We start from the raw sequence: 115343 nt of genomic DNA, 5'->3' as shown, positions 1-115343 counted from the left end.
ACCACGGCGGCGACGGACACCGGGAGCGGGTCGGCGCCGACGGCGGCGAGGAGGGCGAACCCGGCGGCGGCGACGCAGGCGGCGGGCACGAGGACGCGCGGCTGCCCGGCACGGTCCATGACGCGGCCGAGGACGGGCTGCCCGGCGGCCGTCGCGAGCCCGAAGACGGCGGCGAGCGTCCCGGCGAGGGGGTAGCCGCCTCCGTCGGCCCGGATGTGGAGGACGACGGCGAGCATGCCCATGCCGTTCGGCAGCCGGCCGAGCAGGGTGCCGCCCAGCAGCCGTCCCGCGTAGGGCCGGCGGAGGAAGACGACGTAGCCGCGCATGTGTCCAGCCCCCCGCTGTACTGTGTGGTCGATCCCCGTCATACGTATAACCCGACCGGTCATACGTACCATCTCCGGACCCTTCGGCTCTAGTCTGTTTTTGTCCTGATATCGAGGCAGGGAGGTGCGGGTGCCGGCCATCAGCCGTCCCACCAGCAAGGACGTGGCTCAGGAGGCCGGGGTCTCGCAGTCCACGGTCTCGCTCGTGCTGGGCGGCAAGTGGAGCGGCCGCGTCTCCCCCGCCACGGTCCGCAGCGTGCGCAGCGCCGCCGAGCGGCTCGGCTACCGGCCGAACCAGGCGGCCCGGAACCTGCGCCTCGGCACGACCCGGACCGTCCTGCTGATGGTCCCCACCCTGACCGCGCCGTTCTTCGGGCCCGTCTACACGGGCGCCGCGCGGGTCGCGGCCCGGCACGGCTTCGGAGTGGTGGTCTCCACCTGGCCGGACGACGCGACGGGGCCCGCCGACAGCCCGTTCGCGGCGCCGGACGAGGCGATCGACGGCATCCTCGCGTCCTCGATGGCCCCGGAGGCCCTCGCCGGGTTCCCCGGGACGCCCGCCGTGATGCTCGACAGCGGGCCCCGCGGCGACGTCCCCACGGTCGACTTCGGCGTCGCCGACGGGATGCGCGCGATCGCCGGGCACCTCGCCGGACTCGGCCACCGCCGGATCGGGCACCTGGCCGCGGCCGTCGACCAGTGGACGTTCCACGCCCGCGCCGAGGCCCTCACCGCCGCCTTCGCGGACCTGCCCGGCGGCGTGGTGACCCGCGCGGCCTGCGCGATCGACGTCGGTGCGGCGAAGGACGCCGCCGTCCGGCTGCTGGCGAACCCCGACCCGCCGACCGCGCTGGTGTGCGACGACGACCTGGTCGCGGCGGGCGCGTACAAGGCGGCGCGGGCGGTCGGCCTGGACGTCCCGTCCGAGCTCTCGGTCACCGGCTTCGACGACGTCCTGCTGGCGACGGCGCTGGAGCCCGAGCTGACGACCGTCCGGCTCCCCGCCGAGGAGATGGGCGCGGCGGGCATGACGGCGCTGCTGGACCTGCTCGCCGGACGCACTCCCGCTCCCCGCGTCCTGCCCGGCGATCTGGTCGTGCGGGGCTCCACGGCCTCCCCCCGGTACGGCTGACCGCGCGGTCCCGGATTTCCCCAGAAAGCCGGGTATAAGGGGCACATGGGATCCCATCCGTCTGAGACGGACATCGAGGGGCGTCCGGAGAACCGGATCGGCGCCGCGCCCCCGAGGACCAGGGCCTGGCGCGGCGGCAAGGTCGAGGCGGAGGGCTTTCCCGTCGCGGAGGTCAGCGACCACCTGGCCCGCCCGGACGTCGTCGTGTGGCTCGACCTGTGCGGGCCGCGCCACGACGACCTCCGCGTCATCAGCGACGAACTCGGGCTCGACCCGGTCGCGGTGGAGGACGCGGTGTCCCGGCACGAGCGCGCGAAGCTCGACCGCTACGACGGCTACGGGTTCCTCAACGTGTACGTGCCGACGGTGCGCGGCGGCCGGCTGACCATGCACGAGGTGTCGGCGTTCGTCAGCGAGCGCGCGCTCGTCACGGTCCGGCAGGACACCGGGTTCGACGTGGACGAGCTGATCCGGCGCTGGGACCAGAGCCCGGACGCCGAGGGCACCGACCAGACCGCGGCGTTCCTGCTCTACGGGGTGCTCGACATGGTCGTCGACCTGCAGATGGAGGCCGTGCAGGCGCTCGACGACGAGACCGACGAGGTCGAGGAGCTGGTCTTCGACGACGCGTTCCCGGTCAAGGAGATCCAGCGGCGCAGCTTCCTGCTGCGCAAGAACCTGGCCGCGCTGCGCCGGGTCGCGCTGCCGATGCGGGAGATCCTCAACACCCTGCTCCGCCGCGACCTGCGGCTCGTCCCGCCGGCGCTCGTGCCGTACTTCCAGGACGTCTACGACCACACGCTGCGCGTGGCGGAGTGGACGGACGGCCTGCGCGACCTCGTCGCCGACCTGCTCGACACCCGGCTGGCGCTCCAGGGCAACCGCATGAACGAGGTGATGAAGAAGGTCACCAGCTGGGCGGCGATCATCGCCGTGCCGACCGCGGTCACCGGGTTCTACGGGCAGAACATCCCGTATCCGGGGTTCTCGCAGCACTCCGGGTTCATCGTGAGCACGGTCATCATCGTCGTGTGCAGCGTCGGCCTCTACGTGGTCTTCAAGCTCCGCGACTGGCTCTAGCCGCCGCGGCGTCCCAGCTCAGGGCCGACGAATATCCGTTCGCGTATCGATCATCATCCGATATCAATATTGGACATCGCGCCGGCGGCTCTGGTCTCCTCTCCCGCATGACGACACACGCTCCCCATATCCGGCGGTTCGGCGCGGCCGCCCTCGCTCTGTCCACGTTGGCCGGGATCGCCGGCTGCGGCGCCGGGTCCGAAACGTCCACCCGGAACGCGGCACCGCGGAGCAACACCTCGCAGGTGGCGACGTCCCCCGATCCCGCGCAGGCCGAGGTCACCGAGCGGATCAAGCGGCTGGAGGCGGCACGGCACACGCGCATCGGCGCGTTCGCGATCGACAGCGGCACCGGGCGCTTCGTCGGGCACCGCGCGGACGAGAGCTTCCCGTTCGCCTCCACCTTCAAGGCGATGGCCTGCGGCGCGGTCCTGCGGAAGGCGCGCCAGAGCGCACCCGGCCTGCTCGACAAGGTGATCCACTACACGAAGGACGACCTCGTCGAGTACTCCCCCGTCACCGAGCAGCACGTGGACACCGGCATGACGGTCGCCGACCTCTGCCACGCCGCCATCACCCAGAGCGACAACACCGCGGGGAACCTCGTGCTGAGGCAGATCGGCGGGCCGGCCGGCCTCACCGCGTTCCTCCGCACGCTCGGCGACCGCGTCAGCCGCAGCGACCGCTGGGAGACCGCGCTGAACGACTGGAGGCCGGGAGAGAAGCGCGACACCACCGCCCCGCGCCCGTGGGCGAACGACCTGCGGGCGCTCACCACCGGCGACGCGCTCGTCCCCGCCGACCGCCGCCGCCTCATCGGCTGGATGAAGGCCACGGTCACCGGGGACAAGCGGATCCGCGCCGGGCTGCCGAAGAGCTGGACGGTCGGCGACAAGACCGGCACCGCCGGCGTCTACGGCAACGCGAACGACATCGCGATCGCCTACCCGAAGTCCGGTGCCCCGCTCATCATCGTGATCACGACCACGCGCCCCGGCGCCGAGGACGAGGCCGACGAGACCTCGATCGCCCGCACCGCCACGATCCTCGCGAACGCCCTGCGCTGATCAATTGCCTTCCTCTCCTCCTTCGGGCCTTGACGGCCCTCCATCGTCGAGGAAAGCGGCGATCGCTGCGCTTACGACGCCGCGCGGAGGAAGGCGGCGGCGATGGGGGCGGCGGCTTCGGCGCCGGTGCCGCCGCCCTCGACGATCACGGCGAACGCGACGTCCTTGCGGTAGCCGATGAACCAGGCGTGCGTCGGCGGGTTCTCCCCCTCGCCGTACTCGGCGGTGCCGGTCTTGCCCGCCGTCCCGGACGGGAACCCGACCCCGGCCGCGGTCCCCTCGCTGACCACCGCGGGCATGAGCGCGTGCAGCGCGCTCTTCACCGCGGGCTCCAGCCTCTTCGGCTGCTCCGGCTCGCGGCCCCCGGCGTCGGCGGCTCGCGCGGCGAGCGAGGCGTCCACCAGGCGGGGCGAGCGCCAGGTGCCGTCCGCCGCGGCGGCGGCGACGCCCGCCATGTTCAGCGGGCTGGTCAGCACCTGGCCCTGGCCGAAGGACGCCGCCGCGAACGCGGTGTCGTCCTTGGCGTCCGGGAACGCGGCGCGCACGGCGGGCAGTCCCGCGATGATCGGCGCGTTGAAGCCGAACTGGGACGCGACCTGGGCGAGCCGCTTCTCCCCCAGCTTGTCCACGGCGAGGCGCGCGAACGTCGTGTTGCAGGAGTGCGCGAACGCCTCGCGGAGCGGGACCGTCCCGAAGTCCTCGTGCTTGTAGTTGTGGAACGACCGGCCGCCGATCGTCGTGGTGGCCGGGCAGCCGACCTTCGTGCCCGCGCCCATGCCGCCCGCGACGAGCGCCGCCGCCGTGACGACCTTGAACGTGGAGCCGGGCGGGTACTGCCCCATCAGCGCGCGGTTGTAGCCGCCGGGCTTGTTGGCCACGGCGAGGATCTCCCCGGTGGACGGGCGCAGGGCCACCATGGACGCGGGCTTCTTCACGTCCGTGAGGGCCTTGCCCGCGGCGGCCTGCACCTTCGGGTCGATGGTCGTCTTCAGCGGCTTGCCCTCGGTGCCGCCGAACCTCTGCAGCGTCTTCACCGCCCTGCCCTCCGCGTCCACGATCTGGACGGCGAGGGCGGGCGTGCCGGCGAGGTGGCGCTCGTACTGCCTCTGCAGGCCGTCCGCACCGGCCGGGTCGCCCGCGCGGTACGGGGCGCCGAGCTTCTTCGCCAGCTCGGCGGACGCCGGCCCGACCGGCCCGGCGATCTGCTGCGCGGACCCCGACGGCGACGCGCTCAGGTCGCTGCCGTCGGCGGCGAGGACGGCGGCGCGGTCCGGCCAGGCGCGGGCCGCGCGGAGCCGCTGCCCTTCCCGGAGGTCCGGGTGCATGATCTGCGGCGACCACCGGACGAGCCAGTCGCCGTCGCGCTCGACGAGCGGAAGCGCCCCCTCGAACCGCCACGCCCGGTCGCCGGCCAGCGTCAGCTCGGCGCTGTAGGCCCCGCCCGCCCGGCCGTCCTTCGGCCGGCCGACCGAGGCGACCGTGTAGCGCTGCCGGGTGACGCCGAGGTCGTCGCGCATGCGGGCGAGCCGCTGCTCGAAGTCTGCCGGCGGGCGGTCGGTCAGGGCCTTCATCGCGGCGGCGTCGCCGCCGCTCCAGGCCGCGAGGAACCGCCGCGCGGTGTCCTCCGGGTCGTCCCCGCCGCGCAGGAACCACACCGCCCCCGCCCCCACGATCACCACCGCCACCGCGATCGCGGCGGCGGCGAGCATACGGGATCGGCGCATCATCGGACTCCTTCCCCTTCGATGGAGCCACAAGGACACCAGCCGCCGCCCGGAAAGTCCAAGATTGATATCGATTCAGAGAGATATCCGGATTGCTATGATCGCTGGTCGTGAACCTGGTGGGGCACCTGCGATGCTTCGTCGTGGTCGCCGAAGAGCTGCACTTCGGCCGCGCGGCGGAGCGGCTCGGCATGGCCCAGCCGCCGCTGAGCCAGCGTATCCAGCGGCTGGAGAAGGAGCTCGGGGTGCGGCTGTTCGACCGGTCCAGCCGCCGGGTGCGGCTCACCGCGCCGGGCGGCCTGCTGCTGGAGGAGGCCCGTGACATCCTCGTCCGCGTGGACCGCGTCTACTCCGTCGCCGAGCGGGCCCGGCTGGGCGAGCTCGGCACGGTGCGCGCGGGCCTGCCGAGCGACCTCGCCGGCCCGATCGTCGCCGCGCTGATCGCCGCGTTCCGGGAGCGCCGCCCCGACCTGCGGCTCGACCTGCGCGAGACGGGGACGACGGAGCAGGTCCGGGCGCTCGCCGAGGGCGCGCTGGACGCCGGGGTGGTGCGGCACCCGTGCGACGCCCGCGACCTGGAACTCGGCCCGATGCTGGCGCAGCCCCTCGGCGTGCTGGTCCCCGCCGCCGGCGATCTCGCCGCGGCGCCCGAGGTGCGCCTGGCCGACCTCGGCGGCCGGGCGCTGGTCGTGCCGCCGCGGGAGGAGGCGCCCGGCGCCCATGACGAGGTCCTCGCGGGATGCCGCCGGCACGGGTACGCGCCGGCGGCCGTCCACGAGGCGCGGCATCCGGGGTTCGCGCTGGGGCTCGTCCTCGCCGGGACGGCGGTGGCGCTCGTCCCGCGCACCGAGGACACGGCCGGTGTGGCGTGGCGGCCCCTCGCCGGCGAGCCGCTGGCGTGGCGGACGTCGTGCGCCTGGCGGCGAGCCCGCGATCCCGAGCACGCCCGCGCGATCGCCGACTTCACCGCCGTCGCGACCGCGGTACTGCGCGACGAGGCAGGCATGACACCGCTGGACGGCGCGCCGGCGCGCCGGGTCGTCCCGCGTCCGTCGTCGGGGTTCCTGGCATGAGCGAAGCGAACCGGGGGGCGTGGGGGGTCGGCCCCCCACCAGCGGCCGGCATGAGCGAAGCGAGCCGGGACGTGGTCGTGGACGTGGTGGGGCGGATCGAGGCGGAGTTCCGGGCCGCCGGGGTCACCGGGTTCCTGCACGTCGTGGACATGGACACCGGGCGGGAGGTCGCGGTCGGCGCCGACGAGCCGGTCGTGCTCGCGTCGGTGTTCAAGGTGCCGCTGCTCGTGGCGTTCCACCGGCAGGCCGCGCGGGGGCTGCTGGATCCGGCCGAGCAGGTCACGCTGCGCCCGGACGACCGGACCGCCGGGCCGACCGGGGTGTCGGCGCTGCTGGACGAGGTGCGGATGTCGCTGCGCGACCTCACCTGCCTGATGATCACCGTCAGCGACAACGCCGCCGCCGACGTCATCATGGACCGGGTCGGCCGGGAGGCCGTCAACGCGACGGCCGCCGAGCTCGGCCTGGACGGCACCGTCATCGAGGTCGACGGCCGCGAGCTGCACGAGACGCTGCTCGCCGACGCCGGCGCGGGCAGCTTCGCCGAGGTGTGGGCCATGCTGGACGATCCGGGCGTGCGGGGGCGGCTGCGCGCCCTCGACCCGCTGCGCACGAGCCGCAGCACCCCCCGCGACATGACCCGGCTGCTGTCGATGGTCTGGCGGGACGAGGCCGCGCCCGCCGGCGGCTGCGCGGCGATGCGGCGCCTGTTCGGCCTGCAGGTGTGGCCGCACCGCCTCTCCTCCGGGTTCCCCTACGACGACGTCGTGGTCAGCGGCAAGACCGGCACGCTGCCGACGCTCCGCAACGAGGTCGGCGCCGTCGAGTACCCCGACGGGGCGCGCTACGCGGTGGCGGTGTTCACCAGGTCGCTGCTCCCGATCGCCGTCCTCCCGGAGGCCGACGCCGTCATCGGCACCGCGGCCCGCATCGCGGTGGAGTCGCTTCGCCGCCCGTGAACGTGAGCGGGGGGTGCGGACGACACACCATCCGATCTGAAAACATAAGCTGTACCCCTCTTTTGGGCGTTCTTGGGGAGAGTTCGTTGCGGCTGCCGGAGCATCTGGAACCACTGCTCACCGACGAGCCGGTGCTCGACGTCTACTCGTACGGTCCGTGGCGCGTGCCGGACGGGCTGTTCGAGGAGATCGCGACCCGGATCGACGGGCTGGCGGCCGACCCGCGGGCGGTGGAGCTGACCACCGACGAGCACAAGCTGCTGACGCTGCCGGCGTCGCTCGTCACCGCGGAGATCTTCGGGATGCTGGCGTTCCTGCCGGGCGGCGGCGCGATCAAGGCGGGCTCGTGGTCGCAGCTGCCGGAGCGGCTGCTGCACCGGCACCTGGTGAACCCGGGGCCGCTCAGCACCCGGATGACCCGCTGGGACGCGCCCGGCGGCCGGTGGCGCCCGCCGGTGGACTGGCTGATCGAGGCGCCCGACCGGGAGCTGGCGATCGAGCTGGCCCGCGACTGCCTGTCGGTGCTGGAGGGCATCGAGCCGCTGGAGGAGCGCCGCAAGGCGCTGCTGCGGCTGTACGACGACCCGCCGGCATGCGACGTGAACCTGCCCAAGATGGAGCTGCGCGAGCACTGGCACGCGCACGCGGGCGACGACATCGTCGCCGCGGTGCCCGAGCTGCTCGGGCCCGTCGGGTATCTGGAGTGGGTGTGCGCGGGGCTGCTCGCGTCGTACGAGCGGCTGTCGGAGGCGGCGCCGCGCGACGAGAGCGTCGAGGTCCACCTGATCCAGCTGCTCCTCCAGGGGAGCATGGAGGAGGTCCCGGCGGAGCTGGCGGTCGCGCTGGGCGAGGACCGGTACCGCGAGCTCCAGCAGCGGTTCCCCGCGGAGCGCCGCGGGTTCAAGGCGGGCGCGTGGCAGGAGCGGACGCGGGCGTGGCTCGTCCGGGCGCTGGTCGCGGGCGCCGCCGACGCCTGCCGCGGCTGGCTGGACATGGCGATGCGGTTCATCGCGGTCGTCCAGGGCCTGCCGGGCGACCCGTGGTTCCCGAAGTCGGAGTGGATCCCGGTCGGCCAGTTCCAGACGGACCTGCGCCGCCTGTACGCGCCGCGCCGCCGCGTCGTCAACCCGCTCACCGAGACGCTGCCGAGCCTGCCCGCGGCGGCCGACGGCGCGTCCGCGGGCGCGGCGGGCGGGCGTCCGGAGATCGCCACGTCGCTGGTCGGGCAGCCGGAGGTGACGGCGGCACTGGACGAGCTGACCCGCGGCAGCGAGCCCGTCCGGCTGCTGCTCAGCGGGCCCGACGGCACCGGCAAGCGGGACGCCGCGCAGGAGCTGGGCAAGGCGCTGGCGCTCGGCCGCGACCCGCACTGGATCACCGAGAACCTGTTCGCCGGGCAGCGCCTGTCGGACGCCGTCGCCCGGCTGCACGCCGACGCCCGCGACTGCGCCGGCGAGCGGCTGCTCATCATCGAGGGCCTGGACGGGATCGTCACCGACCCCGGCAACGGCGAGGCGCTGGCCGCCGAGCTGCACCGGCTGCTCGCCGTCCACCCGGACCTGAACCTGGTGGCGCTGTGCGACGCGGGCGGCGAGGACCGGATCCGCGACATCAACCCCGTGCTGCCGCAGCGGTTCCGGATCGCGCGGACCCGGCCGTTCACCGCGGCGGGCCACGCCGAGCTGTTCCGCCGGGCGCTGGACGCCCGCGGGGCGCGCGGGACCCGGCCGGCCGTGGAGGCGGCGGGCGCGCTGCTGGCGGCGACGCCGCCGGTGCAGACGCTCCGCAACGCCCGGCTGGCGCCGCATCTCGCCGACCTGACGGTCGCGGCGGTCCGCGCCCGGACCGCGCCCGGCGACGAGCTCGTCGTCCGCAAGCAGGACATCCCCGACACGCTGGACACCGCGCAGGTGCCCGGGAACCCGCTGGCGGAGCTGCGCGACCTCACCGGGCTCGACACCGTCAAGCACGAGATCGCGCTGCTGGTCGCCGGGACGCACGCGGCGCGGCTGCGCAGCGAGAACGGGCTCCAGATCACCCCGCCGACGCGGCACATGGTGTTCACCGGCAACCCGGGGACCGGCAAGACGATGGTGGCCCGGCTGCTCGGCCGCATCTACAAGCGGCTCGGCGTGCTGTCGTCCGGGCATCTGGTGGAGGCGTCCCGCGCCCACCTGGTCGGCGAGTACATCGGGCAGACCGCGCCCCGGACACGGCGGCTGGTGGAGCGCGCGATCGGCGGCGTGCTGTTCATCGACGAGGCGTACACGCTGACGCAGTCGCCGCTGAAGGGCGACTACGGGCACGAGGCGATCGCCGAGCTGGTCAAGCTGATGGAGGACCACCGCGACGACCTGGTCGTGATCGTCGCCGGCTACCAGCAGGAGATGGCCGAGTTCCTCGCCGCCAACCCGGGCCTGGACTCGCGCTTCCCCAAGCAGATCCACTTCCCGGACTACACCGACGACGAGCTGATCACCGTGTTCGGGCAGCTCGCCGCCGCCGACGGGTTCGAGCTGGCGCCCGGCACCGCCGACGTGCTGCGGACGATGCTGCGCCGCGCGCCCCGCGGCCCGTCGTTCGGCAACGGCCGCCTGATGCGCAACATGCTGGACGTCGCCGTCGCGAACCAGGCGGACCGGGTCGCGTCCGCCGCCGTGTCGGTCAGGAAGGAGGGGCCGGCCGGGAAGGGCGCGTCCGGGAAGGACGGGGAGCCGGTCAAGGTGCCCAGCCGGAAGGAGCTGGTCACCCTGACCGCCGACGACCTGCCGCCGCTCCTCGACCACCCCGAGGAGTTCTTCGGGCTCTACCTCTGACCGGAGCTCTCCGGGGGGTGTGGGGGGTCGTCCCCCCGCAGAGGCCCGAGCCGGTCGGCGGCGGCGAAGAGGAGGCTCTCGGCGCCGCGCCGGGCGACGAGCTGCGCCCCGACGGGCAGGCCGCCGACGGTCCCGGCGGGGACGGTCAGCGCGGGCAGCCCCAGCACGTTCCACGCGGACGTGAGGCTGACCAGCAGCGGGGTGAGGGGGCCGAGCCCGACCTCGGTGGCACCGATCGGCGGGGCGGTGATCGGCATGGTGGGCATCGCCAGCAGGTCGTAGCGGTCGAGCAGCGCGTCGACCTCCCGCGCGTGCCGGTCCCGCTCGCGCAGCGCCCGGACGAGCCGCCAGCCGGGCATCCGGGCGGCCTCCTCCAGGCGCCCGAGCGTCTCCGGCCGGTAGAGGCCGGGCGCCTCGGCGACCCGTTCGGCGTGCACGTCGGCCGCCTCGCTGAACTCGACGGCGAGGAACACCTGCCGGATCCCGGCGAAGTCGACCCGCTCGGCGGGCGCGTCCGGGAACAGCGCCCGGACGGTCCGCTCCACCTCGGGGTCGCAGGCGGGCGGCTCGATCCAGGCGATCCGCCCGTGCGGGGCGGCCGCGTCCACGGGCGCGGGGTCGGCCTCCGCGGGACCGGTCAGGGCGCGGTAGGCGGTGCGGCAGTCGGCGGCGGTGCCGGCGAGGACGCCCACGTGGTCCAGCGAGCGCGCCAGCGGGAACACGCCGTCGGCGGGGATCGCGCCGTGCGCGGGCTTGAATCCGGCGATCCCGCAGAACGCGGACGGGATGCGCACCGACCCGCCGGTGTCGGTGCCGAGGGCGAGCGGGACCATCCCGGCGGCGACGGCGACCGCGCTGCCGCTGCTGGACCCGCCCGACATCCGCTCCCGGTCGTGCGGGTTGCGCACCGGGCCGTTCACCGACACATCGCCGGTGCCGCCGAACGCGAACTCCTGCGTGCCGGTCTTCCCGACGATGACGGCGCCGGCGTCGCGGAGCATCGTCACGCACGCGGCGTCGACGTCGGCGACATTGCCGGCGTAGTGCGCCGAGCCCATCCCGGTGGGCAGGCCCGCGACGTCGATGATGTCCTTCACGGCGACGGGGACGCCGTGCAGCGGGCCCCGGTCGATGCCGGACGCCCGCTCCTCGTCCGCCCACGCGGCGGCGGCATCGGCGCCCTCCGGGTCCAGGGTCACGAAGGCGTTCAGGTCGGGGTCGACGGACTCCAGGGCGCGCGCGGCCAGCTCCCGCGCCGACGCCCGTCCCGAACGCAGGTCGCGGCCGATGCCGGCCAGCGTCCGTCCGGAGAAGAACCCGCCCATTCCGCCTCCTTGCCCGTCACCCGTACCGGTCTGCGTAGCATGGCAGACCGCACGCCGGCCGGGACGCCGGACGCCCGAGACCTCCGCTGGTCGCTCTGCGTCGCCCATTCGTCGCACAGCGTCAGCCTCTCGTCGCAGCCCGTCCGCCGTTCACCGACCGCCGCCCCGGAGCGGTGAACCTACGCGCCGGTACGAGGCAGGCTTCAACGCACCGAGGGGAGACGCCGGCACCGGTTCGCTGGGGGGCGGGGCGGAGGTCCGCCGATCAGCGGCGCGATCACCGCCCCTGTAACCGGCCGGCGTCCGCATCCAGGGTGGGGGGAACGAGGCCACGGCCACGCGCCGTGGCCTCGTTCGTGCGCGCGGGACGTTAGGCCCTGGCCCGGCGCGCGTTCCGATGATGGGCTCGCCGTGACGGTTCAGGACGCCGGTTCGGGGGACGTGATCCCCCCAGGGCGGTACGAGCACCGGAGGGACGCGCCATGGCCGAGTCCGTCGCCATGAACGATGACGACGTGAGGGAGATCGACGCATACTGGAGAGCCGCCAACTACCTGTCCGTGGGGCAGATCTACCTGCTCGACAACCCGCTGCTGCGCGAGCCGCTCGCCCGGGACCACATCAAGCCGCGGCTGCTCGGGCACTGGGGCACCTCGCCGGGCCTGAACTTCTGCTACGCCCACCTGAACCGCGCGATCAGGACCCGCGACCTGGACATGATCTACATCATGGGGCCGGGGCACGGCGGGCCCTCGGCGGTCGCGAACGCGTGGCTGGAGGGCACCTACAGCGAGGTGTACCCGGACGTCTCGCAGGACACCGCCGGGATGCGCCGGCTCTTCCGGCAGTTCTCCTTCCCCGGCGGCGTGCCGAGCCACGTGGCGCCGGAGACGCCCGGGTCCATCCACGAGGGCGGTGAGCTGGGGTACTCGCTCGCCCACGCGTACGGGGCGGCGTTCGACAACCCCGGCCTGGTCGTCGCCTGCATCGTCGGGGACGGCGAGGCCGAGACCGGGCCGCTGGCGGCGAGCTGGCACTCCAACAAGTTCCTCGACCCGGTGAAGGACGGGGCCGTCCTTCCGATCCTGCACCTGAACGGCTACAAGATCGCGAACCCGACGGTGCTGGCGCGGATCCCCGAGGAGGAGCTGGTGCAGCTCCTCGACGGGTACGGGTACCGGCCGTTCCTCGTGAGCGGGGACGAGCCGGCGTCCATGCACCGCAAGATGGCCGCCGCGCTCGGCCAGGCGCTCGACGAGATCGCCGAGATCCAGCACGGCGCGCGCACGGGGCGGGCCTCCGAGCGGCGCCGCTGGCCCATGATCGTCCTGCGGTCCCCCAAGGGCTGGACGGGCCCGAAAAAGGTGGACGGCCTGCCCGTCGAGAACACGTGGCGCTCCCACCAGGTTCCGCTCAGCGGCGTCCGCGACGACCCCGGGCACCTCGCGCAGCTGGAGGAATGGCTGCGCTCCTACCGTCCCGAGGAGCTGTTCGACGAGGAGGGCCGCCCGGTGGCCGCGCTGCGGGCCCTCGCGCCCGAGGGCGGGCGGCGGATGAGCGCCAACCCGCACGCCAACGGCGGGCTGCTGCTGAAACCGCTGACGCTGCCGGACTTCCGCGACTACGCCGTCCCGGTGGACAAACCGGGCACGACGGCGTCCGAACCCACCCGGAGGCTCGGGGCGTTCCTGCGCGACGTCGTGAAGGCCAACCCGTCCAACTTCCGGATCATGGGCGCGGACGAGACGGCGTCCAACCGGCTCGGCGACGTGTTCGAGGCGACCGACCGCGTCTTCCAGGGCGAGCGGCTCCCGACCGACGAGCACCAGGGGCCGTCCGGCCAGGTCATGGAGGTGCTGAGCGAGCATCTGTGCCAGGGCTGGCTGGAGGGCTACCTCCTCACCGGGCGGCACGGGCTGTTCAACAGCTACGAGGCGTTCGTGCACATCGTCGACGCGATGTTCAACCAGCACGCGAAGTGGCTGAAGGTCACCCGCGGCCTGCCGTGGCGGCGGCCGATCGCCTCGCTGAACTACCTGCTGTCGTCGCACGTGTGGCGGCAGGACCACAACGGCTTCACCCACCAGGACCCCGGCTTCCTCGACGTCGTCATGAACAAGAAGCCGGAGATCATCCGGGTGTACCTGCCGCCGGACGCCAACACGCTGCTGTCGGTCGGCGACCACTGCCTGCGGTCCCGGGACTACGTCAACGTGGTCGTGGCCGGGAAGCAGCCCGCGCTGAACTGGCTGCCGATGGACGCCGCGATCGCGCACTGCACCCGCGGCATCGGCATCTGGGAGTGGGCGTCGACGAGTTCGCCCCGACCAGCCGACCCCGCCGACCACCACGGAGGCGGCGCCGACCCGGACGTGGTGCTGGCCTGCGCGGGCGACATCCCGACGCTGGAGACCCTCGCCGCCGCCGACCTGCTCCGGCGGCTGTTCCCCGAGCTGCGCGTCCGGGTCGTGAACGTCGTGGACCTCATGCGGCTGCTGCCGCCGAGCGAGCACCCGCACGGCATGCCGGACGCCGAGTACGACGCCCTGTTCACCACGGACAAGCCCGTGATCTTCGCGTTCCACGGCTACCCGTACCTCGTCCACCGCCTCACCTACCGCCGCGCCGGGCACCCCAACCTGCACGTCCGCGGCTACAAGGAGGAGGGGACGACGACCACGCCGTTCGACATGGTCATGCTGAACGACCTCGACCGCTACCACCTGGTCATGGACGTCATCGACCGGGTCCCGTCGCTCGGCGGGCGCGTCGCCCACGTCCGGCAGCGGATGGCCGACCAGCGGCTGTTCCTGCGCGCGTACACCCGGGAGCACGGCGAGGACGCGCCGGAAGTGAGCGACTGGACGTGGCCGTACTGATGCGGGTCCTGACGGTCAACCCGGGGTCGAGCAGCCTCAAGGTGAGCCTGCTCGACCCCGACGGCACGGTCCTGGCGGACGACGCGGGCGCCGAGCACGAGCTGGCCGGGCTGGTCGGGGAGCTGCCGAAACCGGACGCGGTCGGCGTCCGGTTCGTCCACGGCGGGACCGACTTCACCGAGGCGGTGCGCGTCGACGCCACGGTCACCGCGCGGCTCCGCGACCTCGCCGACCTCGCCCCGCTGCACCAGCCGGCGTCCCTGGAGGCGCTGTCGGCGGTCACCGAGGCGCTGCCGGGCGTCCCGGTCGTGGCCTGCTTCGACACCGCGTTCCACGCCACCCTGCCGGACGAGGCCGCGACCTACGCGCTCCCCCGGGAGTGGCGGGAGCGGTTCGGCCTGCGCCGCTACGGCTTCCACGGGCTGTCGTTCTCCTACGCCGTCCGCCGGGCGGGCGAACTGCTCGGGACCGACCCGGCGGGGCTCCGGATGGTGGTGTGCCACCTCGGCGCGGGCGCGTCGCTCTGCGCGGTCGCCGGCGGCCGGTCGGTGGACACCACGATGGGCTTCACGCCGCTGGAAGGCCTGGTCATGGCGTCGCGGGCGGGCAGCATCGACCCCGGCATCCCGCTGTGGCTGATCAAGCACGGGCTGACCGCCGAGGAGGTGAACCGGGCGCTGGAACGCGACTCCGGGCTGCGCGGCCTGACCGGAACCGGTGACATGCGCCGCATCCGCGAGCTGGCCGCCGCCCACGACGTCGCGGCCCTCGCCGCCCTGGACGTCTACCACCACCGGCTCCGCGCCTGCGCCGCCGCGATGACCGCCTCGCTCGGCGGGCTCGACGCGCTCGTGTTCACCGGGGGCGTCGGGGAGCACGACCCGTCCGTCCGGATGCGCCTCGCCGAGGACCTCGGCCACCTGGGCGCCGCCGTCGACCCCGACCGCAACGCCGCCGCGGACGGGGACACCGACATCACCCACGCGGGCGCCGCCGTCCGCACCCTGGTCGTCACCGCCCGCGAGGACCTGGAGATCGCCGCGGCCGTCCGCAACTGCCTCCGTCCGGGGTGAGCCGGACGGGACATCTCCCCCTTGACCATGCAATTGTGGTGAACTGGTAGTTAGCCACAATAAAGTGTGATGGTGGACAACGCGTCGAGCGCTATGGAGGGCGCTGCAGCCAGGAAGCTGGAGAACATCCAGGCGATCCTCGGCGAGACGTTCACCCACGTGGACGTCGACCAGTTTCTGGACACGCTCCTCGAACGGGTCAAGGACGTCCTGGAGGTGGACACAGCGACCGTCCTGCTCCTCGACAAGCCGGGGCGCGATCTCGTGGCGACCGCCGCGCGGGGCCTCGAAGAAGAGGTCGTCCAGGCGGCCCACGTCCCGATGGGCCGCGGGTTCGCCGGACGCGTCGCCGAAGAGCGGCGGCCGATCTACATCGCCGACGTGTCCACCGCCGACGTGTTCAACCCGCTCCTGGTCCAGAAGGGCCTGCACTCCCTGCTCGGCGTGCCGCTCATCCGCAGCGGCACCCTGGTGGGCGTCATGCACGTCGGGACGCTCGCCCCGCGCCGCTTCACCGCGGAGGAAGAGGAGCTCCTTCAGATCGCGGCTTCCCAGGCGGCAATGGCGGTGCAGTCGATGCTGAGTCAGGCCGAACGCGCGGGAGCGCAGGAACTGCAGCGCAGCCTGATCCCGTCCGAGCTTCCCGACGTGCCCGGCTTCGAGCTGGCCGCGCGCTACCGTCCCGGCAAGGCGATCGTGGGCGGGGACTGGTACGACGTGTTCCCGCTCCCCACGGGCGAGATCGGCATCGTCATGGGGGACGTGGCCGGGCACGGGCTGCCGGCGGCCGTCGTCATGGGCCGGATGCGCAGCGCCCTGCGTGCCTACGCGCTGGAATCGGACGATCCGGCGGAGGTCCTGCACAGGCTCAACCGGAAGATGCTGCACTTCGAGCCCGAGGCGACGGCCACCGTCCTGTACGCGCTGTGCGATCCCGTCACGGGCCGGGTCCGGGTGTCCTCGGCGGGCCATCCTCCCCCGATCTTCGCCGCGCCGGGCTCCCCGGCCCGCGCCGTCGACGTGGCCTTCGACGTCCTGATCGGCCTGGACGAGGTGGCCCCCCGCCGCACCGCGACCGTCGATCTTGACCCGGGCTCCCTGCTGGGCTTCTACACCGACGGGCTGATCGAGCGCCGGGACAACTCGATCCTCACCGGCATCGAGAAGCTCTGCGGGGCGGCCTACGCCGGCCCGCCGGAGCAGGTCGCCGCCGCGGTGATGTCGGAGCTCATCGGCCGGGAGCCGGCCAGCGACGACGTCGCCCTCCTGCTGGTGCGCCGATCCGTGGCCTGAAGGCCGGCCGCTCCGCCGCCGGCCGGGCCGGCGGCCGTCAGCGGGCGCGGGCCCGGTTCTCCTCGTCCTCCAGGAGAGGGCCGACGCGGAACGGGACCTGGTGGGTCAGGACGATCGAGGTGGTGCTGCGGCGGACGCCGGGGCACGCCAGGATCGAGTCGATCACCTCGTGCAGCTGCTTGCCGTTCGGGGCGACCGCGCGCACCAGGAGGTCCCCCTGGCCGGTGATGCCGAGGACCTCCAGGACGCGCGGGATCGCCGAGAGCGCGACGGCCGCCTCGCGGAGCCGGCCCTGCGCGACCTCCAGCGTGACGAAGGCGGTCAGCTCGAAGCCGATCGCGCCGAGGTCGACCTCCCGGCCGCGATGGCCGATCACCCCCTCGCGTTCGAGCCGCTCGACACGCGCGTGCGCGGTGTTGCGGGCGATGCCGAGCTTGGCGGCCAGCTCGGTGACGCCGATGCGGGGCTGTTCGACGAGGCGGCGGAGGATCTGGAGGTCGAGAAGCGTGGTACGGGTCACAATGCTCAGCTCCAGCGGGTGACTCGGTCCTGACTTGAGCAATCCGCTCAATTATCGTCCCGCCATCTTGCACACCGCTCAGCGGAACGTGCTCAATGCCAGCATGAGCACCACCGTTTCTTCCTCGCCGTTCCGCGACCGGCTCGAACTGGAGCGCGGGCGGATCGCGATCGGCGGCGTGCACGCCCTCGTCCGGCTGCTGCTGGACCAGCGGCGCGCGGACGCCCGCCGCGGCTGGACCACCGCCGGGTTCGTGTCCGGCTACCGCGGGTCCCCGCTGGGCGGCCTCGACCAGCGGCTGATGCGCGACGCGAGGCTCCTGGAGGGCAACGACATCCGGTTCGTGCCCGGGGTGAACGAGGAGCTCGCGGCGACCGCGGTGTACGGGTCGCAGCTCGTGGACCACCTTCCGGGGCCGCGCTACCAGGGCGTCTTCGGCCTCTGGTACGGCAAGGCGCCGGGCGTCGACCGGTCGCTGGACGCCTTCAAGCACGCGAACTGGCTGGGGACGTCCGAGCGCGGCGGGGTGCTCGCCGTGGTGGGCGACGACCCGTCCGCGAAGTCGTCCACGCTTCCCTCCGCGACGGAGGGCGCGCTCGCCGAGGCGTTCATGCCCGTGCTGGTCCCGGCGTCGGTGGGCGACCTGCTCCGGCTGGGGCGGCACGGGTTCGAGATGTCCCGGTTCAGCGGCGCCTGGACGGGTTTCAAGGTCGTCACGGATGTCGCCGACTCGTACGAGACGGTGGACGCCGAGCCGGTGCCCGACCCGGTGCTCCCCGCCTTCAGCTGGCGGGGACGTCCGTGGCGGCCGACGCGCAGGCCGGGCGTCGACCTCAAGGACACGACGTCCCTCGAACCCGAGGTCCTGGAGGGCCGGCTGCGGGCGGCCGCGGCCTATGCCGCCGCGAACGGCCTCGACCGGATCGAGGGCGCCACCGGTGACGCGGCCGTCGGGCTCGTCGCCGCCGGGCGCACCTACCTGGAACTGCGCGAGGCCCTCGACCGGCTGGGCCTGGACGACGAGGCGCTCGCCCGGCGCGGCGTCCGGCTGCTGCGGCTCGCCATGATCTACCCGCTGGACGCCGACCGGCTCAGGGAGTTCGCGCGCGGCCTCCGCGAGATCGTCGTGGTGGAGGAGAAGCGGCCGTTCGTCGAGACGCAGATCCGCGACCTGCTGTACGACCTGGCGGAGCGCCCCGCCGTCCACGGCAAGCACGGGCCTGCCCTGGGTGGGGGGACGACCCCCCACACCCCCCGGGACGTGCGGGACGGCGCCGACCTTGTCCCACCGGACGGGAGCCTGGAGGCCGACCGGATCACCCGGGCCCTCGCCCGGTTCCTCGCCGACCGCGTCGGCGAGGAGCACCTCGACCTGCGCGACCCGGTCCTGGCGCCGCGCAAGCCGAAGATCGAGCTGCTCGGCGCCGCCCGCACGCCCTACTTCTGCTCCGGCTGCCCGCACAACCGCTCGACCGTCGTCCCGGACGGGTCGATCGCGGCGAGCGGCATCGGCTGCCACGTGATGACCGTCTTCCAGGACCGCAGCATCGGCACGACCCAGATGGGCGGGGAGGGCGCCATGTGGGTCGGCGCGGCCCCGTTCAGCGACACGCCGCACATGTTCCAGAACCTCGGCGACGGGACGTTCTTCCACTCGGGCAGCCTCGCCGTCCGGCAGGCCGTCGCGGCGGGCACCCGCATCACGTTCAAGATCCTCTACAACGCGGCTGTCGCGATGACCGGCGGGCAGGACGCCGACGGCGGCTCCGACCCGGCCGCGGTCACCCGGATGCTGCACGCCGAGGGCGTCGCGAAGATCGTCGTGGTGGCGGACGACCCGTCCCGCTACCCGCGCGGGACGGACTGGGCGCCGGGCGTCAAGGTCCGGCACCGCGACGACCTCGACGCCGTCCAGCGGGAGCTGCGCGAGATCCCCGGCGTCACCGTGCTGCTGTACGACCAGGCTTGCGCGGCCGAGACCCGGCGCAAGCGCAAGCGCGGCCTCGTTCCCGACCCGCAGACCCGCGTGCTGATCAACGAGGCGGTCTGCGAGGGCTGCGGCGACTGCGGCACCAAGTCGAACTGCCTGAGCGTCGAGCCGGTCGAGACCGAGTTCGGGCGCAAGACGCAGATCAACCAGACGTCCTGCAACAAGGACTACTCGTGCTTGGACGGTGACTGCCCCTCGTTCGTCACCGTCGTCCCCGGCGAGAAGAAGGCCCGTCCGGCACTGCCGCGGATCGGTGAGCTGGAGGAGCCCGCGTCCCGTCCCGAGTCGGCGGACGTCCTGCTCGTCGGCATCGGCGGCACCGGCGTCGTCACCGTCAACCAGGTCCTCGCGACCGCCGCGCTCGTCGACGGCCGCCACGCCCGCGCGCTCGACCAGACCGGGCTCAGCCAGAAGGCCGGCGCGGTCGTGTCGCACCTGCGGATCGGGGACGCCGGACGGGATCGGCCGGGCATGGTCGGAGCGGGCGGCGCCGACGCCTACCTGGTGTTCGACTCGCTCGCCGGGACCTCCGAGCCGAACCTGCGCCGCTGCGCCCCGGACCGCACCGCCGCGGTCGTGTCGACCAGCGAGGTCCCGACCGGGCGGATGATCGTCGACACGTCGGCGTCGCTGCCGCCCGGCGCGTCCCTCGTCCGGCGGATCGCGGACCGCACCCGCGCGGACCGGCTGGTCGCCCTCGACGCGCTCGCGCTCGCCGAACGCTGGTTCGGCGGCACGGCCACGGCCAACTTCGTCGTGGTCGGCGCCGCCTACCAGTCCGGGCTGCTGCCGCTGTCGGCGAAGGCGATCGAAGAGGCGCTCGCGCTGAACGGCGTGCAGGTCGAGGCGAACGTCCAGGCGTTCCGGGCGGGGCGCCGCCTCGTCCTCGAACCGGGCTGGGCGGCCCCGCCGGCCTCGGCACCGGCGACGGCCCCGAGGCCGCTGGACGCGACCGCGCCGGCCGCGCTGGACCTGGTCGACGCGTCGGGCGTGGAGGGCGAGCTGGCCCGCGTCCTGCGGATCCGCGTCCGCGACCTCGCCGCGTACCAGAACCTGGCGCTCGCCAGGCGGTACCTGGACGCCGTGCTGCGCGTCGCCAGGGCGGAGGAGCGGGCGGGCGCCGACGGGCGGCTCGCGGTCGCCGTCGCGCGCAACCTGTACAAGCTGATGGCCTACAAGGACGAGTACGAGGTCGCGCGCCTGCACCTCGACCCGGAGCTCGCCCGCCGCGCCGAGGAGCAGTTCGGGCCCGGCTCCACGGTCGCGTACATGCTGCACCCGCCGCTGCTGCGGGCGATGGGCATGGACCGGAAGATCGCGCTCGGCCGGTCGGCGCGCCCGGCGTTCCGCGCGCTGCGCGCGATGCGGCGGCTGCGCGGCACCCCGCTCGACCCGTTCGGCGCCACCGCCCAGCGCCGCGCGGAACGCCGCCTCGTGACCGGCTACGTCGCGGTCGTGAACGAGCTGGTCGCCGGGCTGGACGCCGGCCGCCACGACCTCGCCGTCGAGATCGCCGGCCTGCCGGACATGGTCCGCGGGTACGAGGACGTCAAGGCCGCGAACATCGCCCGCTACGAGGAGCGGCTCCGCGAGCTGCTCGCCGCCTGGCGCGCCGGGCGGTCGCCGAGCCGGGTGTGACGGTCAGGTGATCGCGCCGGTCACCGCGCCGACCAGCGCGATCACCACCATCTGCAGCGCGAGGAGCTTGGCGAGCGGGCGCGGCGCGAGCCGGTACTCGTAGCACTGCTCGACGAGCGTCCTCAGCTGGTCGCGCAGCCGCAGCCGCGGCGCGGAGTGCCGGGACGGGACGCCCCGGAACACCGTCGGCGGCGGCTGCTCCTCGACCGGGCGCACGAGGACGCTCGTCACGGCCCGGGTCGGCACGACCATCCGCTCCCAGTGCAGCGCGTCCAGCGGCAGCGGCTTCCCGTGCCCGTCCAGCTGGAAGATCGGCCCGCACAGGGTGATGAAGGGCACCTCGGGGCCGCGCCCCGCGGACTCGTCCCCGAGCAGCCCCCGAAAGGTCGCGCCGCTGTTCAGCGTGATTTCCAGTTCGACCTCGCGTTCGGAATAGTCGGTGCGCAATCGCGTGCCCGGACGCACGGCCGCCGGAAATGGCCCGGGACGATTCTCCAGCCGCGCCAATACCGCCGCGGCGAGTGAGGACAACGTCAGGGAAAACGCGAGGTAACAGCAGACCGACCAGATCGCCTCCGGCGGGGAGATCCCCGGGGCGGCGCGCCCGCCGAGGAGGTCCCCGAGACCGAGCAGCGAGCCCTGACCCAGGGCTTCCAGCACGGTCAGGGTCACGGTCGTGATCAGCGTCCCCGCGATGAGGACCCGCGGGCACCGCGGGGGCACGGCCGCCAGGCGGGGTCGTTCCCGGCGCCCGCGCATCAGATCGAAATGCATGCCCGGAACGGCCGCAAGGGCCAGCAATGCGACGGGCACGACAATGGAAGCCTCGGTCATGGTCACCCCAGTCCGCCATCGGGGATCATGAGTTTCAGATCCTTTCAGTTGGACCAAGGAATCTCAACATCAAGACGGCTGACGAATAATCCAATGAGACCCCGTCGAACCCGCCGCACCGGCGGCGCGTATCTCCTGACATGCCGGGACCACGCCCGGCGCCGGACAGCGACGAGGGTGACGCCGAGTGGAATCGGGCTTGCGGCTGACGGATCGCTACCGCCTCGTGGAACGTCTCGACGACGGCGGGACGATGGAGGTCTGGCGCGCCTGGGACGAGCTGCTCGGCCGCCGCGTCGCGGTGAAGCTGCTGACCCCCGACCGCGCCGACCTGCGCCGCGCGTTCCAGGAGGGCGTCAACCGCGCCGCCGGGCTGTCCCACGCCGTCCTGGAGACGGTCTACGACAGCGATCAGACGCGCGACGCCTCCGGGCGGCTGGCGTCCTTCGTCGTCACCGAGTACCTCGACGGCGAGACGCTCGCCGACCGGCTCGGGCGCGGTCCGCTCACCGCGTCCGAGGCGGCCGACGTCTGCGGCCAGATCGCCGCGGCGCTGGAGGCCGCGCACGCCGCCGGGGTCCTGCACGGCGACCTGGAGCCGGGCAAGGTCATGCTCACGTGCGACGAGGTCAAGGTCGTCGACATGGGCATCGGCGGGATCGTGCGCGACGCGCGCGATCCCGCCGAGCCCGGGACGCGGCTCGCGCTCGCCGCCGACGCGAAGGCGGCCGACGTGCGGGCGCTCGGCACCGTCATCGGCTCCTGCCTCGCGCCCGGGGCGTCCGGGGAGCTGTCCGCGCTCGCCGCCCGCTGCCTGGGCGCGGACGCCCCGTCCGCCGGCGAGATCGCCGACCTGCTCGCCGGCGACGACGGCCCGCCGAACGCGGTCTTCGCCGCGCCGGGCGCGGCCCCGCGGACCGAGCAGCGCACCAGGACCATGCGGCCGCCGCCCGCGCCGCGTCCCCGCCGCCGCGGCAGGACGGGCGTCCGCCTCGCCGCGGCGGCCCTGGTGGTCGCGATCCCGGGCACGGCCGCCGCCGCGATCCTCGTGTCGGCGCCGCGCAGCCCGGTCACCGTCCCGCCGCCCACCCGGACGGGCGCCGCCGCGCCGCCGTCCGCCCCGCCCACGACGCCGCGGACCGGGCCCCGCGCGACGGACCCGGGCGTGACGAGCGCGCTCGGCCGGCTCCGCCCGATCGTCTCCCGCGGCTACGCCTCCGGCGAGATCCGCTCCGACGTCGCGATCGACCTGAACAACGTCATCACCAACCTGGAGAACGACCTCACCTCGGACCGGAAGGTGGACGTGAACCGGCGGATCGCCTCGCTCCAGGACAAGATCGTGACCCGGCAGCGGGAGCGCGGCCTGTCGCCCGACCTCGCGGACGAGCTCAACCGCGTCCTCGCGAACATCCAGGCATGACGGACGAGGAGGCGCCCACCGGGTGGCGGCGCGAGGAGCTCGCCCGCCCGCCGCGGACGTCCCGGCTCCCCTGGCTCGCGATCGGCGCCGTCGCCACCGCCACCGTCGTGGCCGCGACCACCCTCGTCCTCGGCATCGGCGACACCCTCTCCAGCCGCGACCGCTCGGCCGGGCGGCTCCTCCCGCTCCAGGCGGCCTCCCCGTCCGCGACGGCGTCACCGTCCGGGACACCGGCCCCCGAACCGCCCCCGCCGGAACCGGAGCCGGAGCCGACGACCGCCGAGCCGGAACCTTCGAAGCCGGAGGATCCGCCCGGCACGAACGTCCACGACGCCCTGCTGAGGCTCCGCCACGCCGTGCACGAGGGCGTCGCCGCCGGGGACGTCCGCGACGACGTCGGGCTCGACCTCACCAACGTGATCAACGGGATGCTCGACGGGGGCCGGCAGGGCCGCCGGGACGTCGCCTTCCTCCAGCACAAGATCGCCACCCGGACCCGCGAGGGCGGCATCGCGGGCGGCCGCGCGCGGGAGCTGCACCTCATCCTCGACCACGCCGAGGTCTAGACGCACCCCTCGAACTGCGGCACCTCGACGATCGACAGGTCGAGGCCGGTGCCGCCGAACCACCGGTTCATCAGCTTCGCCGCCGTCCCGTCCTGGTACATCCGGGTGATCGCCCGGTTGAGCGCCTCGCACCCGTCGGTATCGCCCTTGCGCAGCCCGATCCCGGTGTTCTGCTCGCTGATCCGCGCGTTGACGAGCCGGTAGCCCCGCCCCTCCCGCCGGATGAGCCCGGCCAGGATCACGTCGTTCGTCGTGATCGCGTCCACCGACCGGCCCTTGATCATGTTCATGCACTCGTCGTAGCTCCGCGCGGGGACGGTCCGGGCCGTCATGCCGTGCACGGCGAGGAGCCGCTGCATCGGGTCGGCGCCCTCGACCGCGCAGAACCGGCGGCCCTTCAGGTCGCGCACGCCCTTCACGCCACGCTCGTCCGTCCGCACGAGCACGTCCTGGTACGACATGTAATAGGGGCCCGCGAACGCGATCCGCGTCTTGCGCTCGGGGGTGACCGACAGCGTCGCGAAGACCAGGTCGGCGCGGCCCGACGTCAGGGACGGGATCCGCTCCGCCGCCAGCACCTGCACGAAGCGCACCTTCTTGCCGAGCCGGTCGGCCACGTACCGCGCGACGTCGATGTCGAACCCCTCGAACCGCCCGTCCGGATGACGGAGCCCGAGCCCCGGCAGGTCCGGCCGCACCCCCACGACGAGGGTCGACTTGTCCAGCAGCGACTCCCGCCCACCCTGGCCGCACGCGGTGAGGACTCCCGAGAGAAGCACGACCGCCGCCAGAACCCGCCCTGCACCCACAGCCGCACCTCCACGACGATCCACCGATCCTATCGGGACACGACACGTTCGCCGGGTACCATCGGGCACCGGGAAACGGGGAGGGGCGTGCAGGAACTCAGCCAGGAGGACTTCGAGGCGTTGCTGGCGTTCCGCACCGGCCTGCGCCGCTACCTGCGCTGGAGCGAGGAAGCGGCGCGCGCGGCCGGTCTGACCCCCGCCCAGCACCAGCTGCTCCTGGCCGTCCGGGGCCACGGGCGGGACCGTCCGCCCACCGTCGGCGAGCTGGCCGACCACCTCCTCCTGCGCCACCACAGCACGGTCGAGCTGATCAACCGGGCCGAGGCCGCGGGCCTCGTCCGGCGGGAGCGCGATCCGGGCGACAACCGGGTGATGCGGGTGCGGCCGACGCCCGCGGCCGACCGCACGCTGGCCGAGCTGACGCGTGTCCACCTGGCCGAACTGCGCGACCTGGCCCCGATCCTGGACCGGCTCACCGCCGAGCTGAAGGCGCTGGAGGGCTGAGGCTCACGAACTCCACGCAGCAGCGGCCGGAGTTGGGGGCGAGCACGGCCTCGATGGCGGACGCGCCGAGGCCGTCCACCATGCCCGCCAGGAACGCGTGGTTGACCCCGCACACCAGATCGGGATCGTTCCCGGCCAGCGGGTGGAAGGGGCAGTTGCGCAACCGCAGCCGGGTCGGCCCCTCCCGCTCGGGCTCGAACCCGTGCCGTTCCAGGACCTCCGCCGCGCACGTGAGCGCACGCTCCGCACCGAGCCGCCCGCCCCTGACGGGACGGCTCTCCGCCTCACCGACCGCACGCCCGCGCTCCCCCGCGGCCCGCAGCGCCGCGTCCCTGCCGCTCTCCCCCTCGGCCTGCCCGCGGACGGCGTCCAGCAGGATGCTCGCCAGCAGCCCGTGCTCGCGCTGCGGGATGCTGACCCGCACGTCGAGCCCGGACGGCTCGTACACCTTGGGGGCCCGCCCCACCCGCCGGACGCCCGGGCTGCCGTAGCGGGCGCGCAGCAGCCCCGCGTCCACGAGCTTGTCGAGATGGAACGCGGCCAGCTTCCGGGAGATGCCGACGCTGGCGGCCGCCTCGTCCCGGGTCACCGGCGCCTGCGCGGCACGGATGAACGCGTACATCCCGCGCCGCAGGTCGTCGCTGAGGATCGCGGCGGCCTCCAGCCCGGCGGAGTCTGAGGTCACCCACCCACCCTAGCGCCCCACCGACATAACACAAAGAGCAGTACCCAAAACAAGCGAACACCCTAGCCACGAACACGACCACACTGCTATAACACCAATACTTGTTGGTGAAATAGGAGGTCGTCATGGACGATCCGCAGCACCGGGCGAAACGGCCGGTGAGCCTGCTCGCCGGCGGCTACGGCCACCCCCTGCACCCGATCCTCGTGACGGTGCCGATCGGGGCGTGGGCGGGCAGCCTCGTGTTCGACGTCGCCTCGCACCTGACCGGCGATCCGGCCGTCCTCGCCGAGGGCTCGCTGTGGCTCATCGCCCTCGGCATAGCCGGGGCACTGGCCGCCGCGGCGACCGGCTTCCTCGACCTGCTCGCCATCCCGCCGGGCAACCGCGCATTCCGCACCGCCCTGGTCCACATGTCCCTGAACCTCACCGTGGCCTTCGCCTACGTGGCCGGCTTCGGCTGGCGCATGGGCGACACCACCACCGCCGTGAGCGCGGCCCACATCGCCCTGTCGGCGGTGTCGCTCGCCGGCCTGGCCGTGGCGGGGTTCCTGGGCGGGAAGCTCGCCTACCGCTACGGCGTCCGCGTCGCCGACGAGACCACCCAGGCCGAAGGTTTCGGCCGCCCCACCGAAGGAGAACGCTCATGACCATCGCCGCACTCATCGCCTGGCTCATCACGGCCGCGGGCGGGTTCGTCATGCTGGGCACCTGGATCGCCCGCGGCGGCCCCCGCGACGGGTCGTCCCGGCTCCCCGTCCCGGTGATCTTCGGCCACGCCCTGCTGGCCGCCGCCGGCCTGCTCGTCTGGATCGCCTACCTGTTCACCGACACGACCGCCCTGGCCTGGACCGCGTTCATCGTCCTCCTGCCGGTGGCGCTCCTCGGCTTCGCCATGTTCGCCCGCTGGCCGCCCACCGCCCGCACCGAGAGCACCGCGCCCGAGCACGCGTTCCCGATCCCGGTCGTCCTGGGCCACGGCCTCTTCGCGGTCGCCACCCTGGCCCTGGTGCTCATCACCGCCCTCCAAGCCTGAGAGCAGGGCACTTGACGGCGGCATATCGTTTACCGTTACTATCGAAAAACGATATGCGAAGGAGCCGTCATGACCACCAGATCCCCCTGGACCCGAATCGACAGCCACGCCCTCGAACTCACCCTCGGCCTGGCCCTCCTCCTGGTCGGCCTGTTCCAGGCCCTCTTCCCGATCCTCGGAGTGACCGGCCCGTTCCCCCCGATCGACACCCGGAACGTCCGAATCGACAAAGCAGCGGAGGTGCCACCCCTACGATCCGGCGGCACGACCCTTCAAGGCACCAACGACGCCGAACTGGCAGTGGCAGACCCCACCCTCTGGGACCGCGTCCTGCTGGCCACCCCCCAGATCGTCCACGCCGCCCTGATCATCGTGATCCTGTCCATCCTCATGCGGATGGCCGCGACGTTCCGGACGGGCGACGTCTTCGTCCCGGCGAACATCCGGCGCCTCTACGCGATCGCCGTCGCCCTCCTGGTGACCGCCACCGCCGTCCCCGCCCTCGACATGATCACCACCGAGGCCCTGATCAGCGGCACCCCCCTCACCAACGCCGTCACTTCCAGCTACACCCTGCAGACCTCGACCGTCATCCTGTCCATCCTCGTCGCCGCCCTGGCAGGCGCGTTCGGCCACGGCACCCGCCTGCGCGCCGACACCGAGGGCCTGGTCTGATGCCCCCGGAAGACCCCCACCACATCTCCGTCCACCTGGACGCCCTCCTGGCCGAACGCGGCATGACCCTGGTAGAGCTGGCCGAACGCGTAGGCGTGACGCCGGTGAACCTGTCCATCCTCAAAAACGGCCGAGCCAAGGCAATCCGCTTCACCACCCTGAGCGCCCTGTGCCGGGAACTCGACTGCCAACCAGGCGACCTACTGACCCACGAGAAGCCTTGATCACCCTTCCTGCGGATCGAGCGTCGGCAGAGGAACCGGCCACGTCGCCTCCCGGCGCAGCCGCAGGACCGCGTGCCAGGCCAGTTGCGGATGGTTCGCCAGGAGTCCGCGGATCTCGGCGAGCCTGTCGAGCGGATGCCGCTCCTCGCGCCGCTCGCCGAGACCGCGGAGCCACTCGGCGGAGTCCTTCGGGTTCTCGACGAACAGCCGCACGAGGGTCGCGGCGATCGCGAGGTAGGTCCTCGCCTGCACGGCGAAGGTGCGCGCGGTGAGGCTCAGCCCCCGCTCCGGCATCGTGGCGATGCCCGCTTCCAGGTCGTCCCCGGTGACGGGGGTGTCCGCGCAGGCGGCCAGCCACTCCAGCAGGGCGGCCGTCCCCTCCTCCTCGGCGGCGGCCGCCGCCCGCAGCTGGGCTCCCATGACCGCGGCCACGTCCTCGGCGATCATCTCCCGGGCCAGGTGCTCCAGTTCGAGGCGGGACTCCCCCTCCGCCGCCAAGGCGGCGAGCGCGCGCACCGAACGGATGAGGTCGCGCGCCAGCCCGGCGGTCATCACATGGCACAGCCACACGTACGGCACGGGAAGGGGAACGCCGCGCCGGTTCAACAAAGCCATGGCCTCCTCCCCACGCAGCGGCGGGACTTCCACGACCGTGTCGAAGGCACTGTCGAAGGTGTCCCTGACCGACAGGCTGCGCCGCCCGAACGCGGCCAGGGCGTCCTCCGAGACGGTCACCAGGAAGTAGCAGCCGGGCACCCCGAAGATCACTTTGAGGTCGTTGAGGAACTGCTCCGCCGCGCCCGCCGTCGCGATCTTGTCCAGCTCGTCCACCCCGATGACGACCTTGTTGCGGTCCGCCCGCCGCTCGGTGCCGACCATCCTCAGCAGTTCCTGGAAGTCGGCGACCAGGCCCGGCAGGCTCTGCGCCTGCTCGGTCTGCTGCACGGCGAGTTGCCCGCCGACCTTGCCGCCGCCCGGGACCGCCATCTCGCCGGTCGCGGTCCGGGTCACCGCCTGCTGGTACCGCAGCCGCCGCAGATGGGCATGGGCGGCGACCTGCGCCCGCGTCATGCTCCGCAAGTGCGGCCTGCGGTTGAACAGCAACAGGGTGGACACCCCCGCCGCGATCAGCAGTCCGCCACCGGCGAGCAGATACACCCGCGCCTGGTCCGGCAGCAGTCCCACCACATCAGCGATCTTCGCCCGGTACAGCGTCCCCACGATGAGAGCGAGCCCCGCGCCGACCGCGGCCCACGGAAGCACATGCATCGCCAGCATCCGGATCCGCCGAGCGGGCGCGGGCCTGGGCCCCCGGTCACCAACCACCCGCTCGCACACGCGGATGAACAGGTGCGTCAGAAACTCGCGCGAGTCGTACGCGGTCGGGGCGTGCACGAGCAGCCGCAGGTCGTTGTCAGGGTGCCGCTCCGGGTCGCACAACTGCCGCAGGACGGTGCTCTTGCCCGCCCCGCGAACGCCGCTCAACCCGATGCTGGCGCTGCTCAGCTCCTCGATGAGCAGCGAGACACGGCGGCTGGCGTCGGTCGGGACGAAATGGTCATCGCGCTCATCGGTCCCGCTCAGCGGTTCGAGCTCCAGCCCGTGGAGCTCGGTCGTGTAGGCGGGAGGCTCCTCGCCGAGCCGCTCGTTCAGCAACGGCAGCAGCCCGTCCCGCGCCATGGCCCGGACCCAGTCCCGGTAGGTGCGCTCTAGAGCGGGCCTCAAATGCGAGAGCGCGTCCAATTGAAGCCACTTGGCCGGATCACGCGACCGCACCGCCCGCCGCTGCCCCGCGGCCCGCCGAAACGACGCCCACAGGAGCACCGAGATCAGCAGCACCACCCACGCGACGAAGATCGCATCAGAAGCCCCACCCCACCGGCCACGCGCAACGAACAACCCGGCCAGCAGGGCTCCAGCGCCTGCCGCGATGACGAGATAGCCGGTGACGAACCGGCTGAGAAAAGGCAGATCCGCCGCCTTCTCGAACGCCAGCAGCGCCTCGTCGAACCGCTCCCCCCGCTCCCGCGCGGGAGTCTCCACGGCAAGCGGGTCATCATCGATCAACTCCGCGGCCAACGCCTGGAGCCGCGCCCGCGACCGCGCCGGCTCCCGCTGATCGACCCGCCGCAGCACCTCCGGGAGGCCGAGCACCTCCACCAGAACCGCCTCCCGAGCGAACGCATCAAGCCGCTCACCCCGCGCCACAGGACCAGGCCCAGCGCCCGATGCCTGCCCTGTCTCGGCGTCCCCGAACTCACGATGGGAATCCGGACCATTCGCGGCGAGCAGGTCCGGAATCTGCCGATACCGGAACTGGTAGGCCCCACCCACCACCCGCACCACACCCTGCTGCCGCGCCTCTTCCAGGAACGACAACGGCCGCCAGGGCAGCCGGCCCCGAACAGCGAAGATCACTACGGACAGCGCATAGAGACCCACACTCGACGCCGACAGGATGTTGAAGGCCACCCCGGCGCCCAGGAAGACCCCGTTCTCGACCCTCGCGTCCGTCACCCCGGACCCGATCGCGAGTCCGCCCGTGACACCGACGAGAGCAGCAAAGGCCATCCGGAAGACGAGACTGCGACGGAACTGCACGACCGGCTCAGTGGTCTTCCACACTGGCATCCGAACCGCGAATTGAGCGAAGCCACCTGCGACCAGCAGGGCGGCCAACCATGTGACACCCCATATGGAGGCCGCGATGACATTCGGCGTGGACGTACCGAAGCACCCTGCTAGAAGAACGCCTCCGACAAGAAGATCGAGTACACCGACTGGCAGGGCCAAGGCCCAACGGGGCAACCGTCGACGTAGGAGCCACCAGCTGAAGTCGCCGGGCACGCCGTCACCCGACCGCCGGGCGATCTCACCCAGCCATGACCGCTCCCGTCCGTTCCTCGGATACAGCCGGTCGATCCAGTCGGAGAGCAGCCGCTCGGCGACCCCCGACGCGTTCAGCGAGCCGAAGTCGGGCAGCGGACGGCGGTCGTCCAGGTACGCCGACCGGACGAGCCTGATGTTGGCGGGCAGGCTCAGGGCCTGCGCAAGCGCTCCGTCCCGCCCGAGTTCCTCCCGCCACCGATTCCAGCCGGGATAGTCCGCCTGCGGGAGCAGGCTTTCCAGGTAATGGACGACCCGTGGGAAGGGGACCGGCATCAGCCGGAGGACGAGGGCGCGCCGCAGCGGCTCGCCCTGCCTGCTGCCGACGGCCCGCCCCAGGGAGCCGTCCCGCGCGACGATCACCAGCGGGTCGTCCACACGCACGGCCGAGTTGATCCGGCGCAGCGCCCACCCGGCCTTCTCGACGGGCAACTCGTCGAACCCGTCCAGGATCGGGATGATCCGCCGTCTGCCGACGAGGTCGCGGGCGACCTCGGAGGGCAGCCCGTACTTCTCGGCGATCAGCTCGGCAAGCCAGTCCTCGAAGGGCTGCCGTGCGGGATCCCAGGCCGCCATGGAGACCATCACCGGAACCGGCCCGTCCGGACGCCGGCGCTCCAGGAGGGCGAGCACCAGGACGATCGCGGTCGTCGTCTTACCCGATCCGGGAGGTCCAGTGATCACCCAACCCCCCGGCATCACACGCTGGAATATGTCGCCGATCTCCGAAAGGTCGACGGTCTCCAGCACGACCCCCTCATCGGAACCGCGTACCTCCAGCGGAATGGGCAGAGTCCCCCCGTCGTCCTGCCCCGACCTCGCCAATTCCGCGGTCCACTCCGACCGAACCGCCGCCGCGAGCGCCGCCAGGACCCCGGCGCCACCCCGGTAGCCCCACCCATTGCGATACCGCGCCAAGGCGACCACAGCAGCCACGAAAGCCACCGTCGCCGCACCAATGATCTCCGTGTACGGGATATCAGTCAGAGATGCACCGACCCCTACGCCGGTGGTCACGAACACGCCAAGCACCAAAGACGACCGCGATGACCAGGGCACCCCCTCATGCTGGCAGGGCTCTCATCGCAGCGACGGGCTTTCATCCACTACCGGTCAACTGCACGACTCACAACAGCGCACCGGACACAAACCCCGATCACCGGCCGCGCCGAGCAACCGGCAACCGCGCAGTGAGCAACCGCCGAACGCGCAGCGAGCCACTCTCAGGCGCGTGGCCAGCAACCCTCAGCCACGGGGCGAGCAACCACCGGGCGGGGGTGAGCAACCGTCGGGCGGGGGGTGAGCAACCACAAGGCACCAACCAGCCAGTTGGGCGGGGATGCGCAACCGTCGGGCGCGGGACAGCAACCGTCGGGCGGGACGACCCCAACCGGTACAGCAACCCCAAACGGCCCAAACCGTCGCGATTGCGTCCGAAGGCAGGTTCGAGCGAAGCAAGAACCTGATCGCGAAGCGAGCCGCTAGGCGAGCCGGAGCGATGCAGCGATCGCACGTGGTTTTTGGGGTTGGGGCCCCCAGGGCCCCAACCCCAAAAACCACAATAAATACAGCAGGCACCTCTCCGGATGAGGTGCCTGCTGTGCGGGTTCCGGACGAACCGGGCCTTGCGGTCCGGGTCAAGGCTTCGCCCGTCTCCCGTGTCTTCGGGGTTATGAGGCGCCGGCGATCACTTCCGTTTCTGGCTCGGGGACGGGGCGGGTCGGCTGGAGGCGGCGGGGGGTCATGCCAAGGGCGGCGATCGCTGCGATCACCATGAACCCCCCGACCATCAGCCAGGAGTTGACATAGGCGGTGTGGGCGTCGGCGTAGCCGTGCGGGGTGCCGAGGACGGCGACGGCGAGGCTGACGCCGAGGACGGTGCCGATCTGCCGGCTCATGTTGACCACGGCGCTGCCGGTGGCGTAGCGGTGGGAGGGCAGGTCGGCGGCGGAGGCGGACAGGATGGTGGGGAGGGCGAGTCCGACGCCCGTCCCGCCGATGAGCCAGCCCGGCAGCATCTCCGTCGCGTAGGCGGGCGCCGGGCCGAGGCTCATCGCGATCATGACGACGCCGAACGCGCAGAGCATGCACCCGACGGCGGTGATCAGACCGACGGGGACGCGCGCGGCGACGAGGCGTCCGGCGATGAGCGCCATGATGGGGACCATCAGCGGGCCGGGCGCGACGGCGAGCCCGGTCTTGATGGGCGAGTAGTGCCAGACCTGCTGCATCCAGAGGACGCCGAGGAGCAGGTTGGCGGCGAACGCGACGGTGAAGAGCAGGATCGCGGCGTTGGACCAGAAGAAGGTGCGGACGGCGAGGAGCGCGGGTTCGATGACGGGCGCGGGGTGCCGCAGGGACCGCAGCCAGAACCAGGTGAGGCCGAGCAGGGCGGCGCCGATCACGAGGGTGGTCTGCTCTCCGGGCCAGTCATTGACCTTCACGACGCCGAGGGCGAGCAGCGCGACGGCGAGGGTGAGGACGGCGGTGCCGGGGAGGTCGGGGACGCGGGCGGTGGCGCCTTCGCGCGAGTCGGGGACGAGCCGGACGGCGAGCACGACGGCGGCGATCCCGATGGGGATGTTGACTTCGAAGACCCAGCGCCAGGAGACGTCGACGAGGACGCCGCCGATCGCGGGGCCGGCCGCGGCGGCGAGCGCGGAGGCGGCGGACCAGATGCGGACGGCGCCGCCGCGGCGGGCGGCGGGGAAGGCCGACAGCAGGAGCCCGAGGCTGGTGGGGATGAGGGCGGCGGCGCCCGCGGCCTGCAGGACGCGGAAGGCGACCAGGGACCACAGGTCGGGGGCGGCGGCGCAGGCCTGGGAGGCGAGGGTGAAGACGATGAGGCCGAGGACGAGGCCCTTCTTGCGGCCGTAGCGGTCGGCGAGCCGCCCGAGCGGGACGAGCAGCGCGGCGAAGACGATGGCGTAGCCGTTGAGGACCCAGGACAGGTCGGCCATGGACTGCCCGGCGAAGTCGCGGCCGATGTCGTCGAAGGCCACGTTGACGATGAACAGGTCGAGGCCCGCCATGAAGGAGGCGACGGAGAGCACCGCGAGCACCGGCCCCGTGCGCACCTGACTTTGTTCCACCATAGTCAGGGAGGCTAGCGAGCCACCTGACTTTGGTCAAGCGAAGTCAGCAGGTTTATAGTGGGCGGGTGACAATCGCACTTGAGGGGCACTTCGCCGACCGTGACGCCTGGTCGATGCAGAACTGCCCGGTCGCGAGGACCCTGGCCGCGCTCGGTCCGCCGTCGGCGGTCCTGGTGCTCAGCGAGGCCTTCTTCGGGACCAACCGTTTCGGTGACTTCGTGCGCAACCTGGGCATGACCGAATCGGCCGTCACCGCCCGGCTGCGCCATCTCGTGGACTTCGGCCTGCTCAGCAAGGAGCCCTACCAGGAGCCCGGGCAGCGCACGCGCTACGAGTACCACCTGACGAAGATGGGCCTGGACCTCGCGCCGACCCTCGTCAGCCTCATGGAGTGGGGCGAGAACTACCTGCCCGGCGACGAGGGGCGCCAGGTCATGCTGACCCACAGCGACTGCGGCGAGCGGGTGACGGCGCAGGTCAGATGTGCCGACGGGCACGACGTCGGGGTCGACGAGATCGTCATGGGCCCGCCGGAGACCGACGACCGGCCCGGCGGGCAGGGAGCGGCGGACCGGGGAGCGGCGGACTAGGAGGCGTGCCGGGTGCCGCCGGCGAGCCGCAGCGCGTGCTCGACCAGCGACACCAGCACCTGCTTCGCCGACCCCGCGTGCCGCGCGTCGCACAGCAGGACGGGGACGTGCGGGTCGATGTCCAGCGCCGAGCGGATCTCGGGCGGCTCGTAGTGGTCCGCGTCGTCGAAGCAGTTGACGGCGACGATGAACGGGGTGCCCTTGCGCTCGAAGTAGTCGATCGAGGCGAAGCTCGCCATCAGCCGCCGCGTGTCGGCGAGCACGACCGCGCCGAGCGCGCCGCGCGACAACTCGTTCCACATGAACCAGAACCGCTCCTGGCCGGGCGTCCCGAACAGGTAGATCGCGACGCCGTCGCGCAGCGTGATGCGGCCGAAGTCCATCGCCACCGTCGTGGTCGTCTTGGCGGCGACGCCGTCGAGGTCGTCCACGCCGACGCTCGCGTCGGTCAGCGCCTCCTCGGTGCGCAGCGGCCGGATCTCGCTGACCGCGCCGACCAGCGTCGTCTTCCCGACGCCGAACCCGCCGGCGACGAGGATCTTCAGCGCGACGCGCGGGCCGTCCGCCCGCTCGTCGGTCTCGTCCTGGACGGGATCGTGGCCCGTGGACGGGGAGCGGCCCCCCGCGCCCCCCGGGCCGGCTTCGTCGAGACTAGAGCGCACGGAGCTCATCGAGCACCCTCCTGAGCAGGTTCGGGTCGTTGTGCGGCTGGACGTAGACCGGTGTCGTCGGCGACGTCGGCGAGGGGGGCGCGGACCACCGCTGGACGTCCACGAGCCCCGAGTCGATCAGGTCGCCGGCCAGCACCCGGATCACGCCGAGCGGCAGGTTCAGGTCCGAGGCGAGGTCGGCGAGCGCGTGCGGACGCCGGCACAGCGCCAGCAGCCGGCGCTGCTGGCGCGACAGCCGGCCCGGCTCGGGCGGCTGCCGGCCCGTCGCGACGAGGATCGCCACGATGTCCAGGTGCTCGCCGCTCGCGCGGGTGCGGCCGCGCGTCACCGCGTAGGGGCGGACGATCGGCCCGGCGGCGGCATCGAGCCATCGCTCTCTGCCGGGACCCCGAGGAGCACCGGGAACGTCGCTGGGGTCCATGCCGGGTCACCTGTGTCCGGGGCCGGGCGCGCCCTGTCTCAGTCCGGTGGACAGCTGCCTGCCGACCCGCTTGACCAGCATCGTCATCTCGTAGGCGACGAGGCCCGCGTTCGCGCCGACCTCGCTGAGCAGGGCAAGGCAGCTGTTGGCGCCGGCGGGGACGACGAAGAACAGGCCCTTGTCCATCTCGATCATCGTCTGCCGGATCTCGCCGGAGTCCAGCTGCGGGCGCGCCCCGACCGCGAGGCTGTGGAACCCGGCGGCGAGGGCCGCGAGGTACTCGGAGTCCTCCCGCCCGACGCCCCGCGACATGCCCATCACCAGCCCGTCCCTGGACAGGACGACGACCTTGCGGACCTGCGGGACCCGGTCGACCAGATCGTCGAGGAGAAAGTTCAGCTCGGCCGCGACTCCCTGCTGGGTCATGATCTTCCCTCCATGCCGTTCGCGGGACCCTCGGCGGGCCCTTCGTCCTCGTCCCGGCCGCGCAGCCAGCCCGCCTGCAAGGACGCGAACAGGTCACGGGAGGCCTCCGCCGACCGCTCCTCCCACGCGGCGACCGCGTCGTCGGGGTAGGTGGTGGCGGCGGGCTCCTCCTGATAGGTGTCCTGGTCGCGCAGCTGCGGCGCCAGGTTGCCGCCGCGCACCCGGCGCGGCAGCGGGGCCCGCCCGCCGCCCGACGCCTGCGCCTGCCCGAACGGACCGGTCTGGCCGAACGACACGGCGCCCTCCCCGAAGGAGGCCGGCGTCTCGTACTCGCCGCTCGACCCGGCGTAGGGGTCGTGGCCGTAGGCGGGGATGTGCGGCCCGCCGGCCTGGAACGGGCGCGTGGCGTCGAACGCCGGCGGCGACCCGTGCGACGGTGGGGTCCCGTACGACGTCGGGGTCTGGGCACCGTCGTCGAACCCCACCGTCGCGTCATACTCCGGCTGGTCCTCGTAGGACGCCGGCGCTTCGGGCGGCGCGGACGTGTCGTACACCGGGGCGTTGAGCATCGCCGTGGACGACGGCGCCTGCTCGGGCCAGGCCTTCAGCGACCCGTTCGCCGGCGTCGCCCCGTTCTGCGGGGCGGCTCCCGCCCGCGCGACCGGGACGTCTCCGCGCGGGGCGCCCTCGGCCATGTTCTCGTCCTCGGGCTGGTCGACGTCCACGATCAGCTGCCGCGGGATCAGCACGACCGCGCTGACGCCCCCGTAGAGGGACGGCTGGAGGGCGACCCTGATGCCGTGCCGTCCGGCGAGCCGGGAGACGACGAACAGGCCGAGCCGGTCGGTGACGGCCAGGTCGAACTCCGGCGGCCGCTGCAGCCGCAGGTTCAGCGCGTCCAGTTCGGACTGGTCGAGCCCGATGCCGCGGTCGATGATGTCGACGGCGAACCCGTTCGCGCCCATCTCGCCGCGGACGAGCACCTCGGTCGGGGCCGGGGAGAACACCGTCGCGTTCTCGATCAGCTCGGCGAGCAGGTGGATGATGTCGGCGACGGCCTCGCCGATCACCGCGGCCTGCCCGGACACCACGACGACCTCGACCCGGGTGTAGTCCTCGACCTCGGCGACCGCGGCGCGCAGCACGTCCTCGACGTGCACCGGACGGCTCCAGCCCCGGCCCGGGGACGTCCCGGACAGGATGACCAGGCCCTCGGCGTGGCGGCGCATGCGGGTGGTGAGGTGGTCGAGGCGGAACAGGTCCTCCAGGACCTTGGGGTCGGACGCGTCGCGCTCCATCTCGTCCAGCATCCGCAGCTGCCGGTGCAGCAGCGACTGGCTGCGCCACGCGACGTTGAGGAACACGCGGCTGATGCCCTGCCGCAGGTAGGACTCGCGGACGGCGGTCTCGATCGCGGTGTGCTGCACCTTGGTGAACGCGTCGCCGACGCTGGCGACCTCGCGGCTCCTTCCGATGACGAGCGGCGGCGCCTCGGCGTCCACGTCCACCTCCTCGCCGCGTCTCAGCCGGGCGACGACGCCGGGCAGCCGGTCCTCGGCGAGGTTCAGCGCGGCGCGCTGGAGCCCGCGCAGCTCCCGCGACAGGCTGCGCGCGGCCAGCAGCGACAGGATGATGGACGCGATCACCGCGAGCAGCCCGAACCCGCCGGCGAGGACCAGCCGCATGATGATCCGCTCACCGATGGGCTTGGCCATCTCGTTGAGCGCGAGGCTCGCCTCGGTGACCCGCTGCGCCCAGGCCTGCGACAGCAGCTGGGTGGTGGCCTGCCAGTCGGCCGCCTCGGGCGGCAGCCGGTCGCCGCGCGCGTTCACGATGGCGGTCTCGGCCGCCCGGTACCGCTTGAACCCGTCGGTCGCGGCGAGCTGCTGGAGCGGTCCCCGGATCTGGTCGTTGAGGTCGGCGAGCCCGGCGTCGAACTCGCGCCGCCCCTCGGCCGCCCACTGGACGAACGCGGTGTGCTCGGCCTGGGTGAGCCGCCCGTTGCGCGCCATCGCGGCGGTGACGAGGGAGTCCTGCCGCAGCATGTAGGCGCGGGCGTTGCCGACGCTGATCAGGGCGCGGCCCTGGGTGAGGATCGCGACGTCGTTGACCGTCACCAGGCCGTCGAAGACCTTGATCACCTGGTCGAGCATGGTGCTGTAGGAGTTGATGACCTCCAGCGGCTGGACCTGCCCCGAGTCGACCCGGGCGCGCAGCTGCGGCAGCCGGTCCAGCGCCTTGATCGCCTCGGCGAGCCGCTGCTTGGTCTCCGGTTCGGCCGCGTCCCGCGCCTCGGGCGACAGCGCGGTCCCGCGGAACGCCTTCTCGACGGCGCTCACCCGGGCGCGCTGCCCGCCGAGCTTCTGCCGGTCGGCGGGGTCGCGGGTGCTGAGCGCGACGACGCTGAGGGAACGTTCCGCCTGGAGCTGGTTCACCAGGTAGATGCCGGGAAGGCCCATCTTCTCGTACGTCGTCGAGAAGTCGTACTTGTCGAAGGCGTCGCCGAGCGTGATGTTCGCCGCGAACGCCCACAGGGTGATGAGGGACACCAGCGGGACCAGCAGCAGCGCCGTGATCCGCAGCCGGATCGGGCGCCGCCGCCGGCCCGTGCGGCCGGACGCGTCGTCGCGGGGTGTCTTGGAGGTCATCGGATTCACTACCTCATGCCGGGGTGCCGGGGGGTGCGGGGGTGAGGGGCGAGCCTCGTCCAGGGCCGCGCGGGCGACCAGGCCGCGCAGCCGGCCCGAGATCATCTCGACGGCCTGCGCGTGCCCGCGCACGGCCCGCTCCCGCGTGGTGTACTGCCCGATGTCCGCGTGCATCGCGTGGTCGGACACGATCGTCTGCCATAGCAATGGCCTTCCGTTCGCCGCGAGTCCGAGGTCGATCACGGTGAACCAGGTCGAGACGACCACGACGACGGCGCCGACGCGGATGACGTCCTGGGCGACCAGGCGTCCGCGCACGTCGAGCAGGAGCCGCTGGGCCTCCTCCGCCGTGGCGCGCAGTCCGTCCGACCGGTAGTACTCGGGGGACCTGTGGAGATCACTGGGCATGGCACATCCCATCGCCGTACCGGGAATGCGAGGGAAGGTGCTCAGTGACCGGGGTGGTCGTCCCGCGGCCAGGCCAGCACCTCGCACCAGACCGACTTGCCGGACGGCGTGTGGTCGGTGCCGTGCCGGTCGGCCATGACCGCGACGAGGAACCAGCCGCGGCCCGTCTCCTCCATGAGGTCGACCTGCCGGGTCCGGGGGACGGCGGCGCTCTGGTCGTGCACCTCGATCCGGAGCCGGGCGCCGGCGCGCAGCAGCCGCAGGCAGAGCGCGGCGCCGGGGATCGGCGCGTGCCGGACCGCGTTGGTGACGAGCTCCGACACGAGGACCTCGGCGTCGTCGGCGACGTGCCCGATGCCGGACGCGGTGGTGACGGACCGGCTGAAGCGGCGCGCCCGGGGAACCGACTCCCGTTCGGCGGGCAGCGTCAGCTCGCCCAGCAGGATCGGGACGGGTTCCTCCATCGCCCGGAGGTCGTGCGGTGGTGTGGTGGTGGCCAGGGTGCTAGGGAGTTCGATGGTGTGGTGTTCGCCCGACATGATGAACGCCTCCTTGACTAAGGCGTGTCGCCCGGGTGCGGCCCGGCCGGGATGCGAGGCCGCGTTGGGCGTGGGGGGATGGTGCAGGTGCCGCCGCCGTTCGGGCGGACGGCGGCACGGTGTTCGAGGGGCGCGGGCCGGTCATGACGGTCCGCCCTCCTCGGCTTGGGCGTCCGCCCGCGCGCGAAGCAGCCGGGCGGTACTGGTGAACCACTCGTAGTTCTCCTGCTCGAACCGGCGTCCGCGCAGGCAGGTGAGGTAGGGGCCGAGTGGGGACCCGGTGCGCAGGAACGTCTCCTCGTCCAGGTCGCCGCGCAGGTGCTTCAGGGTGCGCTCGAAGACCTCGATCTTGGCGGCGGAGGCCACCGCCCGGTCCTCCAGCTGCGCGATGACGGAGTCCGCGGAGATGTGATCCACGGCCTGCACCATGACGAGCAGGTTCTCGCGGATGATGCCCGGCTTGGCGGGGGTGGTGGCGAACCGCTCGAGCTCGGCGACGCCGGCCTCGGTGACGGTGTACACGCGCTTGTTGGGACGGTCGTGCTGGATGATCTGCCGCCCGCTGATCAGACCTTCCGTCTCCAACCTCGACAGCTCCGAGTAGAGCTGCTGCGGTACGGCGTGCCAGAAGTTGGAGACCGACAAATCGAAGATCTTGGCCAGCTGGTAGCCGCTGTACTCGCCGTCGAGCAGCGCCGCCAGCACCGCGTGACGTAGCGCCATCGGCCTTCTCTCCCCGCCTTGACTCAGGGTGATGCCCGACGTTACCAGACAACGACATGATTAGTCATCATTTTGACTAGTATCGGTTGGTTCGGATTTTGACGATCTTCGGACCGCCCGGCCGGGCGGTCACGCGCGTGCCCGGCGGAGCTCGTCCACGCCAGGTTCGAGGTCGCCGGCGAGCGCGGTGATCTCCCCCTTGAGGAAGGCCGCGCGGGTCAGGCGGCGCTGCATCTTGCCGCTCGTGGTGTGCCGGACGGTGCCCCGCGCGGCCAGCACGACGCTGACCGCGGGCAGCTCGAACGTCCGGGCGACGCGGGTCCTGATGAGCGAGGCCAGCTCGTCCAGCGGCGTGCCGGCGGCGGCCCGGGTGCTGATCTCCTGGACGATCACGACCTGCTCGCGGCTGCCGTCCACGGACCCGCCGACATCGGCGTCGATGGCCCCGTCGATCGCGAACGCCGCGCCGACCAGCGCGGCCGGATGCGCCGCCCGCGCCGTCTCCTCGATGTCGTGCGCGTGGATGTTGCGGCCGTTGACGATGATCAGGTCCTTGATCCGCCCGGTCACGTACAGCTCGCCGCCGGCGATGAAGCCGAGATCGCCGGTCCGCAGGAACGGGCCCTCGCCGCCGGCCGTGCGCGCACCGAAGGTCGCCATGCTCTGCTCGGGGCTTCCCCAGTAGCCGTGGGCGACGCTTCCGCCGCGGACCCAGATCTCGCCCACGCGCCCCTCCGGCCGCTCTGCGCACGTCTCCGGGTCGACGACGCGGACGTCCAGGCTCACCGGCCGCCCGCTGCTGACGAGCCGCCTGGCGCCCTCCGGCCCGTCGCGGGGGACGGCCTCGTCCCGGGTGAGGGCCTCGGCGTCGAAGTCACGGACGACCGGCCCGCTTCCCAGGGGCGCGGCGGTGACGAGCAGCGTCGTCTCGGCCATCCCATAACAGGGCATCCACATGCTGCGCCGGAACCCGACCGGGGCGAACCGCTCGGCCATGGCGTCCAGCGTCGCGGCCCGGACCGGCTCCGCGCCGTTCTTCACGACCCGCAGCGACGACAGGTCCAGGCCCTCCAGCTGCCGGTCGGTGACCCGGCGCAGGGCCAGCTCGTACCCGAAGTTCGGCGCGACGGTGATCGTCCCCCGGTAGCGGGTGATCAGCTCCAGCCACAGCACGGGACGCTTGATGAACGCGATCGGCGAGGTGAACACGTACCGGCAGCCGAGGTAGAGCGGCTGGAGGAACTGACCGACCAGCCCCATGTCGTGGTAGTGCGGCACCCAGCCGACGCCGACCGTGTCGGTGCTCCCCTCGATCCGGCGCTTGATCTCCTCGCCGTTGCTCAGCAGGTTCCCGTGGGTGACCATCACGCCCTTCGGCTCGCTGGTCGAGCCCGAGGTGTACTGCAGGAACGCGACCGTGTCGGAGTCGAAGCCCCGCGGCGTCCAGGCGCCCGGATCGGACTCCTTGCCCGCCTGGGTGTCCAGGCAGTGGACGCGCCCCTTCAGCCCCGCGGCCGACAGCCACGCGTCGAGGGTGCCCTTGTGGGCGGTGTCGGTGAGGATCAGCGCGATGTCGGCGTCCTCGATGATCCGGCGGGTGCGTCCGAACCGGCCGGCGTCCAGGTCGGGTAACGGCGCCGGGACGGCGATGACCCGCGCGTACAGGCACCCCAGGAACGCCGTCAGGAACTCAAGGCCCTCCGGATACAGCAGCAGGACGGCCCGGTCCCGCAGCCCCCGCGCTTCCAGGCGCCAGCCGAGGACGCGGGCCTTGCGGTCCAGTTCGGCGAAGCCGAGCACGTTCTCCTTGTACTTGCGGCCCGGTTCCTCGCTGATGAAGGTGAACGACCGGTCGTCGCCGTGCGCCCGGATGTTCTCCCGGGCCAGCGACACGAAGTCCTGGTAGGGCGGCATGAGGCCTCACTCGTCCTCGGCCAGCGACAGCAGGGAGAACCAGCCCCGCTCGCCGGCGTGGAACATCGCGGCCTCCAGCGACGGGAGGAAGTCCTCCGACAGGACGGTGTCGGGCTGCGCGCGCTGGAGCAGCCGCTGCAGGCACAGGACGAGCCACTCCCCCTCGGCGAACGGGCCGCCGAAGGCCTGCCGGTTGTGCAGCCACGTCAGCATGCACGAGACCATCGCGTGCAGCTCGCAGTACCGCTTCGCCCGCGCCAGCGCCGCCACCGACGAGGAGTCGCCCTCGTTCGCGCGGATGCCGTGGTCCACCTTGGCGCGCAGGCCGCCGATGCCCGACAGCAGGTCCTTCAGCTCCGCCGCGACACCGGGCGCCGCGTGCGCGTTCGCCGCGGACAGCACCTCCTCGGCGATCTGCTCGAACCGCTGGCCGACCTCGTCGCGCCCCTCGTTGGTGAGCTGGAGCAGCCGGCCGTCCGGCTCCCACGCGGGCGGGGTCCGCGTCCAGCAGAACAGGTCGGCGAGCAGCTCGTCCTCGCGGCCCGTCTCCTGCAGCGGCTCGATCAGGTACGGCAGCTGCCCGGCGACGTTGGCCAGGTTGACGTGCGTGGTGCCCTCGAAGATGCTCGCGATCGCGTGGTCGCGCTGGAGCTTCTGGAACACCCCGTGCGCCACGCCCTCGCGCAGGTAGCCGCGCGCCGCGAGGACGGTCCCGATGCTGGCCACGACCTCCTCCCCCATGACCGGGACGAAGTACTTCACGATCGACGACCACAGGCTGAGCCGCCCCGGCGCGACCGTCAGGCAGCGCGCCACCGGGATCGCCACGCACTCGGCGATCAGCAGGTCCAGATGCGCCTTGACCAGGTGGTCGCGGATGACGGGGATCTTGTAGATGTCCGAGCCGTAGAGGGTGCGCTGCCGCGCGTACTCCATGCCGATGCGCACGACCGCGTCCATCGTCCCGACCGACAGCGCCGCGATCGCCGTACGGGTGATCTGCAGGGTCTTCAGCGTCTGCACGAGCCCGGACCCGCGCCGCCCGATCACCCGCTCGGCCGGCAGCCGCGCCCCGGAGAACGCGACCCCGCTGAGGTCGTGGCCGCGCAGCCCCACCGTCCGCACCGGCGGCAGCGTCGACCAGGAGGCCGGGTCGATCTCCCGCTTGTCGACCAGGATGAGCGAGAAGTCGCGCGGTCCCGTCTTGGCATAGGTGGTGACGAACCGGCCGCGCGTGGCGTTGCCCACCGGCCACTTCACCCCGGTCAGCACCAGCTCGCCGTCCCGGATCTCCGCCTCCGACTCCGAGGCCATCACGTCGCTGCCGTGATCCGCCTCCGAGACGCCGAAACAGGCCAGGTCACCGCACAGCACACCGTCCGCGACCGTCTTGCGCTGCCAGGCGTCGCCCCACAGCCACACCGGGTTCACGGCCAGCAGCCCCGACCCGTACATCACCGCCACGGTCACGCTGCGGCGCGAGATGCCCCGGGTGACGAAGAACAGCTCTTCAAGCGTCGTCAGCCGCCCGCCGAGCGGCGCGGGCACCAGGTACTTCGGGAAACCCCAGGCCCGGACGGCGTCGACCGCGCCCGGCGGGATCTCGTCGCGCTCCTCCGCCTCCACGATCGCCTTGTAGGAGAACGGCCCGGCCTCGTCGTCCATGGGGTCGCCGAGGAAGCCGTCCAGGTCGGCGGCGATCCGGTGCGCCGGCGACAGCGTCTCAAGGGACAGTTTCTGACGGGGCACGGCCCGGTGGGACGCCGTGCCTGGCGGTGCGGGGTGTACGGGAACCTTACTGTCCATCTTTCCTTCGACTCCCTTTGTCTGGGTCGCTCCCTAAACCTGCGCGGTACCGGACGGGCCCCCCGTTTCCCCTGCGGCCCCCGCGCCGCCGGCGTCCGCCACGCCGCCGGCGTCCTGCACGTCTTCCATGCGCTTCCCGACCACCCGGGCGAGCGTCATCGCCGCCGGAAGCGGGCGGACCATGACGGTCAGGCCGGTGACGAGGCCGGTGTCGCCGAACCTGATCAGATCGAGCCCCTGCACGGCCTTGCCCATCACCCGGGCGCTGAAGATCAGCGCCTGCGCGGGCGGGCCGGTGCCGTTCGCCGGCCGCACCAGCTCGTCGGTGTAACGGAAGTCCTCGAAGACCTCCAGCAGCACCCCGAGCAGCGCGGCGACGGCGTCGCGGCCGAGATAGGGCTTCACCATCACCGGGCTGTGGAACTCGATGCCGGGATCGAGCGCACCGGTGATCGCGGCGAGATCCTTGGCCTCCACCGCCGTTCGGAACGTTCCGGGGACCGTCATCCGGGCTGCTCCCTTCGCTTGCCTGAGCCGGTCAGTTCACCGTCCGGGGCGGGACGGCGCCGGCGGGGGGCGTGTGCGGTGCGGGGAGGCCGGGCTCGGGAGCGGGCACGGCGGCGCGGGCGAGATCCTGCGCCCACGCCCGGTACCCGGCGGCCGACGGGTGGAAGCCGTCGGCCGCGAAGAGCCGCCGGTCGCGCGCCATCGCCTCGTCCATGGGGACGTGGACCGCGCCGCCCACGGCGGCCGCCTCGCTCGTGATCAGGTCCATCGCCCGCGCCCGCGCGCCGAGGACGGACCGCAGCGGCCGCGGCAGGGCGGGGAACCGGTGCACGGGCGGCATGCCCGCGACGAGCAGCCGCGCGCCCGGGTAGCGGTCGCGCAGCGCGGCGATGAGCTCGGTCATGTCCGCCGTCCAGCGGCGCAGCGGCCGCCGCCGGATCAGGTCGTTGATGCCCGTGGTGACGACCACGAGGTCCGCCGCGGAACCGTCCGGCGCGGGCACCAGCCCGGTCGTGATCCGGCGGGCGGTGGCGCCGTTCTCGCCGGACAGCGTCCACGCCACGCCGCGCCGCAGCCGGTCCCGCAGCGCCTCCGCCAGGAAGCCGGGGAGCGCCTCGGCGTGCAGCGACGCGCCGACGCCGACGGCGGTCGACTCGCCGAGCACGACGACCCGGTAGTCCGGTCGCCCGTCTTCCGGGCCCTTCCCGGGACGCGGGCCGGCGGCGAGGCCGTGCTCGTCGCCCGCCGCCGGGTCGAGCCGCGGCGTCCGGCGCACCGTCCGCCATGCCTGGACGACCAGGACGGGAGCGAGCGGGATCAGCATCGCCGAACGGGAGACGCGGACAGCGGCGAAAGGTCTTTTCATCTGTTTCCCAGACTGCAGGTTGGGGCCCCCGAGACTCAGATCACCCGCTCGCTGAGCAGGCTTTTTGCGATGTGCGCGATCACCTCCGCGACATAGGCGTGACCTCTCGGATTGAGGTGGATTCCGTCCGGACTCCACATCACCGGGTCGGCGACCCGGGCCACGGTCTCCCGTTCCGGAAAGGTCATTCCGAAGTCGCGCGCGACGCGCGCCAGCTCCATATTGAAGTCATGAATGCGCTGCACGGTCCGTTTCTTGCGGAACTGCGAGATCGGGGATATGTCGAGCAGCGGGGGACGCGGCACCGGGATCGCCAGCATCACCGCGCCGCGGTCGCGGGCCCAGCCGTACAGCTCGTCCAGCCGGCGGGCCGCGTCCGCGGGCTCGAAGCCGCGCAGCGCGTCGTTCATCCCGCAGCCGAGCACGACCAGGCGCGGCCGCAGGTCCCGGACGAGGGGCAGCTGGTCGCGCGCCACATCGTCGATCTTCGCGCCCGGGTCGGAGACGTTGAGCACCTCCTCCCGGGGAATCCCCAGGTGAAGGGCCAGCCGCCCGGCCCAGCCGAGCCAGCCGCCGGCCGGGTGCGGGTCGTCCTGGCCCTCGGCCACGCTGTCGCCGAGCACCACCATGGCGGGCCCGGCGGCGCCGTCCGCGGGCCGGCCGCCCATCACGCGACGAGGTCGAGCAGGTAGTCGGTGAGGTCGGTCACCGTCTCCCGCCGCCTGGCCTCGGCCACGTCGACCTCGACCTGCAGATGGTCCTCGATGTCGCTGATGATGCTGATGGCGTAGACCGAGTCGACACCGTAGCGGGCCAGTTCGACCGCGGGATCGATGTTCTCCGCGGGCCGGTCCAGGTAGAAGGCGATCCTGTCAAGAAGCCACGATTGCAGCTCGTCGTGGGAAATTGTTTCCGATCGGGTCACCGCACTCCTCCTTATGTTAAGAGGATCATCGAATCAATCGCGATAGTCATCGGAAGACGAGCAACACGCAACATACAGCCAAATGGGGGGCGTGTCTCGACCCGGATGTGAACGATCGGACACGGGCATGTCTCCGACCCGTAAACCCAGTCAGCAGGCCGGTAAAAACGGCGACAAGTTACTCGCTGGTAGCCTGTTCCGATATGGGCCCAGCCGGAACGCCCGCCGGCATCTCGGTTCCCGCCCGCCCCACCGATCCGTCCTCCCCCGGGGGACTCGCGAGGGCACGCTACCTGCGTCGTTCCCCAGCAGGCTCGCCATCGCGGCCCGTCCCGCCCGGCGACAAGTGGGCACGTTCCATGAGAATTTCGGACAACCTTCCAGACCCGCCCGCCGCAGGGCAGTCAGGGATGACTTTCTCGGAAGACAGATTCACCTGTCCCTGGCGGACGTGACCTCAGCCGGTCACTCCGGGGACACGGGACCGCTCAGCCGCGACTCGACCGGGTTCGACTCCCGGGCCTGCGCGAGCCGCTCCAGGGCGGCGTGCGCGTGCCGCGACCGCCAGCGGTGCGCCGCGAGCCGGTGGAACTTGGCGAGCTGCGCCGCGGGGGGACGCGCTCCCCCGGTCAGCTCGTAGCCGTTCTGGACGAGCCGCGAGGCGAGGACGTGCTCGACCAGGTCGGCCTCCCAGTCCTCCATGCGCTCGCGCCAGGCCCCGACCTGGCGGGTGTTGACGGCCTCGTGCGTGTGCAGGTGCCACTTCCGCGAGGCGGGCACCGTCCGCCGGGCGTGCCGGTACGCCCGGGTCATCTCGGGGTCGTACTCCTCGCCGAGGAAGGCGCACAGCTTCACCAGCGCCTCCTCGGGCTCCGCGACGAGGTCCTCGTAGCGGAACTCGTAGAAGGTGTCCGGGCCGAGCCGCTCCCGCAGGTGGCGGCCCGTGTCGACCGCCTCCCGCCAGGTCAGGGCCGCGGCGTGGATGTCGCCGTCGAACCAGGGCATCCGCGTCAGCGAACTGACCGCGTCCCGGCCGTCCCGGAGGAGGTGGACGAACTGCGCGTCCGGGAACATCCGCTGGAGCATCGACACCCGGCGGAAGTAGCTCGGTCGCTTGTCCCCCCAGCGCGGCTTGCCGTGCTTGCGCGCGTACGCGCGGAAGACGGCCGCGATCGCGGAGCCGAGCGTCGGCGGCGCGTTCACGATCTCCTCGATCGCGTCGCCGGCGTCCAGGTCCAGGACCCTGAACTTGGTGTTCCTGCCGTGCACGATCCACTCGGCCAGCGCGCGCCGGTTCTCCGACAGCTCCAGGTCGCCGAAGTCGTGCCGCACCTCGTACGCGGTATGCACGAACCTCGTCTCGGACGGGAACGCGATGCGCCGATGCGAGTGCAGCATCTGCTGCAGCAGCGTCGTCCCCGATCGCGGGCATCCGAGGACGAAGATGGGGCGGCAGGACTCCGTTGTCATGTCGCGGCACCGTACCCGCGGTCCCTGAGACGAACCTCCAGCAAACCTCAACGAACGCTGAAGGCCGCCCCGGCGCCCCGCCGGAGAGGCCATCCGCCGTCTTCGCGAACGGCCAGGTCAACGGCCCGGGACCGGCGATCGAACAGTAAAAGACTTCCCTGTAGCCGAGAAGTAAGCTAAAGTAACGATCGGTGTGCCGGGAAGCCTGGTCGGCGAGACAGGAGATGTCTGCGACCAGGAGGGCTGATGATTCCCCGGCACTTTCTCATCGCGCACCCTGCACCGCGCAGTGCCGTGCCGTCCCGCCGCAGGCCTCACCACCTGCGATCCGTGACCTGGGCGCACGACTTCCCAGATAGCTGAGCACGTCTCCCTTCGTCGATCGACCTCGTCGATCGACCTGCTCCGATCGACGAAGCCTCTTCGGCGCCGGCCGGCCGCGTTCCGCCGCTCCGGCGCGATCCATGACGTCTCGACCCGGAAGCGTGCACTCCCATGGGCGAATTCATCGATGCGGCGTTCGGTTTCCCGACGGCGCTGTTCAGCTTCTCACTCCTCGTCGTGGCCGCCTACTGGACGCTCGTCCTGCTCGGCGGCCTGGACCTCGACTTCCTCGGCGCCGGCGCCGATGCCGACACGGGGGCCGGCGCCGGCGCCGAGGACGGCACGGCCGGCGGGCTGCTCGGGCTCGGCGGCGTCCCGGCCACCGTCGGGCTGTCGCTGCTGATCGGGCTCGCGTGGTTCGTCAGCCTCGCGGGGGGGGCGCTGTTCGAGGGCGCCGCGGCGCGGGTCCTCGTCCTGCCCGTCGCGCTGGCCGCGGGCTGGGCCGGGACGCGGCTCGCCGTCCGCCCGCTGCGCGGCGTCTTCCAGCACCGGGCCGAGGCGTCGCTGCGCGACTTCGTCGGGCTGCCGTGCGTGATCCGCACCGGCCGGGTCGGCCCGGACTTCGGCCAGGCCGAGGTCACCGCCGCCGACGGCTCGTCCGCCGTCGTCCAGGTGCGGCAGCCCGCCGCGGACGTGCCCGTGGCCGGCGCCGCGGAGGGCCTCGGGCTCACCGCCGGCAGCATCGCGCTGATCTTCGACTTCGATCCGGAGGGCCGCTTCTTCTGGGTCATGCCGCACGACACGGCCGCCGACCTCCGCTGAGCCCCCGCGACACCCACCCGCGGTAAAGACCCCGCGCCCCACCCCGCGACACAGACCCCCGCGACCTCACCCCCGGCAGACAGGGATATCGATGGACACCATCACGATAGGAGCCGGCGTGCTCCTCGCTCTCGCGCTGCTCGTCACCCTCGGCCTCGTGCTGATGGTGACCCGGTTGTTCCGCAAGGTCGACCAGGGCCGCGCGCTCATCATCTCCAAGCTCAAGAAGGTCGACGTCACCTTCACCGGTGCGATCGTCCTGCCGGTCCTGCACCGCGCCGAGTTGATGGACATCTCGGTCAAGACGATAGAGATCGAGCGGACCGGGCGGGACGGCCTGATCTGCAAGGACAACATCCGCGCCGACATCCGCATCACGTTCTTCGTCCGCGTCAACAAGACCGTCGAGGACGTCGTGAAGGTCGCGCAGGCCATCGGCACGGAGCGGGCCAGCAGCCAGGAGACGCTGCAGGAGCTGTTCGCGGCGAAGTTCTCCGAGGCGCTGAAGACCGTCGGCAAGCACCTCGACTTCGCCGACCTCTACACGCGCCGCAACGAGTTCCGCGACCACATCATCCGCGTGATCGGCACGGACCTGAACGGCTACAGCCTTGAGGACGCCGCGATCGACTACCTGGAGCAGACGCCCCTGCTCTCCCTGGACAGGTCCAACATCCTGGACGCCCAGGGCATCCGGAAGATCACCGAGCTGACCGCGATCGAGCACGTCCGCACCAACGAGCACGCCCGCAACGAGGAGAAGGAGATCACCCGCCAGAACGTCGAGGCGCGCGAGGCGATCCTGGAGCTCGAACGCCGCCAGGCGGACGCCGAGCTGCGGCAGGAGCGCGAGGTCGAGACCGTCCGCGCCCGCGAGACGGCGGAGATCGAGCGGGTCAAGGCCGAGGAGCGGCTGCGGGCGCAGCTCGCGCACATCCGCACCGACGAGCAGCTCGGCGTCCAGCACGAGAACAAGGACCGCGAGGTGTCGGTCGCCGCGAAGAACAAGGAGCGCGTCCTCGCGATCGAGAGCGAGCGGATCGAGAAGGACCGCGTCCTGGAGGTCATCGCCCGCGAGCGCGAGACGGAGCTGACCCGCATCGCGGCCGACAAGGAGGTCGAGGCGGAGAAGCGCGAGATCGCGAACGTCGTCCGGGAGCGGATCGCGGTGGAGCGGACCGTCGCCGAGCAGGAGGAGGGCATCAAGCGGCTGCGCACGGTCGAGGAGGCCGAGCGGGCCCGCCAGTCGGTGATCATCCACGCGGAGGCCGAGGCGCAGGAGAACCTGGTCAAGGACATCAAGGCCGCCGAGGCGGCCGAGGCCGCCGCCGAGCACCGCGCCCGCGAGGAGCTGACGATGGCCAAGGCGCGCCAGGAGGCCGCCGAGATGGACGCGCAGGCCAAGATCCGGCTGGCCGAGGGGCTGCGCGCGGAGGCCGCCGCGAGCGGGCTGGCCGAGGTCCAGGTCCGCGAGCGCGACGCCGAGGCGATCGAGAAGGTCGGCCGCGCCGAGGCCGCCGTCGCCCAGGAGAAGGCGCTGGTCGAGGCCGCGCGCATCCGCGACAACCTGCGGGCCGAGGCGGAGGGCCTGTCGGAGAAGGCCGGCGCGATGGCCGCGCTGGACGAGGCGTCCCGCGAGCACGAGGAGTACCGGCTGCGGCTGGAGGCCGAGAAGGACGTCCGGCTGGCCGGCATCGAGGTGCAGCGCAAGGTCGCGGAGGCGCAGGCCACCGTCCTCGCCACCGGGCTGGAGCAGGCCGACATCAACATCGTCGGCGGCGACTCGGTCTTCTTCGACAAGCTCGTCGGCTCGATCGCGCTGGGCAAGAGCGTCGACGGCTTCGTGCAGAACTCCGATGTCGCGCAGTCGGTCGCCGGTCCCTGGCTGGACGGCTCGTCGAGCCTGCCCGGCGACCTGTCCCGCCTGCTGGGCTCGGTCGGCACCGGCGGCGTCCGCGACCTGACCCTGTCGGCGCTGCTGCTGCGCCTGATCAAGTCGGGCGGTCCGGAGAGCGCCGGCTTCCAGGACCTGCTGGACACCGCCCGGCGGCTCGGCATCGCCGAGGCGCCGCTGAGCGAAGTCAACGGAACCACACTGACCGCCAACTGATCACAGTACTGCGGCGAGCCGCCGGTGCCGGGGGCCGCCGGCCCGACGGCTCGCCGCCCCGCGGACCCGCCATGCCCGAGACGGCGGCGTCCACGGGACGGGGCTGCCGCGGCGGAGACAGGATCGGCAACCGACATGGACGGGAGCGACGGGGTGACCGAGGGCGTCGAGGAGGCCACCGGAACCGGGGCGGAACTGGACCACGGAACCTACGAGGTGCTGCGCGCCCGGCTCGCCGAGCACGCGGCGGAGCTGGGACGGCGGGCGGACGCGCTGAACGCGCGGCGGCTGGAGGTCTTCGGGGGCACCGAGCTGCGGCTGGCGGGCACCGAGCGGATCCGGACGGCGCACGACTGCGTGCCGAGGGACGTGGTCGCGCTCGGCGACGTCCTGCTGTTCGGCGGCAACGCCCTTCTCGGGCCGACGCCGGAGACCGCGGTCGAGGACGTCTTCTCGCTGCACCGCCTCACCCGGGGCGAGGAGGGCGTCGCGCTCGTCCCGGCCGGGCCGGAGGCGGTGCCGGGGCTCCTGGACGATCCGGAGTTCCTGCGCGACTTCGCCGGCATGTACCGGTACTACCGGCAGGCGCGGCTGCTCCAGCTGCGGCTGGTCGACGGCCGGCTGCTCGCGGTGTTCCAGACCGGCCCGCGGCTGACGGACCTGCGGGTCCTGCGGTGGCGGACGGCCCCGGACGGCGGCGTCGTCTACGAGGACGACCAGGGAGAGCGCGACCACGCGTTCCCGCCGGCGCACGACGTCGACTGGGTCGAGGCCACGCGCGACGACCACGTCCCCGGCCGGCACCCGCACATCTCGATCGAGGGCGAGGTGTTCGTCGGCACGACCGGCGGGGCACTGACCGTCAAGGTCGAGGACGACACCGGCGGCGGCGCCGGGGTGTACTCCGAGCCGGTGGACGAGCCGCTGCAGTCCCTCGCGGACGCCGACGTCCTGCACGCGCGGGTCGGGGCGCTGATCCTGCTGCGGATCCGCCCGTATAACGAGACGGCGTGGCGGCACCTCGTCTTCAACGTCCGCACCAAGGAGGTCGTGCGGCTCGACGGGATCGAGCAGGCGTGCCGGAGGCTGCCGGACGACCACGGCATCGTCTTCCCCGGCGGCTACCTCCTGGAGACCGGCGCGGTCAAGACGTTCGACACCGACGTCACGGGCCTGGAGTACGAGCGCGTCGTCCGCTCCCCCAACGGCGAGGACGTGCTCTACGTCTTCCACTCGCGGGAGGACGGCCGGTCGCTGCTGCTGCCGTACAACGTGATCCGCAAGCGGGTCACGACGCCGATCACCTGCCACGGGTACGCGCTGGCCGAGGACGGGACGCTCATCGCGATGCGGGCGCTGTCGGACGAGCCGGCCCGCGTCCACCCGCTGCAGCTCTGGGCCACCCCGTACGTCTCGGACGCGCACGCCGCCGCGCAGCCCGTCGGCACCGGACCGCTGGAGCGCGTCGGGAACGCCGACCTCGTCCGGGGCATCGCCGAGTGCCTGACGATCGTCCGGATGGTGGGCGAGATGTCGCCGTCCGCCCCGGTGTTCGAGGCGCTGATCTCGGCGTGCACGCGGGTGCGGGACCTCCACCACTGGCTCGCCGACGACGACCTCGGCGACGCCGCCGCGCCGCTGGCGGACGTCCGCACGGCCGCCGGGCAGGTGCTGGAGGAGTACGAGAAGGTCCGCGCGCTCACCGAGCAGGCGGCCGCCGCGGTCTCCGAGGCGGCCGGCGACATCGCCGCGCTGATCCGCGCGGCGGATGCCGAGGCGCCGTCGGCCGCGGAGGGCTGGATCTCCCGGCTCGCCGGGTTCCGCCGCCTCCAGGGCCGCCTGGAGACGCTGCGCGACCTCCGCCACGCCGACCTCGCCCGGATCGGCGACCTCACCGAGACCGTCCAGGAGGGGCTTCGCACCGCGGGCCAGGGGGCCGTCGAGTTCCTCCAGGGAGAGGACGCGTTCACCTCCTACCACGCCGAGGTGGAGCGGATCACCGAGGCGGCGCACGCCATCGAGACGGCCGCCGACGCCGCTCCCCTCGCCGACCTCCTCGACGCGCAGAACGCGGGGCTGGAGGTCGTCACCGAGGTCGTCGGGGACCTCGACGTCACCGACGCGACCGCCAGGACCGCGATCCTGGAGCACGTCGGCGAGGTGCTCGCCGCCCTCAACCGGGCCCGCGCCGTCCTCGGCGCCCGGCGCCGCGACCTGCTCGGACGCGAGGGACGCGCGGAGTTCGCCGCGGAGCTCGGCCTGCTCGACCAGTCCATCGCCGCCGCGCTCGGCACCGCCGGCACGCCCGAGGCGTGCGACGAGCGGCTCGGCCGCCTCCTCCTGCGCCTGGAGACGCTGCAGGCCAGGTTCGCCGAGCCGGAGGAGTTCCTCGCCGAGCTGGAGACGAAGCGCACCGAGATCTACGAGGCGTTCTCGTCCCGGAAGCAGACGCTGCTGGACGAGCGCGCCCGCCGCACCGACCGGCTCGCCGCGTCGGCCGAGCGCATCCTGTCCGGGGTGCGCCGCCGCGCCGGCGCGCTCGCGTCCCCCGACGAGGTCGGCGCCTACTTCGCGACCGACGCCATGGTGGTCCGGCTGCGCGCGATCGCCGCCGAGCTGCGCGAGCTCGGCGACGACGTCCGGGCCGAGGAGCTGGAAGGGCGCGTCAAGGCGGCCCGGCAGGAGGCCGGCCGCGCGCTGCGCGACCGCCTCGACCTGTACGGCGACGGCGGCGGGACGATCCTGCTCGGGCGGCACCGCTTCGCGGTCAACACCCGCCCGATCGAGCTGACCCTCGTCCCGCACGGCGACGGCATGGCGTTCGCGGTCACCGGCACCGGCTACCGCGCGCCCGTTCGCGACGAGGGCTTCGCCGCGACCCGCCACCTGTGGAACCAGTCGCTCGTCTCGGAGACCCGGGACACCTACCGGGCCGAGTACCTCGCCACGTCGGTCCTCGCGTCCTCGTCCCTCGGCGAGCTGAACCGGGCCGCGGCCGGCGGGCGGCTGCTCGCCGTCGTCCGGGACGCGGCGGCCGACCGCTATGACGAGGGCTACGAGCGCGGCGTCCACGACCACGACGCGGCCCGCATCCTGGAGGCGCTGCTGCGCCTCCGCACCGAGGCCGGCCTGCTGCGCTACCCGGGCGACGCCCGCGCCTCGGCCCGGCTGTTCTGGACCCACGGCCCGGACGAGGCGGAGCGCGCGGCCTGGACGGCCCGCGCCCGCTCCCTCGTCCGCGCCCGCGACGTCTTCGGGGGCGCCGGCGCCCTCACGGACCTCGCCGCGGAGCTCGCCTCGTCCGTCACCGGGTTCGCCGAGCGGCACGGCCTGCCCGCGCCCGGGCCCCTGGCCGCCGAGTACCTGATCGAGGAACTGGCCTGCGCGCCGGACGGCTTCGTGACGAGCCAGGGGGCCCGCACCCTGCTGAAGGGCCTCGCCGACGCGGTCGGCGACGGCCCGCTCGACGACGACCTCCGCGCGGCCGGGAGCCTCGCCGCCCGGCACCAGCTCGCGGAGGCGTGGCTCACCGCGTTCCTGGCGACGTCCGGGGGCGACCCGGCGGACGTCCCCGAGGCCGTGGCGGCGCTGCTCTGCGCGTCCGCCGGCTACGACTCCCCCGCCGCCCTGACCGCCACCGTCGACGGCCTGCTCGGCGACCACCCCCGCATCACCGACCAGAGCATCGCCCTCCGGCTGGACGAGCTGCTCGCCCGGACGCACCGTTTCCGCACCGGGCGGGTCCCGGAATTCCGCGCCTACCAGAAGCGGCGGAACGACCTCATCGCGACCGAGGAGAAAAGGCTCGGCCTGGCCGACCTCAAGCCGCGGGCGATGAGCGCGTTCGTCCGCAACCGCCTCATCGACGAGGTCTACCTGCCGCTCATCGGCGACAATCTGGCCAAGCAACTCGGCACCACCGGGGACACCAAGCGCACCGACCGGATGGGGCTGCTCCTGCTCATCTCCCCGCCGGGTTACGGCAAGACGACCCTCATGGAATACGTCGCCGACCGCCTCGGCCTGGCGCTGGTGAAAGTGGACGGGCCCGCGCTCGGAAACGGCGTCACGTCCCTCGACCCGGCCCAGGCGCCCAACGCCGCCGCGGCCCGCGAAGTCGAGAAAATCAACATCGCTCTGGAGATGGGCGACAACGTCCTGCTCTATCTGGACGACATCCAGCACACGTCACCCGAACTCCTGCAGAAGTTCATCCCCCTCTGCGACGCCCAGCGCCGCGTCGAAGGGGCGGGAGGGACCCACGACCTGCGCGGCAAGCGCTTCGCGGTCTGCATGGCCGGAAACCCCTACACCGAGTCCGGCGGCCGCTTCCGCATTCCCGACATGCTCGCCAACCGCGCCGACGTGTGGAACCTGGGCGACGTCCTCTCCGGCAAGGAGGACCTGTTCGCGCTGAGCTATATAGAGAACGCGCTCACGTCGAACCCCGTGCTGGCGCCCCTCACCGCCCATGACCCCGCCGATGTGGAACTGCTGGTGCGGCTCGCGTCGGGCGACGACACCGTCCGCCCCGACCGCCTCTCCCACCCTTACTCCCAGGCCGAACTGGAAGAGATCCTCGCCGTTCTCGGAAAGCTCCGGCACGTCCAGCGGGTGGTCCTCACCGTCAACCGCGCCTACATGGCCTCCGCCGCCCAGGACAACGCGTCCCGTACCGAACCCGCATTCCGGCTCCAGGGCTCCTACCGCGACATGAACAAGCTCGCCGAGCGCATTCTCCCGGTGATGAACGAGGCGGAACTGGAATCGGCCATCGACGACCACTACCGGGCCGAATCGCAGACCCTCACGTCCGATGCCGAGGCCAACCTGCTCAAGCTCGCCGAGCTCCGCGGCCGGCTGACCCCGTCCGAGGAGGCCCGCTGGACGGAGATCAAGTCCGCCTTCCGGCGCTCGCAGACGCTGGCCGCCCATGAGGACGACCCGTCGGTGGGCGCCCTCCTCCACCTGGCCGACAAGCTCGCCGCCATCGAGACGGCCCTGCGCACCGGCCGGTGAGGTCCGGCGAACCGGCCGGGGGCGCGCCCCCGGCCGGACGTCGCCGAACGCAGCGGACCGGTGGCCAGGGGTGGTCATCCGGGGCCCGTCGCCCCTACCTTGGACGACCACGATCACCTCGGACATCGCGGACGAACGGGAAGGTGCGGCATGCCGGAGCCCTCGGTTGCCCCTGACACGACCGGCGGCGGGGCGCGGGACGGCGGCGGGCGCGACCGGCTACGGCGGGCGGCGCTGCTCGCGGTCGGCTTCGCGTTCTCCTACGGCCTGGTGCTCACGCTCCTCAGCGACGTCTTCTTCTGGTTCGCGATCCCCGGGCTCCTCGGCCTCGTCACCGTCGTGATCATCACGCTGCACCTGTACCTGCACCGGCCGTTCGGGCGGGCCGTCCCGTACGCGACGGACGGCACCGACCGCGAGGGGCCGGTGAGGCACCACTACGCGGTCCTGACCCGGCGCTACCTGCTGATCGTCGTGGCGGGCGCGGCGCTGGCGGCCGTCCCGCTCGTCCTGAAGGCCGCGGTCGCCTATCCGCTCATCGGCGTGGGGATCGTGACGCTCGGGCAGGGCACGCGGTTCTTTCTCGACCAGATCCTGTGGATGAGGAAGTGCGCCCGCGTGCTGAAGGTGTACGACTTCGAGTTCCGCTCCCCCGTGCAGAAGTCCAACCTCCGGAGCCGGGGACGGCGCTCGCTGACCCTGGGGACGGAGGGTGCCCCGCGGATGGCGGCGCGGGAGCCGCTGTTCTCGGACCGGTGGCCGAGGGAGATCGCCGGCGGGGTGTGGTTCGCCGGGGACGAGCCGTTCGGCGGGGCCATCCTCGTCCCGGACACGGGTGAGCTGATGTGCATGCAGCCGGAGAACTGGTCCGTCCACGAGAAGGCGCGGCAGCAGGCCGGGGCCGAACGCCGGGAGAAGGCGGCGCGGGCCGGGCTCGCGCGCCAGACGATCACGGCGTGACGACGAGCTTCCCGCGGGTGTGGCCGGAGCGGCTCGCGTCGAAGGCGGCGGCGGTCCCCTCCAGCGGGAACGCGCCGGCCACCTCGACGCCGAGGGCGCCCCGGTCGGCCAGCGCCGCGAGCTGGGCGAGCTTCGCGCCGCTCGGACGGACCCAGATCCAGTGACCGCCGTGCTCCCCGACGGTGTCGTCGGCGACCGAGACGTGCCGCCCGCCCGCCGCCAGGACCGCGAGGGTCACCTCCAGCTGGCCGCCCACGAAGTCGGCGACCGCGGACACCCCGCCGGGCGCCAGCTCCCGGACCCGCTCGGCCAGGCCGTCCCCGTAGTCGACCGGCTCGGCGCCGAGTTCGCGCAGGTAGTCATGGTTCTTCTCGGACGCGGTGCCGATGACGCGGGCGCCGCGGTCCCGTCCGATCTGCACGGCGAAGCTCCCGACGCCCCCGGACGCCGCGTGGACGAGCAGGATCTCGCCCGGACCGACCCCGAGCCGGTCGAGGGCGCGCTGCGCGGTCATCCCGGCCAGCGGGAGGCCCCCGGCCCGGTTCCAGTCGAGCGAGGCGGGCTTGTGCGCCACATGGTCGGCCGCGACGGCGACGTACTGCGCGAACGTCCCGGCGCCGACCACGTCCTTGCGCGCGTAGGACATCACCTCGTCGCCCGGTGCGAACTCCGGCACGTCGGGGCCGAGGGCCCGCACCACGCCCGCGACGTCCCAGCCGGGGATGACCGGGAAGACCGTGTCCAGCATCCCGTCGAGGCCGCCCGCCATGACCTTCCAGTCGACCGGGTTGACCCCGGCCGCGCGGACCTCGATCAGCACCTGGCCGGGGCCGACCTTGGGGTCGGGGACGTCCCCGACCCTCAGCCGGGAGTTGTCGGAGGCGAACGAGTCGTAGGTGACGGCGCGCATGCCCCACAGCCTGCCACCCGCCGCGCCCCCTAAACCCGAACACGTAGGAGAATGCCTACGTTTGACAGGTAGGAGATCGCCTACGTATTCTCGTCGCCATGAACATCACCCATGTGCGGTCGCTGACCGTCCCCGTCTCCGACCAGGACGCGGCCAAGGACTTCTACGCGGGCACGCTCGGCTTCGAGGTGGTCGCCGACCAGGCCGCCGGCCCGATCCGCTGGCTGCAGCTCGCCCCCGAGGGCGCGGACACGACCGTCGTCCTCGCGAACCACCTGCCCGGCGTGCCGGCGGGCAGCGTCCAGGGGCTGATCCTGGAGACGTCCGACCTCGACTCGGACTGCGCGCGGCTGCGCAGCGCCGGCGTGGACGTCGACGGCCCACAGGACCTGCCGTGGGGCCGCCAGGCCACGGTCACCGACCCCGACGGCAACGGCATCGTGCTGGCCGCCCGGTGACCGGGGACGTCTTCGCCGCGCTGGCCAGCCCCGTCCGGCGGGAGCTGACGTCGCTGCTGCTCTCCGGCCCCCGCCCCGTGAACGACCTGGCCGCGCACTTCACGATGAGCCGCCCGAGCGTGTCCGAGCATCTCCGGGTGCTGCGGGACGCGGGCCTGGTCACCGAGCGGCGCCACGGCCGCCGGCGCGTCTACAGCCTGGAGCCCGCCCCCCTGCGCGAGCTGTCGGAGTGGCTCACCCCGTACGAGCGGTTCTGGCGGGAGAGGCTCGCCGGCCTGCGCGACCTGCTGGACGAGGAGGACCTGTGACACCCGCCCGCGAACGCGCCTCCATCGAGGTGGACGAGTTCCTGCCCCACCCGCCCGAGAAGGTCTGGCGCGCCCTCAGCGAGCCCGGCCTGCTCGCGCGCTGGCTGATGCCGAACGACTTCGAGCCCGTCGTCGGGCACCGCTTCACCTTCGCCGCCAAGCCCATCCCCAGCGTCGGCTTCGACGGGAGGATCGCCTGCGAGGTCCTCGCCGTCGAGGAGCACCGCCTGCTCCGCATCAGCTGGCACGGCGGCGGCCTGGACACCACGGTCACCTGGCGGCTGGCCCCGGAAGGGCACGGCACCCGCCTCTTCATCGAGCACGCCGGCTTCGACCTGGACGACCCGGTCAACGCCTACGCCTTCCGGGGCATGGGCAGCGGCTGGCGCTCCGACGTGCTCCGCTCCCTCCGCACGACCCTGTCCACCCTCGCTTGACCGTCCGCCCTCGCTTGACCGTCCGCCCTCACTTGACCGCCCTCACCTGACCGCCCGGATCAGGCGACGGTCTCCAGCGGGGGCTCGGAGGCGAACTGGGTCCGGTAGAGGTCGGCGTAGCGGCCTTCGGCGGCCAGCAGCTCGTCGTGGGTCCCCCGTTCGACGATGCGGCCGTCCTCGACGACGAGGATGAGGTCGGCGGCGCGGACGGTGGAGAGCCGGTGGGCGATGACCACCGCGGTACGGCCGTCCAGGGCCTCGGCCAGTGCCTCCTGGACGGCGGCCTCGGAGGTGGAGTCGAGGTGGGCGGTGGCCTCGTCCAGGATCACCACGCGCTGCCGGGCCAGCAGGAGGCGGGCGATGGTGAGGCGCTGGCGCTCGCCGCCGGAGAGGCGGTAGCCGCGCTCGCCGACGATCGTGTCGAGGCCGTCCGGCAGGCCCTCGATGAGGGTGTCGAGGCGGGCGCGGCGCAGCACGTCCCAGAGCTCCTCGTCGGTCGCCTCGGGGCGGGCCAGCAGGAGGTTCTCGCGGATCGACTCGTGGAACAGGTGGCCGTCCTGCGTGACCATGCCGAGCGTGTCGCGGATGGACTGGAAGGACAGGTCGCGGACGTCCACGCCGCCCAGCCGGACGGTGCCGGAGTCGACGTCGTAGAGGCGCGGCAGCATCTGCGCGATCGTCGACTTGCCCGCGCCGGACGAGCCGACCAGCGCGACCGTCTGGCCTGGCTCGGCGCGGAACGTCACGTCGTGCAGGACGTCCACGCCGCCGCGGGTGTCGAGGGTGGCGACCTCTTCGAGCGAGGCGAGGGAGACCTTGTCGGCCGACGGGTAGGCGAACCGGACGTTCTCGAACTCGACGGCGACCGGGCCTTCCGGGACGCCGCGCGGGTCGGGGCGCTCGGCGACGAGCGGCTTCAGGTCGAGGACCTCGAAGACCCGATCGAAGCTGACGAGCGCGCTCATCACCTCGACGCGGGAGCTGGCGAGGGCGGTCAGCGGCGCGTAGAGGCGGGTGAGCAGGAGGGCGAGGGCGACGACGGCGCCGGCGTCGAGGTGGCCGCGCAGGGACAGGTAGCCGCCGAGACCGTAGACGAGCGCGAGGGCCAGCGCCGACACCATCGTGAGCGCGGTGATGAAGACGTGCTGCACCATCGCGGTGCGGACCCCGATGTCGCGGACGCGGCGGGCGCGGGCGGCGAACTCGGCGGACTCCCTCGACGGGCGCCCGAACAGCTTCACCAGCGTCGCCCCCGGCGCGGAGAAGCGCTCGGTCATCTGCGTGCTCATCGCGGCGTCGTGCGCGGCGGCCTCCCGTTCGAGCCGCGCCAGGCGGGAGCCCATGCGGCGGGCCGGGAGCACGAAGACGGGCAGCAGGACCAGCGCGAGCAGGGTGATCTGCCAGGAGATCCGGACCATCACCGCGAAGGTGAGCAGCACGGTCACCAGGTTGCTGACGACGCCGGACAGAGTGTCGCTGAACGCGCGCTGGGCACCGATCACGTCGTTGTTGAGGCGGCTGACCAGGGCGCCGGTGCGGGTCCGGGTGAAGAACGCGACCGGCATGCGCTGGACGTGGTCGAACACGGCGGTGCGCAGGTCGAGGATCAGCCCCTCACCGATACGGGCGGACAGCCACCGGTTGGCCAGCCCGAGCCCGCCCTCGGCGAGCGCCAGCACCGCGATCAGCACGGCGAGCCCCACCACTGTGGACGTCTCGGCGTGGTCGACGATCGCGTTGACGACCCATCCGGCGAGGACGGGAGTCGCGACCGCGATGACCGCCATCACCACGCTGAGAAAGAGGAACGCGGCGAGCTGCCGCCGGTGCGGGCGGGCGAAGCGGCCGATGCGCCGCAGCGTCGCCTTGGAGAACGGCCGGCCGTCCTGCGCGTTCATGGCGTGATGCAGCGACATCCACGCCGTGACTTCCATGTCCATGGGGACCCCTGATCATCGTTAGCCTGGAAGACGAGCATGCGACCTCAAGATTGGTTGAGGTCAAATCGCGCCGTCGTGGTGCCGCCGGGAGACACTCTCTCCCGGGGGTACGACATTTCAGCGAAGGGTCGCTTGTGGACATCGACGAGATCAGGACAGACACCCCCGGCTGCGCGAAGGTGGCCCACCTCAACAACGCCGGCGCCGCGCTGCCGCCGCGTCCCGTCATCGACGCCGTCGCCGGGCATTTCGCCCAGGAGTCGACGATCGGGGCGTACGAGGCCGCCGACCAGAACCAGGCCGCCATCGACCGGTTCTACGGCGCGGTCGCCCGGCTCCTGGGCGCGCGGCCGGACGAGATCGCCTACGTGGAGAACGCCACGCGCGCGTGGGACCTGGCGTTCTACTCGATCCCCTTCGCGGACGGCGACCGCATCCTGACCACGACGAGCGAGTACTCCAGCAACGCGATCGCCTACCAGCAGGTGGCGGCGGCCACGGGCGCCCGGGTGGAGGTCGTCCCGGACGAGTCCGACGGCACGCTCTCCCTCGACGCGCTGGAGGCGGAACTGGCCAAGGGCAACGTCCGGCTGGTGTCGCTCAACCACGTCCCGACGCACAACGGCCTCGTCAACCCGGCGGTCGAGGTCGGGCGGCTGTGCCGCGAGCACGGCGTCCTGTACCTCCTGGACGCCTGCCAGTCGGTCGGCCAGCTCACCGTGGACGTCACCGAGATCGGCTGCGACATGCTGTCGGCGACGGGTCGCAAGTTCCTGCGGGGCCCACGCGGAACGGGCTTCCTCTACGTCCGGCGCGACATCCTGCGGACCCTGGTGCCGCCGTTCCTCGACCTCCAGGCCGCCACATGGAAGGCGCCGGACGGGTTCGAGATGCGCGACGACGCGCAGCGCTTCGAGACGTGGGAACGCTACGTCGCCGGGCAGATCGGACTGGGAGTCGCCGCCGACTACGCGGCGGACCTGGGGATGCCCCAGATCCAGGAGCGCGTCCTGAACCTGGCCGCCGGGCTACGTGAGCGTTTGGCCGCGCGTCCCGGTGTAACCGTCCTCGACAAGGGGGCACGGCCGTCCGGCATCGTCACGTTCACCGTCGACGGCCACGACCCCGCCGCCATCCAGGCCGCCGCCAAGGCGCGCGGCGTCAACGTCAACGTCACCAACCCCAACACGCACGGATACGACCCGAACGCCGCACAGGCGGCCGTGCGAGCGTCCGTGCACTACTACAACACCGAGGGCGAACTGGAGCAGCTCCTGTCCGCCCTGCCGTAGGAGGCTCAGACGTTGGGGCGGGCCGCGCTGATGTCGGCGAGCGCCGAACCCGAGTCCTTCTCCATCGCCAGGTCGCCGATGGAGACGATGCCGACGGGACGGCCGTCCTCGATGACGGGGAGCCGCCGGACCGCGCGCTCGCGCATGATCTGCGCGGCCCGCTCCAGCGAGTCGTCGGGCCCGACGGTGGCGGTCACGCTGCTGGCGATGCCGCCGATCTTCACCGCCGCCGGGTCGCCCCCCGCCGCGAGGCCGCGGATCACCAGGTCCCGGTCCGTGACGACGCCCTTGAGGTGGTCGCCGTCGGCCACCAGGACGGCCCCGATGTCCTCGTCGCGCATCGCCCGCGCCACCGTCACGAGGTCGAGTTCCGGGCTCACCGAGGTGGGCGAGCCGGTCATGATGTCGCGGACCTTCGTGGCCATCGTGCACTCCTTGCGCCTCGCTGGTGGGTACCGCGGGCCCTACCCGAGACGCCCCGGGTCACTCATTTGAACGGGGCGAACACCCGCGCCGCCCCGTCCTCGTCCCAGGCCAGGCGGTTCGGATCCGCGCGCGCCGGGCGTACGGGAACGGTCGCGAAGCGGATCGAGGCGCCCGCCCCGAAGCCGCGGGCGAGGGTCACCAGGTCCCCGGCGCCCAGCCGCGGCACCGTCTCGACCGAGGCCGCGAGCACCGCTAGGAACTTGCCGAACCGCAGCGGATCGCCCCGCAGCTCCTTGACTTCCCGCGCGAACGCCGCCATGAACGCCTGCTGCCGCTCGATCCGCGCCAGGTCGGAGCCGTCCCCGTACCCGATCCGGCTGCGGACGTAGATGAGCGCCTCCTTCCCGTCCAGCCGCTGCTCCCCCGGGCGCAGTCGCAGCCCCGACCTCGGGTCGACGCCCGGCCGCGGCACCGTCATCCGGACGCCGCCGAGTGCCTCCACCATCCGGACGAACCCGGTGAACCCGACCACCACGGTCTGGTCGATCCGGACACCGGTCAGCGACTCCACCGTCTTCACCGCGCAGGAGACGCCGCCCACCGGGAACGCCGAGTTGATCAGGCCTCTGCGGGAGGGGATCACCTTTCCCTCGGACGTCTTGCACGCGGGGAGCACGACGAGCAAGTCGCGGGGGATGCTCACCGCCCGGACGTCCTTCCTGTCGGCCGGGACGTGCAGGAGCATCATGGTGTCCGAACGCGCCGAGTAGCTGTCGCCGCGCTCGTCCGACCCCAGCAGCAGCACGTTCATCGCCCGGCCCGGCGCCGGCGTCGGCGCGGTCGTGCCGGGCGCCACCGGGCGGGCGTCCCGGCCGTGGACGACCAGCGCCGGGACGACGATGGCCGCCGCCGTCACCGCCGCCACCACGCCGAGGAGCGTCCACCGTCCGAGGACCCGGCGCCTCCGCCGGGCACCGTCCAGCAGCCGGGTGCGCTGCCGGGCGAGCGTCGGCGGCGGCTCGTGCTCCAGCTCCCGGCCGAGATCACGGATCAGTTCCAGGTCGTCCACGCTCACTCCTCCTCACCCATCGGGTCGGTGTCGCCCAGCGCGGCGCGCACCTTGCGCCGGGCGCGGTTCAGCCGGGACCGGACCGTCCCGACGGGGATGCCGAGCGCCCGCGCCACCTCCTCGTAGGAGAGGTCGCCCCACGCCACCAGCAGCAGGACGTCCAGGTCCCTCCGCGCCAGCCCGGACAGCGCCTCCGCCAGCACGGGACGCGACGCCGACGCGGTCACCCCCGCCGCCACCCGGTCGGCGGGCCCCTCCACGGGACCGTCCACGGGACTGCGCCGCAGCGCCCGGTAGCGCGCGGCCTCCCTCCGGTGATGCCGCGCGACCAGCTTCGTCGCGATGCCGAACAGCCAGGGCCGCGCGTCCCGCTGCGCGACGTCGTAGCGGTGCCGCTTGCTGAACGCGGCGAGGAACGTCTCGCCGACGACGTCCTCCGCGGCCTCGGGCCCGAGCCGGCGCGAGACGTACCGGAAGAGCATCCCGGCATAGCGGTCGAACAGCGCTGCGAACGCCTCGGGATCGGCGAGCGAACTCTCGATGAGAGCGGCGTCGCACTCCTGAGCCGTCGGGGGAACGGTCATCGCGGCCACCATGGCATGCGCACCGGGCCTTCCCGTGCGGGGGACGTTGTCAGGGTTGTATCTCCGCAACCCCCCGTCCAGGTTCACGCGGGACACGAGCCTCACGGACACGGATCGCCGCGAACCTTCCCGATAAACTTCGCGTCCCCATATGCATGGGGGGTCGCCGGGGGAGGACCATTCCGCCGCCCGTCGAGATACGAGCAGAGGAGGGTCTGGACGTGGACGACGACGCCGAGCGGGGCGCGGAGACGTCCCGTACCGGGACCGCCGAATTCCGCGTCCCCAAGAAGGTCGACCTGACCCGCCCGGACATCCCCGTCCGCCGCAGGCCAAAGGACGCCGAGGAAGAGCCCCCACCCCCAAGCACCTGGTACGTCCAGTTCCCCGCCCCCCAACCAGAGGACGAGGAACCCCCCGAGGACACGACCGAGACCCCGCAAGCCGAGCCCGAAGAGCCCCCCGAACCTGCCAAGGACTCGGCCAGCACCGCCCCACCAGAACAGGACACGCCGTCAGACGACAGCGGCGCCTCACACCAGAACGCCACACCACCCCCCGCCCCCACAAACGCACCACCGAACCAAGACGCGCCACCACGAGACACCCGCACCGCAGGCGAGGCCCAGGCAACCTCCGAAGAGCGCACCGAAAGCGGCGCGCCCGAGCAGGACGCGCCATCACGAGACGGCCGCAGCGCTGTCGAGGACTCGGCAGCCTCCGCAGAGGACAACGAAAGCGGCGCCCCGCCTCAGCAGGAAGCACCGCGGCAAGGCGCCCGCACCCAACAGCAAGCGCCGTCTCAGGACGAGCGCGCCCGACGCGAGAACACCGCGCACGGTGCATCGGCACCTACCGCCCCACAGACCCGACCTGGCAGCGCCACCCCACCGAGGCAGGACGCGCCGTCGGAGGACAGTGGCGCCGCACGCGAGAGCGCCACGCCGCCCGCAGGGCCCACGAACGCGCCACCGAAGCACGGCACGCCACGGCAAGACAGGCCCCCCGCGCAGGGCGCACCGGCACCTTCCAGCGCCCCACATGCGGGCCCGGGAACCGGCGCGCCACCGCAGGACGGGCGCACGGGCAAGGACCAGGCAGCCTTTGCGGGGCGGCTCGAAGGTGGCGCTCCGCCTGAGCAAGATGCGCCGGGGCAAGGCGACCGCACCCGGCAGGACACGCCAGCGCCGCGCTCCGCCACACCGACCCGGCCTGGTAGCGCCGCTCCGCCGAGGCAGGACGCGCCGTCGGAGGACGGGCGCGCCGCGCGTGAGGGCGCGACGCCGGGCGCAGGGGCTACGAACGCACCGCCGAAACAGGACGTACCACGGCGGCCCCCCGCGCAGGGCGCACCGGCATCTCCCGGCGTCCCGCCGACACACGACGCGCCACCACGAGGCGGCCGCACCGCAGGCCAGGACCACGCGGAGCGCACCGATAGCGGTGTCCCACCTCAGCACGAAGCGCCGTCCAAGGACGAGCGCACCGCGCGTGAGAGCGCCTCGCCGCACGTTGGGCCTTCGACGGCACCGGCACCTTCTGGTGTCCCACATGCGGGGGCCGGCGCCCCGCCGAAGCATGGCGCGCCATCGCAGGACGTGGCGGCGGGGTCGTGGGAGGCGGTCTTGCCGGAGACGTCGGCTGCGACGACTCGGGTTGAGCGGTTGCCCGCGCCGGCTGCCTGGCAGGCGCCGCCGCAGCCGTGGGGCGGTGCGGCTCCGGCGCCGGTGGAGGAGAAGAAGCGTCGGCGGTGGGTCGTCGTTGTCGCGGCTGCCTTGGTGCTCGTGGTGGGGCTCGTCGCCGGGCAGCTTCTGCGGCCGCCGCCGGAGCCGACGGTCAGGTTGAGCGTCGCGGCCAGCCACACGTTCCCGGGGCAGGCGCCGGTGTTGCCGTGGCCCGCGGCGGGGCAGTCCGCGATCTACGTGGACGGGCTCGGGACGATGGGGTCCTCGGGCGGGGCGGTGCCGACGCCCACGGCGAGCGTCGCCAAGGTCATGACGGCGTACGTGTATCTGCGCGACCATCCGCTGAAGTCCGGGGAGGCCGGGCCGGTGCTGACGGTGTCGCCGCAGGCGGCGGCGCAGATCCCGGCGCGCAAGAGGCGCGGGGAGTCGCTGCTCGGGGTGACCGCGAACCAGCGGCTGACGCAGCGCAAGGCGCTGGAGGCGCTGCTGATCATCTCGGCCAACGACGTGGCGCACGAGCTGGCGCGGTGGGACTCCGGCGACGAGAGGGCGTTCGTCGCGAAGATGAACGAGGCGGCGAAGCAGCTGGGGATGACCGGTACGCGCTACACCGATCCGAGCGGCTACGACTCCGGGACGGTCAGCACGGCCGCGGACCAGGTGAGGCTGCTGCGGGCGGCGATGAGCCTGCCGTCCTTCGGGGAGATCGTGAACAACCGGATGTACGTGCCGGACGGCGGCGGTGCCCCGCGGCAGGGCGGCAACTTCATCCTCGGGCGCAACGGCGTCGTCGGCGGGAAGACCGGGTACACCGACGCGGCCGGCGGGAACTTCGTGTTCGCGGCGCGCAAGGACGTCGGGGGCGTGATGACGCTGATCGTCGGCGCGGTGATGGGGCAGCGCTCCCCCAGCGCGGCGGACGCCGTCAACACGGCGGAGGGGATCCTCGTCGCGGCCGAGCGCGCCCTCGTCGCGAAGCCGCTCGCGCGCCGGGGCGACGTCGTCGGGCGGATCGACGACGGGCTCGACGGGAGCACCGCGCTGCGCGCGACGGCGCCGGTGGCCGTCGTCGGCTGGCCCGGCCTCACCGTGCGCGTGGGGTACGACGGCGACCCGCCGGCGGACGCCGCGCCGGGCGACGCGGCCGGCGCCATGGACGCGGGCCCGGCGCGGGTGCCGCTGGAGGCGGGCGAGCCGAAGGACGGGCCGTCCATCGTCAAGCGGCTGACCCGCCTCGGCTGACCCGCCGTCAGACGTACAGGGCGGACAGGAAGCGGATCAGCAGGGCCTCCCGGGTGGCGGGCGGCAGCGCGTCCAGGATGGTGTTGACCACGGCCATCTCGGGGTCGCCGCCGCCGTCCAGGTCGACGCCGGCGGACGCGAGCAGGGCGGCGAAGCCGGCGTCGTCGAGACCGTCGAGGTCCAGCTCGGCGAGCGCGTCCACGAGGTCGGACGGGACGTCGGGCGGGCCGGCGGCGCGGGCGCCGCGCACCGCGTCGGCCAGCGCCGCCAGCAGGGCGTCGACGTCGCTGACGCCGGTCAGGGTGAAGTGCAGGTTCGGCGGGCTGCCCTGGTAGGAGAGCTGCGGCTGGAAGTACCAGCCGCGGGCGCGGGCCTCGTCGGCGATCACGAAGACGTCCAGTCCGGGGTCGGTCGAGGCGACGGCGACGAGCGGCGCGACGGGGTCGCCGAGCACCCGCAGCCCGGGGATCTCCGCGATGCCCGCGATCAAGCGTTCCGCGGCCTTCATCGCGCTCTCGGCGAGGTCGCGGTACCCCTGCGCCCCGACCGCGGTGAGGGTCGCCCACGCGGCTCCGAGCGGCCCGGCGCTCTTGCTGCTCTGGACGCCGGCGTTGATGACCGTGTAGCCGGGCCAGTGCGCGGACGCGAAGTAGGCGTGCCGCCGGAGCGACTCGTCCGCGAACAGCACGACCGAGGCCCCCTTGGGCGAGTAGCCGTACTTGTGCAAGTCGCACGAGAGGGACGTCACCCCCGGCACGGACAGGTCGAACGGCGGGACGTCGCGCCCGGCGTCCCGCAGCCAGGGCAGCACCCAGCCGCCGACGCACGCGTCGACGTGGCATGGCACGCCCGCGCCGGCGGCGAGCGCGGCGATCTCCGGGACCGGGTCCATGACGCCGTGCGGATAGGACGGCGCCGAGGCGACGACCAGCACCGTGCGGGGGGTCAGCGCGGCGGCCGTAGCGGCGGGGTCGGCGCGGAAGTCGCCGTCGACCGGGACGTGCACGGTCTCCATGCCGAGGTAGTGCGCGGCCTTGTGGAAGGCGGGGTGCGCTGTAGCGGGCAGGACGATCTGGGGCCGCCCCTCCACCGGGCGGGCGTCCCGCGCGGCCTTCACCGCCAGCATGATCGACTCGGTGCCGCCGCTGGTGAAGATGCCGGAGCCGCCGCCGAGCTTGTCCGCGGCGAACCCGACGATCCGGCGTTCGAGCGCGACGATGCTGGGGAACGCCGTGGGGTCAAGGCAGTTGACCTCCAGCATCTCCTGGTAGGCGGTGGCGGCGAGGTCGTGCACGGCGTCGCGTCCGGTGTCGTACACGTACGCGGTGACCTGGCCGCCGCGCACGGGCAGGTCGGCGGCCCGCAGCCGGGCGAGCTCGGCGAGCAGGTCGGGGGCGGGGCGGCCGGTTTCGGGCAGGGCGCCGTGGTGCGGGTCAGCGGGCATAGGGCGTGCTTCCTCGGTCGGGGGCGGACGGCGGTGAGCCGCGGTGAGGTCATCCGGCGTTGCCGGAGGGCAGCCCGATCGCGGCGGCGACGGTGCGGCGCATCTGCGCGCGGAACCTGGCCACCGCGGCCGGGTCGTCCAGGCCGAGGCGGTTCCCGTCGGCGTCGAGGAGGCCGCCGCAGCCGAAGCCGTGGGTGCACCAGACGATGGTCCAGACGACGAAGTCGACGTCGACGTCATCGGCGACGATCTTGCGGGCCAGGCCGGTGACGATCTCCACCAGCGGCCGGACGTACTGCTCCTCCAGGTGCGCGATGTCGGCGGCGTCCGAGAGCCAGCGGTGCATCCACAGCGCGGGGACCTCCGGGCGCCGGAGGCAGAAGTCGACGTACCCGTCGACGAGGGCCAGCAGGCCCTCCCGGTCCATGGTGATCTCGGCGAGCGCCCGGTCGAGCGCGGCCCGTTCCGCCACGTGGGCGCGTTCCATCACGGCGAGGTAGAGGTCGCGCTTCCCGCCGACGTGGTAGGCGATGGTGGCGACGTTGAGCCCGGCGGCCTCGGCGATCATGCGGGTGGAGGTCCCGTCGTAGCCGAGCGCGGCGAACAGCCGCGTGGCCACCTCCAGGATCCGTTCGCGCCCGGTATCGCTGCTGGTCATCACCCCAAACTAGGCGTTGGCGAAGAATCCGGTCAATCGATTGATTGATCGTCCGGCGGCGTGGTGAGGGCGACGGTCAGCGCCATCTCCATCTCCAGCCGGGTCTCCGGGTCGTGCAGCCGCGCGCCGAACAGCTCCTCCAGCTGGTGCAGCCGGTACCGGACGGTCTGCGGGTGGACGTGCAGCCGGCTCGCGACCTCGGTGGCGTTGAACCCGTTCTGCAGGCAGGACAGGAGCGTCCGCATCAGCCGCTCACGGTGCCGTGGCCGGACGGCCCGCAGCGGCGCGAGGCGCAGGTCGGCGACCACGCGGACCAGGTCCTCGTCCCTGAAGACCACGAGCGCCGGCATGTGGTCGGCGCAGCGGATCAGCCGGTCGGACGGCAGGATCCCGCGGCGCGCCAGCGGCAGCGCCTCGCGGGCCCAGCGCAGCGACCTGGCCGCGTCCTCGGTGCGGACGGTCGGGCCGAGCGCGGCGACCCAGGCGCCCAGCGCGGACTCCAGCATCCGGCCGCGTCCGGGGCCCTCCGGGTCGGGGACGAGCAGGCAGGGCTCGCGGCGGTCGACGTCGGCGAGCACGTCGGGCGGCAGGTCCGGGTGCGCGAACGGCTGCCGGCCCCGCTCGTGCAGGACGACGGCCGCGACCGTCCGCGGGACGCGCCAGCGCGCGAGGCGGGCCAGGTCGGCGACGGCCCGCGGGGCGGCGGGCGGTTCGGCGAGCAGCAGGTCCAGCAGCCGGCGGCGGCGGTGCTCCAGCTCGCCCGCCTCCCGCTCACGGGCCGCGGTGTGGCCCTCGGCGGCGGCGCGGGCGACCTCGTCCAGGAACGCGAAGATCGCCTCGGCGATGCCGGCGAGGGTGCGGCGGGAGATGTCGTACCGCTCGGACTCGGCGGCGAGCCGGCGCCACGCGACCCGGGCGCCGAGCCGCAGCGAGGTCTGCAGGACCTCCAGGTCGCGGCCCTCGCGGGCCTCGGCCCGGCCGATCTCCCGGTAGACGGCGGCGACCTGCTCCCAGGAGCCGTCCGGGTCCATGACGAGGTCGGCGAACTGGCGCAGCGCGCCCTCGACGGCGAGCCGGAGGAGCCGCGTGTACTCCGCGTCCCGCCGGCGGGCGTACTCGGGGATCCCGGCGAGGATCTCCTCGATCATCTCCTCGGCGAGGGTGTCCAGATGGGGCCGGAACAGCGTGGCCAGCTCGCTCGGCACGCCCGGCCAGGGCGTGATCGGGGAGCGTTCCTCAAGGCCGCCGGTCACCGTTCGCACCTCCCGGTCGGGAAGCTACCGGCGGCCGTCCGGGCGGGCTGCACGACCGGGTACGCAATGCGGGCTCCGGGTTGTCAGCGGAGTGACAAACGAGGCGGGCTGCATACCCGCCCCGGCGAGTGGTCCCTAGGTGCGACGCGCGCTCGGACCGGCGAGGACGGCGGCGGCGCCGAGGCCGAGGTAGATGAGGCCGGTCGCGTACCGCTGCCGGCGCCGGAAGACCGGCCGGGCCCGCAGCCACTCGCCGATCGAGCCGGCGGCCACCGCGTAGCCGATGTCCACGACCAGCCCGATCAGCGCGGTCGCGGCGCCCATCGCCGCGATCTGCAGCGGCACCGCTCCCGCGTCCTGGTCGGCGAACTGCGGCAGGAACGCCAGGAAGAACAGCACGACCTTCGGGTTGAGGACGTTGACGAGCGCGCCGTCGAGGTAGACGCGGCGCAGCGGCCGCGGTTCGAGTTCGAGCTCGCCGTCCTCACGGCCGCCGCGCAGCGTCCGGTACGCGAGGTAGACGAGGTAGGCGGCGCCCGCGTAGCGCAGGATCCCGAACGCGGTCGCGGACGCGGCGACGAGGGCGGACAGTCCGGCCGCGGCGGCGCCGATGTGGACGAGCGTGCCGGTCTCGACGCCGAGCGCGGACGCGATCCCGGCGCGGCGCCCCTCGCCGATGCTGCGCGTGGTGATGTACAGGTGGTTCGGGCCGGGGACCGCGACGAGCGTCAGGGCGGCCAGGAGGAACAGCACGGGGTTCGTCACACGAGCACGCTAGGACCACAGTGGACCATGCGACAGGACCAATCACGGCCGGGAAACGTGGACCAAATCAGCCGGGCGTCGCGGCGAACGCGCCGCCCAGCACGAGCCGCCCGGCCGTGCGGACCATGGCGGCGACCTCCTCGACCGGCTGGCGGAGCGAGGCCAGGCTGATCAGCGCGGAGAGCAGGATGTGCCCGAGGACGATCTCGACGTCGTCGCGCTCGGGGACCGGGTCGCCGATCGCCGTGGAGAGCCGGTCGCGCAGGAACAGGAACAGGACGGTCCGGGCGTCGTCCACGCTGGAGTCGTCGGAGGTCACCGCCTGGATGATCGCGGACGTCAGGGTCGGCTCCGCCGCCGCCACGTGCACGATCCGCTCGAGCAGCGCGGTGAGGCGCTCCAGCGGGGTGTCGCCGACCGCGAGCGCGTCGATGTCGTCGGTGACCCGGTGCGCCCACGCCGCCGCGACCTCGGTGAGCAGGTGGTCCTTGGTGGCGAAGTACCGGTAGACGGTCGCCCGCGCGACGCCGGCGCGGTCCGCCACGTCGTGCATGGTGACGGCCGGGTAGCCGCCCTCCAGCGCGAGCTCCCGCGCCGAGTCGATCAGCCGCTCGCGCCGCGCCTGCTGGTCCTTGCTCAGCGTCCGCGTGACGGTGAACCGCGCATCGCCGTTCAAAACGCCTCCTAGCCGTGGCCACCCCCATTCTTTCCTACGTTCGCCTCAAACGCGTCCATCTCGGACGTCACCCCCGGGCGGGCGGGCTCCGGCGCAGGTCACGGCACGGCCCCCGAACAGGCGTCATGCCCCGCCGATGTCCATCAGCGAGGCATGACATGGGCGCACGCGCCCGTCTCCTACGTGCGGAGGTACCGCGGAGGCGGGCCCGCGAGGGCGGTTTCGGCCCTGGCGCGGGCCCTCCTCTCGTCCACGGTCGGTCCTAGCCCTGGACCGCGGCCTGGCCCTGGTTCACGGCCTCGGTCAGCGCCTCGCCCTTGTGCTGGACCTGCGCCTCGTTCTGGGCCTGCTCCTGAGCGGCCGGCTGCTGCTGAGCCGCGGGCTGCTGCTGAGCGGCCGGCTGCTCCTGAGCCGCGGGCTGCTGCTGAGCCTCCTGCTGCGCAGCACCCTGCTCCTGAGCGGCACCCTCCTGGGCGGCGCCCTCCTGAGCCTCGGCCTCCTCCATGGCCTCGGCCTGCTCCGGAGCGGCCGACTGCTGCTCGGCGGCGGGCTGCTGCTGAGCCGCAGCCTGCTCCTGAGCGGCGGGCTGCTGCTGAGCGGCCGGCTGCTCCTGAGCGGCGCCCTGCTCCTGAGCGATGGGCTGCTGCTGGGCAGCACCCTGCTCCTGAGCCGCCGGCTGCTCCTGAGCGATGGGCTGCTGCTGAGCCGCACCCTGCTCCTGAGCGGCACCCTGCTGGGCGGCGCCCTCCTGAGCCTCGGCCCCCTCGGCGCCCGCGGCCTCGGCCCCCTGGGCGCCCGCGGCCTCGCCGCCCTCGACGTCCTGCTCGGGGCCCTCGACCTCGACCGTCGCGGGGCCGACCTTCTTGGCGTGGATCTTCTGCTTGATGTCGCCGGTGGTGACCGGCTTGTTCCCCATCACCGCGGCGGCGTCGCGCGACTTGTTGATCTCGGCGTAGCTGAGGTCGCCGGGGCCGCTCTCGGAGATGTAGCGGGGATTGATGTAGATGTTGATGTCCGACGGCGCCGCGGCCTCGGCCGAGGCCGCGGGAACGGCCAGGAGGCTGCCACCGATGGCCAGCCCGGCCACGGTCGCCGCACGAGCGATACGTTTCATTCCTTTTCCCCCTTTTGTGACGCTGGTTCGCGCAGTGCGAACTCAATGATCATAACAACTCCGTGACCAAACTTAAATCGGGGTGGCCTGATTTTCAAAATGCCCGCAAAGTGCGAAAATCAGGCTTACCGCCACTTGTGCAGATCAGAAGTCACGTCCCCTTTTCGGGTGCACCGCACCCCCGCGACCCGCCGACTCGGGCGAATGCGGTATGGCTCGCCGGAAATGGCCGCTACGGCGCGAACGGCGGCCCGCCGCCCGCGCCGTTGCGGCGCGCTCCGGCCGGGTCCTCGTCGTCCGGCGCGGCGGGAGGGCGCGCTCCGCGCGGTCCCTTCCGCGACGCTCGTGAAGCCGCTCCGCCGGGCCGTCCGAAGCGCGACCTCCGGCCTCCCCTGACGACCCGGAGAACGCGGAGGGCACGGAACGCCTGCGATCCGCGGAACCGGCCCGCGCGCCCCCTCCGGAGCCGGGTGTCACGTGGGCGGACGTCGACGGAGCGCCTGAACACGCCCCTGCCCAGCACCGCCACGTAGCCGAGGAGGTCGACCGAGTGCGCGGGCGGGGCCCGGGACTTCCACACCCCGGGGACGCCGCCGATGATCCCCCGCCACACGTCGAAGACGCCTCCCCAGGGCGCTCTGACGGTGTAGGTGCCGGCGAGCTTGAACTCGGTGCCGAGGCTCCAGGACCTCCGGGTCGCCGGCGCCTCGGTCTTCCCGTGGACGCCGCCCCCGGTGAGCGACACCGACTTCGACCGGAAACGCGTCCGGAAATTGCCCGTCTTTGCGTCCATGTAGGCCTGCAGCATGCCGTCGTGGCTGACCGTGAGGCCGAAGTCGGGCGGCCGGACGAATCGGAGCCTGCTGCTCATCGAGGCCCGCGCCTCGAAAGCCGGGCCGGGGTCCGGCCGCCCGACGGTCGAGCCCACGGAAAAGGAGCCGCCGACCCCGGCTCCGCTCTCGAACGTGAATGCCAGGCCATCGCGGGTGAACGAACTCGTCACCCCGCCGCCAATTCCGCGGTAAAGGCTGAACTTGAGAACGATGCCGTCCCCATGCCCGGGAAGAGAAATGGCCTGCCGTTGCACAAGGGCGGCGTTCTGAACGGGATGCCCCTCCCGCGGCACCAGGTGCCGGGGAGGCGGGACGGCCGCCGGCACGGCCGCTCCCCCCCGCGGCGCCATCGACGCGCAGGACCGGGCGATGTGGCAGACGCACCCCCGGACGGGACCGGTCCGGCCCGCCGGAACGATCGACATCGCCGACGCGGTCAGGACCACCGCCGACACCGTGCCGATGCGGATACGCCTGTCGCTCCATGCTCGCTTCATGATCCCCAGACCACACCCCGGATTCACTCGCACAGAACAGCGATGCTACAACGATGCGTAGCTAAATGAATACATAGAGTAACTCTGGACGTCTTGACGCGACTTGGCGGCGTCCGCCGGGGATGTGCCGGCGAACGCCGCTGGAGCGGCGCCGGGGCGGGCGGTGTCCCCGTCCCCGGCGGCAGACATGACCACGGCCCGTCCGGGGCTTTCGCCGGACGGGCCGTGGACGAGGGTCAGGACGCGGCGAGCTCGCGGCGCCGGTCGGCCCACTGCAGGGAGTGGCGGATGGCGTCCTCGATGGTGTACTCGGGCTTCCAGCCGAGCAGGTCCCACGCCTTCGCCGGATTCACGAACGCGCCGACGACGTCGCCCGGCCGGGCCGGGGCGTCCTCGGCCCGGAAGGAGTCGCCGACGACCTCGCGGAAGGCGGCGACGAGCTCGCGGACGGTCGTCCCGTTCCCGGTGCCGAGGTTGATCACCTCGTAGCGCGGGTGGTCCCCGACCGGCGGGATGATCGAGTCGAACCGGGTGGCCGCCTCGTGGAAGGCGCGGGCGATGTCCCAGACGTGGATGTAGTCGCGGATCGCGGTGCCGTCCCGGGTCTCCCAGTCCACCCCGGTGATCTTGAAGGGGACGCCGAGGTCGTAGCACTCGATCATCTTGCCGAGGGCGTGCGTGGGCTTGCTGCTCTGCAGGCCGGTGCGCAGCCGCGGGTCGGCCCCGATCGGGTTGAGGTAGCGCAGCGAGATGACGCGCAGCCCGTAGGCCTCGCAGAAGTCCTGGAGCAGCAGCTCCGCCATCATCTTCGAGCGGGTGTAGGGGTTCTGCGGTTCGAGCTCGGAGGTCTCGGTGACCGACAGATCGGGCTCGGGCCGGTACATCCCGGCGGTGGACGCGAAGATCATCCGGTCGCAGCCGTTGCGGACGAGGTGACCGGCGAGGTCGAGGGTCTTGGACAGGTTGACGCGGTAGTAGCGCAGCGGGTCCGCCATGGAGTCGGGCACCACGATCAGCGCCGCGCAGTGCACGGTCGCGATGATGTCGGGGTGGTCGCGGAAGATCTGGTCGACCAGGCCGCCGTCCCCGATGTCGCCCTGGTAGAAGATCTTGCCGGCGGTGAACTCCTGCCGGCCGGTGATGAGGCTGTCGAGCACCACGGGGGTGACCCCGCGCTCGACGAAGGCGGAGGCGATCGTGCTGCCGATGAAGCCGGCTCCCCCTGTGATCAGCACTTTCATGTGGCATCCCCTGCAGGCCAGTGCGTCCCCTTGACATTCCAGCCACAGGATCAGCAGCCGGCCCCGGACGGTCAACGCCCGGCACTCCAGGTGACCGGGTCCGGACGCGTGTGAACCGGCGGGGGCCGCCCGGCGTCCGCGCACGGTTCTGTCCGGCGCCGTCACCAGCGGAGATCACGCAGTGTGCGGGCGCGGGTGATCGGGACGGCCGAAACGAAGTACAGCGTTTGCAGGATCCGCCGGGCCCCCGCAGCGGTCATGGTCGGTGGATGCAACCGATCCGCGTCCTCATCGTGGACGATCACGCGCTCTTCGCCGAGGCCCTCGCGGCGCGGCTCGGGCGCGAGCCCGATCTGGTGATCCTGCCGATCGCCGCCGACGTGCGGCGCGCACTCGCGCTGACCGCCACCGAGCGCCCGCGGGTGCTCGTCCTCGACATGACGCTGGGCGCGGAGAGCGGCTTGGAGGTCCTGGACCGGGTCCGCGAGCGGCACCCGGACGTGCGGGTCGTCGTGCTGACCGCGATGAGCGACCTCGACGCGATGGTGCGGGCGGTCCGCCGCGGCGCCGTGGGCTGGCTGGAGAAGACCGAGAGCGCCGACCACGTCGCCCGGGTGATCCGGTCGGCGGCGCGGCAGGGCGGCTGGATCCCGCCCGACCTGCTCGGCGAGGTGCTGCGCCGGCTGACGCTGGACGGCGGCGAGCAGGCCGGCGCCGGGCTGCTCGCCGAGCTGACGCCGCGCGAGCGCGAGGTCCTGCAGTGCATGGTGGACGGGCTCGGCCGCGCGGAGATCGCCGAGCGGCTCGGCCTGTCGGCCAACACCGTCCGCACCCACACCCAGAACCTGCTGGCGAAGCTCGACATGCACTCCGCCCTGGAGGCGATCACCCTCGCCATGCGGGCCGGCATGCGCCCCTCCGCGGACGGCTGACCGGGCGTCCGCCCTGATGCAAACGGCGTAGGGCGGGGTCGTCTTTTGGGCGATTGCTCCGCCGACGGGTCTTCCTACGCTCGCCGTGACGAAGCCGGAGGGTAGATCGTGGAGATCGACGAAGTCGCCGCCCGGGTGGTGCGCAGCTACTGGGCCCTGCTGCTGGCCATGACGGTTCTTCCGCTGCTGCTGGTCGGGGTCGTGATGAGCGGGAAGGAACCGCCGTACGTCGCGCAGTCGCGGCTGCAGGCGAGCAGCAGGGCGACCGACGCGGCGCCCGGGGACGCGGGCGTGTCCATCGTGGTCAGCCAGGTGAAGGCGTTCGCGACCAGCGAGAACCTGCTGCGCGAGGTGCTCGGGCAGCAGAAGGTGAACCGGCCGACGGTCAAGGTCGCCAAGGCGATCGAGGTGACCGGGCTCGGCACGTCCACGGTCGTGCAGCTGTCGGTGAAGGACGCCGACCCGGGCGTGGCGCGGCGGCTCACCGACGCGATCGGCGCCGCGGTCGTCAAGGAGATCAACGATTCCAACCAGGGCTCGATCAAGCAGCAGATGGACGACATCGACAAGCGCGTCCGGTCGCTGGAGAAGAAGCTCGGCCCGCTGTCGCGGCGGGCCGGCGCGCAGCCGAACCCCGACATCGGCGCCGCGAACGAGCGGGAGCGGGTGCAGGCCGAGCTGACCGACCTGCGGTCGAACCGGTCGGATCTGCAGACGCAGCTGTCGCAGTCGGGGACGGCGTCGGTGGTGCAGCCGGCGGTGCTGGCGCCGCGGACGAACCCGGTCGTGATGATGGCGGCGATCGCGGGGCTGGTCGGGCTGATCGGCGGGATCCTGATCGCGGTCGTGACGGAGATGGTCCGGCCCACGATCCCGGGGCAGCGGCGGGTCGCGCGGCGGCTCGGGGTGCCGCTGCTCGGCTGGTCCGACAAGGGACCGGCGCGCCTCGCCGACCTCGGCCGCCGCATCCGGCTGGCCGCGAAGAAGGAGGGCGTCGGGCGGGTCACGCTGGTCGGCGCGCCGGGGCCGCTGCCGGCCGAGCTGGTGTCCTCGATCGCCGCGGCCGTGTACGGGGACGAGACGAAGGTCGTCAAGGCGCGGCCGGGACGCGGCCGGCCCGGCGACGCCGGCGAGGGCGAGGGCGGCGACGGTGAGCGGCCGGACGGGCCGTCCCTCAACAGCGGCGGGCCCGGCGGCGGCACGAAGAGCACGTCCGTCGTCCGCGCCGGCGGCACCGCCGTGATGTCGAAGAAGTCGGCCGAGGTGTCCCCCTCGGAGGTCACCCAGCCGGTCCCGCTCCGCCAGCTCTGCCATGTGCACGCGTTCGAGGACATCGATCCGGGCTCGGACGAGGAGGTCGGCGTGGTGGTCGTGGTCGGGCCGGTGACGCGGGTGTCGGGGCTGGAGACCGTCCGCGACCTCGTCACCGCGTCCGGCTGGCCGCTGCTCGGCGTCGTCGCCACGTCCCGGAAGATCAAGGGGTAGCAGATGAGTTCGTCCGTACCGTTCACGATCCCGTCGGTGTCCGGCGAGGTGTCCGACGCCGTCGTCAAGGTGCTCGACTCGGGCTGGATCACGACGGGGCCGCAGACGGCCGCGTTCGAGCAGGAGTTCGCCGACCACCTCGGCGCCGCGCACGTCGTCGCGGTCGCCTCGTGCACGACCGCGCTGGAGCTGTGCCTGCGCGCGCTGGACCTGCCGCCGGGGTCGGCGGTGCTGACGCCCAGCCTCACGTTCTGCGGCGCGATCAACGCGATCCTGCACGCGGGCCTGCGGCCGGTGCTGGTCGACATCGACGAGGACACGCTCGTCCCGAGCCCGGAGACGGTCGCGGCGGCGGCGGGGCGCTGCGCGCCCGCCGCGATGATCGTGCAGAACCAGGGCGGCTACCCGGTGGACGTCCCGGCGCTCGCCGAGGCGGCCGGCCTCGACCGGACGCGGGTCGTCGAGGACGCGGCGCACGGCCCCGGCGCCGGGCGGGACGGAAAGCCCGTCGGATCGGAGTCGTTCGCGGCCTGCTTCTCCTTCTACGCGACGAAGAACATGCCGATCGGCGAGGGCGGCGCGGTGGCGTCGTCCGACCAGGAGTTCGCCGACCGGGTCCGCGCGATGCGGATGCACGGGATGAGCAAGGACTCCTGGAAGCGGTACCTGCCGGGCGGAAGCTGGCGGTACGACGTGAAGACGGTCGGGTTGAAGGCCAACATGACCGACGTCCAGGCGGCGATCGGGCGGGCGCAGCTCGCCGCGCTCCCGGGGTGGCAGGAGCGGCGCGCCGAGATCGTCGCGGCGTACGACGAGGCGCTGCGCGGGCTGCCCGGCCTCGTCCTGCCGCAGCGGGACCTCGACGGCGTCCAGCACGCCTGGCACCTCTACCAGGTGCGGGTGCAGGACCGGGACGCGATCAGCGCGCGGCTGGAGGCGGCGGGCGTCGCGACCTCCGTCCACTTCATCCCGGCGAACCAGATGACGGCCTACCTGGAGATCCTGGGCGCGGAGGAGTGCGCGCAGGTGCCGGTGACCGACCGGGTCGGCGAGGAGCTGCTGTCGCTGCCGCTGTACCCGGGTCTGACGGCCGACGGCCGGGACCGCGTCGTGTCCGCACTCACCGAGGCCCTGCGGACCCGGAGCTGATCGTGCGAAGGTTCCTGCCGCGCCGCCGCACCGGGGCCGCACCCCCCGCCGCGGTCCCGGCCAGCCCGCTGGCCCTGCTGATGGGACGGGACGAGGTCGTCATGGCGGGGCATCGCGGGCGGCGGCTCGTGCGGGGCCGGCGGGTGCTGGTCACCGGGGCGTGCGGGACGGTCGGCCGGGCGCTGTGCCACCAGGTGCAGCGGCTGGAACCGGCCGCGCTGTGCCTGGTCGACCGGGACGGCGCCGGGCTGGCGCGGCTGCGCCGGGCGCTGCCGGGCGTCACGGCCGCGCGGGCCGACGTCCGGGACGAGCGCCGGGTGGACCGGATCCTCCGGGACGCCCGGCCCGACCTGGTCTTCCACATGGCCGGGCGGAACGCGCTGGCGGACGTCGAGCGGGACCCGTGCCGGGGCGTCGCGGTGAACGTCCTCGGCACCCGGCACCTCATCGACGGCGCGGTGCGGCACGGCGTGGAGCGGCTCGTGCTCGTCTCGTCCGACAAGGCCGCCGACCCGACGTCGGTGTTCGGCGCGACGATGCGGCTCGGCGAGCTGCTGCTGCGGACGGCGACGGGCGGCCCGACCTGCTTCGCCGCCGTCCGCGTCGGCAACGTGCTCGGCACGGCGGGCCCGCTGCTGGACCTGCTCGCGCACCGCATCGCCTCCGGCGAGGTCGTCACGATCACCCACCCGGAGGTCGCCCGCCACTTCATGACGGTGGAGGAGGCCGCGGGGCTGCTGATCGAGGCCGCGGCGATGGCGGAGGAGGCGGAGACGTTCGTCCTCGACATGGGCCGGCCCGTCCCGGTGATCGACCTCGTGCACCGGTACGCCGAGCAGCTCCGGCTGCCGGAGGTGACGATCCGGTTCAGCGGCCTCGGCCCCGGCGAGAAGCTCGCGGAGAAGGTGTTCGCCGACTCCGAGCGCCGGATCCGCACCGCCCACCCGAAGATCTGGGCGACCCGCCCGGCCGCGCCGCCCGCCGGGCTGCCGCAGCTGCTGGACGAGCTGGAGGCCGCGGCCGGCGCCGGCGACGACGGCGCCGTGCGGCTGCTGCTGCGCCGGCTGCTGCCCGAGTACCACCCGGCCCGGCGCCCGGAACCGTCCGGCGACCCCCCGCCGCCCGGCCCGTCCTGCCTCTGCGACGCGGGGTGCAGCCCCGACCCACCCGGCCTGTGAGGTGTGCACGTGAGTACGACCAGGAAGCTCAGAGTCGCCACGGTGATCACCCGGTTCAACGGGGGCGCCGGCCAGGTCGCGCTGAACGGTGCGCTGGCCCTCCCGGACGGCGACTACGAGCGCGCGATCGTCACCGGCGGCGTCGGCATGGACAGCACGGCCTCGTCCACCGGCAACGGCGTCCTCTTCGGGGACGAGGCCGTGGCCAACGCCGCCGCCGGTGACCTCACCCCCCGGGCGTACGCGGCCGGGATGGAGATCGTCCAGGTGGGGCCGCTGGTGCCGCAGATCTCGCCGCGCGACGACCTGGCCGCGCTGCGCACGCTGACCCGCGTGCTGGCCGAGGGCCGCTACGACGTCGTCCACACCCACAGCGCGAAGGGCGGCGTGATCGGACGGGTCGCGGCGGCCCGCGCGGGCGTGCCCCGCATCGTCCACACCTGGCACGGGTTCCCGTTCAACGAGTTCCAGTCGTGGGCGCGGCGACGCGTATACATAGGCCTCGAACGGATCGCCTCCAAGCGCACGGACGCGTTCCTCGCGATCGGCTCGGAGACCGTGACGACGGCGCTGCGGCTCGGGCTGACGTCGCCGGAGCGGGTGCGGCTGTCGTGGCCCGCCGTGGACGTGGACGCCTACGCGACCGCGCCCGGCTCCCGCGCCCAGGCCCGCCGCCGCCTCGACCTGCCGCTCGGCGTGAAGGTCGTCGGGTCGATCGGCCGGCTGACGTTCCAGAAGGGCCCGGAGATCTTCGCGAAGGCGATCGCCCGGCTGCCCGACGACGTGTTCGGGCTGTGGGCCGGCGGCGGGCCCATGGCGGAGGAGCTGGAGAGGCTCACCGCGAAACTCGGCATCGGCGAGCGGATGCGCTGGCTCGGGCACCGCGACGACATCGCCGACGTGCTGCCCGCGTTCGACGTGATGGCGATGGCCAGCCGGTGGGAGGGGCTGCCCTGCGTGCTGGTCGAGGCGGTCGGCGCGGGGATCCCCCTGGTCGCGACGGCCGTCCCGTCCAACCAGGACCTGGTGCTCGCCGGCGAGACCGGCATGCTCGTCCCGCCCGAGGACCCGGACGGGCTCGCCGCGGCCGTGTCGGCGCTGCTGGACGACCCGGCCGCCGCCGCGCGGATGGCCGGGCGCGCCCGCGCCCGGGTGGGCGAGTGGTTCTCGCCCGAGCATCTCGGGACCGTCCTCGACGAGACCTACCGCGGGAACTCCAGGCGCCCATGACCGCGACCATCGAGGCCCCCGCGCGCGGCGGCGCCGAGCGGGCGCCCGCGCCGCTCAAGCGCGGCGCGCGGCTGACGACCGTCGTGCTGGTCGGGGGGATCGCCTCGCTGCCGATGCTGATGCCGTTCGGGCTGCCGCCGGGCCCCGGCAACACCGGGCTGCCCGACCTCGCGCTCATCGGCGTCACCGCGGTGGCGATGCTGTGGGCGGGCACGCGCAAGCTGCCCGTCCGGTGGCCGTTCCTCATCCCCACGCTGCTGACGATCATCGCGGGCGGCATCGCGGCCATCGTCAACGACGCCGGCGCGCTGACCCTGGTCAAGGACCTGTTCGTGCTGCTGTGGGGGGTGAGCCTCGCCAACCTCGGCCGCGACCCGTCCCTGCTGCGGGTCGCGCTCCGCGCCTTCGTCGCCATCGGGACGTGCTACGCCCTCGTCATGATCACCGGCTTCGTGCTGGGCCTGGACGCGCTCTCCGGCAAGCAGGTCGACGGCGAGCGGGCGATGTTCACGTTCGGCGATGCCAACTACGCGTCCAACTGGTTCATCTGCATCTTCTTCATCGCCCGCGCGACCCGCTACCCGGGGACGGCGTGGCGGCGGTGGGCCGTCTGCGGGATCCTGCTCACCGCCGAGCTCCTCACCGGCTCCAACGGCGGGCTGCTCGCGCTCATCATCGCGATCCTGCTCGGCCACCTGTTCCGGCTGGTCCGCGAGGGCAGGGCGCACCACGCGATCGCCATCGGCGCGTTCGCCGTGTTCGTCGGCGGGGCGGGCGTCACGGTCGTCACGCAGGTGAACATCCAGCCGCTGCTGGACCAGGCCAGCCAGACGTCCCCCATCCTGCGCGACTCCATCGGCCGGACGACCGGGGAGAGCACGAACTCCCGCAGCACCGTCCTCGCCACCACCATCCAGATGATCGAGGAGCAGACGCACCCGTGGGGCATCGGTCCCGGCCAGACCGAGAAGGAGATGCTGGTCCGGCAGGAGACCTATGTGCGGGAGGCGCACAACGACTACGTCGCCTCCGTCCTCGAACGCGGCTTCCTCGGGGGCGTCGCGCTCATCGTGCTCGTGTTCGTGCTGCTGCTGAAGTGCGTGCGGATCGCCCGGCGGAACGCGCTGACCGGCGAGTACGCGCGGCTCGTGCCGCGACCCGAACTGTTCGGCGCGCTCATCGCCGTCTTCCTCATCTCGGGCCTCTTCTACGAGACCCTCCACTACCGCCACGGCTGGGCCGTGTTCGGCCTGATAGCAGCGCTGGACCTGTCTCGATCCGCCCAAGGAGGCGGCCTCTTGGCGCCCCCATCGCGGGCGGGACGCCGTGCGGCCCCCGGGCCCAGAGCGCCCTCCGGCCGCCCGGACCGTGATCCGGGGCCGGGGTCGCCGCCCAAGAGCGATGAGGCCGTGCCCCTTGCCAAGGCGCCCTCTCCGAAACCGCCGGAACCCGCTCGTGCGGAGGGCGGGAGTGAGACGGCGGTCGCCACACTGCCCGTCGAGGACGAGCCGCCTCCCTCCGGTCGCGATCCCCGGGGCAGGGCGATCAGGCGGCGCCTGCTGGCGCTGGTGGCGGGGAACATGGCGGGACGGATCGGGGCGCTCGCCTCGCTCGGCATCGCGACGATCATGGTCGCGCGGATCGGCGGGCCGAAGCTCGTCGGGGCGTTCACGCTCGTCCGGATCCTGCCGGGACTGCTCTGCCAGCTGTCCAGCGCCGGGCTGCCCGGCGCCGCGCCGTTCTTCCTCGCCCGCCCCGACTACGACCAGAGCCGGGTGCGGCCCACGCTGGCGTGGCTGACCGTGATCGGCGCGACGATCTCCGGGTTCGCCTGGCTGGCCCTCAGCCCGCTCATCTACCTGGTGTTCTTCAAGTCGTTCGGCATCTGGGTCGCGATCGCCGCCGCCGCGCCGTCGTTCACGCAGGGGTTCGTCTCGGTCGGCAAGGGGCTGCTCCAGGGCACCGACGACCAGCCCGGCGCGAGCCTCGCCATCGCCGTCGAGGAGTTCGTGTTCCTGCCGATCTACCTGGTGATCCTGACCGGCTGGTACGGGCCCGGCGCGCTGATCACCGGGCTGGTGCTCGCCGACGTCGCCGCCGCCGCGTGGATCGTCCGGCGCCTCGCGCGGCGCGGGTTCTTCGCCGGGTGGGGACGCCCCGACCGGCGGCTCGGCCGGTCCATCGCCGGATACGGGTTCCGCGGCTACCTCGGCCAGCTCATCGACCTGCTCCAGCTCCGGTTCGACATGGCGCTGCTCGGCGCGCTCGCCGGCCCGAAGGTCCTCGGCGTCTACACGGTCGCGAGCAAGTTCGCCGAGCTGGTGCAGCTGCCGGGGCTCGCGGTGAACTACGTCCTGTACCCCGACTTCGCGAAGGAGGACCGGGAGACCGCGACGAGACGGACGTCCCGCCTCATCCTGCCGGCGCTCGCCGTGTCCGCGCTGGCCGCGCTGCCCCTCGCCCTCATCGCCGGGACCGCTTTGCCCTGGGTCTTCGGGGACGTGTTCGACGACGCCGTCGTGCCCACCTACATCAGGCTCGCGGGCGTCGTCACGTTCGGCGTCACCGGACTCGTCATGGCCTACCTCTACGGGGTCGGGCGCCCCGGCGCCGCCTCCACCGGGCAGGGCATCGGCCTGGTCGTCGTCGTCATCCTCGGCGCGGTCCTGATTCCCGCGCACGGCGCGATCGGCGCCGCGATCGCCACGTCCCTGTCGTTCGTCGCCACCACCGCCGCGCTCCTCGTCTGGTTCCAGCACGTCAAGAACGCCGGGGCCGGGGCCACCGCGGCCACGGCACCCGCGACCCAAGGCCCCGCACCCGTAGACAAGGGGTGACCGACATGTCCGAGCTCGTGAGCCGTCCCGTCGACCCGTCCGACGGCGTCCCCCCGTCCGCGGCGCGCCGCGTCCTGGACATCGCCGGCGCGGTCACCGGGCTGCTGCTGCTCAGCGTCCCGCTGCTGCTCCTCTTCCTGCTGGTGCGGCTGTCCAGCCCCGGGCCCGGGGTGTTCCGGCAGACCCGCGTCGGGCAGGGCGGGCGGCCGTTCGTCATGTACAAGTTCCGGACGATGCGGCAGGGCGTCGGCGGCCTCACCGTCACCGCCAACTGCGACCCGCGGCTGACGAAGGTCGGCAAGCTGATGCGCCAGTGGTCGCTGGACGAGCTGCCGCAGCTGGTGAACGTGCTGCGCGGCCAGATGACGCTCGTCGGGCCGCGCCCGGAGACCTACGACCTCGCCGTGCACTACGACGCGGCCAGCCGGTGGATCTTCGACCACCGGCCGGGGCTGACCGGCCTGTCGGAGGTGCGGTTCCGCGACTTCGACGTGCTCGGTCCCGGCGAGGAGGTCGACCTCGTCAACTACATCGAGCGGATCGTCCCGGCGCGGATCGCCGTCGACGCCGTCTACCTGCGGGACCCGTCGATGCGCGCCACGCTCGGCGCGCTCTGGGACACGGTGAAGCACATCCTCCGCATCCCGGTCCCGCCCCTCCCGGTGCAGGTCGCCGGGGGCGTCAAGGACGCCCAGGACGCGGCGCGGCGCACCGCGGAGGAGCCCGGCTCCGCCGCCTGACCACCACCATCGGGGAGTGACGTCATGGACATCCGGGACGTCCGGTTCAGGATCTCGGCCGTCGTGGTCACGGTCGTCCTGGCGGCCGGCATCCTCTTCTACCTGCAGTACCGGGCGGACCGCTACCGGCCGTACCGGGGCCCGCTCGCCTCACCGGGCACGCCGGCCGCCGAACCCGGCAAGACCCGCCGGATCGCGCTGAACACCGAGCCGTCCGACTACCCGCGGCTCCGGGCGCTCGGCTACGACCTGGTGGACGTCAAGGCGGACCCGGCGCTCGTCGCCGGCGTCCCCGACGGGATGCAGGCGCTGCTGTGGGTCGGCAACTTCACCTGCGGCGGCTTCGAGCTCGGCTGGGACGCCTTCACGCAGGCCGTGCACCGGTACGGGCAGGACCCGAAGGTCTACGGGTGGTACCTGTCGGACGAGCCGAACCCCGGCGACTGCCCGAAGATCGCGCAGGAGATCCGCCGCCGCGCCGCGTACGTCGAGCGGCACGCGCCCCGGCAGATCTCGTTCATCTCGCTGACGGACTGGCCGATGAAACCGGTCACGCCGAAACGCACCGGCGTCGACCTCGTCGGCCTCGACCCCTACCCGTGCAAGGGCTCGGCGAAGACCCGCGAGCACTGCGACATCGGCGCCATCGACCGGATGGTCCGGATGGCGGACGCCGCCGGCATCCCCCGCGACCGGATCGCGCCCGTCCTGCAGACGTTCGGGCAGAGCTGCTCCAAGGGCGACCGGAAGTACTGGATGCCCACGCAGGGCCAGTTCCGCAAGATCCTCGCGCGCTGGGACAGGCTCACGCCCCGCCCGCCGCTGGAGATCTCCTACTCCTGGGGCCGCCAGGACGAATGGGCCTGCCCCTCCCTGTCGGACGCCTACGGCGGCGACCACCCCGACCTCCAGAGCCTCATCAAGGCGCGGAACCTGGCCCGGAGGTAGCCGGAGGTGCGGTCGCCCGGCCCTCCGGAGAGGCGCGCGGGGCTACTGGCCGGGTTGGTCGGCCACCGCGGGGCGTTGATCGGAGTGGGTGGGGACGGGGAACTCCAGCGACCCGAGTCGCAGGGCCAGGATCTCCATCACGGCGACGGTCAGAATCAATCCGACGGCCCACAGGCCGACCTTCTTGCGGTTCAACCCGCGCACCCCTTCAAACCCCGTACGAGCAGGCAAGAAACCTAGCACAGGTAGATCAGAAACCCCGAGTCGGACACACCGCATATGTCCGACTCGGGGCTCCGGTCAGGAGACGGGGCTCCGGTCAGGAGACCTTCCGGCTCGTCAGGTTCGCGGCCCGGGCGTTGAGACAGTTGCCGGTCGCGAGGTCGAAGGCGAAGTTGTGGGCCAGGCAGTGGATCTGGCCGTCGCGGACGACGGCGCCGACCGCCAGGTCCTCGCCGGCGTGCGGGCAGTAGCGGGGGATGTCGTAGCGGGCGCCGTCGCTCTCGACGGTGATGCGCTCGCTCTCGTCCCGGCCGGTCTCGTACGCCTCGACGGCCTGCAGCGCGGGCGCGTTGGCGTGCTTGAGCAGGCCGACGAGGTAGTCGTTGTAGACGTCCGGGTCGCGGTAGAGGCTGACCCGGAAGGAGATGAGCAGGTCCTCCCACGCCATCCGGCCGGACAGCACGCCGTCCAGCCAGCGGCCCGCGGTGGTGATCCGGTAGTGCGGGCGGACGTCCGGGGACGCCTGCGACACCGTGAGGCCGCCCGGCGCGAAGTCGACGTCCCAGACGCCGCCGTTCGGGCCGGTGATGTCGAACCGGACGGTCATCGAGATCTGTTCGAGGAAGTAGTCGCTCAGCCCGCCGAGGTAGGCGAAGTGGGCGGTGAACCGGTCGAACAGGTCGGGACCCGGCTCCGGGTGCTCCGCCATGACCTCGGCGAGGGCGGCGGCCCGGTCGGCGGTGTACCGCCTGAGATAGGCCTCCCGGCCGGCGTCGGCGAACGAGAACTCCGCGGACACCGGGTCCCGGATGATCTCGCCGGTGTCCAGGTCGACGGTGTCGCCGGGCTTGAAGTAGTCCCAGCGCTGCCCCGGCAGGTGCTCGCGCAGCCACGCCGTGGCGGCCTCGGGGTCGCAGAACGCGCCGTCCGCCTGGTCGAGCACCCAGTTGAGGTGCTCCACCTCCGCGCCCAGGAAGCACGGCGGCCCGGCGAACGGGACCGCCAGCTCCGGCTCGGTCTGCCGGACGAGGCGCTGCGCGGCGCGGAGCTTGGAGGTGCGCTTGGCCATCGAGACCCTGGCCATCTCCTCCGGCGGGTACTCGTAGCAGATCGGGTGCCAGGACGCCCCGGACGCCTGCAGGGCCATCAGGTCCAGCCGGCCGCCCGCCAGGTGCTTGGCCCGGCGGGCCTGCGCCGCGGTGAGCCGGGCGTCGTTGCAATGCAGGATTCCGCGCCCGTCCGCCACGATCAGAAAGGCGGCGTCATGACACATGGGAGACAGTTCAGGAATAACCGTGATCCAGGAGCCCCGATTGTCCAGAGGGAATTTCTCCCACGGCTGGATCTCGATTACCTGGCGGCCGCCCGCGGCGGCCGTCATCCGCTCCCGGAACGCGGGTCCGGGATAACACGGAATGAGGATCCGGGTTCGCACGGGAAGGCGGTCCAGGACCCAGGGATCGAAGTGATCTAGATGCTCGTGCGAGACCGCCACCCAGTCGGCGTCGAGCACCGGGGCGAGATCCAGATGATCGTTTCTCGGATACTGGTGCCAGGCTCCGAGAAAGGCCCCCGTTGGAGCGAGCCACGGGTCCGCGAGCAGGTGGAACGCGGTCGCGTCCACCGCCACCCCCGCATGTCCGAGAAATGTGACCGTCGGCATGTCCAGACTCTCTCTCCCAGGCCCCGCCGGCACACCCGCCGGAATGCGCAAATCGGCTACGCCACCGGCATGAAAGAAATGCTCGCGTGCTGTCCCTATTAAGGCTGTGACGTCCCTCCGAAGAGCGAAGTTTACGTTCGTGGGGCGATGACCGCTTCTGGTCAGAGACGGGTCTCTTGCGGCCAATTGACTGGACATCGGCGGGCCCTCCGGGTGACCGTCGACAGGGTGCTGGAATAGCGGACGGGGGTCCTCATGAACAACGGACGGGCTCGGTCCTCCCCGGCGGACGATCCCGCGGGCGTGGGGACGCTCGCGGGCACCGGGGGGCCCGGAGCCTTCGACGACCGCGACCGGGCGGGCACGTCCGACCGCGGCGGGCAGGTGCTGTGGAGGCGGCGCCTGCGGCACGACATCCGGCACGAACTCGGAACGATCATCATGCTGGCCTCGGCCGTCGTCGTCGCGGAGGACGTCGGCGAGACCAGCCGGGCCCGCATCGACCAGCTGCTCGGCGAGACGCGGTGGCTCGACCACCTGCTGCGCCGGCTCGACGAGGACGACGACGACCAGCCGCTGCCCAGCCCGGAGCGGATCCGGGTGGACGAGCTCACCGTGGAGGTCGTCACCGGCATGCGCCTCGCCACCGCGCACGAGGTGTGCTTCACCGGCACCGAGGCGTGGGCCCACATGGACCCGGTGGCGCTGTGGCGCGCCGTCCGCAACGTCCTCGACAACGCCTGCCGCGTCGCGGCGGGACGGGTGAACGTGGGCGTCGAGGCCGGGCGGGGCTGGGTCGTCATCCAGGTCGACGACGACGGCCCCGGCTTCGGCGCGGGGTGGGGGCGGGCCCGGCCGGGCCTGGCGTCGCTCGGGCTCGGCATCGTGCACGACCTGATCTCCGGGTACGGCGGCAGCCTGGAGATCCGCACCTGCGAGATGGGCGGGGCGCGCGTCCGGATGCTGCTGCCGGCGGCACCGCCGCCGGACGAGGCCGCGGGCGTCCTCACCGACACCGGAGCCGACGACTGGCGGCCCCATCCATGAGAATGATCATCTGCGACGACCACGCGGTCTTCGCCGAGTCGCTGTCGCTGGTGCTGGCGGACGCCGGGCACAGCGTCGTGGGGGTGACCTACTCCCCCGCCGACGCGATGCCGCTGCTGCGCGCCAGGCAGCCCGACGCCTGCCTGATCGACCTGCAGTTCCCGTCCGGCACCGCGCTCGACTGGATGCCGCGGCTGCGGGCCTCCTCGCCGCGCACGCGCTTCGTCGTGCTGACCGGCTACCTGGAGCAGCCGGTGCTGGACGCGGGCGTCGCGGCGGGCGTGCGGGGGTTCGCGCACAAGGGGCAGCAGGCGGGCGACATCCTCGCCGTGCTGCGCCGGGTCGCGGACGGCGAGGTCGTCGTCGACCAGGTGGCGGCGCGCGGCGGCGGGGGCCGGCGCAGCCAGGCGCAGAAGGTCGCGCAGTTCCTCACGCCCCGGGAACGCGAGGTGCTGACGCGGCTCACCCGCGGCGAGTCCACCCAGGCGCTCGCCAAGGCGATGGGGGTGACGCGCAGTACGGCGCGCAGCCACGTGCAGAGCGTCCTCAGCAAGCTGGGCGTGCATTCGCAGCGCGAAGCGGTGATCGAGGCGGCCCGGCACGGCCTCGTCAGCGTGGAGACCGGGGAGTGGCTCGCGGGCTGAATCCACCGATTCGAGAGGACTTCTCCCAGCGGGCGGCCGAATCCGGTCTTCCAGGGTCCGGCTCCCACGCGTTAGCGTCGGCTGGTAGAGGAGGTCTTCCATGCCTCAACGGCGAGGCGCGACGCCCCTATCCGACGCCGGGTTCCTCGACCGCGCGGACACCTACGCCCGCGGGGTCCCCCACGACCGGCTCGAACGGCTCCGGGCGCGGACGCCGGTGGTGTGGCTGGACGGGCGCGCGGCGGGGCGGCCGGGCGCCTGGGCCGTGCTGCGCCACCACGACGTCCGCCATGCCCTCGTGCGCCCGGAGCTGTTCGCCCCGCGGATGGACGACGTGCCGCACGGCCCGCTGACCGGCGACGACGCGTACCCGCCCGGCCCGGTCCCCGACGACGCGCACGGCGCCGCGCTGATCGACATGGACCCTCCCGCGCAGGCGATGCTCGCCCGGATCCCGCCCCGGGAGCCGGTCGACTTCGTCGGCCAGGTCGCGCCCGACCTGCCCGAGACGCTGCGCAACACGCTCGCCGGAGGCCTGTTCGCGCTGCTGCGCCACCCCGCCGAGTACGTCCGCCTCCGGGAGGAGCAGGCCGACGACAAGCTCATCGACAGCGCGGTGGAGGAGATGCTGCGCTGGTGGACGCCCGTGCTCCACGTATCGCGCACCGTCCAGCGCGCCACGGACGTCGGCGGCGTGCCACTGCTGGCCGGCGAGCACGTCCTCCTGTGGCTGGTCTCCGCGAACCACGACGACGAGGTGTACGCCGAGCCGGGGCGGTTCGTCCCCGACCGGTTCCTGCACGAGACCCTCCCCCACCTGTGCTTCGGGTACGGGTACCGCGCGTGCCTGGGCGCCCGGCTGACCCGCGTGCACCTGCGCGCCCTGCTCGTGGCGCTGCTCGAACGTCCCGGCCTGCCGCGGCTCGCGGGCGAGCCGATGCGGCTGAGGTCGAGCACCCGGCACGGCTTCGCCCACCTCCCCATCCGCTGGACGCCCTACTGATCCCGAAGTGCCGGGTACCTGCGCCGGGTACCTCACGAGGAGTAGCGGAGCACACTCCCCGGGGGCGACGTGCGGCCGGAGACCCATGACCTACCGTGCAGGAATGAGCACCTCACCGCCGTCCGGCCAGGTCCGGCCGCACTGGCCGCGCCCGGCCGCATGGCCGGTATGGGTCGTCCCGCTGATCGTCGCCTTCGTCCAGCTCGTCGGATCCCTCGGCGCGCAGCGCGACCGCCCGTCCGACGGGACGTCCGGGCCGCCGTGGCACAGCGGCGGCGGCGACCCCGTGGGCCACACGGACCTGGATCCGCTCGGCATCGGGCTGCTGCTCGCGGGGCCGGCCCTGCTCCTGCTGCGCCGCCGGAACCCGGTGCTCACGGTGTGCGCCACCGCGGCGGTGACCGCCCTGTACTTCCTGCGCGCCTACACCTACGGGCCGGCGCCGCTCGCCCTGGTCGTCGCGATGATGGCCGCCGTCGTCGCCGGGCACCGGCCGGTCGTCTGGGCGGGGACGGGGGCCGGCCTCGCGGCGTTCTTCACCCTCACCGCGCTGATCGGCGTCCCGGCCGCCGAACGCGGGCAGGACGGCCCCTTCCCGGTGGAGGAGCCGACCCTCGGCGGGTCGAGCTTCGTCGTCGGCTGGGCGCTGGTCGTGCTCGTCACCGCCGAGCTGATCCGGATGCGCGGGCAGCGGGCCGCCGAGACCGCCCGCACCCGGGCCGAGGAGGAGCGCCGCCAGGCCAGCGAGGAGCGGCTGCGGATGGCCCGGGAGCTGCACGACGTCCTCGCCCACAACATCTCGATGATCAACGTCCAGGCGGGCGTGGCGCTGCACCTGATGGACGAGAACCCCGAGCAGGCCCGCACCGCGCTCGCCGCGATCAAGGAGGCCAGCAAGGAGGCGCTCGGCGAGATGCGCGGGGTGATCGGCGCGCTGCGGGCGCAGGGCGAGACCGCGCCGCGCGCCCCCACCGCCGGGCTGGACCGGCTGGACGACCTGCTGGACCGCGCCCGGTCCGCCGGGCTGGAGGTGACGGCCGAGGTCACCGGGGAGAAGCCGGCGCTGCACGCCGGCACCGACCTCGCCGCGTTCCGGATCGTCCAGGAGTCGCTGACGAACGTGACCCGGCACGCCGGTCCCGGACCGGTGACGGCGCGGGTCCGCATCGCCTACGGTGAGCACGAGATCGTGGTGGAGGTCGAGGACGACGGCCGGGGCGTCCCCCTGCTGGACGAGCGTCCGGGCGGCGCCGGGATCCGCGGCATGCGCGAGCGGGCCGCCGCGCTCGGCGGCGCGTTCGACGCCGGCCCGCGGCCCGGCGGCGGGTTCCGGGTCCGGGCGCGGCTCCCGCTGGACGGAGCGGACGGCGACGCGGCCGGCGAGACGGCCACGCCCGGGAGGGGTGCGCAGTGATCAAGGTGATGCTGGCCGACGACCAGGTGCTGGTGCGGGCCGGGTTCCGGGCGCTGCTGGACGCGCAGGCCGACATCGAGGTCGTCGGCGAGGCGAGCGACGGCGAGGAGGCGGTGGCGCAGGCGCGCCGGTTGCGGCCCGACGTCATCCTGATGGACATCCGGATGCCGGGCCTGGACGGCCTGGAGGCGACCCGGCGGATCGCCTCCGACGAGCGGCTCGACGGCGTGAAGATCGTGATCCTCACCACGTTCGAGCTGGACGAGTACGTCTTCGAGGCGCTGCGCGGCGGCGCGAGCGGGTTCCTGGTCAAGGACACCGAACCGGTCGAGCTGATCCACGCCGTCCGGGCGGTCGCGGACGGGGACGCCCTGCTCTCGCCGAGCGTCACCCGCCGTCTGATCGCCGAGTTCGCCGCGCGGGCCAAGGAACCGGCGCCGTCCCCGCGGCTGAACGCGCTCACCGAGCGGGAGCGCGAGGTCATGGCGCTGGTCGGCGAGGGCCTGTCGAACGAGGAGATCGCGGCCCGCCTGGTGGTCAGCCCGGCGACCGCGAAGACGCACGTCAGCCGCACGATGGTGAAGCTCAACGCGCGGGACCGGGCGCAGCTCGTCGTGTTCGCCTACGAGTCGGGACTGGTCAAACCGGGCTGGCTGCCCTAGAACTTTTACTCTGCGGCGCTTCACTTTTGCCGAGCGCGGCGACGTGACAGGGTGGACGGCACACGCCGCCCCCGACCCGAGGGAGTCCGGTGCCCAGCGACACGAGGATCCTGGCCGTCGACGACCGCGAGGAGAACCTGACCGCCCTCGCGGCCGTGCTCGACGCGCTGCCGGTGGAGGTGGTGCCCGTCACCTCCGGCCGGGCGGCCCTGAAGGAGTTGCTCAACGACGACTTCGCGCTGATCTTGCTGGACGTCGTGATGCCGGATATGGACGGGTTCGAGACGGCGGAGCACATCAAGTCCCGTCCCCGCACCCGGGACGTGCCGATCATCTTCCTCACCGCCGGCGGCGAGGCCGGCGAGCAGGCGTTCCGCGGGTACGCGGCCGGGGCCGTCGACTATCTGACCAAGCCGTTCGACCCGTGGCTGCTGCGCGCGAAGGTGTCGGTGTTCGTGGAGCTGCACCGCCGCAACCTGCAGCTCAAGCAGCAGGCGCGGCTGCTGCGGCAGACGCTGGAGGCGGGGGACGACGAGGGCGAGGGCGGCCTGACGGGCTGCGACCGGTTCCTGGCGGCCCTCGACGAGCGGCTGGCCCGGGTCGAGGAGGACGTCGCCCGGATGCGGTCCGGCGAACCCGCCGACGGGCTGGACGCGCACGTCGCCGATCTGCGCACGGCCCTGGACTCGCTGGCCGCCGGGAGCTGACCCCGCCCGACCCCGCCTGACCTCGCCTGGCCTCGGGCGGGTGGAGGGCGAGCCGCCGGGCCTACGCGGTGACGGCGGCGGGCGGTGAACGGAACGCCGCACTCGCCGTCACGGACGCCGGGGCGGCGGGCCGGTCGAGCGAACCGGTGTTGAGCTTGCCGCGCAGGATGAACGCGCCGAGCAGCACCGCCGCCACGACGAGCACCACCGCGATCGTGACGATGAGCACCGTCTTCCGGCGCTCCCCGCCTCCGCTTCCGCCGGGACGGTCGTGGACGGGAGGCGGCTGCTGCCAGTTCGCGTACTGCTGCGGCAGCTCCCAGGGCGGAGGCGTCTGCGGCGGCAGGCTCGGGTGCGGCCGCGGCCCGGACTGCTGGACGGGCGGGGGCGGGTGCCCGGGGGTGGGCGGCGGCGCCCACTCCGTCTCCAGGAGCGTACGCACCTCCTGGTTCCGGCCCGGCCGCGCGGGCGGCGGGTACCCGTCCTGCTTCTGCGGAGGGCCCTGCTCGCGGGGCCGTCCTTGATCTTGGAACCGGCCGGGATCGCGGCGGGTGACGGGGTCGAAGTCGCCGGGATCGCGGCGGGTCACCGGGTCGAGGTCGCCGGAGTCGCCCGGGTCGCGGCGGGTGACCTGGTCGAGCTCGTCGGGGTCGAGGACGGTCTCGGACGCCTCGTCGGGAAGGAAGCGGGCCGACGGCTCGTCCGCCACCGTCTCGCTCGGCCGCGAGGGCACCGGCGGAGGGGGCGGGGGCGGCGGGGGCATGGCGGCGACCCGGGTGAGCAGGGGCTGCGCCTGCGCCGCCGTCATCCTGTGCACCGGCTCGCGCACCAGCAGCCCGTCCAGGACCCGGGCGAGCGGCCCCGCGTTCCGCGCCGGCGGGACGGGCTCGGTCAGCGCGGCCTGGAGCGACGACATGGCGTCCGACCGCTCGTAGGGCGACCGGCCCTCCAGGGCCGCGTACAGCGTCGCGCCCAGGGACCACAGGTCGGACGCGGGCACCGCGCGCTCGCCCTGCACCCGCTCCGGCGGGATGTAGGCGGGCGAGCCCATGACCAGGCCCGTCTGCGTGAGCGTCGAGTCGCCCTCCATCTGCGCGATGCCGAAGTCGGTGAGGACGGCCCGTCCCGTCTCGGTGATCAGCACGTTGCTGGGCTTGACGTCGCGGTGCAGGATGCCCTTCTGGTGGGCGTGCTGGAGCGCGCCGAGCATCTGCAGCCCGATGTCGGCGACCCGGTGGTGCTCCATCGGGCCCCGCTCGATGATGTCCTGCAGCGACGGGGCGAGGACCAGCTCCATCACGATCCAGGGCCGGTCCGACTCCTGCACCACGTCGTGGACGGTCACCACCCCGGAGTGGTTCAGCCGCGCCGACGCCCGCGCCTCGCGGAACGTCCGCTCGTACAGGACGGCGCGCTCGTCCTCGTTCAGGCCCGGCGGGAACACGACCTCCTTGACCGCGACCTCGCGGTCCAGCATGACGTCGAAGGCGCGCCACACGGTGCCCATGCCGCCCCGGCCGACCACCGAGTCGAGGCGGTAGCGGTTACCGAGCAGATGTGCCTGTGCCATGGCTAGAGGGTCCCCCCACTGGTCATCCCACCCCGGAGGGACGGAACGTGTCGAGCACATTCTTCACGAGTGCCTCGTTCCCGTTCCACTGGGAGGCGGGAACCGCCACCACGACGGCGTACGGCCGGCCACCGGCGATGACGCCGCGGTCGCGGGCGCGCGTGGCGCCTGTCCCGCGGGTCCAGGTGAACTCGATGTCGGCCGCCGGCAGTCCGGCGACGGTCGTGCGGGTGATCTCCCCGATCCGCTGGAAGTCCTTCAGCTTGCCGTCCGCGCGGGCCTCCTGCTCCCAGGTGACCCAGTGCTCGTACGGGTCGCCGGACCACACCGTCTGGTCGACCTGAACGTACGCGCTGGACGCGGGGTCGGTCCAGACGACGCTGTTGCCCTGCACGGAGCGCCGCCAGCCGCGGGGGACGCCGATCGTGTAGCCGGGGCCGGTGCCCCGGACGAAGCCGGGCGGGAGCGGTGCCACGGTGCTGCCCGGCGTCGAGGTGGACGTGGCCGGGGGCGTGGTGGCGGGTGTGGTCGGGGAGGTCTGCTGGGCGGGCGGCGACTGCGCCGTGCCCGTGCCCGTGCCCGGACCGCCGGCGGAAGAGGAGCCCTCCGGCCAGAAGACGAACCCGGCGACGCCCAGGATCACCGCGGCCACGGCGGCGCCCGCGAGGACCGGTACGACCGAGGACCTCTTGCGCGACGACGCCGGCGCGTGGGTGGGCGTCCACTGCTGCCCCGTCCCGGGCGGGTACTGCGTCGTCATGTCCGGCGGAACCGGCACCTGGACCGGGGGCGGGGGCGGGGGCACTTCGGAGCCCGCGGGCCCGTCGACCGCGGTGGCCTCGTTCGACGCGATCTGCGCGTTCGCCATGTGCACGGCGTGGCCGGAGGCGACCGCCTGGAGGGCCTCCTCGGCCCGGTCCCCGCTGAGCCGCCGGACCGGGTCGCGCTCCAGCAGGCCGGTGAGCACGGGCGCGAGCGGACCCGCGTTCTTCGGCGGCGGGACGTCCTGCGTCATCACGGCCGCGAGGACGGCCATCGGGTCGCCGCGGTGGTGCGGCGCCCTGCCCTCCGTCGCGGCGTACAGGGTGGCGCCGAGCGCCCACAGGTCGGACGCGGGGATCGCCGGTTCGCCGTTCACCCGCTCCGGCGACATGTACGCGGGCGACCCGATGAGCAGCCCGGTCCCGGTCAGGGTCGCGTCGCCGGCCATCTGGGCGATGCCGAAGTCGGTGAGGACGGCCCGGTCGCCGTCGGCGACCAGCACGTTCGCGGGCTTGACGTCGCGGTGCAGGATGCCGATCGCGTGCGCCGCCCGCAGCGCGCCCGCGATCTGCCGGCCGATGGTCGCGACGCGGCCGGGCGGCAGCGGCCCGTCCTCCTCCACGATCTCCTGGAGAGAACGGGCCCGCACCAGCTCCATGACGATCCACGGCCGGTCGTCCTCGTCCACGACGTCGTGTACGGTCACGACGCCCGGATGGTTCAGCCGGGCCGAGGCCCGCGCCTCGCGCAGCGTCCGGCGGTGCCGGTTCTCCCGCTCGGCGTCGCTCAGCCCGTCCGGGAGCAGGACTTCCTTGATCGCGACCTCGCGGTCGAGGGTCTCGTCGCGGGCGCGCCACACGGTGCCCATGCCGCCGCGTCCGACGACCGATGTGAGCCGGTACCGACCGGCGAGCAGGCGCCCGTCCATCAGTCGTCCGCGGGCTTGAAGGTCCGGTATACCGGCTGGAGGTCGGAGAACACCTTGTCCCAGTCGTCGTCGGGGGCACAGAGCAGGATCGCGTAGCCGTGCCCGTTGGTCACGAATCCCCGGTTGAGGATGTGCTTGCGGCCGCCGTCGCCGTCGTAGGTGAACTCCCAGTCGGCGGACTTGTCACCGTCCTTGCTGTCGGGCACGGGCGGCTCGTCGCCGGTGGGCGCGATCTCGATGCGCTTGTACCCGGGCCAGCCGGAGCCGCCGCGCTCCTGCTGCCGCCAGTCGTCGATCGCGCTGTCGCCCGGGTCGCCGGTCTGGCCGATCTGGAGGTAGGTCTTGCGGCCCGGCGCGTAGAAGAAGTCGCCGCCGGTCTTGCGCTCGGGCCCGCTCCAGCCCTCCGGGACGTACACGGTGTAGCCGGTGCGGTCCGCGTGCTTCCTGAACCCGGCGGGCGGGCCGCTCTCCGGCTTCTTGGAAGGGGTGGAGGCGGACGACGATCCCTTCCCCGCGTTCGTCGGGGTCGTCGCGCCCTCCTTGCGGGCGTCGCGGCCGTCGTCACCGCCGTTGGCGAGCGCGATCCCCGCGATGATCAGGATGACGACGAGCACGACCGCGGCGACGATCAGCACGTTGCGGTTGGACGCGAGCGCGGGACGCCCGGTGGACGGGTGGTGGGTCGTCGGCGGGAAGTGCGTGGCGGGCCCGGGTTCGGACGGCGCCCGGCTCGACGCCGCCGTGACCCGGTCGGCGGGCTCGGTGGGCTGGCCGGACCGCCACGACCTGACGCGGTCGGGGTCGGGTGCGGTCTCCCCCGGGCTCGCGGTCCGCGGCCGGGACGGCGGCGGGGCGGGCGGGAGGTCGAAGCTGGTCAGCTGGTCCGGCCGCGCGCCCTCGTCCGCCGGGCGCGGCGCGTCGCCGGACGGCTCGGGCGGCGTCGTGCGGGGGTCCGCGAGCTCCTCGGCGGGGAACTCGACCGCCATCGTGCGCTGGGTGTCGATGCTCTCCTGCCGGACGATGTCGTCCAGCAGGGCGCCGGCCTCGATCGCGTCCATCCGCTGGTCGGGGTTCTTGCGCAGCAGCCCCTCGATGACCGGGACGAGCCGGCCGCCCTTCTCCGGCGGGTCGGGCTCGTCGGAGATCACCGCGACCAGCGCCGCCATCGGCTCGGGCCGCTCGAACGGCGACTTGCCGTGCAGCATCGCGTACAGCGTGACGCCGAGCGACCACAGGTCGGACGCGGGGCCGGCGACGCGGCCGCGGGCCCGCTCCGGCGCGATGTAGGCGGGCGAGCCCATGACCAGGCCCGTCTGGGTGAGGGTGGCGTCGCCGGACGCGGTGGCGATGCCGAAGTCGGTGAGCACGGCGCGCTCGCCCATCCGCCCGGTTCCGGTGATGAGCACGTTGCTGGGCTTGACGTCGCGGTGCAGCACCCCGGCATCGTGCGCGGCGTGCAGCGCGGCGAGCATCTGCCGGCCGATCTCCGCGGCGCGGCGCGGCTCCAGCGGCCCGTCCTGCTTGATCACCTGGTCCAGGGAGCGGGCCTTGATCAGCTCCATGATGATCCAGGGCCGGTCGTCCTCCTCGACGACGTCGTAGACGGTGACGACGCCGGGGTGGCCGAGCCGGGCCGCGGTGCGGGCCTCACGGAACGTGCGCTTGTGGTGCACGGCGCGTTCCTCATCGGTGAGACCATGCGGGAGGATGACCTCCTTCACCGCCACGTCACGACCGAGGACCTCATCGTGCGCCTGCCAGACCGTCCCCATGCCGCCTCGGCCGACCTGGGTCACCAGGCGGTAGCGGCGGGCGAGCAACCGCTCACCGGCGGGTTCATTTGGCATATCCGCGACCATATCGACTTTTGCTGACAATCTTGGACCGAGCTTGCAAGCCACATCCCCCCACCCGTACGACGTCCGGCACCCCACCGAGGTTCGCCGCCGGACCGGCGCGCCCGGACGGAGGCCCGGCCGACGTGCCACCCGATAGCAGGACACCCGGTAGAAAGGGGACCATGACGGAGCAGGGCCCGCGAGGAGGCCTGCGGGGCGAGTGGCGCCGGCTGATCCAGGCCGCGCCGACGATCTTCTTCTGGTACACCCGTCTCTCCGGGATCCTGTCGCTGCTCGCGTGGGTCTCCTATGGTCTCATCCTTGAGATAGCGGAAGTCTGGGCTCTGCGATGGATCGGCTACCTCGGCTGGTTCCCCAGCGTCCCGATCGGCCTGCTGTGGATCCTGCTGTCGATGGGCGTCCGGCGGCGCAAGAAGGCCGCCTGGCGGATCCTCGTGCTGATCTTCTGCCTGCCCACCGCGCTGGGCGTCACCGCCGTCCTCACCACGCTGTTCAACCCCGACAAGCCGACCCCCGTCGGGCTGATCGTCACCGCCGGGGTCTACCTCGCCGTGCTCGGCCTGCTGATCGCCGCGCGCGGCCAGTTCACCACGCTGCCCGACCGCGCCAACCGGCGCCTCGCCACCATCGTCTTCACCAGCCTGCTCGTGGTGACCTGCGGAATCGGCACGTTCCTCGTCACCCTCACCGACCGCAACGCCAGTGGCGACTTCTGGACGCACCCGCTCTACGCGATCTCCCAGACCGTGCTCGGGCCGCGCGTCACCGGCAAGCCGATCAACGTGTCGGTGCCGTTCTACGTGGACGCGATCCTGTGGGTGCTCGGCACCGGGCTGCTGATCGCCACGTTCTGGGCGCTGTTCAGGCCGGGGCGGCGCGACCCCGTCCTCAGCCCCGCCGAGGAGCTGTCGGCGCGCCGGCTGCTCGCCGAGTACGGCGACCAGGACTCCCTCGGCTACTTCGCGCTGCGCCGCGACAAGGACGTCATCGTCGCGCCGAACGGTAAGGCGGCCATCGCCTACCGGGTCGAAGGTTCGGTCTCCCTGGCCAGCGGCGACCCGCTCGGCGACCCCGAGTCGTGGGACCAGGCGATCGAGGCATGGCTGGGCGAATGCCGCGCGCACGCCTGGATCCCGGGCGCCGTCAGCGTCGGCGAGCGCGCCGCGCACATCTACCGGCGGCACGGGTTCGACGCGCTGGAGCTCGGCGACGAGGCGATCGTCGACCTCACCGACTTCAACCTGGACGGGCGGGAGATGCGCCAGGTCCGCCAGGCCGTCCGGCGGGTCGAGCGGGCCGGCTACAGCGTGCGGATCCGGCGGCACTCGCAGATCCCCGGCTGGGAGATGGCCAAGCTCATCCGCAGCGCCGACGCCTGGCGCGGCGAGGAGACCGAGCGCGGCTTCTCCATGGCCCTCGGCCGCCTCGGCGACCCGACCGACGGGCGCTGCGTCATGGTGGAGGCGTTCGACGCGCACGGGGAGCTGCGCGGCCTGCTCAGCTTCGTCCCGTGGGGGCGGGCCGGGCTGTCGCTGGACCTGATGCGCCGCGACCGGCTCGCCGAGAACGGCCTGAACGAGTACATGGTCGCCAAGCTCGCCGAGAAGGCCGCCGCCGTCGGCGCGCAGCAGCTGTCGCTGAACTTCGCGATGCTGCGCTCGGCGTTCGAGCGCGGCTCCCAGATCGGCGCCGGACCCGTCGCCCGGCTCTACTACAGGTTCCTGTCGTTCGCGTCGAAGTTCTGGCAGCTCGAATCGCTGTACCTGTCGAACGCCAAGTACCTGCCCCACTGGCGCCCCCGCTTCATCTGCTACACGCAGGGGCGCGACCTCGTCCGGCTGGGCCTCGCCTACGCCCGCGCCGAGGGGTTCCTGCCGAGCTTCAACCGTCCCAAGCTGGACCGGGCCGCCGCGATGGCCCCCTCCACCGACCTCGTGGACAGGATCAAGGAGATCGAGGACGCGGCGGACGCGGCGCGCGCCCCGCAGCGGCGCCTGTCGGAGCAGGAGCGGGTCAGGCACGCCAAGCTCGACGAGATCCGCGCCGCGGGGATGGAGCCGTACGCGCTCGGCTGCGAGCGCACCGACGTCGCCGCCGGCGTCCGCGACCGCCACCGCGGCCTCGCGCCGGACACGCGCACCGGTGAGGTCGTGGCGATCGCGGGACGGGTGGTGCTGGCCCGCGAGCACGGCCGGCTGATCTTCGTCACGCTGCGGGACGAGACCGCCGACCTCCAGGTCATGCTGACCTCGGACTCGCTGGGCGCGGAGTCGCTGCGCCGGTGGAAGGCGCTCATCGACCTCGGCGACCAGGTCGGCGTGCGCGGCGAGGTCGTCACGTCCCGGCGGGGCGAGCTGTCGGTCCTCGCGTCCTCATGGACGCTCGCCGCCAAGTGCCTGCGCCCGCTGCCGAACAAGCGGTCCGGGCTGTCGGATCCGGAGGCGCGCGTCCGGCAGCGGTACGTCGACTTCATCGTCAACGACGAGTCCCGGCGGATGCTGCGGATGCGCGGCGACGCCGTCGCCGCCGTCCGGGACGGGCTGCGCGCCCGCGGCTACCTCGAAGTCGAGACGCCGATGCTCCAGCCCGTGCACGGCGGCGCGACCGCCCGCCCGTTCACCACCCGCATCAACGCCTACAACATGCAGCTCTACCTGCGGATCGCGCCCGAGCTGTACCTCAAGCGCCTGCTCGTCGGCGGCGTCGGCCGCGTCTTCGAGCTGAACCGCAACTTCCGCAACGAGGGCGTCTCGCACAAGCACAACCCCGAGTTCACGATGCTGGAGGCGTACGAGCCCTACGGCGACTACGACACGATGGCGGAGCTCACCCGCTCCCTCGTCGTCGACGCGGCCCGCGCCGCCCTCGGCACCACCGTGGTCGTCCGGGACGGCGTCGAGTACGACCTCGCGGAGCCGTGGCAGGAGATCACCGTCTACGAGTCGGTGTCGAAGGCGCTCGGCGAGGAGGTCACCCCCGACACTCCGCAGGCCCGCGCCCTCGCGCTCGCGGAGCGGCTCGGGTTGAACGCCGACCCGCGGTGGGGCCAGGGGAAGATCGTCCAGGAGCTGTTCGAGGCGGCCGTCGAGGAGGATCTGAAGGCGCCGACGTTCGTCCGCGACTACCCGGCGGAGACGTCCCCGCTGACCCGCCCGCACCGCGCGGATCCGCGGCTGGCGGAGAAGTGGGACCTGATCGTCTTCGGCCTCGAACTCGGCACCGCCTACTCCGAGCTCATCGACCCGATCCTGCAGCGCGAGCGGCTGACCGAGCAGTCGCTGCAGGCCGCGGGCGGCGACCCGGAGGCGATGGACCTCGACGAGGACTTCCTGCGCGCCCTGGAGTACGCGATGCCCCCCGCCGGCGGAATGGGCATGGGAATCGACCGGCTGCTGATCACGCTCACCGGCCGCAGCATCCGGGAGACGATCCCGTTCCCGCTGGTGCGCCCCGGTTCCTGAAGGCCGCCCCGGCACCTACAGGGCACGCGGCGCGGGCCGGTACCCCTGCCCGGCGAGCCATTCGCGCGCCGAACCGCGCCGGGCGTCCTCACCTTCCGGAAGGACGCCCGGCGGGATCGGCAGGCCGTCTCCCTCGTCCGCGGGGAGGACGTCGCCCCGCTCGGGATCGAGCACCTGGAATCCGTCGTCCATCGCCGCCGCCACCGCCCCCAGATCGACCGGCAGGGAAGCGAGACCGGTCGGCGGGCGCGTCCCCAACGCGGCACCGAGCTCGGCGGCCAGTTCGGCGTCGCCCGGCAGGCCGCGCCCGCCCAGTTCCTCCAGGCATTTCCCGGCGAGATCCTGGACCTCCCGGCCCTGGGCCAGTGCGGCCACGAGGACGTCCCCCGCGTACTGGAGAACCGGGGTCAGCGGACGCCCCCGAAGTACCCCGGCGTCCCCGAGCCCCTGGTGGGCGGCCCCCCGCAACCGCGCCAGCGCGTCCTCGTCCCATTCCGCCACGGAGACATTTGTACCGACATCCACCGCCAAAAGCCGCGGTTTCATCGAGGCCGCTTGTCCTCCACATGGACGACGGCGAGCTCGCGCCCGTCCTGATCGCGCTTGGACCGGCCGAGAAGGCCCACGGCCAGATCATTCGCGCCGTCGGCGGTCTCTTCCGGAGCGACATAGGTGAGGATGTCGTTGTGGTGCCCGTAGACGGCCCATCCGGGCGCCGCGTCGAGGTCGATCGTCCCGAAGTCGCCGGCGGATGAACCCGCCGCCACGGGCCCGTACTCGCGCAGCAGTTCCACGGCCTGCGCGGCCAGGTCGTCCTCGGGCTCCATCAAAATGACGCAGGTGCCGTTCTCGAACAGCACCCACGACTTCTCGTCGCCTTGAATGACGTCCCGCCAAACCTGAACCAGCTCCTCGGTCACCATGCGCGGGATTCTGCCGGTGACCACCGACGAAACGCATCCGGATTTCGCGGCCTTCTCATTCCTGGCAGGGTGAGCCGGTGCGAAAACGGCGGATACAGGCGGTCACGGTGGCGGTGGTGTGCGCGGTCGCCGGGATTCTGGGACTCGCGACGGCGGACAGGGGCATCGAGCGGCGCACCGCCGTGATCGACGGCGTGCCGGTGGAGGCGGTCCGTCCCGCCCATCCCGAGGGACGGCTGCCCGGGGTGGTCGTCGCCCACGGTATGGGCGCCGGCCGCCGGCTGATGCGAGGATTCGCCGACACGCTGGCACGGCGCGGATATGCGGTCGCGCTGGTCGACCTCGCCGGTCACGGAGCCGCCACACGGCCGCTGCCCGGGGGCGGGGAGGGACCGGCCGCCAACGCGCGGCTCGACCGCGACCTGGACATCGCCGTCCGGCGGCTGCGGTCGATGCCGTGGGTCGACACCGCGCGCCTCGGTCTCGTCGGGCACTCGATGGGGGCCGCCGCGGTCATCCGGTACGCCACCGCGCGCCCGTCCGTCGGAGCGACGGTCGCGATCTCGCAGGGACAGATGGACGTGTCCGCGTCCGCTCCCCGGAACCTCCTGCTGATCGCCGGCGGCCTGGAGTTCGCCGCCTACCGGGAGGGCGCCGTCAGCGCGCTGCGGGCCGCCTACCCGCGCGGACGCGCCGGAGTCACCTACGGCGACCCCCGGTCCGGGACCGCGCGCCGGGCCGTCATCGCCGGCGGCGTCGAGCACGCCGGTGTGCTGTTCAGCCCGCGGACCCACCGGGAGACGGCCGCCTGGTTCGACGCGGCCTTCGCCCGCCGCCCGGTTCCGGGCACGGAGACCCGCGCCGTCCAGCGAGCCGGGTCGGCGATGCTGCTCTACGTCGCGGCCGTACTGAGCTTCGGCGCGATCGCGTCGGCGCTTCTCGGAACGGGCGACCGCGCCGCCCGCCGCGTCTCCCTGACCCGCGCCCTGGTGGGCTCCGCCGTGGCGGTCATCGCGGCGGTGCCGGCGATGTCGCTGCTCACGCTGCCGGTGGCGGTGACCGGCCCGCTCGCCGCGTTCTTCGGCGCGATCGGCCTGGTCACCCTGGCGTCCGCGCGAGGGATCCCGGCCGGACGACCCGCGCCCCGGACGGTCGCGGCGGCCGCCGCCCTCAGCGCGCTGACCGCGGTGTCGGTCGCCGTGCCGGCTCACCTCGGCTGGGCGCACGCGATACCGGTCGGCCCGCGCGCATGGGTGCTCGTCCTGGTCACCGTGTGCGTCGCGCTGTACTGCCTCGGCGTCGAGGCCCTGTGCACCGGCCAGGACGGGCGCACCGCGATCGGGATCCACGCCTGGACGGGGGCGGGCGCCCTGACGGGCCTCTGCGCCGCCGTGGCCGTGGGCGTGGTCTCGTCCTACGTGCTGCTGCTGGCGCCGCTGATCGCCGGCCTGCTCGCCTGGCAGGGCGTCCAGGCGGCGGCGCTCCGCAGGCTCGCGGCACCCGCCTGGATGGCCGCGGCGGCCGGCGGGCCGCTGCTCGCCTGGCCCCTCGCGATCACCATGCCGATCAGCTGAGCCCGATCCGGAGATCGTGCTCGTCGCCGGGCGCGGCGAAGCGCAGCAGTTCGGCGGCCTCCTCGCGGACCGGGTCCTCGTCCGGCAGAGGGGCGAAGAGCCGGATGTCGAGCGCGGCGCATCCGGCCTTCCGGTCGTGCTTGAGCGTCCAGATGCCGTGGACGCGCCCGTCCACCAGCAGGGTGGCGTGGGTCTGCGAGCCCACGCACACGGCCTTGCGCTGCTCGTCCGTCATCATCCGGGTCCGGTCGGCGTAGGCGAGGATCAGGTTGTCGAAGGCCGGGAGGAACCGGACAGGGACCGGCAGACCAGCATCCGGAAGCGCCATGTCGGGGAGATCGAAGAGCTCCACGCCCGCCTCGTCCCGGTAAGTCTGGAGGGACGGCCGAAGTTCCTCGAAGGCCTCCTCCATGCGGCGCATGCCGGACCAGATCTGGAAGTCCTTCACGGAAGCCGGGCCGAACGCGGCCAGGTAGCGCCTGATCAACCGAGCCGGGCGCGCCTCGGCGAGCGGCCGGCCGATCCACTCCTCCGCCAGGGCGAACGGGGTCGCGCCGCCGGTGTTCCACGTCCCGCTGGGCGGTGGATGGACGGCGTGGACCAGCGCCTGGGCCGTCCAGCCGAGGGATTGCAGATCCCTTTCCGGCCAGCGCTCGGCGAGCGCGCGGGCGAGTTCGGGCCGGGTGAGGATCCGGCCCTCCAGAAGCCTGCGGGCCTCGGCGGCGAGCTCGTCCAGGTCCCAGCCGCGGGTCGCGCCCCCGAAGGCGGCCTGCCGCCCGCGCAGGAGGCTCTCCTGGACGAGGGGACGCAGCCACAGGTAGTCGGCGGCCGACGCCATGTGCTGCGTGCCTCGGATGATCGAACTGCGCACGACGGACCGGTCGCGCAGGAGGTCGGTTAGATCGTCCTGGCGGAACCCGTCCAGGCGCGTCCAGAGCCCGAAGTAGGGCATGTTCCTCTCCTGCGCCTGGATGGCGACGAGCCGCTCGACCGCCTCCAGAACGGAGACGCCGGAGCGCTTCAGGAGGAACTGCCGTTCCAGGGCCGCCCGGTTAAGCGTCCGGCGATCCAACGTCCGCGTCATGACCCCACCCCAAAAGGAAACGAACCAACACCCCCACCCTAACAGAACGGAACACTCCATTCCACAACCTCCCCGCACAGAATCAACCCAGCCGCCACCGCTACTCGCTAGCCGGCGCTCTCCCGGTAGGCCTCCACCGCGTACCGCAGCCGGGCGCCGACGAGGAGCGCCTCGTCCTCCGGGCACGCCATGAGGCGGGTGACCAGCTCGACGATCTGCTCGTCGGTGAGCTCCGGTTCGCGCTCGGCGATGTGCCCGACGATCTCGACGAGCTCGGGGCGCTTGTACCCGGCGATCGACTGCCCCCGCCGGATCATCGCGTGCCCAACGGACGGCCCGCTCGCCTCGGGCTGCGGCGGCGGCGCCTGCGGCGGCGGTGCCGCCGGCGGCTCCGGCCGCGGCCCCGGCCTGCCCCAGAGCGCGGGAATCTCCGGCCGCGATGCGGGCGGCCGGGCCTCCTCCTCGGGCACGGCCGGCCCCTTGCCCCCTTGCGGACCCGACTCCGGCACGCGCGGCTCCAGCCGCCCCGCGTCCAGCCGCCGAGGCGGCAGCGAACCCCCACCGGACCGAGGGGACCCCGCCCCCCGCGACTCCCGCCGCATCGCATCCAGCCGCCGAGGAGGCAACGCCTGCCCCGGCGCACGCGAACCTCGCCCAGGCGCACCCGACTCCTCGCCCGAGGGCGGCTGCCCGTCAGGCGGAGCACCAGCCTGCCGCCCCGCCACCGGCACATCCGACCGCCCCGGCCCCCGGGCCTTACGACCCGGCACGGCCGCAGGCCCCGCCACCGGCACATCCGAGCGCTCCGGCGGCCGCGCCCCCGCCCCCTCACGCGAGCCACCGGCAGGCGGCGGCCCACCCCGCCGAGCCAGAGGCGGACGCTCTACCCGCGGCCCCGCCCCGGACGCGCCAGAACGCTCCCGCGAAGCACCAGGACCAGGCTCCTCCGACCCCTCACGCGAGCCGCCAACTCCAGATGGCCCACCCCGTTGGGGTGTCGGCGGACGTTCAGTCTGCGGGCCTGTGCCGGACCCGGAGGGGGCAGGACGCTCCTGCGGGACGCCCTGACCGGGCGTCCACGGGCCCTCGCGCGGGTCGCTGGTTCCTGGCGGCCGACCCTGGCGAGACCCGGGCGGACGTTCCGCTCGCGGACCCGCGGCCGACGTGGACGGCGCGGGGCGCTCCTCCGGCAGGCCTGGACCGGACGTCTCTGCGTCCTCACGCGGGGCACCAGTTCCAGGCGGCCCACCTCGCCGGGGCGTGGGCGCACCCTCAACAACCCGCGGGCCCGTACCAGGAGGCGGCCCACCCTCGCGAGACACAGGCGGACGCTCCGGCGGCGAAGCCGCCCCAGACGCAGAGGGGGCTGGACGTTCTCGCGAAGCGCCCGGGCCAGGCTCCTCCGCGCCCTCATGCGGGCCGCCAACTCCAGGTGGCCCGCCCCGTTGGGGTGTCGGCGGACGTTCAGTCTGCGGGCCTGTGCCGGACGCGGAGGGGGCAGGACGCTCCTGCGGGACGCCCTGACCGGGCGTCCACGGGCCCTCACGCGGGTCGCTGGTTCCTGGCGGCCGACCCTGGCGAGACGCGGGCGGACGTTCCGGCGGCGGACCCACGCCGGGCCTAGACGCGGCAGGGCGCTCGTGTGGGGCGGCTGGACCGGGCATCCCTGCGTCCTCACCAGCTCCAGGTGGTCCACCCCGCCGGGGCGTGGGCGCACCCTCGGCATCCCGTGGGCTCGTAGCAGGCGCGGACGCGGCAGGACGTTCCTGCGGGTAGCCCTGACCAGGTCCGGGCGGCCTGACCCGGCGAGGCGCGGGCGGTCCCGCGTCCTTATGCGGGGCGCCACGGGGTTCGTTTCGTTGGGGCGGGGGCTCGGCCGTGCCTCGGCCTGCTACCGGCACCTCCGGACGCTCTGGCGGGCGCGGGGGCGTGCCCGGCTCGGGGGCGACCGGGCCTCGTCCTGGCTGCGTCGTCACCGGTACGTCGCGGGCGGGCGGGGGTGGTTGCGGGGCGTTCCGGGGGCGCTCGGGTCTCGCGGGGGGTGTTATCGGCAGGTCCCGCTGGGTTATGTCCGGGCGGTCGTACAGGCCGGGGGGTTGTGCTCGCAGGTCTTGCCGGGTGATGTCCGGGCGGGGCGCGTCCTCGGGGGCGGGCGGGGTGGTGAGGGCGGTGAAGAGGGTGGTCGTGGGGGTTATCGCGGTGTGGAGGTGGCCTGGGAGGCGGGTGGCGGGCGGCGGGCCCTCCGGGGGTGGCAGGTCGGGGCCGGGTGGGCCGACGAGGATGGTCCGGGGGGCGTGCCAGAGGACGTGCAGGGCCTCGGCGCCGGCCTCGTGCTCGCCGTCCACGATGACGACGTCGAACGCGTCGGGGGCGGGCGGGAGGACGTCCGGGACGCGCCACAGGGGGAGGATCCAGGCCGGGACGGCGTCGGGGGCCGACGGGGCGCGGGCGGCGGCGGCCGCCCAGGCGCGGGCGGCCGTGAGGTCGGCGCGGGCGGTGCGGAGCTCCTCCTCGGCGGAGGCCAGCGCCGCGCGGAGGCGGTCCGTGGCGGGGACGGCGGGCGCGGCACGGCGGCGGGCCCAGGCCCAGGCGTCGTCCCAGCGGCGGGTGCGGGCGTGCCAGACCTCGTCGCCGTCGGTGGCGATCATGAGGTTGGCGAGGTCGGGGTGGACGGAGCGGACGCGGGCGATCAGCTCGTCGCAGCGGATCTGGCGGGAGCGTTCGTGGCGGGCCTCGGCGAGGGCGCCCAGGGCGCGGCCGTAGGCGGCGGCGTCGCGGGCGTCGATGGCGGCGAGGGCGTCGCGCAGCTCGGGGGGATCGTCGTCGTCGAGGGGGCCGATCGAGTCGCGCAGGGCCTCCAGGTCGGCGGCGGCGCGGCTGACGCCGAGGCCTTCGAGGGCGTTGCGGAGGGCGGAGGCGTACTCGTGCCACTGGACCGGATGGGTGAGCCGGATGCCGAAGCCGGAGCGTTCGAGAAGGTGCCGGGTGGAGTCCACGGCCTGCATCGCGTCGCGGACGCGGGCGAGGCGGGCGTGGGCGCGGACGAAGCGGGCGACGCGTTCGGCGGGCGGGAGGTCGGCCGGGAAGGAGATGCCGGCGGCCTCCCACACGTACTGCAGCTCCCGGCAGGTGATCCGCACCATGAGGTCGGTGTGGACGAGGTCCAGGAGTTCGGAGGTGGTCGGTGCGACGCCGTCCACCGTGACCGTGGTGAGGAGCGGTTCCGCCTGGCGCTGGACGGCCGGGCGGAGCGGCCCACGCTTGAGGGTGCCGCCGCCGGCCAGGTGGGTGCGCAGGTCCTGGGCGGACGCGGCGAGCCCCCGGAGGTCGGCGTCCTCGGGCAGCTCGACGGTGTGGCCGCCCAGCTCGGCCAGGGCGCGCTCGGCCCACTGGGCGCGGGAGGTCATCTCCGAGACCCGGGCCCAGATGAGGGGGCGCCGGTCGCCGAGGGCGTCGCCGAACGCGCGGGCGGCGAGGTCGGCGCTGTTCCAGCCGCCGGGGTGGCCTTCGAGGCCGAGGTCGCGGAACGCGGCGGCGACGACGGACGCGTCCCCGTCGAGGCGGGCGAGGAACGTGCGGTCGGAGTCGCGGAGGCGCTGCGACAGGTCCGTCTTGGACCGTTCGGCGCGTTCGACGGCGGCCACCTCGGCGTCGACCAGGGTCTGCACGTAGGCGGCGCTCGGCAGCGCGCCCGGGTCGACGTCCCGCTGGGTCGTGCGGGCCTTGCGCGCGGCGGTCTCCTCCGCGAGGAGGACGACGAGGTCGGCGGCCTCGGAGCGGGAGATCGGCGGGGCGGCGGGCAGGTCCGGCCGGACGGGCATCCAGGACAGCTCGGGGTCCTGGTCGCCGGGGTCCGGCGCGGGCTCGTCCGACTCGCCGCCGCGGAGCCGCTCGGTGATCTCGGCGACGCGGCGGGCGGCGGCCTCCTCGCGCCCGGCGGCCAGCGCCAGGTCGGGGGACGCGCCGCGGCCCCGGATCGCCTCCGCCGTCCGCGCCGCCATCGCCGGGTCGGTGGCGGTGAGGGCGGCGAGGCCGGGCGGGAGCGCGGCGCGCAGGTCGGCGGACGCGGTGGGGCCGGAGGTGGCGACGAGCACCCGGTGGCCGCGGGCGAGCAGCCCCGCGAGCAGGTCGGGGACGGTCTCCGGCGCACGCTCGGGGACGTGCATGATCTGCGGTTTCCTGGCCGGTGACACGAACCGGGCGAGCCCGTCGGGGACGCCGCGCGGCAGCAGGCTGAGCAGCCGGGCGTGGTGGTCGGCGACGGCCTCGCGGGCCGGCGGGCGGACGACGAGCGCGGGCGCGAGCCGGAGCCGCGGGACGGGCGAGGCGGTGTCGGTGCCGGGCGCCCAGTCCTCGCGGTAGTCGGCGGGGGTGGTGAGCGAGACCTGGCACCACTTGCGCAGGACGTCGCCGGTCGAGGCGTTCAGCCCGAAGCCCTGCCCGGCCTGCACGGCCTCCGCCACCCAGGCGGCGGGCCTGAACCCGGGGTGGCCGGACAGCAGTTCCCGGTCGCGGAGGGCGGTGCGGCCGTCGAGGACGACGTCGACGCGCTCGGTCCGCTCGTCCAGGACGATCCGGACGGGCGTGCTCAGCAGGTGGTCGTGGACAGCGGGGCGCCACGACAGCAGCCCGGCCGCGAGCACCACCTCCTCGCCGGCCAGGTCGCGGAGGACGCGGTACCAGGTGCGCAGGGCGAGCCAGCCGTCGAACTCGTCCAGCACGACGGGCGGGGTCAGCGGGATGACCGGGACGCTGAACAGGACCTCGCCCGGTCCGGCGTCCCGTTCCACGTAGACGTCGCCGGGCAGGTCGGCCAGCCAGTGGACGTGGTCGTGGTCGGCGAGATCGCGGGACGGGCGCCGCCGGGCCCGCGCCAGGTCGCGCAGGTACCCGAGCAGGCGCGCCGCGTGCTCGGCCTCGCGCGCGCCGGCTTCGTCCACGGCCCGGCCGGGCCGGCCGGGACCCGGGGCCTCGTCAGGCACCGCGGCTCCTCCCCTTCCCACGGGAATGGTGGTGCCCCGATCTAACACCCCCCGGGCGAGCCCGGCCAAGCGCAATCGTTGATCTTGGGCTAGTGGGCGCGGGCCATGTGGCGGTCCTCGTTCGGCATCATCACCCAGAGAACCAGGTAGACGACGAACTGCGGGCCCGGGAGCAGGCACGACAGCAGGAACAACAGCCGGACGGTCCACGAGGTCATGCCGAACCGGCGTGCGAGCCCGGCGCAGACACCCGCGATGACCCGGTCGTTGCGCGGACGGTAGAGGCTGTTCATGGGTTCTTCTCTCCCCGATTCGTCGAGCGTTGAACGTCGCCGCGTTTCTCACGGCCACGTTCTCCACGCTACGAACCGGGAACCGGGCACCACATCAACCGTCCGGATTGTTCCGGTGCCCTACTCACGGATTAGGGGACGTCCCCTAGGGGGCGATGTGCTGGGCGACGAGCTTCGGTAGACCGGCCAGGTCGTCCAGGACGAACAGGCATTCGCGGAGCGCGCCGTCGTCCTTCTGGATGTGCCCCCAGGGGCCGCGCCGCAGGAACGCCGCCCGCATACCGAACGCCAGCGCCGGGCGGACGTCGTTGTCGATGCGGTCTCCGACGTACAGGACGCGGTCGGGCAGCACGTCCGCGAGCTGGGCGCATCGCTCGAAGAACTCCAGGGACGGCTTGGAGACGCCCCACACGTCGGAGATGCCGACCACGTCGGCCTCCAGCCCGAGCGCGGCCATCTGCCCGGCCGCCTCGACCGGCTGGTTGCCCGCGATCCCGACGTACAGGCCCTGGTCGCGCAGGCCCGCCAGGCAGGCCCGCGCGTCCGGGTACAGGTCGTCCGGCCCGAACCCGTTCGGCACGCCCGACTCGGCGCGGCGCCGCTGCTCCTCGTCGAGGTCGAACCCGGGGCGGAAGTACTCGAAGAGGTCCATGTGGGTGCCGCCGGTCGCCAGCAGCGCGCCGAGCTTGGCGAGGAAGGTGTGCCGGGGGACGCCGAGCCAGTCGGCCCAGCGGCCGTAGATCTCGCCCTCGTTGACGAGCGTCTCGCCGATGTCGAAGAAGACGGCCTGGACGGGTCCGGAAGTGCGGGGGGCTCGGCTCACGCGGCGGCCAGGTCGACCGAGGTGCCGGGGGTGAGGCGGCGGAACTCCTTGCCGAGTTCCTCCCCCGCGCCGGTGAGCACCCGTTCCATGACCATGAGGCCGATGTCGTTGAGCAGGCCGTCGTGGATGGCGAAGGCGCGTTCCGGGCGGACCTCGCGGGCGTAGGTGTAGAGGTCGAGCGCCCGCATCCAGGGCGCGTTGCCCGGCAGGCACAGCGTGCGGACGGGCTCGGACGGGACGGTCAGCGCGTCCCCGGGATGGAAGACCTCGCCGCCGACCAGGAAGCCGACGTTCGGGATGGGCGGCAGGTCGGGGTGCAGGAGCTCGTGGTCCTCGCCGTACACGTGGACGTCGAAGCCGGCGACCGTGACGGCGTCCCCGTGGCCGACCCGGTGGACGCGCCCGCCGAGGTCGGCGAGGTTCTCGGCGACGACGCGGGACGTCCACACCTCCAGGCCGGGGCGCCGCGCCATCTCGGCGCGCAGCGCGTCGGCGTCGAAGTGGTCGAAGTGCTCGTGGGTGATCAGGACGGCGTCCGCGGCGGCGAGGGCGGGAGCCGCCTCGCTGAAGGAGCCGGGGTCGATGACGATCGACCGGTCGTCCTCGGTGATCTGCACGCAGGCGTGTCCGAGCTTGGTGAGGCGCATGCGCCGATTTTTTCACGCCGGGCGGCGCCCCCCATTGACCGCCCCCGCGAGCGTTGATAGAACACGTTCTAGTTCGGGGGCGCGATCGGGCCGGGGGCCCGGCGAGGAGGCGGTCCGATGCCCGTTCCCGACCAGCGCGATCCCGAGATCACCCGGCGGCGCCTCACCGGCTGGCTGGACCGGCACCTTCCCGGGGTCCGGATCCCGCACATCGAGACACCCCAGACCAGCGGCTTCTCCAACGAGACCCTCATCTTCGACGCCGAGTGGACCGATGCCGGCGGCGCCGTGCGCAGGGAGCCGTTCGTCGCCCGCGTCGCCCCCTCCAGCTACCAGGTCTTCCCCGAGCCGCGGTTCGAGGAGCAGTACCGGCTGATGCGCGTTCTGGACGAGCGCACCGGCATCCCGGTCCCCTCGATCCACTGGTACGAGCCGTCCCCGGACGTCCTCGGCGCCGCGTTCTTCGTCATGGGACGCGTCGACGGCCGCGTCCCGACCGACATGCCGCCGTACCACTCGGGCGGCTGGGTGACCGAGGTCCCGCCGGAGGAGCGGGCCGCGATGTGGTGGTCGACGCTGGAGATCCTCGCGGACCTGCACCGGCTGGACGTGCGGGAGCTCGGCCTCGGGTTCCTCGACCAGCCGCGGTGGGGCGCGCCCGGCCTCGACCAGCGGCTGAACTACTACGAGGACTACCTGCCCTGGGCGTACAAGGGGCCGCAGGAGACGGCGCTCAAGGCCCTGGCGTGGCTGAGGGCGAACCGTCCCGACGAGCCGGACGAGGCCGCCGTGCTGTGGGGCGACGCCCGGATCGGCAACGTGATCTTCCAGGCGGGCGTGCCGGCGGCCGTCCTGGACTGGGAGACCGCCGCGCTCGGCGCCCCCGAGGAGGACCTCGCCTGGTTCATGTTCCTGGACCGGCACCATTCCGAAGGGGTCGGCGCGGCCCGGCTGGACGGCTTCCCGTCCTACGCCGCGACCGTCGCCCGCTACGAGGAGCTGCTCGGACGCCCGATGCGGCACATGGCGTACTACGAGATCCTATCCGGCTTCAAGTTCTCGGTGATCATGGCCCGGATCGGGCAGGCGATGATCGACTTCGGCTGGATCGACACCTCCGCCGACTTTCCCTACAACAACAACTGCACGCAGCTGCTCGCCCGCATCCTGGAGGGGCACCGGTGACGCTCTCGCCGCTCGACGACTACCCGATCCACCAGGCGCCCGAGGTGATGCGGCACGTCACCACGTCGGACCGCAACTTCTACGACCGGTACTACTTCAACGTCCATCCCTGCTCCGACGAGCTGATGCTGATCATCGGGATGGGGCAGTACCCGAACCTCGGCGTCATGGACGCGTTCGCGGTCGTCCGGCACGGGCCGGTGCACAAGGTCGTCCGCGCGTCCCGCGAGCTGGGCGACGACCGCATGGACACCCGGGTCGGCCCGTTCCGGGTGGAGGTCATCGAGGGCCTGAAGAAGCTCAGGGTCGTCCTGGACGAGACCGAGCACGGCCTCTGGTTCGACCTCACCTGGGAAGGGGCGATCCCCGCCACGCTGGAACCCCCGCACTACCTCCGCTGGCAGGAACGCGTGACGTTCGACTCCCGGCGCCTCGCGCAGACCGGACGCTGGACGGGCACCATCACGGTCAACGGCGAGACCATCGAGGTCACTCCCGACCGCTGGTGGGGCTCGCGGGACCGCTCCTGGGGCATCCGTCCCGTCGGCGAGCCGGAGCCGCCCGGAATCCAGGTGAAGAACGCGGGCACGTTCTACTGGCTGTACGCGCCCATGCAGTTCGAGGACCACTCGATCCTCTGCATCGTCCAGGAGGACGAGAAGGGCCGCCGCGTCTTGGAAGAGGCGACGCGCGTCTGGCCCGACCGTGAGGCCGAGTATCTGGGACGCCCCGAATACCGTCCCGAATACGCGGAGGGCACCCGCGACGTGGTCACCGCGACGCTGCGCTTCGCACCCCCGGGCGGGACACCGTTCGAGATAAGGGCGACGCCGATCCTGCCCGTCCACATGATGGTCGGCACCGGGTACGGGCTGGAACCCGGCTGGAAGCACGGCATGTACCAGGGACCGGACCTGAAGGTGGAGGGCGTCGGCTACGACGTCCGCAAGCCGGACGACGCCGCCCGCATGTGGGGCATGGTCGACGCGGTCGGCCGGTACGAGTACCTGGACGGCGCGCAGCCCACCGAGGCGGTCACCGGGCACGGGCTCTACGAGTACTGGGCGCTCGGCCCCCATCCGTCGTTCCCGGAGTGAGTCGTCTGCCAGACTGGCGACCGTGACGACCCCGCCTTCGCCCGACCCCCCGGACGCGGGACGGCCGTCCCGGGAAGAACCGGACGAGTCCTCGCCGGGTGGACCGCCCCCCAGACCCCCCGGAACAGGCCGGCGGTCCGGTGCCCACCGCTCCTCCGGCGCTCCCCTCCGCGATCTGGACCAGTCCTCTCTGGGGGGACGACCCCCCAGGCCCCCCGGCACAGGCCGCCGGTCCAGCTCCCTCCACTCCGCTGGCGCTCCGCTCCGGGATCTGGACCAGCAGGTGCGCGACCGCTACGGCACGTGGCGCGACCAGCCGCGCGGCCTGGCCTGCGCGGTGGTCGGCGCCTTCATGATCCTCACCACCGTGGCGTTCGTGTTCGCCGTGATCGCCGTCGTGAAGGCCATGCGCTGAAAGAGACCGTGCGCTGAAAGTGACCGTGCGCTGACGCACGGGACCGGGGCCGCCGTCCGGCGCGCCCCGCGTCCCGTCCGCTCCCTCGCGTCAGGTCGGAGTCCCCCCGGACCCCTCCGCGATGGTGAACGCCACGTCGCCCTGCGGGTCGACCTGGGCGTCGAGGGTCTTGTCGTCGAGGAGTTCGGCGACGGTGGGCTCCAGGTACACCTTGGCGCCCTCCTCCTCCACGACCTGGTCTCCGGCCTCGGGGGCGGGGGCCACCGA

Annotated in this window: 94 protein-coding genes (2 of these 94 only partly in view); 46 read left to right on the top strand and 48 right to left on the bottom strand. The window is 73.1% G+C overall.

Going from position 1 to position 115343, the window contains the following annotated elements; all coding sequences use genetic code 11:
- Positions 1-326, bottom strand: the 5' end (the start) of a protein-coding gene (locus BM339_RS11585) for an MFS transporter (protein ID WP_075020830.1). It extends 877 nt beyond the left edge of the window; only the first 326 of its 1203 coding nucleotides appear in the window; it begins with the start codon at positions 324-326; its stop codon lies beyond the left edge, outside the window.
- 130 nt (positions 327-456) lie between these two features.
- Between BM339_RS11585 and BM339_RS11580 the strand changes: the two genes are divergently transcribed.
- The 3 genes from BM339_RS11580 (at position 457) to bla (ending at position 3605) form a co-directional block, all read left to right on the top strand.
- A complete protein-coding gene (locus BM339_RS11580) occupies positions 457-1458 on the top strand; it encodes a LacI family DNA-binding transcriptional regulator (RefSeq protein ID WP_021594622.1) in 1002 nt (333 codons plus the stop codon).
- Between the two features lie 45 nt (positions 1459-1503).
- A complete protein-coding gene (locus BM339_RS11575; protein WP_021594621.1) occupies positions 1504-2538 on the top strand; it encodes a magnesium transporter CorA family protein in 1035 nt (344 codons plus the stop codon).
- A 107-nt stretch (positions 2539-2645) separates the two neighbouring features.
- Positions 2646-3605, top strand: a complete 960-nt coding sequence (gene bla / locus BM339_RS11570; protein ID WP_021594620.1) for a class A beta-lactamase — start codon at positions 2646-2648, stop codon at positions 3603-3605.
- A gap of 71 nt (positions 3606-3676) precedes the next feature.
- Here the strand turns inward: bla and BM339_RS11565 are convergent, their stop codons facing one another.
- On the bottom strand, positions 3677-5329 hold the full coding sequence (locus BM339_RS11565; protein WP_075020960.1) for a penicillin-binding transpeptidase domain-containing protein: 1653 nt from the start codon (positions 5327-5329) through the stop codon (positions 3677-3679).
- Positions 5330-5439: 110 nt separating this feature from the next.
- Between BM339_RS11565 and BM339_RS11560 the strand changes: the two genes are divergently transcribed.
- The 3 genes from BM339_RS11560 (at position 5440) to BM339_RS11550 (ending at position 10177) form a co-directional block, all read left to right on the top strand.
- The gene (locus tag BM339_RS11560) at positions 5440-6402 is read left to right on the top strand and encodes a LysR family transcriptional regulator (RefSeq protein ID WP_075020829.1); all 963 of its coding nucleotides are present in this window, start codon (positions 5440-5442) and stop codon (positions 6400-6402) included.
- A gap of 50 nt (positions 6403-6452) precedes the next feature.
- Positions 6453-7361, top strand: coding sequence for a serine hydrolase (locus BM339_RS11555; protein WP_021594617.1), 909 nt, complete (start codon positions 6453-6455; stop codon positions 7359-7361).
- An 86-nt stretch (positions 7362-7447) separates the two neighbouring features.
- Positions 7448-10177, top strand: a complete 2730-nt coding sequence (locus tag BM339_RS11550; RefSeq protein WP_021594616.1) for an AAA family ATPase — start codon at positions 7448-7450, stop codon at positions 10175-10177.
- Here BM339_RS11550 and BM339_RS11545 read toward each other — a convergent pair.
- Complete coding sequence (locus tag BM339_RS11545) at positions 10168-11502, bottom strand: amidase (RefSeq protein WP_075020828.1); 1335 nt, start codon at positions 11500-11502, stop codon at positions 10168-10170. The genes BM339_RS11550 and BM339_RS11545 overlap by 10 nt on opposite strands.
- Before the next feature lie 482 nt (positions 11503-11984).
- Here BM339_RS11545 and BM339_RS11540 point away from each other — a divergent pair, with 482 nt between their 5' ends.
- From BM339_RS11540 to BM339_RS11530, 3 genes are all read left to right on the top strand, one after another.
- A complete protein-coding gene (locus BM339_RS11540; protein ID WP_075020827.1) occupies positions 11985-14381 on the top strand; it encodes a phosphoketolase family protein in 2397 nt (798 codons plus the stop codon).
- Entirely contained in the window at positions 14381-15454 is a 1074-nt protein-coding gene (locus BM339_RS11535; RefSeq protein WP_024935511.1) for an acetate/propionate family kinase, read from the top strand. Before BM339_RS11540 ends, BM339_RS11535 begins: the two co-directional genes overlap by 1 nt.
- A gap of 69 nt (positions 15455-15523) precedes the next feature.
- The gene (locus tag BM339_RS11530; protein WP_218163623.1) at positions 15524-16747 is read left to right on the top strand and encodes a PP2C family protein-serine/threonine phosphatase; all 1224 of its coding nucleotides are present in this window, start codon (positions 15524-15526) and stop codon (positions 16745-16747) included.
- 37 nt (positions 16748-16784) lie between these two features.
- On the opposite strand, the gene BM339_RS11525 is transcribed toward BM339_RS11530, so the two are convergent.
- Positions 16785-17267: an Lrp/AsnC family transcriptional regulator gene (locus tag BM339_RS11525; protein WP_021594611.1), complete on the bottom strand. Its 483-nt coding sequence runs from the start codon at positions 17265-17267 to the stop codon at positions 16785-16787.
- Between the two features lie 103 nt (positions 17268-17370).
- On the opposite strand from BM339_RS11525, the gene BM339_RS11520 reads away from it, so the two are divergent.
- Entirely contained in the window at positions 17371-20895 is a 3525-nt protein-coding gene (locus BM339_RS11520) for an indolepyruvate ferredoxin oxidoreductase family protein (protein ID WP_075020825.1), read from the top strand.
- 3 nt (positions 20896-20898) lie between these two features.
- Here the strand turns inward: BM339_RS11520 and BM339_RS11515 are convergent, their stop codons facing one another.
- Entirely contained in the window at positions 20899-21729 is an 831-nt protein-coding gene (locus tag BM339_RS11515; protein ID WP_256255304.1) for a DUF6338 family protein, read from the bottom strand.
- Between the two features lie 199 nt (positions 21730-21928).
- Here BM339_RS11515 and BM339_RS11510 point away from each other — a divergent pair, with 199 nt between their 5' ends.
- Positions 21929-23152: a protein kinase domain-containing protein gene (locus tag BM339_RS11510; RefSeq protein WP_075020824.1), complete on the top strand. Its 1224-nt coding sequence runs from the start codon at positions 21929-21931 to the stop codon at positions 23150-23152.
- Positions 23149-23718 (top strand): hypothetical protein, encoded by a 570-nt coding sequence (locus BM339_RS49740; protein WP_021593216.1) that lies wholly within the window; start codon positions 23149-23151, stop codon positions 23716-23718. Before BM339_RS11510 ends, BM339_RS49740 begins: the two co-directional genes overlap by 4 nt.
- Here the strand turns inward: BM339_RS49740 and BM339_RS49735 are convergent.
- On the bottom strand, positions 23715-24527 hold the full coding sequence (locus BM339_RS49735; protein ID WP_021593217.1) for a glutamate ABC transporter substrate-binding protein: 813 nt from the start codon (positions 24525-24527) through the stop codon (positions 23715-23717). The genes BM339_RS49740 and BM339_RS49735 overlap by 4 nt on opposite strands.
- A gap of 87 nt (positions 24528-24614) precedes the next feature.
- On the opposite strand from BM339_RS49735, the gene BM339_RS50635 reads away from it, so the two are divergent.
- Positions 24615-25031 (top strand): MarR family winged helix-turn-helix transcriptional regulator, encoded by a 417-nt coding sequence (locus BM339_RS50635; protein WP_021593218.1) that lies wholly within the window; start codon positions 24615-24617, stop codon positions 25029-25031.
- Here BM339_RS50635 and BM339_RS11490 read toward each other — a convergent pair.
- Positions 25000-25716: a helix-turn-helix transcriptional regulator gene (locus BM339_RS11490; protein ID WP_177287672.1), complete on the bottom strand. Its 717-nt coding sequence runs from the start codon at positions 25714-25716 to the stop codon at positions 25000-25002. The genes BM339_RS50635 and BM339_RS11490 overlap by 32 nt on opposite strands.
- A gap of 125 nt (positions 25717-25841) precedes the next feature.
- Between BM339_RS11490 and BM339_RS11485 the strand changes: the two genes are divergently transcribed.
- The 4 genes from BM339_RS11485 (at position 25842) to BM339_RS11470 (ending at position 27651) form a co-directional block, all read left to right on the top strand.
- On the top strand, positions 25842-26366 hold the full coding sequence (locus tag BM339_RS11485; protein ID WP_021593220.1) for a DUF2231 domain-containing protein: 525 nt from the start codon (positions 25842-25844) through the stop codon (positions 26364-26366).
- Positions 26363-26752: a hypothetical protein gene (locus BM339_RS11480; protein WP_075020823.1), complete on the top strand. Its 390-nt coding sequence runs from the start codon at positions 26363-26365 to the stop codon at positions 26750-26752. The genes BM339_RS11485 and BM339_RS11480 overlap by 4 nt, the downstream gene beginning before the upstream one ends.
- A gap of 69 nt (positions 26753-26821) precedes the next feature.
- Positions 26822-27427, top strand: coding sequence for a DUF2975 domain-containing protein (locus BM339_RS11475; RefSeq protein ID WP_075020822.1), 606 nt, complete (start codon positions 26822-26824; stop codon positions 27425-27427).
- Positions 27427-27651: a helix-turn-helix domain-containing protein gene (locus BM339_RS11470; protein ID WP_021593223.1), complete on the top strand. Its 225-nt coding sequence runs from the start codon at positions 27427-27429 to the stop codon at positions 27649-27651. The genes BM339_RS11475 and BM339_RS11470 overlap by 1 nt, the downstream gene beginning before the upstream one ends.
- Here the strand turns inward: BM339_RS11470 and BM339_RS11465 are convergent, their stop codons facing one another.
- Both BM339_RS11465 and BM339_RS11460 read right to left on the bottom strand, forming a co-directional pair.
- The gene (locus BM339_RS11465) at positions 27652-31287 is read right to left on the bottom strand and encodes a hypothetical protein (RefSeq protein WP_177287671.1); all 3636 of its coding nucleotides are present in this window, start codon (positions 31285-31287) and stop codon (positions 27652-27654) included.
- 920 nt (positions 31288-32207) lie between these two features.
- Positions 32208-33632, bottom strand: a complete 1425-nt coding sequence (locus BM339_RS11460) for an MFS transporter (RefSeq protein WP_075020820.1) — start codon at positions 33630-33632, stop codon at positions 32208-32210.
- A gap of 65 nt (positions 33633-33697) precedes the next feature.
- Here BM339_RS11460 and BM339_RS11455 point away from each other — a divergent pair, with 65 nt between their 5' ends.
- Positions 33698-34222 carry a winged helix-turn-helix transcriptional regulator gene (locus tag BM339_RS11455; RefSeq protein ID WP_021593226.1) on the top strand — a complete coding sequence of 175 codons (525 nt, stop codon included), beginning with the start codon at positions 33698-33700 and terminating at the stop codon, positions 34220-34222.
- Here BM339_RS11455 and BM339_RS11450 read toward each other — a convergent pair.
- From BM339_RS11450 to BM339_RS11390, 13 genes are all read right to left on the bottom strand, one after another.
- Complete coding sequence (locus BM339_RS11450) at positions 34219-34893, bottom strand: GTP-binding protein (protein WP_021593227.1); 675 nt, start codon at positions 34891-34893, stop codon at positions 34219-34221. The genes BM339_RS11455 and BM339_RS11450 overlap by 4 nt on opposite strands.
- Positions 34874-35314: a DUF742 domain-containing protein gene (locus BM339_RS11445; RefSeq protein ID WP_075020818.1), complete on the bottom strand. Its 441-nt coding sequence runs from the start codon at positions 35312-35314 to the stop codon at positions 34874-34876. The genes BM339_RS11450 and BM339_RS11445 overlap by 20 nt, the downstream gene beginning before the upstream one ends.
- Positions 35315-35320: 6 nt before the next feature.
- A complete protein-coding gene (locus tag BM339_RS11440; RefSeq protein ID WP_021593229.1) occupies positions 35321-35740 on the bottom strand; it encodes a roadblock/LC7 domain-containing protein in 420 nt (139 codons plus the stop codon).
- Positions 35737-38796 (bottom strand): sensor histidine kinase, encoded by a 3060-nt coding sequence (locus BM339_RS11435; RefSeq protein ID WP_075020817.1) that lies wholly within the window; start codon positions 38794-38796, stop codon positions 35737-35739. Before BM339_RS11435 ends, BM339_RS11440 begins: the two co-directional genes overlap by 4 nt.
- A 41-nt stretch (positions 38797-38837) precedes the next feature.
- Positions 38838-39335, bottom strand: a complete 498-nt coding sequence (locus BM339_RS11430) for an ATP-binding protein (RefSeq protein ID WP_021593232.1) — start codon at positions 39333-39335, stop codon at positions 38838-38840.
- Positions 39336-39476: 141 nt separating this feature from the next.
- A complete protein-coding gene (locus tag BM339_RS11425; RefSeq protein WP_021593233.1) occupies positions 39477-40058 on the bottom strand; it encodes a PadR family transcriptional regulator in 582 nt (193 codons plus the stop codon).
- A 129-nt stretch (positions 40059-40187) separates the two neighbouring features.
- Positions 40188-41972, bottom strand: coding sequence for a fatty acyl-AMP ligase (locus tag BM339_RS11420; protein ID WP_075020816.1), 1785 nt, complete (start codon positions 41970-41972; stop codon positions 40188-40190).
- Positions 41973-41978: 6 nt separating this feature from the next.
- Positions 41979-43721, bottom strand: coding sequence for an acyl-CoA dehydrogenase family protein (locus tag BM339_RS11415; protein ID WP_218163622.1), 1743 nt, complete (start codon positions 43719-43721; stop codon positions 41979-41981).
- A gap of 90 nt (positions 43722-43811) precedes the next feature.
- The gene (locus BM339_RS11410; RefSeq protein ID WP_021593236.1) at positions 43812-44285 is read right to left on the bottom strand and encodes a nuclear transport factor 2-like protein; all 474 of its coding nucleotides are present in this window, start codon (positions 44283-44285) and stop codon (positions 43812-43814) included.
- Between the two features lie 31 nt (positions 44286-44316).
- Positions 44317-45108, bottom strand: coding sequence for an SGNH/GDSL hydrolase family protein (locus BM339_RS11405; protein ID WP_021593237.1), 792 nt, complete (start codon positions 45106-45108; stop codon positions 44317-44319).
- 77 nt (positions 45109-45185) lie between these two features.
- Entirely contained in the window at positions 45186-45818 is a 633-nt protein-coding gene (locus tag BM339_RS11400) for an SGNH/GDSL hydrolase family protein (RefSeq protein WP_075020815.1), read from the bottom strand.
- On the bottom strand, positions 45818-46075 hold the full coding sequence (locus BM339_RS11395) for an acyl carrier protein (protein ID WP_021593239.1): 258 nt from the start codon (positions 46073-46075) through the stop codon (positions 45818-45820). The genes BM339_RS11400 and BM339_RS11395 overlap by 1 nt, the downstream gene beginning before the upstream one ends.
- 465 nt (positions 46076-46540) lie before the next feature.
- Positions 46541-47545, bottom strand: a complete 1005-nt coding sequence (locus BM339_RS11390) for a sulfotransferase family protein (RefSeq protein ID WP_075020814.1) — start codon at positions 47543-47545, stop codon at positions 46541-46543.
- 495 nt (positions 47546-48040) lie between these two features.
- Here BM339_RS11390 and BM339_RS11385 point away from each other — a divergent pair, with 495 nt between their 5' ends.
- From BM339_RS11385 to BM339_RS11370, 4 genes are all read left to right on the top strand, one after another.
- Positions 48041-48691, top strand: coding sequence for a hypothetical protein (locus BM339_RS11385; RefSeq protein ID WP_075020813.1), 651 nt, complete (start codon positions 48041-48043; stop codon positions 48689-48691).
- 91 nt (positions 48692-48782) lie between these two features.
- Positions 48783-50801, top strand: a complete 2019-nt coding sequence (locus tag BM339_RS11380) for a flotillin family protein (RefSeq protein ID WP_024935517.1) — start codon at positions 48783-48785, stop codon at positions 50799-50801.
- Between the two features lie 135 nt (positions 50802-50936).
- Positions 50937-55820, top strand: coding sequence for a DNA repair ATPase (locus BM339_RS11375; RefSeq protein WP_177287670.1), 4884 nt, complete (start codon positions 50937-50939; stop codon positions 55818-55820).
- A gap of 150 nt (positions 55821-55970) precedes the next feature.
- Complete coding sequence (locus tag BM339_RS11370) at positions 55971-56780, top strand: hypothetical protein (protein WP_021593244.1); 810 nt, start codon at positions 55971-55973, stop codon at positions 56778-56780.
- On the opposite strand, the gene BM339_RS11365 is transcribed toward BM339_RS11370, so the two are convergent.
- Complete coding sequence (locus BM339_RS11365; protein WP_021593245.1) at positions 56770-57690, bottom strand: NADP-dependent oxidoreductase; 921 nt, start codon at positions 57688-57690, stop codon at positions 56770-56772. The genes BM339_RS11370 and BM339_RS11365 overlap by 11 nt on opposite strands.
- 98 nt (positions 57691-57788) lie before the next feature.
- Here BM339_RS11365 and BM339_RS11360 point away from each other — a divergent pair, with 98 nt between their 5' ends.
- The 3 genes from BM339_RS11360 to BM339_RS11350 are packed head-to-tail and all read left to right on the top strand — an operon-like array spanning position 57789 to position 58893.
- Complete coding sequence (locus BM339_RS11360) at positions 57789-58148, top strand: VOC family protein (RefSeq protein ID WP_021593246.1); 360 nt, start codon at positions 57789-57791, stop codon at positions 58146-58148.
- Positions 58145-58456 carry an ArsR/SmtB family transcription factor gene (locus BM339_RS11355; protein WP_021593247.1) on the top strand — a complete coding sequence of 104 codons (312 nt, stop codon included), beginning with the start codon at positions 58145-58147 and terminating at the stop codon, positions 58454-58456. The genes BM339_RS11360 and BM339_RS11355 overlap by 4 nt, the downstream gene beginning before the upstream one ends.
- Positions 58453-58893: an SRPBCC family protein gene (locus BM339_RS11350; protein ID WP_075020812.1), complete on the top strand. Its 441-nt coding sequence runs from the start codon at positions 58453-58455 to the stop codon at positions 58891-58893. Before BM339_RS11355 ends, BM339_RS11350 begins: the two co-directional genes overlap by 4 nt.
- A 59-nt stretch (positions 58894-58952) precedes the next feature.
- On the opposite strand, the gene BM339_RS11345 is transcribed toward BM339_RS11350, so the two are convergent.
- On the bottom strand, positions 58953-60833 hold the full coding sequence (locus BM339_RS11345) for an ABC transporter ATP-binding protein (RefSeq protein ID WP_075020811.1): 1881 nt from the start codon (positions 60831-60833) through the stop codon (positions 58953-58955).
- Positions 60834-60967: 134 nt separating this feature from the next.
- Between BM339_RS11345 and BM339_RS11340 the strand changes: the two genes are divergently transcribed.
- Complete coding sequence (locus BM339_RS11340) at positions 60968-62125, top strand: aminotransferase class V-fold PLP-dependent enzyme (RefSeq protein WP_075020810.1); 1158 nt, start codon at positions 60968-60970, stop codon at positions 62123-62125.
- Positions 62126-62130: 5 nt separating this feature from the next.
- Here BM339_RS11340 and BM339_RS11335 read toward each other — a convergent pair whose 3' ends face one another.
- From BM339_RS11335 to BM339_RS11325, 3 genes are all read right to left on the bottom strand, one after another.
- Entirely contained in the window at positions 62131-62550 is a 420-nt protein-coding gene (locus tag BM339_RS11335; RefSeq protein ID WP_021593251.1) for a CBS domain-containing protein, read from the bottom strand.
- 62 nt (positions 62551-62612) lie between these two features.
- Positions 62613-63620: an LCP family protein gene (locus BM339_RS11330; RefSeq protein WP_075020809.1), complete on the bottom strand. Its 1008-nt coding sequence runs from the start codon at positions 63618-63620 to the stop codon at positions 62613-62615.
- A 2-nt stretch (positions 63621-63622) separates the two neighbouring features.
- Positions 63623-64204: an RNA polymerase sigma factor gene (locus BM339_RS11325; protein WP_024935519.1), complete on the bottom strand. Its 582-nt coding sequence runs from the start codon at positions 64202-64204 to the stop codon at positions 63623-63625.
- A 1664-nt stretch (positions 64205-65868) separates the two neighbouring features.
- Between BM339_RS11325 and BM339_RS51245 the strand changes: the two genes are divergently transcribed.
- Positions 65869-67131, top strand: coding sequence for a D-alanyl-D-alanine carboxypeptidase family protein (locus BM339_RS51245; protein ID WP_256255300.1), 1263 nt, complete (start codon positions 65869-65871; stop codon positions 67129-67131).
- Between the two features lie 7 nt (positions 67132-67138).
- Here BM339_RS51245 and BM339_RS11315 read toward each other — a convergent pair whose 3' ends face one another.
- From BM339_RS11315 to galE, 8 genes are all read right to left on the bottom strand, one after another.
- Positions 67139-68575, bottom strand: coding sequence for a pyridoxal phosphate-dependent decarboxylase family protein (locus BM339_RS11315; RefSeq protein ID WP_021600225.1), 1437 nt, complete (start codon positions 68573-68575; stop codon positions 67139-67141).
- A gap of 49 nt (positions 68576-68624) precedes the next feature.
- Complete coding sequence (locus tag BM339_RS11310; protein ID WP_024935521.1) at positions 68625-69233, bottom strand: TetR/AcrR family transcriptional regulator; 609 nt, start codon at positions 69231-69233, stop codon at positions 68625-68627.
- 32 nt (positions 69234-69265) lie between these two features.
- The gene (locus BM339_RS11305) at positions 69266-70486 is read right to left on the bottom strand and encodes a helix-turn-helix domain-containing protein (RefSeq protein ID WP_256255299.1); all 1221 of its coding nucleotides are present in this window, start codon (positions 70484-70486) and stop codon (positions 69266-69268) included.
- A gap of 135 nt (positions 70487-70621) precedes the next feature.
- The gene (locus tag BM339_RS11300) at positions 70622-71251 is read right to left on the bottom strand and encodes a LysE family translocator (RefSeq protein WP_021598423.1); all 630 of its coding nucleotides are present in this window, start codon (positions 71249-71251) and stop codon (positions 70622-70624) included.
- A 67-nt stretch (positions 71252-71318) separates the two neighbouring features.
- A complete protein-coding gene (locus BM339_RS11295) occupies positions 71319-71927 on the bottom strand; it encodes a TetR/AcrR family transcriptional regulator (protein WP_075020807.1) in 609 nt (202 codons plus the stop codon).
- Positions 71928-72189: 262 nt separating this feature from the next.
- On the bottom strand, positions 72190-73041 hold the full coding sequence (locus BM339_RS11290) for a hypothetical protein (protein WP_143118365.1): 852 nt from the start codon (positions 73039-73041) through the stop codon (positions 72190-72192).
- A gap of 232 nt (positions 73042-73273) precedes the next feature.
- Positions 73274-74371, bottom strand: a complete 1098-nt coding sequence (locus tag BM339_RS11285) for a hypothetical protein (protein ID WP_143118364.1) — start codon at positions 74369-74371, stop codon at positions 73274-73276.
- A 236-nt stretch (positions 74372-74607) separates the two neighbouring features.
- On the bottom strand, positions 74608-75612 hold the full coding sequence (galE, locus tag BM339_RS11280; RefSeq protein ID WP_075020804.1) for a UDP-glucose 4-epimerase GalE: 1005 nt from the start codon (positions 75610-75612) through the stop codon (positions 74608-74610).
- A gap of 269 nt (positions 75613-75881) precedes the next feature.
- Between galE and BM339_RS11275 the strand changes: the two genes are divergently transcribed.
- The 8 genes from BM339_RS11275 to BM339_RS11240 all read left to right on the top strand — a co-directional run bounded on the left by BM339_RS11275 (position 75882) and on the right by BM339_RS11240 (position 86111).
- Complete coding sequence (locus BM339_RS11275) at positions 75882-76544, top strand: response regulator transcription factor (protein WP_021598428.1); 663 nt, start codon at positions 75882-75884, stop codon at positions 76542-76544.
- Between the two features lie 108 nt (positions 76545-76652).
- Positions 76653-78029 carry a YveK family protein gene (locus tag BM339_RS11270; RefSeq protein WP_075020803.1) on the top strand — a complete coding sequence of 459 codons (1377 nt, stop codon included), beginning with the start codon at positions 76653-76655 and terminating at the stop codon, positions 78027-78029.
- Between the two features lie 3 nt (positions 78030-78032).
- A complete protein-coding gene (locus BM339_RS11265; RefSeq protein ID WP_021598430.1) occupies positions 78033-79178 on the top strand; it encodes a DegT/DnrJ/EryC1/StrS family aminotransferase in 1146 nt (381 codons plus the stop codon).
- A gap of 2 nt (positions 79179-79180) precedes the next feature.
- Complete coding sequence (locus BM339_RS11260) at positions 79181-80356, top strand: polysaccharide biosynthesis protein (RefSeq protein WP_075020802.1); 1176 nt, start codon at positions 79181-79183, stop codon at positions 80354-80356.
- A 9-nt stretch (positions 80357-80365) separates the two neighbouring features.
- The gene (locus BM339_RS11255) at positions 80366-81586 is read left to right on the top strand and encodes a glycosyltransferase (RefSeq protein ID WP_033334084.1); all 1221 of its coding nucleotides are present in this window, start codon (positions 80366-80368) and stop codon (positions 81584-81586) included.
- On the top strand, positions 81583-84423 hold the full coding sequence (locus tag BM339_RS11250) for a lipopolysaccharide biosynthesis protein (protein ID WP_075020801.1): 2841 nt from the start codon (positions 81583-81585) through the stop codon (positions 84421-84423). Before BM339_RS11255 ends, BM339_RS11250 begins: the two co-directional genes overlap by 4 nt.
- A 5-nt stretch (positions 84424-84428) precedes the next feature.
- Entirely contained in the window at positions 84429-85163 is a 735-nt protein-coding gene (locus tag BM339_RS11245; RefSeq protein WP_143118363.1) for a sugar transferase, read from the top strand.
- A gap of 24 nt (positions 85164-85187) precedes the next feature.
- Positions 85188-86111 (top strand): hypothetical protein, encoded by a 924-nt coding sequence (locus BM339_RS11240; protein WP_021597946.1) that lies wholly within the window; start codon positions 85188-85190, stop codon positions 86109-86111.
- Positions 86112-86153: 42 nt separating this feature from the next.
- Here BM339_RS11240 and BM339_RS49730 read toward each other — a convergent pair whose 3' ends face one another.
- On the bottom strand, positions 86154-86306 hold the full coding sequence (locus BM339_RS49730; protein ID WP_021597945.1) for a hypothetical protein: 153 nt from the start codon (positions 86304-86306) through the stop codon (positions 86154-86156).
- A gap of 124 nt (positions 86307-86430) precedes the next feature.
- Positions 86431-87606, bottom strand: coding sequence for a Rieske (2Fe-2S) protein (locus tag BM339_RS11235; RefSeq protein ID WP_256255297.1), 1176 nt, complete (start codon positions 87604-87606; stop codon positions 86431-86433).
- A 645-nt stretch (positions 87607-88251) separates the two neighbouring features.
- On the opposite strand from BM339_RS11235, the gene BM339_RS11230 reads away from it, so the two are divergent.
- The 6 genes from BM339_RS11230 (at position 88252) to BM339_RS11205 (ending at position 93473) form a co-directional block, all read left to right on the top strand.
- Complete coding sequence (locus BM339_RS11230) at positions 88252-89043, top strand: sensor histidine kinase (RefSeq protein WP_143118362.1); 792 nt, start codon at positions 88252-88254, stop codon at positions 89041-89043.
- Complete coding sequence (locus BM339_RS11225; RefSeq protein WP_081842930.1) at positions 89040-89687, top strand: response regulator; 648 nt, start codon at positions 89040-89042, stop codon at positions 89685-89687. Before BM339_RS11230 ends, BM339_RS11225 begins: the two co-directional genes overlap by 4 nt.
- Before the next feature lie 100 nt (positions 89688-89787).
- Positions 89788-90690: a cytochrome P450 gene (locus BM339_RS11220; RefSeq protein WP_075020800.1), complete on the top strand. Its 903-nt coding sequence runs from the start codon at positions 89788-89790 to the stop codon at positions 90688-90690.
- A gap of 103 nt (positions 90691-90793) precedes the next feature.
- The gene (locus BM339_RS11215) at positions 90794-92104 is read left to right on the top strand and encodes a sensor histidine kinase (protein ID WP_024936584.1); all 1311 of its coding nucleotides are present in this window, start codon (positions 90794-90796) and stop codon (positions 92102-92104) included.
- Positions 92101-92766 carry a response regulator gene (locus BM339_RS11210; RefSeq protein ID WP_021597215.1) on the top strand — a complete coding sequence of 222 codons (666 nt, stop codon included), beginning with the start codon at positions 92101-92103 and terminating at the stop codon, positions 92764-92766. Before BM339_RS11215 ends, BM339_RS11210 begins: the two co-directional genes overlap by 4 nt.
- An 89-nt stretch (positions 92767-92855) precedes the next feature.
- A complete protein-coding gene (locus BM339_RS11205; RefSeq protein WP_075020799.1) occupies positions 92856-93473 on the top strand; it encodes a response regulator in 618 nt (205 codons plus the stop codon).
- Between the two features lie 61 nt (positions 93474-93534).
- Here BM339_RS11205 and BM339_RS11200 read toward each other — a convergent pair whose 3' ends face one another.
- The 3 genes from BM339_RS11200 to BM339_RS51240 are packed head-to-tail and all read right to left on the bottom strand — an operon-like array spanning position 93535 to position 98580.
- Complete coding sequence (locus BM339_RS11200) at positions 93535-95043, bottom strand: serine/threonine-protein kinase (RefSeq protein WP_075020798.1); 1509 nt, start codon at positions 95041-95043, stop codon at positions 93535-93537.
- Positions 95044-95065: 22 nt separating this feature from the next.
- Entirely contained in the window at positions 95066-96733 is a 1668-nt protein-coding gene (locus BM339_RS11195) for a serine/threonine-protein kinase (protein ID WP_083597548.1), read from the bottom strand.
- Positions 96733-98580, bottom strand: a complete 1848-nt coding sequence (locus BM339_RS51240; RefSeq protein ID WP_075020797.1) for a serine/threonine-protein kinase — start codon at positions 98578-98580, stop codon at positions 96733-96735. The genes BM339_RS11195 and BM339_RS51240 overlap by 1 nt, the downstream gene beginning before the upstream one ends.
- 173 nt (positions 98581-98753) lie before the next feature.
- Between BM339_RS51240 and lysX the strand changes: the two genes are divergently transcribed.
- Positions 98754-102053: a bifunctional lysylphosphatidylglycerol synthetase/lysine--tRNA ligase LysX gene (lysX, locus tag BM339_RS11185; protein ID WP_177287669.1), complete on the top strand. Its 3300-nt coding sequence runs from the start codon at positions 98754-98756 to the stop codon at positions 102051-102053.
- A 15-nt stretch (positions 102054-102068) separates the two neighbouring features.
- On the opposite strand, the gene BM339_RS11180 is transcribed toward lysX, so the two are convergent.
- Entirely contained in the window at positions 102069-102554 is a 486-nt protein-coding gene (locus BM339_RS11180; RefSeq protein ID WP_021597223.1) for a hypothetical protein, read from the bottom strand.
- Between the two features lie 41 nt (positions 102555-102595).
- On the bottom strand, positions 102596-102976 hold the full coding sequence (locus BM339_RS11175; protein WP_024936588.1) for a hypothetical protein: 381 nt from the start codon (positions 102974-102976) through the stop codon (positions 102596-102598).
- Between the two features lie 77 nt (positions 102977-103053).
- Here BM339_RS11175 and BM339_RS11170 point away from each other — a divergent pair, with 77 nt between their 5' ends.
- Complete coding sequence (locus BM339_RS11170) at positions 103054-104550, top strand: dienelactone hydrolase family protein (RefSeq protein ID WP_075020796.1); 1497 nt, start codon at positions 103054-103056, stop codon at positions 104548-104550.
- Here BM339_RS11170 and BM339_RS11165 read toward each other — a convergent pair.
- The 5 genes from BM339_RS11165 to BM339_RS11145 form a co-directional block, all read right to left on the bottom strand.
- Positions 104543-105634, bottom strand: coding sequence for a winged helix DNA-binding domain-containing protein (locus tag BM339_RS11165; RefSeq protein WP_021597226.1), 1092 nt, complete (start codon positions 105632-105634; stop codon positions 104543-104545). The genes BM339_RS11170 and BM339_RS11165 overlap by 8 nt on opposite strands.
- Positions 105635-105741: 107 nt before the next feature.
- Positions 105742-110616, bottom strand: a complete 4875-nt coding sequence (locus BM339_RS11160; RefSeq protein WP_075020795.1) for a hypothetical protein — start codon at positions 110614-110616, stop codon at positions 105742-105744.
- Positions 110617-110705: 89 nt separating this feature from the next.
- Positions 110706-110909, bottom strand: coding sequence for a PspC domain-containing protein (locus BM339_RS11155; protein ID WP_021598619.1), 204 nt, complete (start codon positions 110907-110909; stop codon positions 110706-110708).
- A 145-nt stretch (positions 110910-111054) separates the two neighbouring features.
- Positions 111055-111732 (bottom strand): HAD family hydrolase, encoded by a 678-nt coding sequence (locus BM339_RS11150; protein WP_075020794.1) that lies wholly within the window; start codon positions 111730-111732, stop codon positions 111055-111057.
- Positions 111729-112379 (bottom strand): MBL fold metallo-hydrolase, encoded by a 651-nt coding sequence (locus tag BM339_RS11145; RefSeq protein WP_075020793.1) that lies wholly within the window; start codon positions 112377-112379, stop codon positions 111729-111731. Before BM339_RS11145 ends, BM339_RS11150 begins: the two co-directional genes overlap by 4 nt.
- A 117-nt stretch (positions 112380-112496) precedes the next feature.
- On the opposite strand from BM339_RS11145, the gene BM339_RS11140 reads away from it, so the two are divergent.
- The 3 genes from BM339_RS11140 (at position 112497) to BM339_RS51235 (ending at position 115076) form a co-directional block, all read left to right on the top strand.
- Positions 112497-113564 carry a phosphotransferase family protein gene (locus BM339_RS11140; protein WP_075020792.1) on the top strand — a complete coding sequence of 356 codons (1068 nt, stop codon included), beginning with the start codon at positions 112497-112499 and terminating at the stop codon, positions 113562-113564.
- The gene (locus BM339_RS11135) at positions 113561-114661 is read left to right on the top strand and encodes an Rv3169 family protein (protein ID WP_111830203.1); all 1101 of its coding nucleotides are present in this window, start codon (positions 113561-113563) and stop codon (positions 114659-114661) included. The genes BM339_RS11140 and BM339_RS11135 overlap by 4 nt, the downstream gene beginning before the upstream one ends.
- 283 nt (positions 114662-114944) lie before the next feature.
- Positions 114945-115076 carry a hypothetical protein gene (locus tag BM339_RS51235; protein WP_021598624.1) on the top strand — a complete coding sequence of 44 codons (132 nt, stop codon included), beginning with the start codon at positions 114945-114947 and terminating at the stop codon, positions 115074-115076.
- A gap of 90 nt (positions 115077-115166) precedes the next feature.
- Here BM339_RS51235 and BM339_RS11130 read toward each other — a convergent pair whose 3' ends face one another.
- Positions 115167-115343, bottom strand: partial view of a hypothetical protein gene (locus BM339_RS11130; RefSeq protein WP_021598625.1) — the 3' portion only. The gene runs 123 nt beyond the window's last position; only the last 177 of its 300 coding nucleotides appear in the window; its start codon lies beyond the right edge, outside the window; it ends in the stop codon at positions 115167-115169.

Source organism: Actinomadura madurae (genome assembly GCF_900115095.1).
Lineage (GTDB): Bacteria > Actinomycetota > Actinomycetes > Streptosporangiales > Streptosporangiaceae > Spirillospora > Spirillospora madurae.
This window is presented reverse-complemented; position numbering and strand designations above follow the sequence as displayed.

Bases quoted from the DNA above. Each gene is read 5' to 3' on its own strand.
- BM339_RS11565 (WP_075020960.1), bottom strand. From the start codon at position 5,329: ATGCGCCGATCCCGTATGCTCGCCGCCGCCGCGATCGCGGTGGCGGTG.
- BM339_RS11370 (WP_021593244.1), top strand. From the start codon at position 55,971: ATGCCGGAGCCCTCGGTTGCCCCTGACACGACCGGCGGCGGGGCGCGG.
- BM339_RS11230 (WP_143118362.1), top strand. From the start codon at position 88,252: ATGAACAACGGACGGGCTCGGTCCTCCCCGGCGGACGATCCCGCGGGC.
- BM339_RS11275 (WP_021598428.1), top strand. From the start codon at position 75,882: ATGCAACCGATCCGCGTCCTCATCGTGGACGATCACGCGCTCTTCGCC.
- bla (WP_021594620.1), top strand. From the start codon at position 2,646: ATGACGACACACGCTCCCCATATCCGGCGGTTCGGCGCGGCCGCCCTC.
- BM339_RS11515 (WP_256255304.1), bottom strand. From the start codon at position 21,729: ATGACCGAGGCTTCCATTGTCGTGCCCGTCGCATTGCTGGCCCTTGCG.
- BM339_RS11265 (WP_021598430.1), top strand. From the start codon at position 78,033: ATGAGTTCGTCCGTACCGTTCACGATCCCGTCGGTGTCCGGCGAGGTG.
- BM339_RS11400 (WP_075020815.1), bottom strand. From the start codon at position 45,818: ATGGGCGGCCGGCCCGCGGACGGCGCCGCCGGGCCCGCCATGGTGGTG.
- BM339_RS11140 (WP_075020792.1), top strand. From the start codon at position 112,497: ATGCCCGTTCCCGACCAGCGCGATCCCGAGATCACCCGGCGGCGCCTC.
- BM339_RS11195 (WP_083597548.1), bottom strand. From the start codon at position 96,733: ATGGACGGGCGCCTGCTCGCCGGTCGGTACCGGCTCACATCGGTCGTC.
- BM339_RS11520 (WP_075020825.1), top strand. From the start codon at position 17,371: ATGAGCACCACCGTTTCTTCCTCGCCGTTCCGCGACCGGCTCGAACTG.
- BM339_RS11285 (WP_143118364.1), bottom strand. From the start codon at position 74,371: ATGAAGCGAGCATGGAGCGACAGGCGTATCCGCATCGGCACGGTGTCG.
- BM339_RS11345 (WP_075020811.1), bottom strand. From the start codon at position 60,833: ATGGACATGGAAGTCACGGCGTGGATGTCGCTGCATCACGCCATGAAC.
- BM339_RS11425 (WP_021593233.1), bottom strand. From the start codon at position 40,058: ATGGCGCTACGTCACGCGGTGCTGGCGGCGCTGCTCGACGGCGAGTAC.
- BM339_RS11485 (WP_021593220.1), top strand. From the start codon at position 25,842: ATGGACGATCCGCAGCACCGGGCGAAACGGCCGGTGAGCCTGCTCGCC.
- BM339_RS11390 (WP_075020814.1), bottom strand. From the start codon at position 47,545: ATGACAACGGAGTCCTGCCGCCCCATCTTCGTCCTCGGATGCCCGCGA.
- BM339_RS11460 (WP_075020820.1), bottom strand. From the start codon at position 33,632: ATGGTGGAACAAAGTCAGGTGCGCACGGGGCCGGTGCTCGCGGTGCTC.
- BM339_RS11445 (WP_075020818.1), bottom strand. From the start codon at position 35,314: ATGGACCCCAGCGACGTTCCCGGTGCTCCTCGGGGTCCCGGCAGAGAG.
- BM339_RS11555 (WP_021594617.1), top strand. From the start codon at position 6,453: ATGAGCGAAGCGAGCCGGGACGTGGTCGTGGACGTGGTGGGGCGGATC.
- BM339_RS11220 (WP_075020800.1), top strand. From the start codon at position 89,788: ATGCCTCAACGGCGAGGCGCGACGCCCCTATCCGACGCCGGGTTCCTC.
- lysX (WP_177287669.1), top strand. From the start codon at position 98,754: ATGACGGAGCAGGGCCCGCGAGGAGGCCTGCGGGGCGAGTGGCGCCGG.
- BM339_RS11145 (WP_075020793.1), bottom strand. From the start codon at position 112,379: ATGCGCCTCACCAAGCTCGGACACGCCTGCGTGCAGATCACCGAGGAC.
- BM339_RS11535 (WP_024935511.1), top strand. From the start codon at position 14,381: ATGCGGGTCCTGACGGTCAACCCGGGGTCGAGCAGCCTCAAGGTGAGC.
- BM339_RS11530 (WP_218163623.1), top strand. From the start codon at position 15,524: ATGGTGGACAACGCGTCGAGCGCTATGGAGGGCGCTGCAGCCAGGAAG.
- BM339_RS11165 (WP_021597226.1), bottom strand. From the start codon at position 105,634: ATGACGCGGACGTTGGATCGCCGGACGCTTAACCGGGCGGCCCTGGAA.
- BM339_RS11325 (WP_024935519.1), bottom strand. From the start codon at position 64,204: ATGACCGTTCCCCCGACGGCTCAGGAGTGCGACGCCGCTCTCATCGAG.
- BM339_RS11240 (WP_021597946.1), top strand. From the start codon at position 85,188: ATGGACATCCGGGACGTCCGGTTCAGGATCTCGGCCGTCGTGGTCACG.
- BM339_RS11475 (WP_075020822.1), top strand. From the start codon at position 26,822: ATGACCACCAGATCCCCCTGGACCCGAATCGACAGCCACGCCCTCGAA.
- BM339_RS11200 (WP_075020798.1), bottom strand. From the start codon at position 95,043: ATGGCACAGGCACATCTGCTCGGTAACCGCTACCGCCTCGACTCGGTG.
- BM339_RS11250 (WP_075020801.1), top strand. From the start codon at position 81,583: ATGACCGCGACCATCGAGGCCCCCGCGCGCGGCGGCGCCGAGCGGGCG.
- BM339_RS11365 (WP_021593245.1), bottom strand. From the start codon at position 57,690: ATGCGCGCCGTCACCTACGACTCGTTCGCCTCCGACAACTCCCGGCTG.
- BM339_RS11175 (WP_024936588.1), bottom strand. From the start codon at position 102,976: ATGGTGACCGAGGAGCTGGTTCAGGTTTGGCGGGACGTCATTCAAGGC.
- BM339_RS11375 (WP_177287670.1), top strand. From the start codon at position 50,937: ATGGACGGGAGCGACGGGGTGACCGAGGGCGTCGAGGAGGCCACCGGA.
- BM339_RS51240 (WP_075020797.1), bottom strand. From the start codon at position 98,580: ATGCCAAATGAACCCGCCGGTGAGCGGTTGCTCGCCCGCCGCTACCGC.
- BM339_RS11410 (WP_021593236.1), bottom strand. From the start codon at position 44,285: ATGACGGTCCCCGGAACGTTCCGAACGGCGGTGGAGGCCAAGGATCTC.
- BM339_RS11385 (WP_075020813.1), top strand. From the start codon at position 48,041: ATGGGCGAATTCATCGATGCGGCGTTCGGTTTCCCGACGGCGCTGTTC.
- BM339_RS11440 (WP_021593229.1), bottom strand. From the start codon at position 35,740: ATGACCCAGCAGGGAGTCGCGGCCGAGCTGAACTTTCTCCTCGACGAT.
- BM339_RS49740 (WP_021593216.1), top strand. From the start codon at position 23,149: ATGACGGACGAGGAGGCGCCCACCGGGTGGCGGCGCGAGGAGCTCGCC.
- BM339_RS11360 (WP_021593246.1), top strand. From the start codon at position 57,789: ATGAACATCACCCATGTGCGGTCGCTGACCGTCCCCGTCTCCGACCAG.
- BM339_RS11225 (WP_081842930.1), top strand. From the start codon at position 89,040: ATGAGAATGATCATCTGCGACGACCACGCGGTCTTCGCCGAGTCGCTG.
- BM339_RS11470 (WP_021593223.1), top strand. From the start codon at position 27,427: ATGCCCCCGGAAGACCCCCACCACATCTCCGTCCACCTGGACGCCCTC.
- BM339_RS11310 (WP_024935521.1), bottom strand. From the start codon at position 69,233: ATGACCAGCAGCGATACCGGGCGCGAACGGATCCTGGAGGTGGCCACG.
- BM339_RS11450 (WP_021593227.1), bottom strand. From the start codon at position 34,893: ATGAGCTCCGTGCGCTCTAGTCTCGACGAAGCCGGCCCGGGGGGCGCG.
- BM339_RS11540 (WP_075020827.1), top strand. From the start codon at position 11,985: ATGGCCGAGTCCGTCGCCATGAACGATGACGACGTGAGGGAGATCGAC.
- BM339_RS11545 (WP_075020828.1), bottom strand. From the start codon at position 11,502: ATGGGCGGGTTCTTCTCCGGACGGACGCTGGCCGGCATCGGCCGCGAC.
- BM339_RS11245 (WP_143118363.1), top strand. From the start codon at position 84,429: ATGTCCGAGCTCGTGAGCCGTCCCGTCGACCCGTCCGACGGCGTCCCC.
- BM339_RS11405 (WP_021593237.1), bottom strand. From the start codon at position 45,108: ATGCTGATCCCGCTCGCTCCCGTCCTGGTCGTCCAGGCATGGCGGACG.
- BM339_RS11480 (WP_075020823.1), top strand. From the start codon at position 26,363: ATGACCATCGCCGCACTCATCGCCTGGCTCATCACGGCCGCGGGCGGG.
- BM339_RS11335 (WP_021593251.1), bottom strand. From the start codon at position 62,550: ATGGCCACGAAGGTCCGCGACATCATGACCGGCTCGCCCACCTCGGTG.
- BM339_RS11235 (WP_256255297.1), bottom strand. From the start codon at position 87,606: ATGTGTCATGACGCCGCCTTTCTGATCGTGGCGGACGGGCGCGGAATC.
- BM339_RS11420 (WP_075020816.1), bottom strand. From the start codon at position 41,972: ATGCCGCCCTACCAGGACTTCGTGTCGCTGGCCCGGGAGAACATCCGG.
- galE (WP_075020804.1), bottom strand. From the start codon at position 75,612: ATGAAAGTGCTGATCACAGGGGGAGCCGGCTTCATCGGCAGCACGATC.
- BM339_RS11380 (WP_024935517.1), top strand. From the start codon at position 48,783: ATGGACACCATCACGATAGGAGCCGGCGTGCTCCTCGCTCTCGCGCTG.
- BM339_RS11290 (WP_143118365.1), bottom strand. From the start codon at position 73,041: ATGAAACGTATCGCTCGTGCGGCGACCGTGGCCGGGCTGGCCATCGGT.
- BM339_RS11575 (WP_021594621.1), top strand. From the start codon at position 1,504: ATGGGATCCCATCCGTCTGAGACGGACATCGAGGGGCGTCCGGAGAAC.
- BM339_RS11430 (WP_021593232.1), bottom strand. From the start codon at position 39,335: ATGTCGGGCGAACACCACACCATCGAACTCCCTAGCACCCTGGCCACC.
- BM339_RS11315 (WP_021600225.1), bottom strand. From the start codon at position 68,575: ATGCCCGCTGACCCGCACCACGGCGCCCTGCCCGAAACCGGCCGCCCC.
- BM339_RS11155 (WP_021598619.1), bottom strand. From the start codon at position 110,909: ATGAACAGCCTCTACCGTCCGCGCAACGACCGGGTCATCGCGGGTGTC.
- BM339_RS11215 (WP_024936584.1), top strand. From the start codon at position 90,794: ATGAGCACCTCACCGCCGTCCGGCCAGGTCCGGCCGCACTGGCCGCGC.
- BM339_RS11435 (WP_075020817.1), bottom strand. From the start codon at position 38,796: ATGCCCAGTGATCTCCACAGGTCCCCCGAGTACTACCGGTCGGACGGA.